The 115,343-nt window shown below is 54.7% G+C and carries 107 protein-coding genes, 1 tRNA gene and 1 riboswitch (1 of these 109 running past the window's edge); of the genes, 39 read left to right on the plus strand and 69 right to left on the minus strand.

Annotation, left to right across the window (positions count from 1 at the left end):
* The 4 genes from tnpA to G491_RS0115545 form a co-directional block, all read right to left on the minus strand.
* On the minus strand, positions 1–236 hold a 236-nt coding region (tnpA, locus tag G491_RS34960), incomplete at its 3' end, for an IS66 family insertion sequence element accessory protein TnpA (RefSeq protein ID WP_428829360.1).
* Between the two features lie 67 nt (positions 237–303).
* The gene (locus G491_RS35520) at positions 304–1,332 is read right to left on the minus strand and encodes a hypothetical protein (protein ID WP_157468334.1); all 1,029 of its coding nucleotides are present in this window, start codon (positions 1,330–1,332) and stop codon (positions 304–306) included.
* 277 nt (positions 1,333–1,609) lie between these two features.
* A complete protein-coding gene (locus tag G491_RS0115540) occupies positions 1,610–2,281 on the minus strand; it encodes an outer membrane beta-barrel protein (protein WP_028315259.1) in 672 nt (223 codons plus the stop codon).
* 126 nt (positions 2,282–2,407) lie between these two features.
* Positions 2,408–2,902 carry a hypothetical protein gene (locus G491_RS0115545; RefSeq protein WP_015947461.1) on the minus strand — a complete coding sequence of 165 codons (495 nt, stop codon included), beginning with the start codon at positions 2,900–2,902 and terminating at the stop codon, positions 2,408–2,410.
* A 365-nt stretch (positions 2,903–3,267) separates the two neighbouring features.
* Between G491_RS0115545 and G491_RS34020 the strand changes: the two genes are divergently transcribed.
* The 3 genes from G491_RS34020 to G491_RS34025 are packed head-to-tail and all read left to right on the plus strand — an operon-like array spanning position 3,268 to position 9,477.
* A complete protein-coding gene (locus tag G491_RS34020) occupies positions 3,268–5,241 on the plus strand; it encodes a serine/threonine-protein kinase (protein ID WP_051327291.1) in 1,974 nt (657 codons plus the stop codon).
* Between the two features lie 36 nt (positions 5,242–5,277).
* A complete protein-coding gene (locus G491_RS0115555) occupies positions 5,278–6,921 on the plus strand; it encodes a zinc ribbon domain-containing protein (protein WP_028315261.1) in 1,644 nt (547 codons plus the stop codon).
* Positions 6,922–6,930: 9 nt separating this feature from the next.
* Entirely contained in the window at positions 6,931–9,477 is a 2,547-nt protein-coding gene (locus tag G491_RS34025; RefSeq protein ID WP_051327292.1) for a protein kinase domain-containing protein, read from the plus strand.
* A gap of 191 nt (positions 9,478–9,668) precedes the next feature.
* Here G491_RS34025 and G491_RS0115565 read toward each other — a convergent pair whose 3' ends face one another.
* The 8 genes from G491_RS0115565 to G491_RS0115605 form a co-directional block, all read right to left on the minus strand.
* Positions 9,669–10,589: a DMT family transporter gene (locus tag G491_RS0115565; protein ID WP_051327293.1), complete on the minus strand. Its 921-nt coding sequence runs from the start codon at positions 10,587–10,589 to the stop codon at positions 9,669–9,671.
* 27 nt (positions 10,590–10,616) lie between these two features.
* Positions 10,617–11,360, minus strand: a complete 744-nt coding sequence (locus G491_RS0115570; protein ID WP_248635411.1) for a DUF3047 domain-containing protein — start codon at positions 11,358–11,360, stop codon at positions 10,617–10,619.
* 30 nt (positions 11,361–11,390) lie between these two features.
* Entirely contained in the window at positions 11,391–12,104 is a 714-nt protein-coding gene (locus G491_RS0115575) for a Crp/Fnr family transcriptional regulator (RefSeq protein ID WP_028315264.1), read from the minus strand.
* Complete coding sequence (locus G491_RS0115580) at positions 12,079–12,540, minus strand: YqaA family protein (protein ID WP_028315265.1); 462 nt, start codon at positions 12,538–12,540, stop codon at positions 12,079–12,081. The genes G491_RS0115575 and G491_RS0115580 overlap by 26 nt, the downstream gene beginning before the upstream one ends.
* A 357-nt stretch (positions 12,541–12,897) precedes the next feature.
* Positions 12,898–13,593 carry an alpha/beta hydrolase family protein gene (locus tag G491_RS31030; RefSeq protein ID WP_051327294.1) on the minus strand — a complete coding sequence of 232 codons (696 nt, stop codon included), beginning with the start codon at positions 13,591–13,593 and terminating at the stop codon, positions 12,898–12,900.
* Positions 13,594–13,609: 16 nt separating this feature from the next.
* Positions 13,610–14,431: a hypothetical protein gene (locus G491_RS0115595; RefSeq protein ID WP_028315266.1), complete on the minus strand. Its 822-nt coding sequence runs from the start codon at positions 14,429–14,431 to the stop codon at positions 13,610–13,612.
* A 205-nt stretch (positions 14,432–14,636) separates the two neighbouring features.
* The gene (locus G491_RS0115600; RefSeq protein WP_028315267.1) at positions 14,637–15,860 is read right to left on the minus strand and encodes an ROK family protein; all 1,224 of its coding nucleotides are present in this window, start codon (positions 15,858–15,860) and stop codon (positions 14,637–14,639) included.
* Between the two features lie 37 nt (positions 15,861–15,897).
* Complete coding sequence (locus G491_RS0115605) at positions 15,898–17,049, minus strand: MBL fold metallo-hydrolase (protein WP_248635413.1); 1,152 nt, start codon at positions 17,047–17,049, stop codon at positions 15,898–15,900.
* A 121-nt stretch (positions 17,050–17,170) separates the two neighbouring features.
* Here G491_RS0115605 and G491_RS0115610 point away from each other — a divergent pair, with 121 nt between their 5' ends.
* On the plus strand, positions 17,171–17,770 hold the full coding sequence (locus tag G491_RS0115610) for a TetR/AcrR family transcriptional regulator (protein WP_028315269.1): 600 nt from the start codon (positions 17,171–17,173) through the stop codon (positions 17,768–17,770).
* A gap of 84 nt (positions 17,771–17,854) precedes the next feature.
* On the opposite strand, the gene G491_RS0115615 is transcribed toward G491_RS0115610, so the two are convergent.
* From G491_RS0115615 to G491_RS0115630, 4 genes are read right to left on the minus strand one after another with little or no spacing between them, the layout of a single operon-like run.
* A complete protein-coding gene (locus tag G491_RS0115615) occupies positions 17,855–18,409 on the minus strand; it encodes a 2-oxoacid:acceptor oxidoreductase family protein (protein ID WP_015947473.1) in 555 nt (184 codons plus the stop codon).
* 1 nt (position 18,410) lies between these two features.
* Positions 18,411–19,214, minus strand: coding sequence for a 2-oxoacid:ferredoxin oxidoreductase subunit beta (locus G491_RS0115620; protein WP_015947474.1), 804 nt, complete (start codon positions 19,212–19,214; stop codon positions 18,411–18,413).
* A 3-nt stretch (positions 19,215–19,217) separates the two neighbouring features.
* Positions 19,218–20,366: a 2-oxoacid:acceptor oxidoreductase subunit alpha gene (locus G491_RS0115625; protein ID WP_015947475.1), complete on the minus strand. Its 1,149-nt coding sequence runs from the start codon at positions 20,364–20,366 to the stop codon at positions 19,218–19,220.
* Positions 20,363–20,578, minus strand: coding sequence for a 4Fe-4S dicluster domain-containing protein (locus tag G491_RS0115630; RefSeq protein ID WP_015947476.1), 216 nt, complete (start codon positions 20,576–20,578; stop codon positions 20,363–20,365). Before G491_RS0115630 ends, G491_RS0115625 begins: the two co-directional genes overlap by 4 nt.
* Before the next feature lie 330 nt (positions 20,579–20,908).
* On the opposite strand from G491_RS0115630, the gene G491_RS0115640 reads away from it, so the two are divergent.
* Complete coding sequence (locus G491_RS0115640; RefSeq protein WP_028315270.1) at positions 20,909–21,427, plus strand: universal stress protein; 519 nt, start codon at positions 20,909–20,911, stop codon at positions 21,425–21,427.
* Positions 21,428–21,453: 26 nt separating this feature from the next.
* Entirely contained in the window at positions 21,454–21,936 is a 483-nt protein-coding gene (locus tag G491_RS0115645) for an ACT domain-containing protein (RefSeq protein WP_015947478.1), read from the plus strand.
* Between the two features lie 164 nt (positions 21,937–22,100).
* On the opposite strand, the gene G491_RS0115650 is transcribed toward G491_RS0115645, so the two are convergent.
* Positions 22,101–22,373: a hypothetical protein gene (locus G491_RS0115650; RefSeq protein WP_015947479.1), complete on the minus strand. Its 273-nt coding sequence runs from the start codon at positions 22,371–22,373 to the stop codon at positions 22,101–22,103.
* Between the two features lie 195 nt (positions 22,374–22,568).
* On the opposite strand from G491_RS0115650, the gene G491_RS0115660 reads away from it, so the two are divergent.
* Both G491_RS0115660 and G491_RS0115665 read left to right on the plus strand, forming a co-directional pair.
* Entirely contained in the window at positions 22,569–22,895 is a 327-nt protein-coding gene (locus G491_RS0115660; RefSeq protein WP_028315272.1) for a hypothetical protein, read from the plus strand.
* A gap of 487 nt (positions 22,896–23,382) precedes the next feature.
* Positions 23,383–23,592: a cold shock domain-containing protein gene (locus tag G491_RS0115665; RefSeq protein ID WP_015947482.1), complete on the plus strand. Its 210-nt coding sequence runs from the start codon at positions 23,383–23,385 to the stop codon at positions 23,590–23,592.
* A gap of 485 nt (positions 23,593–24,077) precedes the next feature.
* Here G491_RS0115665 and G491_RS0115670 read toward each other — a convergent pair whose 3' ends face one another.
* Entirely contained in the window at positions 24,078–25,073 is a 996-nt protein-coding gene (locus G491_RS0115670) for a beta-ketoacyl-ACP synthase III (protein ID WP_028315273.1), read from the minus strand.
* A 312-nt stretch (positions 25,074–25,385) separates the two neighbouring features.
* A riboswitch (cyclic di-GMP riboswitch) is annotated at positions 25,386–25,463 on the plus strand.
* A 27-nt stretch (positions 25,464–25,490) separates the two neighbouring features.
* Here G491_RS0115670 and G491_RS0115680 point away from each other — a divergent pair.
* The 6 genes from G491_RS0115680 (at position 25,491) to G491_RS34045 (ending at position 30,886) form a co-directional block, all read left to right on the plus strand.
* Positions 25,491–25,847 (plus strand): hypothetical protein, encoded by a 357-nt coding sequence (locus G491_RS0115680; RefSeq protein ID WP_081435950.1) that lies wholly within the window; start codon positions 25,491–25,493, stop codon positions 25,845–25,847.
* Between the two features lie 321 nt (positions 25,848–26,168).
* Complete coding sequence (locus tag G491_RS34030; RefSeq protein ID WP_051327295.1) at positions 26,169–27,056, plus strand: response regulator; 888 nt, start codon at positions 26,169–26,171, stop codon at positions 27,054–27,056.
* A 113-nt stretch (positions 27,057–27,169) separates the two neighbouring features.
* Positions 27,170–27,886 (plus strand): FadR/GntR family transcriptional regulator, encoded by a 717-nt coding sequence (locus G491_RS34035; protein WP_015947486.1) that lies wholly within the window; start codon positions 27,170–27,172, stop codon positions 27,884–27,886.
* A 31-nt stretch (positions 27,887–27,917) separates the two neighbouring features.
* Entirely contained in the window at positions 27,918–28,751 is an 834-nt protein-coding gene (locus G491_RS34040) for an SDR family NAD(P)-dependent oxidoreductase (protein WP_169829445.1), read from the plus strand.
* 40 nt (positions 28,752–28,791) lie between these two features.
* Complete coding sequence (locus G491_RS0115700; protein WP_028315276.1) at positions 28,792–29,295, plus strand: hypothetical protein; 504 nt, start codon at positions 28,792–28,794, stop codon at positions 29,293–29,295.
* Between the two features lie 595 nt (positions 29,296–29,890).
* Complete coding sequence (locus tag G491_RS34045; RefSeq protein ID WP_051327297.1) at positions 29,891–30,886, plus strand: pentapeptide repeat-containing protein; 996 nt, start codon at positions 29,891–29,893, stop codon at positions 30,884–30,886.
* Positions 30,887–31,237: 351 nt separating this feature from the next.
* Here the strand turns inward: G491_RS34045 and G491_RS0115720 are convergent, their stop codons facing one another.
* Together G491_RS0115720 and G491_RS31050 are read right to left on the minus strand one after the other, a co-directional pair.
* A complete protein-coding gene (locus G491_RS0115720; RefSeq protein ID WP_028315279.1) occupies positions 31,238–31,789 on the minus strand; it encodes a zf-TFIIB domain-containing protein in 552 nt (183 codons plus the stop codon).
* Between the two features lie 363 nt (positions 31,790–32,152).
* Positions 32,153–32,800 (minus strand): TetR/AcrR family transcriptional regulator, encoded by a 648-nt coding sequence (locus G491_RS31050; protein WP_169829446.1) that lies wholly within the window; start codon positions 32,798–32,800, stop codon positions 32,153–32,155.
* Positions 32,801–33,313: 513 nt separating this feature from the next.
* Here G491_RS31050 and G491_RS0115730 point away from each other — a divergent pair.
* Positions 33,314–34,771: a 4-hydroxyphenylacetate 3-hydroxylase family protein gene (locus tag G491_RS0115730; RefSeq protein ID WP_028315280.1), complete on the plus strand. Its 1,458-nt coding sequence runs from the start codon at positions 33,314–33,316 to the stop codon at positions 34,769–34,771.
* Between the two features lie 41 nt (positions 34,772–34,812).
* On the opposite strand, the gene G491_RS0115735 is transcribed toward G491_RS0115730, so the two are convergent.
* The 17 genes from G491_RS0115735 to G491_RS0115815 form a co-directional block, all read right to left on the minus strand.
* A complete protein-coding gene (locus tag G491_RS0115735; RefSeq protein WP_028315281.1) occupies positions 34,813–35,382 on the minus strand; it encodes a metal-dependent transcriptional regulator in 570 nt (189 codons plus the stop codon).
* 187 nt (positions 35,383–35,569) lie between these two features.
* Positions 35,570–36,544, minus strand: a complete 975-nt coding sequence (locus G491_RS0115740; protein WP_028315282.1) for a nickel/cobalt transporter — start codon at positions 36,542–36,544, stop codon at positions 35,570–35,572.
* Positions 36,541–37,158 (minus strand): DUF1007 family protein, encoded by a 618-nt coding sequence (locus G491_RS0115745; RefSeq protein WP_028315283.1) that lies wholly within the window; start codon positions 37,156–37,158, stop codon positions 36,541–36,543. The genes G491_RS0115740 and G491_RS0115745 overlap by 4 nt, the downstream gene beginning before the upstream one ends.
* A gap of 102 nt (positions 37,159–37,260) precedes the next feature.
* Positions 37,261–37,458, minus strand: coding sequence for a FeoB-associated Cys-rich membrane protein (locus G491_RS31055; protein WP_035219090.1), 198 nt, complete (start codon positions 37,456–37,458; stop codon positions 37,261–37,263).
* 143 nt (positions 37,459–37,601) lie between these two features.
* Entirely contained in the window at positions 37,602–38,402 is an 801-nt protein-coding gene (locus tag G491_RS0115755) for a DUF4198 domain-containing protein (protein WP_028315284.1), read from the minus strand.
* Positions 38,403–38,446: 44 nt separating this feature from the next.
* Complete coding sequence (locus G491_RS0115760) at positions 38,447–38,770, minus strand: hypothetical protein (protein WP_028315285.1); 324 nt, start codon at positions 38,768–38,770, stop codon at positions 38,447–38,449.
* An 18-nt stretch (positions 38,771–38,788) separates the two neighbouring features.
* Positions 38,789–41,266: a ferrous iron transport protein B gene (gene feoB / locus G491_RS0115765; RefSeq protein ID WP_028315286.1), complete on the minus strand. Its 2,478-nt coding sequence runs from the start codon at positions 41,264–41,266 to the stop codon at positions 38,789–38,791.
* Positions 41,263–41,487 (minus strand): FeoA family protein, encoded by a 225-nt coding sequence (locus tag G491_RS0115770; protein WP_028315287.1) that lies wholly within the window; start codon positions 41,485–41,487, stop codon positions 41,263–41,265. Before G491_RS0115770 ends, feoB begins: the two co-directional genes overlap by 4 nt.
* A 227-nt stretch (positions 41,488–41,714) precedes the next feature.
* The gene (locus G491_RS31060; RefSeq protein ID WP_051327299.1) at positions 41,715–42,854 is read right to left on the minus strand and encodes a sensor domain-containing diguanylate cyclase; all 1,140 of its coding nucleotides are present in this window, start codon (positions 42,852–42,854) and stop codon (positions 41,715–41,717) included.
* The gene (locus tag G491_RS0115780; protein ID WP_028315288.1) at positions 42,851–43,246 is read right to left on the minus strand and encodes a DUF1987 domain-containing protein; all 396 of its coding nucleotides are present in this window, start codon (positions 43,244–43,246) and stop codon (positions 42,851–42,853) included. The genes G491_RS31060 and G491_RS0115780 overlap by 4 nt, the downstream gene beginning before the upstream one ends.
* A gap of 7 nt (positions 43,247–43,253) precedes the next feature.
* Positions 43,254–43,802: a SiaB family protein kinase gene (locus tag G491_RS0115785; RefSeq protein ID WP_028315289.1), complete on the minus strand. Its 549-nt coding sequence runs from the start codon at positions 43,800–43,802 to the stop codon at positions 43,254–43,256.
* Complete coding sequence (locus tag G491_RS0115790) at positions 43,796–45,037, minus strand: SpoIIE family protein phosphatase (protein ID WP_028315290.1); 1,242 nt, start codon at positions 45,035–45,037, stop codon at positions 43,796–43,798. The genes G491_RS0115785 and G491_RS0115790 overlap by 7 nt, the downstream gene beginning before the upstream one ends.
* A 49-nt stretch (positions 45,038–45,086) precedes the next feature.
* Positions 45,087–45,818 carry an HD-GYP domain-containing protein gene (locus G491_RS31065; protein WP_211239150.1) on the minus strand — a complete coding sequence of 244 codons (732 nt, stop codon included), beginning with the start codon at positions 45,816–45,818 and terminating at the stop codon, positions 45,087–45,089.
* 711 nt (positions 45,819–46,529) lie between these two features.
* Positions 46,530–48,137: a ribonuclease III gene (rnc, locus tag G491_RS36325; protein WP_028315291.1), complete on the minus strand. Its 1,608-nt coding sequence runs from the start codon at positions 48,135–48,137 to the stop codon at positions 46,530–46,532.
* The gene (dksA, locus tag G491_RS0115805) at positions 48,127–48,489 is read right to left on the minus strand and encodes an RNA polymerase-binding protein DksA (protein ID WP_015947505.1); all 363 of its coding nucleotides are present in this window, start codon (positions 48,487–48,489) and stop codon (positions 48,127–48,129) included. Before dksA ends, rnc begins: the two co-directional genes overlap by 11 nt.
* A gap of 348 nt (positions 48,490–48,837) precedes the next feature.
* A complete protein-coding gene (locus G491_RS0115810) occupies positions 48,838–49,041 on the minus strand; it encodes a DUF6485 family protein (protein ID WP_015947506.1) in 204 nt (67 codons plus the stop codon).
* 41 nt (positions 49,042–49,082) lie between these two features.
* Positions 49,083–49,301 carry a hypothetical protein gene (locus G491_RS0115815; protein ID WP_015947507.1) on the minus strand — a complete coding sequence of 73 codons (219 nt, stop codon included), beginning with the start codon at positions 49,299–49,301 and terminating at the stop codon, positions 49,083–49,085.
* Positions 49,302–49,399: 98 nt separating this feature from the next.
* Here G491_RS0115815 and G491_RS0115820 point away from each other — a divergent pair, with 98 nt between their 5' ends.
* Both G491_RS0115820 and polA read left to right on the plus strand, forming a co-directional pair.
* Positions 49,400–49,981: an HDIG domain-containing metalloprotein gene (locus G491_RS0115820; RefSeq protein WP_211239151.1), complete on the plus strand. Its 582-nt coding sequence runs from the start codon at positions 49,400–49,402 to the stop codon at positions 49,979–49,981.
* A 23-nt stretch (positions 49,982–50,004) separates the two neighbouring features.
* Positions 50,005–52,674: a DNA polymerase I gene (gene polA / locus G491_RS0115825; protein ID WP_028315293.1), complete on the plus strand. Its 2,670-nt coding sequence runs from the start codon at positions 50,005–50,007 to the stop codon at positions 52,672–52,674.
* 127 nt (positions 52,675–52,801) lie between these two features.
* Here polA and G491_RS0115830 read toward each other — a convergent pair whose 3' ends face one another.
* A complete protein-coding gene (locus G491_RS0115830; RefSeq protein WP_028315294.1) occupies positions 52,802–53,098 on the minus strand; it encodes a hypothetical protein in 297 nt (98 codons plus the stop codon).
* Between the two features lie 255 nt (positions 53,099–53,353).
* Positions 53,354–54,124 carry a tetratricopeptide repeat protein gene (locus G491_RS0115835; RefSeq protein WP_028315295.1) on the minus strand — a complete coding sequence of 257 codons (771 nt, stop codon included), beginning with the start codon at positions 54,122–54,124 and terminating at the stop codon, positions 53,354–53,356.
* Between the two features lie 332 nt (positions 54,125–54,456).
* Between G491_RS0115835 and tkt the strand changes: the two genes are divergently transcribed.
* From tkt to icmF, 3 genes are all read left to right on the plus strand, one after another.
* Positions 54,457–56,457, plus strand: a complete 2,001-nt coding sequence (tkt, locus tag G491_RS0115840) for a transketolase (protein ID WP_028315296.1) — start codon at positions 54,457–54,459, stop codon at positions 56,455–56,457.
* A 438-nt stretch (positions 56,458–56,895) separates the two neighbouring features.
* Entirely contained in the window at positions 56,896–57,573 is a 678-nt protein-coding gene (locus G491_RS31070) for a TetR/AcrR family transcriptional regulator (protein WP_015947515.1), read from the plus strand.
* Complete coding sequence (gene icmF / locus G491_RS0115850; protein ID WP_035219094.1) at positions 57,560–60,811, plus strand: fused isobutyryl-CoA mutase/GTPase IcmF; 3,252 nt, start codon at positions 57,560–57,562, stop codon at positions 60,809–60,811. Before G491_RS31070 ends, icmF begins: the two co-directional genes overlap by 14 nt.
* A 376-nt stretch (positions 60,812–61,187) precedes the next feature.
* Here icmF and moaA read toward each other — a convergent pair whose 3' ends face one another.
* From moaA to G491_RS0115875, 5 genes are all read right to left on the minus strand, one after another.
* A complete protein-coding gene (gene moaA, locus G491_RS0115855; RefSeq protein WP_211239154.1) occupies positions 61,188–62,204 on the minus strand; it encodes a GTP 3',8-cyclase MoaA in 1,017 nt (338 codons plus the stop codon).
* Positions 62,205–62,300: 96 nt separating this feature from the next.
* Positions 62,301–64,094: an aspartate--tRNA ligase gene (gene aspS, locus G491_RS0115860; protein ID WP_028315299.1), complete on the minus strand. Its 1,794-nt coding sequence runs from the start codon at positions 64,092–64,094 to the stop codon at positions 62,301–62,303.
* A 62-nt stretch (positions 64,095–64,156) separates the two neighbouring features.
* A complete protein-coding gene (hisS, locus tag G491_RS0115865; RefSeq protein ID WP_028315300.1) occupies positions 64,157–65,416 on the minus strand; it encodes a histidine--tRNA ligase in 1,260 nt (419 codons plus the stop codon).
* A gap of 1,087 nt (positions 65,417–66,503) precedes the next feature.
* The gene (locus G491_RS0115870; RefSeq protein WP_084511539.1) at positions 66,504–66,935 is read right to left on the minus strand and encodes a pyridoxamine 5'-phosphate oxidase family protein; all 432 of its coding nucleotides are present in this window, start codon (positions 66,933–66,935) and stop codon (positions 66,504–66,506) included.
* A gap of 29 nt (positions 66,936–66,964) precedes the next feature.
* Complete coding sequence (locus G491_RS0115875) at positions 66,965–67,378, minus strand: helix-turn-helix domain-containing protein (RefSeq protein ID WP_028315302.1); 414 nt, start codon at positions 67,376–67,378, stop codon at positions 66,965–66,967.
* Positions 67,379–67,542: 164 nt separating this feature from the next.
* Between G491_RS0115875 and eno the strand changes: the two genes are divergently transcribed.
* Together eno and G491_RS0115885 are read left to right on the plus strand one after the other, a co-directional pair.
* On the plus strand, positions 67,543–68,829 hold the full coding sequence (gene eno / locus G491_RS0115880) for a phosphopyruvate hydratase (protein ID WP_028315303.1): 1,287 nt from the start codon (positions 67,543–67,545) through the stop codon (positions 68,827–68,829).
* Positions 68,830–68,901: 72 nt separating this feature from the next.
* Positions 68,902–69,891 (plus strand): hypothetical protein, encoded by a 990-nt coding sequence (locus G491_RS0115885; RefSeq protein ID WP_028315304.1) that lies wholly within the window; start codon positions 68,902–68,904, stop codon positions 69,889–69,891.
* A 6-nt stretch (positions 69,892–69,897) separates the two neighbouring features.
* Here the strand turns inward: G491_RS0115885 and G491_RS0115890 are convergent, their stop codons facing one another.
* A complete protein-coding gene (locus tag G491_RS0115890; protein ID WP_028315305.1) occupies positions 69,898–71,340 on the minus strand; it encodes an amidase in 1,443 nt (480 codons plus the stop codon).
* 259 nt (positions 71,341–71,599) lie between these two features.
* On the opposite strand from G491_RS0115890, the gene G491_RS35525 reads away from it, so the two are divergent.
* Positions 71,600–71,833: a 4Fe-4S binding protein gene (locus G491_RS35525; protein ID WP_028315306.1), complete on the plus strand. Its 234-nt coding sequence runs from the start codon at positions 71,600–71,602 to the stop codon at positions 71,831–71,833.
* A gap of 14 nt (positions 71,834–71,847) precedes the next feature.
* The gene (locus tag G491_RS0115905; protein WP_028315307.1) at positions 71,848–73,665 is read left to right on the plus strand and encodes an aldehyde ferredoxin oxidoreductase N-terminal domain-containing protein; all 1,818 of its coding nucleotides are present in this window, start codon (positions 71,848–71,850) and stop codon (positions 73,663–73,665) included.
* On the opposite strand, the gene G491_RS0115910 is transcribed toward G491_RS0115905, so the two are convergent.
* Together G491_RS0115910 and G491_RS0115915 are read right to left on the minus strand one after the other, a co-directional pair.
* The gene (locus G491_RS0115910) at positions 73,662–74,048 is read right to left on the minus strand and encodes a type II TA system antitoxin MqsA family protein (RefSeq protein WP_015947531.1); all 387 of its coding nucleotides are present in this window, start codon (positions 74,046–74,048) and stop codon (positions 73,662–73,664) included. The genes G491_RS0115905 and G491_RS0115910 overlap by 4 nt on opposite strands.
* On the minus strand, positions 74,045–74,407 hold the full coding sequence (locus G491_RS0115915) for a hypothetical protein (protein ID WP_028315308.1): 363 nt from the start codon (positions 74,405–74,407) through the stop codon (positions 74,045–74,047). Before G491_RS0115915 ends, G491_RS0115910 begins: the two co-directional genes overlap by 4 nt.
* A 135-nt stretch (positions 74,408–74,542) precedes the next feature.
* Here G491_RS0115915 and G491_RS34055 point away from each other — a divergent pair, with 135 nt between their 5' ends.
* From G491_RS34055 to G491_RS0115930, 3 genes are read left to right on the plus strand one after another with little or no spacing between them, the layout of a single operon-like run.
* Entirely contained in the window at positions 74,543–75,910 is a 1,368-nt protein-coding gene (locus tag G491_RS34055) for a PP2C family protein-serine/threonine phosphatase (RefSeq protein ID WP_051327300.1), read from the plus strand.
* 10 nt (positions 75,911–75,920) lie between these two features.
* On the plus strand, positions 75,921–77,066 hold the full coding sequence (locus tag G491_RS0115925) for a 2-hydroxyacyl-CoA dehydratase subunit D (protein WP_028315309.1): 1,146 nt from the start codon (positions 75,921–75,923) through the stop codon (positions 77,064–77,066).
* Complete coding sequence (locus tag G491_RS0115930; protein ID WP_169829448.1) at positions 77,053–78,312, plus strand: 2-hydroxyacyl-CoA dehydratase subunit D; 1,260 nt, start codon at positions 77,053–77,055, stop codon at positions 78,310–78,312. The genes G491_RS0115925 and G491_RS0115930 overlap by 14 nt, the downstream gene beginning before the upstream one ends.
* On the opposite strand, the gene G491_RS0115935 is transcribed toward G491_RS0115930, so the two are convergent.
* The 7 genes from G491_RS0115935 to G491_RS0115970 all read right to left on the minus strand — a co-directional run bounded on the left by G491_RS0115935 (position 78,313) and on the right by G491_RS0115970 (position 85,339).
* Positions 78,313–78,957, minus strand: coding sequence for a lactate utilization protein (locus G491_RS0115935; RefSeq protein ID WP_051327301.1), 645 nt, complete (start codon positions 78,955–78,957; stop codon positions 78,313–78,315). It lies immediately after the preceding gene.
* A gap of 33 nt (positions 78,958–78,990) precedes the next feature.
* Positions 78,991–79,173, minus strand: a complete 183-nt coding sequence (locus G491_RS0115940) for a hypothetical protein (RefSeq protein WP_028315312.1) — start codon at positions 79,171–79,173, stop codon at positions 78,991–78,993.
* Positions 79,174–79,362: 189 nt separating this feature from the next.
* Entirely contained in the window at positions 79,363–80,682 is a 1,320-nt protein-coding gene (locus tag G491_RS34965; protein ID WP_015947538.1) for a (Fe-S)-binding protein, read from the minus strand.
* 71 nt (positions 80,683–80,753) lie between these two features.
* Positions 80,754–82,352, minus strand: a complete 1,599-nt coding sequence (locus G491_RS0115955; protein WP_015947539.1) for a hydrogenase iron-sulfur subunit — start codon at positions 82,350–82,352, stop codon at positions 80,754–80,756.
* Positions 82,349–83,566, minus strand: a complete 1,218-nt coding sequence (locus G491_RS0115960; RefSeq protein WP_015947540.1) for an FAD-dependent oxidoreductase — start codon at positions 83,564–83,566, stop codon at positions 82,349–82,351. The genes G491_RS0115955 and G491_RS0115960 overlap by 4 nt, the downstream gene beginning before the upstream one ends.
* 87 nt (positions 83,567–83,653) lie before the next feature.
* A complete protein-coding gene (locus G491_RS0115965; RefSeq protein WP_028315315.1) occupies positions 83,654–84,586 on the minus strand; it encodes a methylenetetrahydrofolate reductase in 933 nt (310 codons plus the stop codon).
* Between the two features lie 69 nt (positions 84,587–84,655).
* The gene (locus G491_RS0115970) at positions 84,656–85,339 is read right to left on the minus strand and encodes a methylenetetrahydrofolate reductase C-terminal domain-containing protein (RefSeq protein WP_015947542.1); all 684 of its coding nucleotides are present in this window, start codon (positions 85,337–85,339) and stop codon (positions 84,656–84,658) included.
* Between the two features lie 333 nt (positions 85,340–85,672).
* Between G491_RS0115970 and murA the strand changes: the two genes are divergently transcribed.
* From murA to G491_RS0115985, 3 genes are all read left to right on the plus strand, one after another.
* Complete coding sequence (gene murA, locus G491_RS0115975) at positions 85,673–86,923, plus strand: UDP-N-acetylglucosamine 1-carboxyvinyltransferase (protein WP_028315316.1); 1,251 nt, start codon at positions 85,673–85,675, stop codon at positions 86,921–86,923.
* A gap of 85 nt (positions 86,924–87,008) precedes the next feature.
* A complete protein-coding gene (locus tag G491_RS0115980) occupies positions 87,009–89,423 on the plus strand; it encodes a DNA internalization-related competence protein ComEC/Rec2 (protein WP_169829449.1) in 2,415 nt (804 codons plus the stop codon).
* 138 nt (positions 89,424–89,561) lie between these two features.
* Entirely contained in the window at positions 89,562–90,794 is a 1,233-nt protein-coding gene (locus G491_RS0115985; protein ID WP_015947545.1) for an MFS transporter, read from the plus strand.
* A gap of 29 nt (positions 90,795–90,823) precedes the next feature.
* Here G491_RS0115985 and G491_RS31080 read toward each other — a convergent pair whose 3' ends face one another.
* Genes G491_RS31080 through G491_RS0116015 form a run of 6 tightly spaced genes read right to left on the minus strand, consistent with a single transcriptional unit; the run spans position 90,824 to position 96,609 of the window.
* Positions 90,824–91,345 carry a PaaI family thioesterase gene (locus G491_RS31080; RefSeq protein ID WP_051327302.1) on the minus strand — a complete coding sequence of 174 codons (522 nt, stop codon included), beginning with the start codon at positions 91,343–91,345 and terminating at the stop codon, positions 90,824–90,826.
* Between the two features lie 9 nt (positions 91,346–91,354).
* A complete protein-coding gene (locus G491_RS0115995; protein WP_169829450.1) occupies positions 91,355–91,993 on the minus strand; it encodes an ABC-type transport auxiliary lipoprotein family protein in 639 nt (212 codons plus the stop codon).
* A 31-nt stretch (positions 91,994–92,024) separates the two neighbouring features.
* Positions 92,025–93,041 (minus strand): MlaD family protein, encoded by a 1,017-nt coding sequence (locus G491_RS0116000; RefSeq protein ID WP_028315319.1) that lies wholly within the window; start codon positions 93,039–93,041, stop codon positions 92,025–92,027.
* 35 nt (positions 93,042–93,076) lie between these two features.
* The gene (locus G491_RS0116005; protein ID WP_028315320.1) at positions 93,077–93,841 is read right to left on the minus strand and encodes an ABC transporter ATP-binding protein; all 765 of its coding nucleotides are present in this window, start codon (positions 93,839–93,841) and stop codon (positions 93,077–93,079) included.
* Positions 93,842–93,844: 3 nt separating this feature from the next.
* Positions 93,845–94,978, minus strand: coding sequence for an MlaE family lipid ABC transporter permease subunit (locus G491_RS0116010; RefSeq protein WP_015947550.1), 1,134 nt, complete (start codon positions 94,976–94,978; stop codon positions 93,845–93,847).
* Positions 94,979–94,992: 14 nt separating this feature from the next.
* Complete coding sequence (locus G491_RS0116015; protein ID WP_028315321.1) at positions 94,993–96,609, minus strand: MBL fold metallo-hydrolase RNA specificity domain-containing protein; 1,617 nt, start codon at positions 96,607–96,609, stop codon at positions 94,993–94,995.
* 192 nt (positions 96,610–96,801) lie between these two features.
* On the opposite strand from G491_RS0116015, the gene G491_RS35530 reads away from it, so the two are divergent.
* Positions 96,802–97,593: a DnaJ domain-containing protein gene (locus G491_RS35530; protein WP_015947552.1), complete on the plus strand. Its 792-nt coding sequence runs from the start codon at positions 96,802–96,804 to the stop codon at positions 97,591–97,593.
* A 463-nt stretch (positions 97,594–98,056) separates the two neighbouring features.
* A complete protein-coding gene (locus tag G491_RS0116025) occupies positions 98,057–98,578 on the plus strand; it encodes an REP-associated tyrosine transposase (RefSeq protein WP_028315322.1) in 522 nt (173 codons plus the stop codon).
* A 144-nt stretch (positions 98,579–98,722) separates the two neighbouring features.
* Here G491_RS0116025 and G491_RS0116030 read toward each other — a convergent pair whose 3' ends face one another.
* The 3 genes from G491_RS0116030 to G491_RS0116045 all read right to left on the minus strand — a co-directional run bounded on the left by G491_RS0116030 (position 98,723) and on the right by G491_RS0116045 (position 101,340).
* Entirely contained in the window at positions 98,723–99,622 is a 900-nt protein-coding gene (locus G491_RS0116030; protein WP_028315323.1) for a TonB-dependent receptor, read from the minus strand.
* 216 nt (positions 99,623–99,838) lie between these two features.
* A tRNA-Val gene (locus G491_RS0116040) sits at positions 99,839–99,913 on the minus strand.
* A 146-nt stretch (positions 99,914–100,059) separates the two neighbouring features.
* Positions 100,060–101,340 (minus strand): hypothetical protein, encoded by a 1,281-nt coding sequence (locus G491_RS0116045; protein WP_157468338.1) that lies wholly within the window; start codon positions 101,338–101,340, stop codon positions 100,060–100,062.
* Positions 101,341–101,498: 158 nt separating this feature from the next.
* On the opposite strand from G491_RS0116045, the gene G491_RS0116050 reads away from it, so the two are divergent.
* Genes G491_RS0116050 through G491_RS31085 form a run of 5 tightly spaced genes read left to right on the plus strand, consistent with a single transcriptional unit; the run spans position 101,499 to position 104,943 of the window.
* Positions 101,499–102,359, plus strand: coding sequence for a glycosyltransferase family 2 protein (locus tag G491_RS0116050; RefSeq protein ID WP_028315325.1), 861 nt, complete (start codon positions 101,499–101,501; stop codon positions 102,357–102,359).
* Entirely contained in the window at positions 102,356–102,889 is a 534-nt protein-coding gene (locus G491_RS0116055; protein ID WP_028315326.1) for an isochorismatase family protein, read from the plus strand. The genes G491_RS0116050 and G491_RS0116055 overlap by 4 nt, the downstream gene beginning before the upstream one ends.
* 21 nt (positions 102,890–102,910) lie before the next feature.
* Complete coding sequence (sixA, locus tag G491_RS0116060) at positions 102,911–103,372, plus strand: phosphohistidine phosphatase SixA (RefSeq protein WP_028315327.1); 462 nt, start codon at positions 102,911–102,913, stop codon at positions 103,370–103,372.
* Positions 103,373–103,376: 4 nt separating this feature from the next.
* The gene (locus tag G491_RS0116065; RefSeq protein ID WP_028315328.1) at positions 103,377–104,099 is read left to right on the plus strand and encodes a DUF72 domain-containing protein; all 723 of its coding nucleotides are present in this window, start codon (positions 103,377–103,379) and stop codon (positions 104,097–104,099) included.
* 13 nt (positions 104,100–104,112) lie between these two features.
* Complete coding sequence (locus G491_RS31085; protein WP_035219102.1) at positions 104,113–104,943, plus strand: SDR family oxidoreductase; 831 nt, start codon at positions 104,113–104,115, stop codon at positions 104,941–104,943.
* A 44-nt stretch (positions 104,944–104,987) separates the two neighbouring features.
* Here the strand turns inward: G491_RS31085 and G491_RS0116075 are convergent, their stop codons facing one another.
* The 6 genes from G491_RS0116075 to G491_RS0116100 form a co-directional block, all read right to left on the minus strand.
* The gene (locus G491_RS0116075) at positions 104,988–105,473 is read right to left on the minus strand and encodes a cytochrome c3 family protein (RefSeq protein ID WP_028315329.1); all 486 of its coding nucleotides are present in this window, start codon (positions 105,471–105,473) and stop codon (positions 104,988–104,990) included.
* 133 nt (positions 105,474–105,606) lie between these two features.
* Positions 105,607–106,533 (minus strand): alpha/beta fold hydrolase, encoded by a 927-nt coding sequence (locus tag G491_RS0116080; protein WP_028315330.1) that lies wholly within the window; start codon positions 106,531–106,533, stop codon positions 105,607–105,609.
* Positions 106,534–106,616: 83 nt separating this feature from the next.
* Positions 106,617–107,330, minus strand: coding sequence for a hypothetical protein (locus G491_RS0116085; protein ID WP_028315331.1), 714 nt, complete (start codon positions 107,328–107,330; stop codon positions 106,617–106,619).
* 64 nt (positions 107,331–107,394) lie between these two features.
* Positions 107,395–107,982, minus strand: coding sequence for a hypothetical protein (locus G491_RS0116090; RefSeq protein ID WP_015947581.1), 588 nt, complete (start codon positions 107,980–107,982; stop codon positions 107,395–107,397).
* 25 nt (positions 107,983–108,007) lie between these two features.
* On the minus strand, positions 108,008–110,572 hold the full coding sequence (locus tag G491_RS0116095; protein WP_028315332.1) for a C39 family peptidase: 2,565 nt from the start codon (positions 110,570–110,572) through the stop codon (positions 108,008–108,010).
* A gap of 16 nt (positions 110,573–110,588) precedes the next feature.
* Positions 110,589–113,297, minus strand: coding sequence for a tetratricopeptide repeat protein (locus G491_RS0116100; protein WP_157468340.1), 2,709 nt, complete (start codon positions 113,295–113,297; stop codon positions 110,589–110,591).
* A gap of 286 nt (positions 113,298–113,583) precedes the next feature.
* On the opposite strand from G491_RS0116100, the gene G491_RS0116105 reads away from it, so the two are divergent.
* Positions 113,584–114,510: a radical SAM protein gene (locus G491_RS0116105; RefSeq protein ID WP_028315334.1), complete on the plus strand. Its 927-nt coding sequence runs from the start codon at positions 113,584–113,586 to the stop codon at positions 114,508–114,510.
* 47 nt (positions 114,511–114,557) lie between these two features.
* Positions 114,558–115,343 carry the 5' portion of a D-glycero-beta-D-manno-heptose-7-phosphate kinase gene (gene rfaE1, locus G491_RS0116110; RefSeq protein WP_028315335.1) on the plus strand. Its footprint extends 684 nt past the window's final position, so only the first 786 of its 1,470 coding nucleotides appear in the window; the start codon lies at positions 114,558–114,560; its stop codon lies off the right edge, out of view.

The raw sequence follows: 115,343 nt of genomic DNA on the forward strand, positions 1-115,343 counted from the left end.
GGCAAAAACGAGACTTTGCCATGATCCTGCATCAGCCGCTTCTTCCAGTAATAAAACTGATGGAGCTTGAGACCGTGTTTTTGGCAATAGGCTTTTTGCGTAAGGCCGCTCTGGCGGCATCGGGCGAGGTGATGCTCCCAGAACCGACGTTTGGCTTTGGGATCGGACAGGTCTTGGCTTGGTGCGAAAAAACGATCTTCTCGGCTCTTCGTCGGATAAATTGCTTCTTGTGACATGGAATCTCCTTTCAAAAGATGGAAATTCTTATGCCACATCCCAACCACCCCGTGAAGATGCGGTTGTTTAGACGGTTACTTTTATATTGTCTATTTCAGAAAACTGTATGGAAGTGAGACCTGCCACATTCTTTAGTCTTTCATTCACCATAAATTCATCATGAATAGTTTTGCTCATGAAAATATCTTCTGAAAGGCTAAAAATAATAAAATTAATTGCTGAAAGCTTATCTGCATGGCATAGGGAATTAAATTGTTTATAAAATTGTCTTAATCTTTTATTGTCCTTTTTTATAAACAACATAATGATACTCTGGGATTCCATGGGGAAAATTGAAATGTGAAGTGTTTGTAACTTGTATTTTTTTGATTTGTTGTAGACGTCATTAATGGTGTTTCCCTGAAAATCAAAATTCAGACAAACTTCTCCCTGGAAGGCAATGGGAACGGTATAGTCTATTTTCTCGTAGTAAAATAAATAGTGTTCATTTGCCCACCCTTTCTCTATAATTTTCTTACAATTCTTAAAATCTTTAATATATTCAAGTAAATCCAGATTAGCCACCCTTAGCATATCGTCAAGGAAAGCATCTACGTGATGATTTCTACCGCGCTTTTTGGCAACTTCTTCTTTCATGTTTTTATAAAGTGCTATTTCAAATCGTCTTTTACCAATAAACCTCATATGGTTTTTTAAGGCAATTTGAGCAATCATTCTATCAGTAGGGCGTTCATTATAATTTAAGTAGTTTTCATAGTCCGAAAATATGACACTATCGCATTTTCGGCAAATTAACTGAAATGTTCCTGAATTGTTTACGCCCCTTTCTGTGTCAAATATAGGTAAATCGATTATTCTATTTGTCGTATATACTTTTCCATCTACTGCAATATTCCTGAGGAACGAAGCTGGTATGGAGTGAGAATTACAGAATCTATTGTGTTGCTGTTTACAATATAGGCAATGCGAAGGTTTTGAGTCTTTACGTGACTTGCCAGATAGCCGACTATGCAACCTTTTGAAATCAATAATGTTTTTCTCCATTGATTTTCGTTCAGCTGTATCAATATTGTTAAAATTAAAAAGTTCGGCCATATATTAACTTTCAATGAAAATAGTTTAGGCTTAATGTTTTAGATACGTGTTTTTTGGGGACATCCGTCATACGTATTTGGGGGCATCCTATAATAACGCACTAACTATGGACAACCATAAAAATTATATGGCTTCATATCTCCCAAGCCCGCCCGCGCAACGAAATCCAAAAACAAAAAAACCACGGAAAGCGCGGATGTCACGGAAATTATTGTTTCCGTGCTTTTCCGTGTTTTCCGTGGTTAAAATCGTTATTTTATAAGCTCCGAAAGCGACCTTACAGCGGGAAGCTGAGGCCGATGCTGATGTTTCCGTACCGGACCATGTCAACGTCTCCGAATCCCCAAAAATAGCAGGACTCCATTTGTACGGAAAACTGGTTGCCGGGAAACAGGATAACCCCCAGGCCGGCCTGGGCCGCGCCCCCGGAATTGCTGGACGTAAACCAGTCCCCTTCCTGCTCTTTGCTCGTGTTTTGCGCGACTTGCGACGCAAACAGGTTATGGTTGCCGTAAGCCCATCCGCCGCCGGCGATGAAATAGGGCTTCCAGACCTCGCTGTCCAGACCGGGGGAGAGTTTGGCCACGAGCATGTACATATTTACGGAGCTTTCCAGCTCCAGGTATTGGGAGGTTTTCCAGGAAGGCGTGTCTCCGGCGACCTTAAAGTCCGGCAGCCAATGGAAGTTGAACTCCGCGGCCAGGTATTTATTGTATCTGTACCCGGCCTGAAGATAGGCGCCAAAGGTGTTGTCCGTGTTGTAATCCAGGTCGTAGGGGTCGTCGATGTTGAAATTGTCAAAGGCGTATTGACCCCCAAGCCCCAGATAATAAAAGTCGCCCGTCCTTATTTCATCAGGCCATTCTTCGTCGCGCAGATCGCCGGCCCACGCCCCGGCGGGCGCCAACAGGCCCAAGGCCAGGACAAAAAGCAAAATCCATTTTTTCATGATTCCCCCTCGTTGACAGCCCCTCCAGGCAAGGTCTGATTAAGCGGTTCAAGTTTGGTAGCGTGTAGCATATAACAACATAATTTTCAACGGCATTCGGACGCAAGGCGGGTTGGGCGTGCGCTTTTAGGACGCGTCGTCTGTGGAAAAAATCTCCGGGGCGATTCCCCTGGCTTGCTGCTCCAGGATTTTCAAGGCCATTGCTATCAGTTCTTCGTTGGAATTCAGCCCGTAAATGGACTGCAATTTGGGCAGCAATTCCAGGGTGTCTTTTTCAAAGCCCAGGGTCAGGAACCGGCCTCCGGATTCCTCCAGTTGCTTATTGCTTTGCTCTTCCAGGAAAACCCGGGCCTGTTCTTTGATAAGGTTGATGTTTGTATGCAGCGGCTGCAAAGGCGGCAATGGCTTTTTGTCCGGCGGCAGGTACTTGACAAAAGCCCGGACTATCTGGGGCGGCGGCGGCTCCCCGAATTCCTCCATGAATGCGTTTTCCAGCTTGGACAAGGACGGGTCCGGACCGGTGATGACGGTTTTGGCCAAATCGATCTTCATCCCGCCATATGGATCGGATTTCAAGCTGTTACGGAGCTTGCGCTCCCTTGAAGTGACTTTCTTTCCCAAACCCTAACTCCCGCAGCCGGACCAGTGGCCGTCCAAAGCCCCTGCGTCCATGTTTTTCAAAAAAGGCCGCCGGAGGCGCGCCTCATAGGGGCAGCCGTATGAAAAACATCATGATATTGACATCTTAAATAGGACGTCAACCCGATAAAAAGAACAGTCTCCCCTGCCCGCCTCTTTGGGCGGTCTCTCAGGGGAGTTTAGACCACCATCTGATGTTCCCAAATCAATTTTGGGCAGGATACCACAGTGCATGTACAATTGGCAAGGCCGTCTGCGGCGGCTATCTCCCCGAAAAATCTTTTGTTCTTGATCCCGCAAGGCATTTTTACTAAACTGGCCTTTCATTTTTCTGCAGGAGAGATCTTATGTGCGCCCAGGACAAATTGGATGATCAATTGACCATGGTGGACGGCATGCAGCAGGGCCAGACCGGTCAGCAGGAGCACACCGGCGCCCTGGACGACGCCCCGACCATGGTTGTGGAACCTTCCCCGGACACAATGGCCGGCCAGTCTCCCAGTGAACGCTTTGAAATTCTGGACGAGCTGGGCCGGGGCGGTATGGGAGTGGTCTACAAGGCCAGGGACAAGAAGCTGGGCAGAATCATCGCTTTGAAATCCTTGAAGCCGGAAAGCACGGCCTCCAGCAAGGCCGTGGAGCGCTTTTGGCGTGAGGCCAAAGCCATTGCCGCTTTGAGCCATTTCAACATCGTGGGGATCTACGACGTTTTGGAGCAGGGGCAGGCCTTGTGGATCGCCATGGAGTTTTTGCCTAACGGCAGCCTGAAAGACAAGGTTAAGAATCAAGGCCCCTTGCCGCCCAAAGAGATTGCAAAGATCGGCCGCCAACTGGCCGACGCGGTGGACCACGCCCACTCACGAGGCATTTTTCACCGGGACATAAAACCCGGCAATGTTTTGCTTTCCGAACGGGACACGCCCAAGCTGGGCGATTTCGGCCTTGCTCAGGAAATGAGCACCGCCGGAGATATGACCGTGGCCGGCGCCATGATGGGCACCATGTATTACGCCGCGCCCGAACAAATGGCCAACGGGAGCAACGTGGACGCCCGCAGCGATATTTACAGCCTGGGCGCCACCCTTTATATGATCGCCACGGGCGAAGCGCCCCGGACCATCAGGCCGAGCCGGATTCCCGAAGAAGTGCGCGGCATTATCTGCAAGTGCCTGGAAGAGCATCCGGACAAACGCTTTCAAAACGCCGCGGAACTGGCCAAAGCCTTTTCCACCGGAGAATTCGCCGAGGCCCCCAAAAAAATCGGGCAGGCCTGCCCTGCCTGCGGCCACTTCAATCCCGAAACCCTGCGTTTTTGCCAAAAATGCGGCGGCGGGCTGGCCTCCTTATTCCGCAAGTGCCCCAAATGCCGGGCCGAAAACCATGTTAACGTGGAATATTGCGGAAAATGCGGCGAAAACATCCCCATGGCCTTCCTGGCCCTCAAGGCTCGCAAAGCCTCGGCCGACGGCCAGCCCCAGGCGGCCGCCAAAGCCTGGAAAGCCATCCTCGCCAAAGACCCGAAGCATCAGGAAGCCCGGGCCAACCTTATCCGGATTGTGGAAAACAATCGTAAGATCAAGGAAATGGCGAACTTCGCCAAAGAGGCTTATAAACGGGGAGACAAGGAAAGCGCTTACAAGTGCTTCTGCCAGATTATAGAAATCGACCCCACCCTGGAAGAAGCCAAGAAAAAATGCGAAAGCATGAAACCGGGCCTTGTCCAGCAACGCCTGGCCCGGGGCAGAACTTTTTTCTCCGCCAAAAAATACGAGCAGGCATACAACCAGTTGCAGGGCGTTCTTGACCTGGATGAATTCAACCGGGAAGCCCTGGACCTGATGACTCAAGTCACGAGGTTTTACAAACCCGCGGCGCCCAAGGTTCCCAAATCAGCCGTCCATGTTTCCATGGGATTGACCGGCTCCCGCAAGGTCAACAAAAAGGTGATGTCGTTCATAGCAATCTGCGTAGTGAGCCTGTTTCTGACGATCATCATCACCCTTTCCGGCAACGAGGACGGCAACTCCATGTTTGACGCCCAGGCGAAAAACACGGCAGTCGAGGTGGACAAGGCCTTGAAGGCCGTTGTCGACACCCTGCCGAATCAGCCTGTCACCCTGGAATCCATTCTATCCACCGGGGTGCAATGGCCCCCGGCCGTCAGCGTGTCCGTCGACGACCCCGACCCGGAACATCCAAAAATTATAGTGGTTCATGCTGCGGGTAAAAAAATGTTCATTGTGAACGGCACAGGCGAAATGAAGGAAGAGCCTTTTGAAATAACACCCATCCAAACGCCGCGTCCGGCTGTGGATGAATAAGGCTTGTGATGTAAAATCGGGAATCAGGAGTTTAATATGCATTATAATCCGGGAGCTTGGCGCTTGGATGACGCCACCGTGGCCAGCTTGCTGAGCCGCGAGGATTTGGCGAGCCATTGGATTTTCGGACGGCAAATGACCGTTCACCCGGGTGAAGCCGCCCTTTGGATGAAGGACGGCAAAGTTGTGAAGGTCGTCGCCGAAGGGGAAAAAATGGTCTCCGGCGTGCTGGACCGGCTGAAAAGCCTGTTCTTTGCAGGAGGCCAGTTGACGGTCATCATGATGGACGTCACGGATGTCACCCTGGATTTTCGGATCGGCGTGGACAAGGAAATCGTTTTCGCCAACGATCCGGAGTTCTACGGCAAATTGCTGGACGCCTACGGGCGGGGCAATGAAAAGGAAGAAGACGTCACCACCCTGGTGGACCGCTACTCCAAGGATTTGGACTCGGAGCTGCAGAAGCGCCAGGCCATCCTGACCCGGGACCGGGAAAGCGTGGCCTTTGACGTGCGTCTGACCTTTGCTCTTTTGCCGGAAAAAGGCAGGGATCTGTTCCCCCTGTTCGGCGCGAAAAACGCCCTGCAGCGCTATTATATCGAAAACCTGGCGAGGCAGCAGCTGGAAGCCAAGCTCTTCGTCCCCACCCTGGCCCTTTATACAGGCGCCGAGCTGCGTCAAAACCTGGATATTTTGGCGGGAATCAATAAAAAGGCCCGCAAAAACCTGGAAGCATGGTTTTTGGAAAGAGGCATAAGCCTCAAACGCCTGGCAATCAACCCGGCCCTGACCGGCGAAGAACGCAAGGCCATTATCGCCAAGGAAAAAAAGGCTTTGGAGTCCGCAGCGGCGGACCGGCATGAGCACGACCTGGAGGAACTGAACAGGGAGTTCGACCGGCTTGTTTTGCGCGAAAAGCTGGCCGCCCAGGCCGTACAGGTCAAAGGCGAGACGGACAAGGAAAAGCAAAAAATCCTCCAGGCCACCTTTTTGGCCGACCAGGAGAAAAAGCTCTCCGCCGCACAAATGGCCGATCGGATCGAACGCATCCGCCTGGCCACCAAGCTGGAAGCCCAAAAAAAGCTAAAGGAATTGGCGGCTTTCGGCGTTAAGAAAAAATGGGAAATCGAAAAAGAGCGGATGGCCGCCGAGGCTGAGCTTGAAATGGACAAAATGCGGGTTCTGGCCGAGGAATACCGCAAAAATAAGGAATTGAAGGCGGAGCACAAGCGCAAGGAACTGGAAATGCGCCAGGACGAAGCCAAAAAAGAGCGGGAGCACGTGGAGCGGCTGTTGGAAATGGGCGCCCAGCAAGGCGTGCTGACCGACGGCGCCATCCAGGAGGCCCTGCGCCAACAAAGCATCCGCAAAGCCCTGGATCAGGGCGAATCCGTTGGCCGGGCCTTTGGCGAAGCACAAAACAGAAGGCTTCCCGACCAGGAGATTAAATCCCTGCCGGGCCAGCCATCCATTTCCATTACAGGCCAGGGCCCCATGCTGGTGAATACCGGCGGCCAAAACGACGACTCAAAAGGCCAACGTGCGTTGCCGGACCCGGGCGATTCCCGGTCCGCCGCGCCGGAGGCTTCTTACGTGGTGACCGTATGCCCGAAATGCGGAGAGGCCGTCCCGGACGGCTCGGCGTTCTGCGGCGTTTGCGGATATAAGTTGGACGAATAGGAGAACTGTATGGCCGCTTTTTCCCCGGTTAGGTTCGGGAAATATCTCTTGCTGGACCCCATTGCCGTCGGCGGCATGGCGGAGCTCTTTCGCGCCAAAATGCTCGGGGACGCGGGTTTTGAAAAACTCATCGTGGTCAAAAAAATCCTGCCTCACCTGGTGCAGGAAAAGGAACTCGTGGAATCCTTTATTTACGAGGCCCGCCTGGCCGCGCACCTGCAGCACGAAAATATCATTCGGACATACGATTTCGGCAGGATGCAGGACGATTACTTCATATCCATGGAGTTTTTGTTCGGCAAAAATCTCCGCTTCGTCCTGGAGCAGGCCAAGGCCAAACGCATCTCTCTGGGCATGGGCAACATTCTCCACGTCATGGCCCTGGTTTGTTCAGGCCTGGATTACGCGCACAGCTTGAAGGATTTTGCGGGCAATGACCTTTCCATCGTGCATCGGGACATCAGCCCTCCCAATATCTTCATCACCTACGACGGCCACGTAAAGGTGGTGGATTTCGGCGTGGCCAAAGCCGCCAGCAAAAACTCCACCACCCAGCACGGGGTGATCAAAGGCAAGGTGGCATACATGTCGCCCGAGCAGGCCCTGGGCCAGGAGATCGACCACCGGTCCGACATTTTCGCCGTGGGCAGCATCCTGTATGAAATGGTCACCGGTAAAATGATGTACGAGGGCGAAACCATGCAGGTTTTGGCGAAAGCCCAAAAAGCCGAGTTCGAGCCTGCGGAAAACCTGGCAAACATCCCCAAAGGCCTGGCCATTGTGCTTAAGCGGGCTTTGGCCAAGGATCGGGAGGAGCGCTACCAGACCTGCGGCGCCATGCAGGCCGGCCTGGAGGACGTCATGGTGGAGTTGTCCGTCCGGCCGTCCCAACGCGTCCTGGCCAGTTACATCACCGCCTTGTTTGACGAGGAACTGCCCAAGGAACAAGCCCTTTTGCGTGAGGTGGCCGCGGTCCAGGCCCAGGACGATCAACTGGTTCCCGTGGAAGAGGCTCCGCCGCCCAAAATAAAGGAAGAACCTTCCGAAAAAGTCCTGACGCTTAAAAAAGTCAGAAAGCCCGCTCCCACAGCGCCCTGTCCTTCCTGCGGAAAGCCCGCAGACCCGGACCTGGACTACTGCCCGTGGTGCGACGCGCCCATCAAGGGCGCGGCGCCTATCGCCCCGGCCCAGGCGACCATGGTTTCCTGCTCCTCCTGCGGAAAGCCGGTCAAGGCCCACTACAAGGTCTGCAATTACTGCGGCGCCAATATGCAGGCGGGAGTCCCGGACAGGCCGGGACAAAACTACCCGGCTGCGGGCGCCTCACCCGGGCAATCAACCGGCAGTCTTCCGGTGGTTATCTATTTTAATGCAGGCAAAAAGATCGCGGAAAGAACCATGGATTTTCTGGAAATGGCCGTGGCCAACACCGGACCGGCGCCTGTTGAGGGGTTGAAGGTCGCCGTCCGGGGAACCCTCATCGCCCGCGTTCTGGAGGAAAAGCTGCCCTTCCCCCTGGAGCCGGGACGGCCTTACGCCCTGAACGTGCCCGGATTCCTGCCCCGTTGCGCGGGAAACGATTCCCTGCATCTTTCCGTGGAAGGACGCGGCAAGGACGGAGAGCCTTTCTTTTTACTGGGGACCATTCCCGTGGAAGTCTCGGCTAAAGACGAAGCCGCGCCCAACGTCAACGTAAACATCTCCGCCAAGGGCCCGCTGATTGTGGACCTGGAGGACGCCATCCCCGGCCTCACAGGCAAAAAGTCCAAGGAGGAGGATCCCTCCGCGCCCCAATGGATTCCCATAGAGCTTCATCCTGACCTGGAAAAGCAGGAAAGCGCCGGCCGGAAATTTCCCCCGGCCTGCGTTTCCTCCCAGGCATGCACTTTGGATGAGGCCGTGGCTTCCGCCATTCATGCGGTCAGCCCGGACGCCGCGCCCATGGCCGAATTCAAATGCCCGGACGGCACGGTATACACCATCGTGCCCGGCGCCTCCCTTTTACTGGGCCGCAAGCGGGACATCAATCACGTTCCGGCCTTTTTATTCCCCGAAGAAGCCCACGAGGGGGAAAACGTCAAGGTCAGCCGAAACCATTGCCGGATTTTCGTCCGAAAAAATCGGGTTTTCATCCGGGACACAAGCTCCAACGGAACCTTTCTGGACAAGGAGCGCCTGCCGTCCAAGGAAGACGTGATGCTTTCCACCGGAGAACTGGTGGTGGTGGGCGGAGTCCTGGAACTGCGGGCTGACATTTTCACTAACGGCAAGGACGTCATCGCCGTCAGGCTCAAACGCCAGAACAACAAAACCAACGAACGCTACATCCTGGCTCACGGGCCGGTCCCCCTGGGGCCGGGGAGCGCCAACCCCATCCAGGTGGCGGGCGCCCCCAACTTTTTAGGCGCCATTTATTACAATCCCCTGGTGGACAAATGGCTGTTTAGGCCTTTGGAGGGCTTTGCATCCAACGGCAAGGACATGATCCTGCCGCCAAAAAAGGATCTCTCCTTCGGCAAAGCAAAATGCCGGTTTGAAATCCTTCAGCCTGATTAAAAAGATGCTTTTAAAGCATCGGCTTTAGCCGCCAAAAGGGTTTGGAAGCCCCTCCGCATCCTTTTAACCGGGATAAAAGCGTCCTTTCAATTTTCATTCTCCGAAAAAAATCGTCATCCCGGCAGGGCGATCCGATTTTTAGGATCGCACGCAAGCCGGAACATAGCGTCATTATGGATTTGCCTTAATCTCTATTCCTTTACTTTTGCCGGTTTCCTTCCAACCGAGCCAATATATATGGCGGCCAGGGCCAGGACGGCGCCCGCAATACGCGCGGGTCCGGCCGGAAGGTCGAAGAACAAAATATCCCAGATAAAGGCCAGGGTGGGTTGAATCAGGATGACCAGGCCGGCCGTGGAGGCCGGGATTCCCGGCAGGCCGGTTGATATCAAAAGCCAGCCGATGGCCTGGGGGCCGATGCCGTAAAGCACCAAAATCCAAAATCCGGTTGTCCCGCCTGTGGAAAATTCCGATCCCCTAAGCAAAGAAGTCGCCCCCACGACAAGCGCCGTGGATAAAGAAAGCCAGGCCATGTTTGTGATCGCCGGGAGCTTGCCGGTCCGTCCCTGGCTGTTTCGCACCGCCAAAAGATACATGGAATACCAAAAGGCCGCGCCCAGGCCCCAGGCCACGCCGATAATCGTGCTTTGGGGCAAGGCCGAAACGTCCACCCCCACCAAAAGCCACAAGCCCATAAACGCCATGACAATGGAAGCCGCCAGGATGGGCGTGGCCTTTTCCTTGAAAAAAAGCACGCCTAAAACGGCCAGGATCACAGCCTGAAAATTGGTGATGATGGTAGCCAGGCCCGGCCCCACATAGTTAATGCTGACGTGCCAGAATTCCAGGTCCAGGGTGAACAGAATTCCGCACATGGCCATGATGGGAAGGAATCCCTTGGTCTTTAGGGCCTTGAAGGGAGACTCCTTCCTGAAAATCGCCCAGACCAGAAGGAACATTCCGCCGAAAAAGGTCCGGCCGAAAGATCCGGCGGAGGGGGACGCTCCCGACAGCTTAAACAGCACAGGCGAAAAGCTGATCATAACGCCGCCTGCAAAGACCTTTGCCATGGCGGCCAGTTCCGGGGATTTTTTTGGGGCGCCGCTGTTCACGAAGGCCTCCTGCACTTTGCCGATGGATTATTCCGATTTCAAAACAATGTCGCCGTAATACGAAACGGTTTGATCGCCCGTGTTGTCCGAATCGGTCATGATGGCGATTCCGGCGATCATGGGCGGCTCCTCGCCGAAGGCGTTCCGGTAGTCTTCCAGGATATTCCGCCGCTCCAAAACCCATTGGCCCAGGTTTTCCTTCCCGCTTTCCACAGCGATCATCTTCACCCTGTCGGAGAACGGATTGGGCGCGACCGTTCCCTTGGGCGCGTTGCTGGCCCAAATGTAATTGATGGCCCCGTGGGGCGGATATTCTCCGTATAGCACCTTGGCGGTTTTGTACTTGGCGCGCTCCCAGAATCCCACTTTGGAGGGGTCGTATTTAAAGCTCACGTACATCCGGGCCGGATAGTCGTCCCCGCTTTTTTGGGTGACGTCCCCTTTTTCATAAACGCTCGTGACCTTCCACCGCCACTCCATAATCGGATACTGGGCCGGATCGACTTCCTTTTTGCAAATCATGCCTGACGAAGATCCTTTGCTTTCCGCCTGAACCACCACTGCGCCTTCGTCCTCCACCAGAGTGTATTGGGTATGCGCCTCAATTTTGGGAAAGAGCAAGGGCTCCCAACCCTGGGGAAAATCCCCGCCGGCCGAGGCCCTGGAAAAAAGGCCCAACTCCAGGGCCGGCAGGCTTGCCGCCAGCGCCGCGGCCAGTCCGGCGATAAAAAGGCCGGCAACCAAACTCATCCGAACAATATTTTTTTTCATCAACATGGCTTCGCCTTCCCGGCTAAAATATCAATCGTCCATATCTCCATTGCCGCCAGTGGAGCAATCCTCCAGCCCCTGGCGATCAATGATTTGAATCTCCCGCTTATCCACCTGGATCAGGCCCCGATCCTTGAGCCTGCCCAAAGACCGGGACAGGGTTTCAGGGATGGTCCCCAACAGGCTCGCCAAATGCGCCTTGGAAATGTGCAGCACAACCAGGTCCGGGCTATTCTGCTCGGTCGCCATATGCAGGATGTATCCGGCCACCCTGCCGTCCACTTCCTTTAAGGACAAGTTCTCCACCTGGACTGTAAACTCCCGGAGCCTCCGGGCCAACACCGCCAGCATATTCATGGCGATGGCCGGGCTTTGGTTGATCAATTCCACAATGCCCTTGCGGGAAAAATACAGGCACCTGGTCTTGATCAAAGCCTGGGCGTTGGCCGGATAGGAGTCGCCGGAAAAAACCGGAACCTCGCCGAAGGGTTCGCCCGGGCCGAATACGTGGAAAATCTGCTCCTTGCCTTCGGGCGAAATCTTGTAAATCTTCACCTGGCCGTCCAGGGCCGCATAAAAGCCTTCGGCCTGATCACCGTCGTAAAAGATGAACTGTCCTTTTTTAAAGGAGACCTCCGCAGCCATATTGCGGACGAGCTTAAGCTGATCCTCGTCCAGCCCGGCGAAGAACGGAATATGGGAAATGATTTCAAACACCTTATCCAGCGATTTGTCCAAGCCCAAAATTCACTCCCGCTAAAATGAGAAAGTATCGGGCGCCTTTTCCCAGCACCACCCAGAACGTAAAGGCCAAAATATTCACGCGCAGTATTCCTGCTACCACGGTAAGGGGGTCGCCCACAATAGGCGCCCATGCAAAAAATAAGGCCGGAGCTCCCCAACGGGCAAAGGCTTTCTCCGCACGCTCCAGGGGTTGGGACTCGTTGTCGGCATATTTTTTCAGGATAAAATTCCGGCCCCACCTGCCTGCATAATAGTTGACCAGGGCGCCCAGGGAATTGCCCGTGGTCGCGATGATAAACACCATGGCGGGGTCGAAGCCCGAGGCGGCCATGGCGACAACGGCGGCTTCGGAACCCAAAGGGACCAAGGTGGCGGCCAAAAAGCTGACGACAAAAAGGCCTGCGTACCCGAATTGGATGAGTTGTAATTCGTTCATGGCCGCAAGCCTGTGTGTGCTGATAAATTAACAATTCAACTTTCGAGATTGGAAGTAATTGTTTGAAAGCAAGTAATTACGTCTGCTCCTAAAAACTCTATATATACCAGAGCCCGAGAATCATGGTCCCTTCCCCCCTGGCGGGGGAAGGACAGGATGGGGGGGACGCTCTGGGATGCCAAGTAATGTCACCCCCACCCCAGCCCTCCCCCGTCAAGGGGGAGGGAGCTTTTTGGGAGTCGCTTTTGGCGTCCAATTTCTGCATGCCTGTCACAATCTCCTATATATTTAGAACCTCATTACTGAAAATTGATTAAAAAGCTATGAGAAGGCATACCTTCCCGATCGGGGGAGAAATCAGCCTATGGGGCGATCCAGCCAGGCGATGGTCTTTTCCAATAATTCATCCTGGACGGATTGTCTGTCCCGGTCCGCGTTTTTAGGCAGTTTAAAAGAGTGGTCCCCGCCTTCCACGATTTCCAGGGCCGGTTCCAAAGGGAGTTGGACGAGATTTTTCTGCAGCGCGTCCAGGTCGCATAGGGAGTCCCGGGTTCCGGCGAAAAACAGGGTCGGAACGTTGATGTCCTTAAAATGGGAGCTGCGGGGCTCATCCTTTTTTCCCGGCGCGTGCAAGGGGAAGCCGTAAAATATCATGCGTTTGGGATCTATGGCGCCTGAGGCTTGAAGCTGGGAAGCCACCCGGCCGCCCATGGACTTGCCCGCGGCGATCATGTTTTGAGGCCGGAAGTGGGGATGGTTTTTCAGGTATTTGAAGGCGGCGATCCAGGCTTTTTCCAGGGTTTTCTGGCCGTCCGGGCGCTTTTTGCCTTCCTCGCGGTATGGGAAGTTAAAACGCATGACCAGATGCCCTTGCGCGGCAAGGCCCTCTGCCAGATTGGCCAGCATGGAGTGATTCATGTCGTTCCCGGCGCCGTGAGCAAGCACCATGGCCCATTTTTCGGGCCTGAATCCGGCTTCCGGCGCGTTGATCACAACAGATACGGGTTTGGAGTCCGGGATTTGCATCTTTGCCTGGATTTCAATGACTGACACCGCCTACCTCCTGTCTTTAGAAATAATCCCCCAATTCAACAGCTTGTTGCGACTTTTTCAACGCATTTATAGCCTTTTTCAAAGCCCTATACATGTCTTCATAGTCATCATTGCCGCTCGCTGCCAGTTGAGCGAATTCAATGCTGGCTTTCACCAGGCTGAAAGCGGGGCTGAGTGCGGCAGGCTGTCCCGCAGAACTCCTTAACTTTTTGGCTTTAGCTGCCAGTTCCTCCAACTCGGGCGTCCAATCCTTGACGGGAATGTTTTTTTGCGATTTCCCCTTTTGATCCGCGGGCTCGTCAAAACTCTCAATAATGCAATCGTTTTGCTTCGCCCGCATGTAGATGAACTTTAATTCTTCCTTGATCCCGCCTCCAAAATGCAGGTGGTGGAAGTGCATAAGGCCATCATATACAATTTTACCCTTAAAGGGCAATAAAACCGCTCTTGTATAGAGGGGGATGTCCCATTTTTCGATGAATTCGTCGAAATCCTGGACCAGCCCAAGGACGCCGTAAACAGTCTTGTCCTTAATAAATACAGCGTATTTTTTAAGGAGGCGTTCGATGAAAAAATCGCCCTTAATAAAACCTTTCCAGCCCAATACAATGGCAAGTTCTTCCTGGGTGAAGTCAAAAGGATTCTCCTCGACAAAGGAGTCAATCAAGTCGGCGTTATCCCACAAGGCGTCGCGAACCTGCCCCTTTTGATCCATGGACAATCCATCATACTCTTTTAAGTCGGCTACTTCAAAAATGCCCAGCTTGCTGCAAACATAAAGCTGAAGCGAAAACATCAGTTTATAAAAAACGGCGACGTCATCTTCGGAAAGTTTCAAGAACTTCTCCTCCCACGATGAAATGTTTGTATCCCAAAAGATAAGACGGGCTTGTTAACGCATTTACTGTTTACACTTTTAGCTGATGTTAAACCATGGCAACGGTTTAATTTTCTTCCCATTATCCAGACACATTCAAGGCCTGCTTGTCAATTCCGTAGAGGCTCAATGGCGTGAAAAAATGCAGGAAAGATAAAAATGGGGATTAAAAAGAGGTAGGCGCGTCGCCTTCCATATGCTCGGCCCAGGAGGAGTAAAAAGGCCTGGGCGCAACCAAAGACAAAGCCGCGTATTGGGATATCTTTTTTACTGGGGTCAGCTCCACCTTGAAACCGGGGGGCAGCATCACGCTGTCTTTGGCCAGGGCTTGGACCATTTGGGCGATGTTATCCACATGCCAGGGATTTTTAATGGCTACGCCCTCGCCGATGCCTATGACCTCTAATCCCAACAATTGGGCGGCGCTGACTGCGCAAAGGGCGACGGCATAAGCCGCCAGGTTTGCTACGAATACACACAGGCCGTCCGTCCCGGCTCCGGCCATCTCCATAACAACCTCTGCGCTGACGGCCTTGCCTCTTAGCGGAGAGGATCTTACCAGTTCGGCCAAATTCAGCTTTTCGCCGCCCAGGATTGCAAGGTTGCATTGGTTAAAAAACCGGCTCAGTTCTTCCAACTTGGAGTCGTCTTTGATGGAAAGCAATTTCCGCGCGCAGCTTTGAATCCCCCTGCCTGACGCGAAATTCTCGGCGCAGGCTGTTTTGCGGCCGGCGCTGCATCCGCATTCCCGCCATAGCAGGTCAGGAACAAAGCCCATGGGAACATGGCCGATTTCCAGGGGAGCGGAGGAGCCGGGAACGCCGAATCCGAAACCGGTTCCCAGAATAAAATAGCCCGTCTTTTTTGGTGAAATCTTCCGTTTGGCCTGATACCAAACGCCCTGGGCGGTCGCCGCGGCCGTTCCGTCATTAGCGGCCTCGACTGGATAATGTTCAACAAAGTACGGCGCCGTCTCAGGAGGCGGGGGAGCTTTTTTATCCAACATCAAAACCCCTTTTCCTTCGCCCGATTCCTCGGCGAAGCATAAGGGCGTGTTGCCGCCCATGATAAAAATCTTCCCGTTACGCTCCCACGTCCTGCCGCACAAGCTCACGCCTTTGGCGGCGATCTTTCTCCCGTTCATAACCGATCCGAAATGCTGAAGAAAGGCGGCTTCCTGATGTTCCAAATATAGCCTGACTCTTTGGCTTCGGGGGAAGCCGTTCAAAAAAGCGTCGCAGGCGTACTGGGCAGGGCCGTCTTCCGATTGTTCGGATATGAGGAGAAAAGGACTGTCAAAGCGTTCGTGAGCGACGATTTTTCCGGTTTTGTCGGCCAGGGAAAAATCCAGTTTGGTGCCGCCAACGTCCACGCCTAAATAATAGTCCATATTCCTTCAATTCAATTTACGGGCTATAGGGGAAAAATCATCCGGCGTTGGCTACGATCTGGGCCATGCCGTCGGGAACCTGACGCCACCAGGCGGCCTGGGGAATCGCCTCCGCCGGAGTGAAGCGCTGCCCCATCAAGGGAACCGCAAGGCGCACCCCGCTGGCTTCGGCTGCGGCGGAAACCCGCTCTGCAGGCTCGTCCCAGGAGTGAAGGCTCAGGTTAAACTTGCCCCAATGGATGGGCATGAGGGTTTCGCCCTGCAAGTCCAGATGGGCCTGCACGGTCTGTTCGGGCGCCATGTGTATCAAAGGCCAATACGGGCTGTACGCTCCGCATTCTATCATGGTCAGATCGAATGGTCCGAATTTTTCGCCGATCTCCTTGAATCCGCCGAAATATCCCGAATCCCCGCCGAAAAACACCTTATGCCGCTCGCCCTGGATCACCCAGGAGCACCACAAGGTCCGATACGCGTCCAGTCCGGCCCTGCCGGAAAAATGCCGGGCGGGCATGGCTGTATAGGTCACTGGTCCGAAAGTGAAACCCTGACGCCAGTCCAACTCCACAATGCGTTCCTTGTCAATTCCCCACCGTTCCAGATGAGCGGCCACGCCCAAAGGAACGAAAAACCGGGCGGTCCGGCCTTCCAGAGCCATGACGGACCCGTAATCCAGATGATCGTAATGATCGTGGGAAATCACCACGGCGTCGACGGCGGGCAGGTCCTCTATACTCAAAGGAAGCTCTTCGTTAAACTGCCTGGGGCCGGCGAACGCCACGGGAGACGCCCGCTTGCCAAAAACCGGATCTGTCAGGATCACCTGACCGTCCATCTCTATAATAGCCGTAGAATGCCCCAGCCAGGTGACGCGCAACTCCTCCTGGGCGCCCTGGCCAATGGCCTCTGCATCCACCTTCACAAAGGGCAGAGGATGCTCAGGAACCCGGTTGTTATCCGTAAAGGCGAATTTCCAGAACGAAACCACGGAACCCCAAAAAGATTCCTGGATGGGGGTTTCCATAGGATTGAAAAACTTTCCGTCCTTAAAATGATCCGATTCCCTTGTCATGGCAAGCCCATCCCCGCCGCCCCTGGCCCCCAGTTGGGGCGCGCAGGCGTAAAAAGCCGTCGCCGTTCCCAATAAAACCGTCAAAACAAACAGCGCCCCCATGGTTCTCCTTTTCATGCCCATTCTCCGGGTCTATCCTTTATAGTTGAAAATTTAAACTACTCGGTGTAGTTTCAGGATAATATAACACGGAATTTGAGCAAGTAAACCCCTAAGTTTACTTTTTTGAGAAAATAATATGAAACTGACGGAAAAGAAAAGAGCGGACATCCTGGAGGCGGCGGTGGAGGAGTTTAAGGCCGGGGGCTTTCAGGGAACGAGTATGGACCGCATAGCGTCCACGGCCAAGGTTTCCAAGCGGACGGTGTACAATCATTTCGCCAGCAAAAAGGAGTTGTTCCGGGCCATTTTGGTGGAGCTGGTCAAACGGGGCGCCCAAGCCCCGGACCAGGCTTACGACCCGGAGCGCCCATTGGATGAGCAGCTTTTTGAAATCGCCAATCAGGAGCTGGCCTTGTTTTCCTCCCAGGATTTTCTGGATCTGGCCCGGGTCACCCTGGCGGAATATATTTTAACGCCCGAACTGGCCCGCCGGGCCTTTGACGAAATGAACGACAAGGAATTGGGCGTGCATACCTGGATACGGCAGGCTGCGGAGGATGGGCGTTTGCGTGTGGCGGATCATGAAATGGCGGCCCATCAGTTTTTGGGCTTGATCAAAACGTTTACGGTCTGGCCCCAGCTTGTGGGCGGGCAGCCATTGCTTTCCTCCCAGGAGGCGGAGCAAGTCATTCGTTCGGCTGTGGCCATGTTTTTGGATCATTACGGGGTTGAATAGACCCCTTCTGTTTTCACGCAGAAAACGCCCTTTGGAAATGACTTCCAAAGGGCGTTTTTTCGTAATAAGCGGTCAGGTTCCGGATCAAGCCATGGCGGTTTCAAACGGCTCCGCCATGTTGTACCCGAGATCCAGGGCTTTTTGGTTCATCTCCAAAAAGCCCTTGGGGATGCGGGTTTCCAGCACTTTCATGATGGATTCCGGTTTGACGATCCGGATAATCCGGGCCACGGCGCCCAGCATGCACACGTTGTAGACGATGGGCTTGCCGATTTCGTCCATAACGGCCTCGTACATGGGCAACTGGATGGGAAGGGCGTCCACCTTTTTTTCCGTGGTCACATATTTGGGATCAGAAACAAGAATCCCCCCCGGCCTCAGAATGGGATAATTGAGGGAGTACGCCTGCTGGGTCAGAGCCACCAGCAGGTTGGGCTGCAGCACATTGGGGAAGAGGATTTCGGTCTTGGAAATAATCACGTCCGCGCGGGTGGATCCGCCCCGGGCCGCGGCTCCGTATTTTTGGGACTGCACCGCAGACATGCCTTCGTAGAGGGCTGCTGCTTCCGCAAGGATCACCGCGGCCGTGATGACGCCTTGTCCTCCTGAACCGGAAAACACAAGATTATGTCGTTGCATGTTATGCCCCTCCCTTTGCCCGTTCAATGATCTTGTCGTATTCGGCGCAATATTCAGGCAGGTTTTTTTCCACAAAAACGCCGCGCTCGATGAGTTCGGGATTTTCCTGCTTGGCCTTGGATCCGATGGGAGTGGTGATGTCCTTGAACCGCTTGATCATTTCCGGCGCTTCGCCCAGCTTGTTCTTTCTGCCGTAATAGGTGGGGCATTGGGTCATGATCTCCACCACGGAAAATCCGTCGTGCAGGATGGCGTCGTGAATCATCTTGGTGCATTCCTGGGCGTGGAAGGCCGTGGACCTGGCCACATAGGTGGCGCCGGCGGCTTTGGCGATCTCCACCACGTCAAAGCTGCGGTCTATGCTGGCGTACGGGGCGGTGGTGGCCATGCCCCCGACTCCGGTGAGGGGCGAAAACTGGCCGCCCGTCATGCCGTAAATTTTATTGTTCATGACGATGGCGGTCATGCCGATGTTCCGGCGGGCGGCGTGGAGAAAATGGTTGCCGCCGATGGCCAGGGCGTCGCCGTCGCCCATGGGCACGATCACGTTCAGCTCGGGTTTGGAGAGCTTGACGCCCGTTGCAAAGGCCAAAGCCCGGCCATGCAGGGTGTGCAGGCTGTGAAAGTCCACATACCCGGAAATCCGGGCCGAACACCCAATGCCCGAAACCATGACGATTTCGTTTTTGGAAAGGCCCAACTGTTCCACGGCCCTAAGCAGGCTGTTCAACACCGTTCCGTGGCCGCAGCCCGCGCACCACATATGAGGGAAAAAACGCTCGCGAATATAATCTTTAAGGGCCATGGCTTATACCCCCTTTCCCTGGATAAGACGGAGTACTTTTAAAATGTCCGGAGGCGTGATGTATTCGCCGTCCACCCGGTTGGCCAGGAACACGTTGTCCGGCCTGTCCACGGCCTTTTTCACTTCATGGACGATCTGGCCGGTGTTCATCTCCACCACGATTACGGATTTCTTCCCGTCGCAGCAATGCTTCACCACGTCCGCCGGGAAGGGCCACAGGGTTTGAAGCTCCAAAAGCCCCAGCCTTTCGCCCCGCAGCCTCCGGTCCTTGACCACGTGGAGGGCGGACCTGGCCGAACAGCCGTAGCTCACCAGGACCCTTTCCGCGTCGTCCAGGTAATACTCCTTGTAGCGGGCCAGAACATTCACCCGGTTTTCTATTTTGTCGATCAAATGCCGGATCAGGTCATGGACCATTTTGGGATCGGCGGTGGGGAATCCCCACATGTCGTGATACAGGCCGGTGACATTGTACCGGTGCACATCACCGAAATCCGACATGGGCAGGCGCCCGTCCTCCCGGGGCAGGTAGGGGTGGTAGTTCACGCCCTCCCTCACGCTGGTCCTGAGCCTTTCCACCAGGGGCAGTTCCCCGGGTTCGGGGATCTCCAGCTTCTCCCGCATATGGCCCACGGTTTCGTCCAGCAGGAGAATCACCGGGGTCCGGTAGGTTTCGGCGATGTTGAAGGCTTCCACCGTCATTTCAAAGACGTCCTGGTGGCTGGATGCGGTCAGGGCCACGATGGAGTGGTCCCCGTGCACGCCCCACCGGGCCTGCATGACGTCTCCCTGGCTGCCGTGGGTGGGCAGGCCCGTGGACGGCCCCCCGCGCATGACATTGACGATCACGCAGGGGATCTCCGCCATGATGGCGTATCCCAGCCCCTCCTGCATGAGGGAGAAGCCCGGCCCGCTGGTGGCGGTCATGACCTTGTGGCCCGTGAGGGAGGCGCCCACTATGGCGCAAATGGAGGAGATTTCGTCCTCCATCTGAATGAACTTGCCCCCGGTCGCGGGCAGGCGCATGGCCATGCCTTCCGTAATTTCACTGGACGGCGTGATGGGATACCCTGCGTAAAACTGCACTCCGGCGTATAGGGCGCCTTCCATGCACGCTTCATTTCCTTGTACGAATTTTACCTGTCTGCTCATTTTTCATCCTGCTCCGTGATGATTTCAATGGCAAGATCCGGGCAGCGCATCTCGCACAGTTTACAGGCGATGCAGTCCTCCGGCCTGACGGCCACGGACTTTTCCTCTGCATCCATTTCCAGGACCTTTTTGGGGCAAAGCTCTACGCAGATGCCGCAGCCTTTGCACCAGTCTCTATTGATCCTGTGTTCCTTGAGTTTGGCTTTAGCCATTTGCCGCTCCCATGAATGGTGGTTGGTAAATCTTAATAATTATCTCTTTCAGGTAAATCCATATCATGCCCCGCCTTGTCCTGGCAAATTTGATAGTGTGCATTTTTTGTTCCTTTTTGGGGGACCGCGGCCCGGGAATCCTGTTTTCGTCCGACCGTTTCAGCGCGTCATAAAAAGACCCCGCCTTTGTGCTTTTAATCAAAAAGGTTGCAATGGAGCCTGCCGCCCTGTATATTTTTTTCTCCAGATATAGTCAGGTAAGAGGGGTGTACAAACATTCATTAGAGTATTCGCCCAACCTTGGGGGCGAATAGGGGGAGCTGACTAACAATGCACGATATCAAGAAAATACTATTTGTAACCGACCTTACGTCCAATGCCGCCCATGCGTACCAATACGCCTTGACCATGGCGGAGCGCTTCGGCGCCGCCATCGTGGTGATGCATGTGATGGAAGGCACGGCGTCCCTGAACGAAGAGGCCCTGGGCAAGTGGATAGGCAAGCGCCGCCTGGAAGCGATGAAGGACAAGGCCAAGGAAGAGGCCAGGGACGCTTTGATCGGCAAAAAGCGTGAGCATAAAATCATGCAGGAGGCCCTGGAAAAATTCTGTACGGAAGTGGGGCAGGTCTGCGCCGATGATTCCAAAGTCACGTCGGACGCTATTGTCATCACGGAAGGCAGAGTGGTGGACGGCATTATCGACACGTGCAAAAAACAAGACTGCGACATGATTGTCATGGCCCATCCGGTCAGGAGAGTCATTGACGAACCTCTGTTCGGGGCCACCACCAGGGGGGTGCTGCGTAAAAGCATCAAACCGGTGCTGCTTGTTCCGCCCGAACAATAAACACGTCATTTTTTTTGGAGGGTTTTATGGTCAGGACTGAAATCAGGCTGTTTTTAACAAACAAGCCCGGAGAGCTGGGGCGTTTATCCAATCTGTTGTCTGACAACGACATCAATGTGGACGCCCTAACCATACAGGACGCCTCGGACTACGTGAAGGAGCTTTTCAAGGCCAGGGGCAAGTCCATCCGCCGCATTGCTTCGGCGTCCAACTACAACTCCATGCAAAAGGATTCGGTGGAGTACGCCCTGATTCGTCTGGTTGTCAGCGATACGGACAAGGCCGTGGATCTGCTTTCCAGGGAGGAGTACCTGTTTGACTTCATTCCGGTCATCGCCCTGGAAATGAAAAACAAGCCCGGAAGCCTGGCCGAGTTCGCCAACACCCTGGGGGAACAGGGGATCAACATCAATTACGTTTACGGATCGGCCGTTCCGGGCACAAGCAACGCCTTATTTGTGTTCAGCCCCGAGGACATTGATCAGGCGATTAAGATCTTCAAGGAATAGCGGCTCACGAGACAAGTCGTTTGCTAACGACCGAAATGACAAAAGGGCGGGGAGGCGATCTCTCCGCCCTTGTTGGTTGTACGGACTGATTGGAGATTCCCGGAAAGCGAACGCATTGGAAGCCGGAAGCCCGCCTGCCAATTAAATGACAACCCGACAGAATCCTAACGCCGCTTGCCGCCCCGGCAGCGCATGGGCACGCTCTTGCCGTCCCGCTCCTCATAGACCTGTATGGCGTGCACCCCGGCGCCCGAGCTGCCCCCCAGAATAAAGGTCACCAAAAACACATGGCCTTCGGCGCAAATGGTTTTCACAAGCCATCCGTTGAGTTCCGAAGGCAGCTTGTCCTCGCTAAGGATTTGAATGTCGTCGGCGAAGGCGCAGCAACTGCCCGCCAAGTATAACAACACGACAAGAAAAACGAGAATTTTCTTCATGAAATCACCCCCACTTGATTAAAATAATACGGGATTCCCCTAAGGCCCAGGATGGTGAGGCCATCTTGCATGAAAAACCCGTTTCTGTCAAGGCGCATGCCCGGCTTTTGCATTTGCCCTTTGTAAATCCGAATATGGCATAAAGCCTGCACTTTTCTTCCCTCACGGGCAAATAGCCGCCAAGGAGATTTTTTGATGACGCCGGGAGACATCCTGAAAAAGTGCCATTCCCTGGCCGTGGCCAAGACGCGGGAAATGGGAGACGACTATGCGGAGTTGGTCTTTTTCCGGAAAGATCTGGATAAATGGAGCCAGGTCCTTTCCGAAAACCTGGGGCCCGCGGAAAAGGACGAAAACTGTACGCCTTCCAAGGAGCAGCAGGGGTTGGCCAAAGCCCTGGGAGGGGTCCGGCACAGCCAGACCCTGTTCGCCCGCAAAGGGGTCAACGGGACCGTGGTGGCCTTATATTGGCCCTGGCGCGATAAGACCCACATCACCTTAAAGCTGGGGCTCATCCCCTGAAAAAGCGCTTTTATGACCCTTAGCCTGTAAAATACTTACCAATAGTCCCGTCTTTCGACTATCTGTTCCACTACCTGTTGTGGTTTCATCGATTGTAATAAAAAAATCTTGAAATAACAAAAACGTAATGATAAGTTACTATCATACTTGTGTATTCTTGGCCCATGAGCCGAGGATCCCCCGGGCCGTGTCCTGTGCATTGCCTCCCTGTTTGACTCAGTATAGCTTCCGGTCTATCAACCGGGCTTTTGGAATATAAAGAACGCTTACCCAATACACCATTCCCTGTGGGAAACAAAATTATGAAATCTATCCGTCAGGCTTGTCCGCGCCTTTGGATCATGCATAGCGCCTGCCTGGCTGATTAAAAATTCCGGCCCTCAAAAAGGCCGGATATTATGGGGATGGGTTACTTCTGCGCGGTGGGATGGATCCCGGGCGCTGATTAGCCCCTGTTGGATGTAACATAGCCAAGAGGAAGTTTATTATGTCTGAGCGTGAAATGGGAACGGTCAAGTGGTTCAATGACAAAAAAGGTTTTGGTTTTATTGAACGTGAAGAAGGCGGGGATGTGTTTGTGCATTACAGCGCCATCGTCGGCAACGGATTCCGCTCCCTGGCCGAAGGCCAGAAGGTGGAGTTCACTGTGGTGCAGGGCGCTAAGGGGCCTGCTGCAGAAGAAGTCTCTTCCGCGTAACGAAAGAAGCTCCTTGCCTTCCGGGGGAGCCGGTTTGGTCGGAAGGCGCGGAGCCCTTCCAACATCACAATCCAGGGCCTGAAAACCCTGTTTAAAAGCCTGTGCATTCCCTTTCGGAGATGCGACTGTTTGGGTGCGTCCTGATTTCAGGGCTCGCAAAGGCCCCGCCGTGATACGCCGAAAATCCCTAAAGGTTAGCATCCGGTCAGCCGATAATAAGAATGGATCGCGGGAATCCTACCCCAACACGGTCCATTCATATTCTTCGGGAAGCCCCTGGATATTTCCCCCCCCTTCCCCCGCACCGGATTCCGGGGGCTTCGTTTTCCACCCACGAACAGGCTCCTGGCCTGTTCTTGGTTTTTGGGCCTGGCCGCAAACAAGTAACTATTCGTTAATACGAGGATTACAGCAAAAATTGACTCCCTATATAAAAAAGGCCGACGCAGCCGCGCCGGCCTTTTGCAATTGCAATAACTAAATGGCTACCATCGCATGAGGTTGGCGCCCCAGGTAAAGCCTGCGCCAAAGCCGAGCATCATAATCAAGTCGCCCCGCTCCAGTTTTCCGGCCCGATAGGTTTCGTCCAAAAGCAGGGGGATGGAAGCCGCCGTGGTGTTGCCGTAATTCTGCATATTGTGGAGGAACTTCTCCTGGTCGATCCCCAGCTTGTCCGCCACGATCTGGTTGATCCGCATGTTGGCCTGATGGGGGATGAAAAACTTGATGTCGTCCGGGTTTACATTCTGGGTTTTAAACGTGTTCTCCACGGTTTCCACCAGTCTTGTCACCGCGTGCTTGAACACGGTCCTGCCGTCCATTTTGGGGAAAATGTCGGTGTTGTCAATGGAATCGTGGGTCATATACGGCTTCCGGGACATGTCCCAGATATCCAGGTACAAGGCCCTGGCGTGCTTGCCGTCCGCATGAAGCTCGGAATACAACAGGCCCCGGTTGGGATCTTCGCAAGGGGAGACCACGGCCGCCCCGGCGCCGTCCCCGAAAAGCACGGTCACATCCCTGCCCCGGGTGGAAAAATCCAATGCGCTGGAGTGGACTTCCGAGCCCACCACCAGTACATTCTTATACTGGCCGGTCCGCACAAAGGCGTCTGCAATGGACAGGGAGTACAAAAAACCCGTGCACTGATTCCTTACATCCAAAACGCCCTGCCCTTCCAAACCCAACTTGGCCTGCAGATAACACCCTGTTCCGGGAAAGTGATAATCCGGCGACAGGGTGGCGAAGATCAAATAATCCACGTCCTGCATCTCAATGCCGGCGTCATCCACCGCTCTCTTGCACGCCTCCACAGCCAGGTCCGAGCAAAACACCCCGTCCTCGGCGTATCTTCTTTCCTTGATCCCGCTTCGCGTCTGGATCCACTCATCGCTGGTGTCCATAAACTGGGCCAGGTCGTCATTGGTGACGACTGTGGGAGGGACATAGCTCCCAATACCGGATATCACACTACGAATCATCAATTATCCTCCGAAAATGAACAGGCGCGTTTACGCGCAGGGCAGGCGTTTGTCAGGCTAATGTTTAAAGAATGACCGAAGGCTTGTCAATGGACTTTGGCCTGAAAATCCCCAATATAAGGAAGCCGGTCGTCCTGATGAACAAGATTTTTCCTGCATGGCAAGACACTTTCGTCTCCTTCCCACCCGAAATTTACCTAAAGTTCTCTGAAAAAAAACCGAAAGAATTCCTAGATCAGCGCAAAACGTTCTTTGACAATAGGAAATCACCACAGGGCGGTTCTTTTTTTGAACAGCGTCGTCATGTTGCTTTTTGTTCTCAGCCAAACCTGTTGCAAAGCGGGGACGGAAAGCCACGGGTCCGCGTCCGCGGACAGCCGGGTTGCCTGCAGGAATTACCTGCTGAAAGGGGACCTCATGAAGAAAAAAGCAATCTTGATCACAATCATTCTCGTAGTATTAGGGTGCGTGCCGGCCATGGCCCAAATGGTGGAACTTGCTGATTCCGATTTGGAATTGATCACCGGTCAGGCTTCGGATATCGGCGTCCCCCAAACCTTTGAAAACGCGGACGCCAGCCAGATACGGTACAATTTCGAATTGGGCGCCCTGGACATGGACTCTGTCATCCAAAACCTACAAGGGACGGAGTTCGAATTGCCCAGGACCACCATTTCCATTGAGTCCATCTCCACCAGCACCCCTTTTGGCGCCATCGACGTCAGAGGGATTAACGTGGACATGGAAGCCGGAACCACAGTTCGTTTTTTTTAACCATACGGAACGGTGCGGCAGCTTGACGGCGCTGTTGAGAAAAAGACCTCCCTACCTGTGTTTTTTCTTATTGCTAACCTGCTAATTATAATAATTAAAGAATAAAAAATACATAAAATCAGTATATTATAAACCAAGGCCTTGGGCATGGGTTTTGCAAATATTGCTATCGTCGAATTTGTCGTCATGTTTGGCGGGGGAACCAAACGCCGGCTATACAGCGGATTGTCGTTAATTGACGAATTATCGTTAATTTTTGATCTTGCTTCCCGGCAGGCCTTCCCCCCACGTTTTCAATTAATAAAACGGAAGGCCAGGCTCATGATTACCATACCAGCGCAAGAAAGCGCCGGTTTTGCACCCTCTTGTGAAAACCGGCGGATCAAAGAAGCGGCCAGACTTGCTGCGTTGCTCAAGGAAGCCTCCCGCACGGGTCACCGGCAAGAGGAAGTCCAGTGCATTCTGGACGTGCAGGAGGGCCTGTGGGAAAGCAGCGTGCCGGAAGAACGGCTCCATAAGGTTTTTTCCCTGGTCTTTCAAGCAGCCGGAGAACATGCACCCATTGGCGGCAGGATTTACGCCAAACTTGGAAATGTCGCCATTTCCAACGCCGAAGCCGAAGCCGTCGGCATACAGCCCGGCGCCTATGTTAAGGTCTCCATCACTAACAGCGGCTTCAATATGGACTGCCCGGAAAGTTTAACCACGGAAACGGACGCCCTTTGCGGCCTGATCCATACCCCCGGCCCTAATGGCGAAGTCGCCTTCTTCCTCCCGGCCGAACACAATGAAAACCCCGCCCCAAAACCCGGAATCGAAGAAAAACAACGCATCCTCATCATGGACGACGACGAAGCCGTCTGCGAAATCGCCACTCAAATGCTTAAATTCCTGGGGTACGAATCCGCCGTGTCCATGAACGGCGACGAAGCCGTGACCATGTATAAACAAGCCCAGGAACAAGGCAGGCCCTTCGCTGCGGTTATCCTGGATCTCACCGTGCCCGACGGCCCCGGCGCCGAAGAAACCATCAAACGCCTGGAAGCCCTGGACCCCAATGTGACGGCCCTCATCTCCTCGGGATATTTCGACGAGCCGGCCGTGGCCCAGTTCCAGGACTACGGATTTTCAGGGGCCATCATCAAGCCGTTTCGTTTAAAAGCCCTGGGGGCTGTTATCAAAGCCGCCCTGACCGGGGAGATCGGTTGAGGGAAGATTTTTCTCTACGCATGGAAAAAATCGGTTGACAAAATTTTTTAACTGGACTACTGGTCGGACCATCAGATCAGATGATGAGGCTACCGCCAAATGCGAGGATCGCCATGCAAATAAAACCCGTGGAAAAACAAAGCCTGTCCAACCAGGTTTTCAACCAGATCAGAGACTTTATCCTGAACGAACAATATCGCCCCGGAGACAAACTCCCCTCGGAGCGTGAATTGTGCGATCTCATGCAGATCAACCGAAGCTCCGTGCGGGAAGCCCTCAAACGCCTGGAGCAGGCCAGGCTCATTGAGATCCGCCACGGCGAGGGATCCGTGGTCCTGGACTTTAAGTATCACGGCGGATTCGACCTTATCCGGCACATGGTGGAGCCTGGCAAGCCTCTGAATTACCTGGCCATACGCAGTTTGTGCGAGGTTCGTTCCCTGGTATGCACGGAAATCGCACGGCTGGCGGCCTTGCGGATCAAGGAGCCGGAGTTAGAGGAATTGGCTGGGATCGTGGGGCAAATGAAAATCTGCGTCCAGGACGGGGAAGGGGATTTTCAAAGCCTGGATTTTGAGTTCCATTACACCCTGGCCAAGGCCAGCGAAAACGTGGCTTTTTTGTTGATGCTCAACTCCATCCGGGAGGTTTACCTGCCCATGGCCCAGGCCTTTTCCGCCATGTTTACGCATGTTGCAGGCGATCCCGGAGTATACGAAGACATATATCAGGCCGTAAAGGGGGGGGATTCCCAAGAGGCCGGAAACTTAACCCACCAATTGATAGAAGAAGGCAACCGGATTTTCATGGAGTTACATGAGAAGGCCTGAAGCGCCGGGCCTGACTGGGAAAGGACGCAACATGGCAAGTTTGCAAGGAAAAAGGGTTTTGATCACAGGCGCGGCCAACGGCATCGGCCGCTCCATGGCGGGATTCTTCGCCAAGGCGGGGAGCACGCTCATCCTGACGGATATGGACGAACAGGCCCTGGAGGAAACCGCGGACAAGCTGCGCCAGGGCGGAACGCGCATCTACACCTATGTGGTGGACGTATCCAAATCCGAAGAAGTGAATAAAATGGCCGAACAGGTCATCGCCAATCCGGGCATCGACATCCTTGTCAATAACGCCGGCATTGGCCATAACGGGGAAATCATTGAAACGCCCCTGGCCAAGTGGAAAGCCCTCATGGACGTGAATTTCTACGGCCCTCTTTACCATGTCTATGCGTTCATGCCTCAAATGATCAAGCAGGGCAGCGGCCACATCGTCAACGTGTCCTCGGGCCAGGCATTTTTCCGCCTGCCCACCTGGGGGCCCTACGCAACCATCAAACTGGCCCTGGGCGGGTTTTCCGAACTCCTGCGGGTCGAGGCCAAAAAATTCGGCATCAAGGTCACCACGGTCTACCCATTTATGGTGAATACCGGATTTTATAAGGAAATCGAGGGCGACACCTTGGGAACCAAGCTGTCCATGAAGCTCCTGCCTTTTTATTCCATGAAGCCCGAAAAGGTGGCTAAAATCATCTTTAAGGCCGTGAAAAAGGAGAAGCCCGTGGAGATGGTCAGCATGCTCAATGACCTGGGATATATCACCCGACTTCTGCCGCCTGTTTCCAATATGGTGAGCGCAGCCTCCCTTCTCTTCCTGGGCAAGGACGCCGATATCCTACGCCGGGAGCAAGGGATCTAAAACGCATTATTTCTGAACTTTAGGTATATGGAGACGATATATGGGACGCATTAAAGATTTGTACACAATGGTCAAGGAACGCCGCCTGGGATTCGTCATGGACGAAGTCATGAGCGGAGACCACGAATTCATGCCCGGCATGGGGCCCGAAGGCAGGCTCCCCTTTGAATTCCGGGTGACCTGGGGCCCCAGGCATTTGATCAAATGGATCAATCCCCTGGGCGGGGCGTTCATGACTCAACCTTTGGAAGGGACGGTGACCGTGGGGGGGATGTGCACAAGGGTTCCCTGCTCCGGAACCCTGGAACTGGCCTATTTTACGGAGGCCAAAATTCGGTACACCTTTGAATTCGTTTTCGGCGGAAAAACCTACCATTTTGTGGGTGAAAAAATCCACATCAGGCCTTGGAACCTCCATGTAAGCCACACAACGTGTTACGGGACCCTCAAGGAAAAGGACACAGGCAAGCCGGTATCCAAGTCTGTGACCCACTTCAGGTTCCGGACCACGCCCGCCTTTCTTGCCAGCCTCCGATTCGCCTGAGGCCCCGCCATTAGTTGATAAAGGCTCATCATAATACCTCCGTCAAAAACGAATCGCCCAAACCGGCCCGGTTGAAAACCCTCTTCAACCGGGCTTTTTTTCGTCAAAGGCAAAGAACACTAAAACGAAAAGCAAAAAGAGAATTTACGCCTCCGGCGGCAAACTTTTGAAAAAGTTTGATCAAAACTTTAAAATGGCGCTTCGCGCAGGGAAATATGAAAAAAATTTCGGCTCCCCCTTTGGATGGTTTACTTAAAAATTGCCGTTCCAAGCCTGTCAATGCATCCATAAAATGTATTTGCCGAAAAAATCCAAGGCTCTTGTTTTGGGCGCCCCAGACAGCGCAGTTTGCCGCCGAGTTGCGAAGCGAGAATAGATTCGCCCCCAAGGTCTGCTCCAAAATCAGGGATTTACAATACTCCCGGATATTTCTATTTGCTCATGCTTCTTCCCCCGTTGTTAAGCCTACTAAACTCTCCCCTGAAGGCTTCACAGTTTCGATCAATTCACAAACCTTGAGCGGAAACTCTTGATTTCTCCCGCAAGATCCGTGGTATATTCCTCACTACACATAATACAAATTGGGGTGAAAGCCATGACCGATGAAAGCTCAAGGAAGAGCGCCGTAAAGAAAACCGGCGTCATCTGGTACGAAGACGGTACGAAGGAGACCTTTGAACTCCGCCAAATCTCCGATGAAGAATTGCAGCACGTCCTATCGGAACACAAAAAATGGGTTGATTCTTTCCGAAAAGAGGGAAAACAAGCCGACTTAAGAAAAACAGACTTAAGCTACCGCGATCTGTCAAATTTTAATCTATTTGAAGCAAAATTTGGAAAAGCGAGCCTCGTGGGAGCCAAAATGGAAAACGCTTATTTAATGGGAGCTAACCTTCAAAAGGCTGATCTAAGAAGTGCCAGTTTAAAAAAGGCTGTTTTATATGGGGCCGACCTCCGGAAGGCTGTTTTACATAGCGCCGATCTCCAAAGGGGGGTGCTACTGGAAGCCAACCTGCAAAAGGCTGATTTACGGAGGGTCAATTGTGAGGAAGCAGATGTTTTTGGGGTCAAATATAACAGAAACACTCTTTGCCAAGGCATTCGGATTTCCTCTTGTCACGGCAGCGCCATGTTCAAGGCCTTCGCCCAGCACCAGGATTTTTTGGAAGAATTGCAGACAAGAAAGTGGAATAATAAAGAGTTGAAGTTCAAACTCGGCAAAAAGGAGTTTGATCTAAACAATTGGGGCAAAGTCTTGTACCATATTTGGAACATCTTCGCTGATTGCGGACGCACTCCATGGCGGTGGATGGGGTGGTCGGCTGGTTTTATGGGCATTTTTGCCATTATTTTTCTTTTATTGGGAAAGAACGCCTTTGTCATTAGCAACCTGTCTCATGAGGGAATAGTGGAGCGCTTTGGATGCCTGCTCTATTACAGCATCGTCACCTTCACCACCTTGGGCTTCGGGGACGTAACGCCGGCCAACGGTTGGGCCGCCTTCTTTGTAGGCATTGAGGTCATGATTGGATATGTGATGCTTGGCGGCCTGATTTCCATTTTTGCCACCCTGATCACCCGCCGAAGTTAAAATGAAAGGGCCTTTAAAAAGGCTTCAAACCATCTTGAAAGGCCCTGAAAAAATTTTTAAATGTGTTCAACTCCACCGGCGTACAATTTCATCCCAAATGTCGCGTTATTCCCGCAAGACGCTGGATTCCCGATAAAGACGCTCGAGAATGACGAATAACGGCTATGACAGGCGCGGGGGCCTGTCGCTGCATTTCCTTCCAAGAGATATACTTTTTACCCCTCTCAGCTCTTGCGCGCAGCGCCATTTTAAAGTTTTGATCAAACTTTTTCAAAAGTTTGCCGCCGGAGGCATGAAGTTTTCCTTGCCGCCGGAGGCAGGCTTATCCTGCTCTTTTTCTCTGTTCGTTTATCAGGCTTTGTAGGGGCTGTCGTCGCTTAGGAAATGGAGGATGGCCTGGCGTTTGGGGTGGGCGTCCAGCCAGGATCTGATTTCCTTGATTTTTGAATAATCGGGATCGCCGAATTTTTTGGCGTACAGGGCGTCCAGTGTTTGGGAATTTTGCTCCTGGCGCACTCCCGCCTGCCAGGGGGCGGTGAAGACCGAGTTGATTTCGTCGTGGAGGTTGCGGTCTTTCATGGCTTCCCATTCATTGGCGTCCAACCACACGCCTCCGCAGCCGCCGCAACGGTCTATTTTAAAATCCAGACCGTGGCCCACCTTGTATTTAACCATGAGGCGCGAGCATTCCGGGCAGAATTTGGCCTTTTCCACGTCGTGGATTTCCAGGGAAATATCTGAAAACGGCTTCTCCGGGAGCGTTCCTTGTTGTTTTTCCAGCCAATGGGAATAGTCGTTTGCCACGATCATGCGGCCTCCGCATTGGGCGCACGCGTAGGCGATGAGATCTTGTTCCAATTTTTCCCGCGTTAAACCGGCATTTTTACAAACAGGACAATCCATGAAATCCTCCACAACAGTTTTCTGGGACGATTGAAATAATCAGCTAAGTTTGATCGTGGGCATAATAGCACCATAATGGCAGTTTTTCAATTGGCTGGAAGAATGGATTGGATGAGAGAGGCAATAGGTGTAGCAGCGCAATGTTGGGTGAACCCGCGCGTCATTTGAATTGCCGAATTAATTCAAAAATCCCTTTATTATATTAAATTTCTATCACTTTTCTCTTGCGCAGAACCACCCAACCTACAATTCGATGGGTAGAATATTGCAGGCTGAATAAGCATCCGCGCGAAGCGCTATTTAAAGTTTTTTGCGGAGCTTTTTTTCAAAAAAGCGACTCGCCGAAGGCAGTTTTTAAATGTTTCACATGTTGGCGGCGACGGGGCCGAAAACGGTGCGGATGATGTTGTCCGTGAATGCTTCCGGGTCGATGCTTCTGTCGAAGAGCAGGCTTGGCAGGACTACGTGCTCCACGGTTCCCAGGATGGCCTGCATAAGAAACCAGGGTGAAACATCGTTCAATATCTCCCCGTTTTTAATGCCTTCTTGCACAATGGAAAGGATCAGGCCGCAGTATTCTTTGACGATCAGATAGGTTTCGCTGTCGTAGTATCCGGGGAAGTTGCGCACTTCAATAAGCAGAATTTTGGCGTGAATCCGATCTTTATTCCAATTATCCAGGGTGCGCCATATGAGCTTGCGCAGCTTTTGCAGGGCGCCGGACACGGCGACCAGGTCGGTGTAGAACTGCTGCAGGGATTTTTTTTGATGCTCGGCGAGGACGTAGTGGAGCAGCCCCCGCTTATCGCTGAAATACCGATAGATGAGAGATTCATTCACGCCGGACACGCGGGAGATTTCAGCGGTGGTGATGGAATTGAAATCCTTCTCCGCCAGCAGTTCCTCCAAAGCCATGGCCAGTTTGATTTTCCCTTTTGGGGTGGATTGCGTCCTTTGATAAGGCGTAGGGGCCTTTTGCCCGGCGGTCGAAGCGGCTTTGCGATTTCCCATATACGTGTATGCCTTTGCTGTTTGCCTGGTTTTGCGTCCTGATGAAATTATTTTCCCCGCCTTCGCCAAACGCAATCCTTTCATATTTCCGGCATTGCAAGCAGCCCTCATGATGCAAATCGGGCTTTTAAGAGGCTGGCCGGAACATCTTACTGGCCTGGGGTCAGGTCGCCTAACATAGCGTTATTTTTTTCATCCTGTCAAACGGAGTTGTTTGAAGCCATAGGCTTTGCGGCAGGCTTCAAAAACTGGAAACACGGCGTCGATTGCACTGGCCGTCTATGCGACGAGCCGGCTGATGTTGGGCCGATTCGGTTTGCTGTTTGTCCGCCCATCGAGCGGGAAGGCTAAAAGGATTTGACATGCTCCACTTTGATTGTATAGTATTACTTACCTTTAAGCAAGTATTAGATGCTTGCATTTCTGCAAATATTCCAAATGCACCCGCGCCGGAAAAAAATCGGCATGGGCAAAACGCAAAAACAACCGCTGACCCCAAAGCGAGGAAAAGCCATGAAGATCAAATCCGCCTCCGATTATATGGAAAGCCTGAAAAAACTGTCCCCCGTGATTTATTACAAAGGGGAAAGGATCGAGGACGTGACCGCCAGCCCGGCGACCGCGCCCCATGTACGGGCTGCGGCCATGACCTACGCACTAGCCAACACGGAGGAATACGGACATTTGGCTTCGGCGACGTCCCACTTAACGGGCCGGACCATCAACCGGTTCACCCATGTGCATCAGAACGTGGAGGACCTGATCAAAAAGGTCAAGCTGCTCAGGGTTTTGGGCCAAAAGACGGGGACATGCTTTCAGCGCTGCGTGGGATTTGACGGCATCAACGCCATGTATTCCGTGGCTTATGAAATCGATCAAAAATACGACATGGGGTATTTCGAGCGTTTTAAAAAATGGCTGATTCATATTCAGGACGAAAACCTGATGGTGGTCGGCGCCATGACAGATCCGAAGGGGGATCGGTCCAAAGGCCCGGCCGAGCAGCCGGACCCGGATCAATACCTCCATGTGGTCAAGCGCACCAACGACGGGATAGTAATTCGGGGGGCCAAGCTGCACATGACCGGCGCGGTCAATTCCCACGAAATTTTGATTATGCCCACGACGGCCATGGATGAGTCTTCCAAGGATTACGCCGTAGCCTGCGCCCTGCCCGTGGACGCCCCGGGGGTGACCATGATTTTCGGCAGGCAAGCCAATGACAGCCGCCGGGATCTGGAGGAAACCATTGACGTGGGCAAGCCTTCTTTCGGCATTGTGGGCGGCGAGGCGGTGATCGTTTTTGACGACGTTTTCGTGCCCTGGGAAAACGTTTTCATGGATGGGCAGACCGAATTCGCAAGCAGCCTGGTGTATCGCTTTGCGGCCCATCACCGGGCGAATTACGGGGCGTGCAAGACCGGGCTCATGGACGTTCTCACCGGCGCCGTGACCTACCTCGCCCAACTCCAGGGCTCCGCCAAGGGCTCGCATGTGCGGGATAAAGTCACGGAGATGATCCATTTAAGCGAAACCCTGTACAGCTCCTCCATCGCCTGCTCCGCAGAAGGAAGCCCCACCCCATCAGGGGCCTTCATGGTGGACACCATGCTGGCCAACGTGTGCAAGCACAACGTCACCCGCTTTCATTTTGAGGTGGCGCGCCTGGCCGTGGATCTTGCCGGCGGATTTATCGCCACCCTGCCCAGCGAGTACGATTTTCGCAACGAGGAAGTGGGGCATTTGATCAAAAAATACTTCTCCTGCGTGGACGGGCTGCCGGTGGAGGATCGAGTGAAGATAGGCCGGTTGATCGAAGCCATGACGGGAGGAACCGCCATGGTGGAGTCCATGCACGGCGCAGGTTCTCCCCAGGCGCAGCGCATCATGATATTCCGGGAAGGCAAATTAAACGAAAAGATCCAGTTCGCCAAGGCGTTGGCGGGAATACCGTCGAGGGCGAACAAATAGAAACAGGATAAAAAAAGGCCCCAAAAAAAGAGCTGTTAAAATCAGGCGTCCGGGACGGGGTTTGAATTCAGTTTGCAGGGAAAGGCGCACATTTTATCCGCCTCCGAGCAAACGTTGGGAGTGTTCCCGCGTTTTCTGAATTCTTCAAAATGGTCCAGCCAGCCTTCACCGGCTCTGGGGCATACATGAATAAACTCCAAAAAATCGGTGAACGATTCCAGGGTTTCCGGGCTTAATCCGTGCTCCATCTTGCAGGCTTCGTCGTCCGCCACGGTTTGGTCTATACGCAGAATATCCGTGAGGAACTGGTACAGAATTTCGTGCCTGCGGCGCATTTCCTTGCCCACTTTCACGCCGTCCGAGGTCAGACGCACATACTCGTATTTTTCGTAATGCACGTAACCCTTTTTACCCAGGGTTTTCAGCATGCTTGTCACGGTGGGCATTTTCACCCCCACAGCCTTGGCAATATCCCGAACGCGCACCACTTCCTTTTCCTGGTTCAGTTGGTAAATAGTCTCCAGGTAATCCTCCATCACGGAGGTCAGGGGTCTTTCGACCTTGGCGGGGGCCTTTTGGGCTTCATTCTTGGACTTTTTTTCCGTTGCCATGAGCGCCTCATATATGAGTTTGTTCTAACAGCATTTCTATATTCTATCGTATAGGGATCACGGAGCGGTGTCAAGGTCGGCAAAACAGGTCGGCGAAACGCCAAGGCCGCATCATCCCATGAATCAATAAGATTGGCTATTAGTATTATTTACTTTTTTAATAGGGTTAAAAAACAGGCCGGCTGCTTCAGGAATGCAGAGCCGCCAGGAACAGCAGCGTTCCCAGCGAGGTCAGCATAAAGGCCCCGAGCAGTTCCACAAAAACAAATATTCTATCCGCTGAGGCGAAGCGCCCTGCGGTCGCGGCCAGGCTTTTTTTCCCGAAGTGCCCAATTAGCACCACGCAAGCAATGGTAATGGCCATGCCCAGAATCTGGGTGAATGATAGGATGACGCCCAGCCACAGCATGCCCATGGACAAACAAAACAGCATGACGAAAACCACGCCCGGGCACGGGACCATTCCCATGAAAAAAGCAACGGAAAATATCCTTTTCCAGGAAAGGGATGCGTTGGAATAAGCACCCTGCTCCGTCTGCACGGAGTCTTCCTCCCCGGCGTCCCGTCCTTTCCTGATCTTAAGCAACCCGCTTACAAAAAGGACGGCGCCCAGGACGACCAGGGCGCCATAGCTGACCAACTGAACCACATGGCTGGTTTGATCCATGGATTGGGAGACGCCGGTTTCCAGGATAAATCGTGCGGCAAACACGATCAGGATGCCCGACATCCCGTGAAAAAAAGCTATCAGGGCGCCCAGGGCGATCACCCTTCCCACGCCTTGCCTTTGGGTGAGAATGTAGGAGCCTGCCACGGCTTTTCCGTGACCTGGCCCGGCGGCGTGCAGAATCCCGTACAAAAAGGTTATAGCCAACAAAGGAAGCAAGGGCGCGGCGGACCTTTGGTCCCTGGCCTCCCTGACCAGGCCGGAAATTTTTTGGTTTAAACCAGCCTGGATGACTATAATTTTATCTAAAAAGGGGTAGCTTAGCCGCGACTTCGATTGCTTTGATGTTGTTTCAGGCGTCTGCTTTTCCTGGGGAGCCTGATCTGAGTGGGGTTTAAAAAACGGGTTTTCGGCCTGAACCGCCGTTTGCCCCGCAAACTGCAATCCAATAATAACTAATAATATTAAAAAGATATTATATTTTTTAAAATTCATTCTTTCAACTTGAAACGGATTTCCGTTTCCCAGGGGTGAAGCATGCCGAAGTAATAGGATTTGTCCTGATTGACTTCTGTTTTGTGCTCAACCTGGAATTGCTCCTTTTTAGTCAACGAAATGGGATCTTCCGCAAAGGTGAGGGCGGAGTAAAAGGTGGGGTCGTATTGGGCGATGGTGACTGTCTTCCAACCCGCAATGGCCTTAACATGACAGGGTATGAAAAACTCGTAAACCAGTTTTTCGCCGTCCAGGCTGGCGTTGAAATCCTTGACGAACTGCACCTTAAAAGGCTTCCTGTTGATGGTGATTTCGGTAAAATACCCGTGCTCCTTGAGATGGTCGAAAGCCTGTTCCTTGATCATAGGAACGTGTTCGGGCATCATGGCGTAATCCGAAATTTCCAGCATATCTTCCAGGATGACGATGGTGAACATCTCGTCAAACACCCAGGTAGACTGAAAACCGGCCAATCCTGCCTCATCAAAGACAATCTCTATCTTGTTTTCCACAAACACATGGGGATGGGCGCGGACCTGGGGCGGAAGCAAAAACAGGCATGCAATGACTAATCCTGCGGCTGCTTTGTTATACAGCTTGAAAAAACGTGGCATATGGTTTTCCGCAAACCTCCCTGTCGGGAATCATATAGGTTTGCCGGAAATTGCCACGCCTCTATGGTTATGTCAAGGCTATAGTCTGTTCGGGCTTTTGGATCATTCGCCCTTTTCAGAATCGTCTTCCAAACATAGAGCGTCGCATTTTTCGTGCTCGCCGCGGCCGGGCAGGTTTGCCGGACACGAATCGCAGCCGCAGCAGCAGCCCGGCTCTTTGTTCTTAAAGGCGGCGCTGAATCGTCTGTAAAGATACCAGACCGAGACCAGCACTAAGATTCCTACTATAATTGCGTCCATTCTATTGTCTCCCTGCCGCTTAAAAAGAGTTTCCAGGGGCGACCCGGCAAAAGGCCGCCCCTTTTTAGAGCTTTTTAGAATGTGATGGCTGTTTCTGTTTTTCGGCGGCCCCCCGGTTAGTCGAGTTCCCGGGGGGGAAGGCCCTATTTCATATCCCTAACCTGCACCCAGATGACGGCGTCCTGGGAGAGTTCCTTGCCTTCGTGCTTATCCTGGGCGCCCGCGCCCAGAGCGCAGAATCCCCACCAACCGGACTTGGGCAGGCCAAAGGAAAACTCGCCGTTGGCATTGGCTTTAATGCCCATGGTCACAAAGGAGTCCTGGGGGGCTTCCGCGGCCGCAGCGGCGTCAAAGGCGTTCTTAACCATGTTGGGATTATGGTTAAGGTATTCCACTTCGATTTCCGCGTACGGAACGGGCTTTCCGCCGCCCATGACCACGCCGCGGAACACGTTGCCGGTCCACAGGGCGTAGGGTTTGTCCAGGGCAACGATTTCAGCGGGCAGGCCCAGTTCGGCGTCCCAATCCGTGGGGAAGCCGCCGGTGTTCACGACCATCTTGGTAATCTGCTGGATGTAAATGTCCTCTTCGGCTTCGTAATAAGGAGCGGGAACCAGCACGAACACGTTATCGCCCATGCCCCGCAGCTTGTATGAGGACTCAAAGGCCTTACCGCTGTTGGTCAGGCTTTTCCAGGTGATGGGCTTGAGCGTATCCTTAAGGTCCTTTTTCTTTTCCTTGCGGACCACGTAAAACTCCTCCGGAATTCCCATGTCCATGGTGTGTCCCGCTTCAAAGGGATGGGTGAAGACCATTTTCAAGGGAATTTCCTTGCCTTTGTCCAGAGCGGATTCCGGGGTGTAGATCATTTGAAAATGCGCAAGCGCGGGGGCGGCTATTGTGATGCAAAAAAAGGTCGCCAACAGGGCCAAGGATTTCTTCATTGTTTTCACTCCTCCATGGTTTGTTTTAGTCTGGTTGGGTGTTGTTATTCCGTGATTTCAGATCCGTCCACTTCCACAAGGTGGCCCGGGCCGGCGTCGAATTCGACTTTGTAATCCGAGTCCGGCTTGTCAAAGGTGTATTCGCTGTCTTCGTCCATTTTGCCCTGGTTCAGGACTTTGCCGTCCTTGTCCACAATGCGGATTTCCACGCCTGATGCGGAGGATCCGTCGGAAAAGCCGCCTTCGCACGTGATGGTTCCGTCTCCGTTATCGTAGCAGGAGCACAGGGGGGTGTGCGCCATAGCGGCTCCGGCCATTAGCAGGCTCGCGCCGGCAATGGTTAGCATGATGGTTTTGAACGTCTTCATAGTTTCTTTCTCCTTTTCTCAAACATATTGCGTTTTATTTTTGACAAAGCCCATGGCGATGGTGATCGCCAGGGCCAGTCCGTAAAAAGCCCACATAGCCTGCAGCCCTGTAAGCCCAAGGGCCGTTCCGCCTGAAAAAACAAGAACCGCCACGGACAATCCCAGAAACATGGGGTAGACCATGGAAAACAACATCCACTTGACCGAGCCGGTTTGGACCTTGACCGCGATGGTTGTAGCCAGGCAGGGGGGATACAGGACCATGAACAGCATAAGCGCCAGGGCGTGAAGCGGGGTGAAGCCCTCGGAGTCCCCTTCCATGCGCTGCTCCAGGGTCTGATTTTCCTGGCCGGATTCATCAGGCTGATACAAGGCCCCCAGGGTGGCGACGCTGCTTTCCTTGGCGGCCAGGGCGCTTAAGAGGGCCACGTTGACTTTCCAGTCAAACCCGGCGTACCGGGTTACCGGAGTGAGGGATTTGCCCAACTTGCCCAGGAAGCTGTTGTCGATGCGTTCCTTTTTCATTTCGCGCAGCAGCTTGTTTCTGGCTTTCACCAATTTTTTGAACTCCCGGTTTACTTTTTTGTCGTCTTTGCTCTGGGGCTGGGCGATCCGGAAGAAATCTTCATTCCGGCTCTTGAATTTCCCTTGCAGGGCTGCCATGGCTTCTTCGCCCTGCGTCATCATTTTGGCTGATTTGTATTCTTCCCAATAATTGACCATTTCCATCAGGGAGCCGCCCTGCAAAACCGTGTGATGTTCCGGGAACTTCACGATTTTTTTGTAGAACTTGGCTATGGCCTTGTCCTTGCCGTCTTCGTAATAGGCCATGCGTTCCGCACTGAGGCCCGGAAACTGAAGCAGGACGAAAATCACCACGGCCACGGCGGCCACAATAGTTGTGATTTTCCGGATGAACAGCCAGACCCGCTCGATGGCCCGCCCTAAAACCCCGCGCACGGAAGGTAGGTGGTAGGGAGGCATTTCCATGACAAAGGGGGCGGTTTCTTTATCCTTAAGCACCGTCAGGGTCAGCAATTTGGATACGGGCAGGACCATCAAAAGACTGATGGTTGAAATGAAAAACATGGCCCAGGCCTTGTGGGCCGCAAAGTAGATGTTGATCAAAAGCACGTACAAAGGAACCTTGGCCAGGCAGTTCAGCAAGGGGATGATCAGGATGGTGGCCAGCCGGGAGCGTTCGTCGGGAATGCCTTTGCAGGACATGACCCCCGGCACGGCGCAGCCGCCTACATAGATGCCGCCCAAAACCATGGGCAAGGTGGACTGGCCGTGAAGGCCGAATCGTCCGAACAGGCGATCCATGATAAAGGCCATGCGCGGCATGTATCCCGAGTCCTCCAAAATGGAGATAAGCGCGAACAGGATGAAAAATATGGGAACATAGTTCAGCAAGGCGTTGATGCTGTCTATGAACCATAGGGAAAAAGCCCTTAGTAGGGGGATTTCGATAAATCCGGGTGCGGGGGTAAGGGATTCCGCCAGACTGCGCAACTTTGCCAGCAAGGGCCAGGTGTAGTTGGTGAGGTTGTAGCCCTGGACGATGGCAAGGTAGTATAAAAGCCAAATAACCCCCACCAGAATCACCGGGCCTGCAAAACGGTGGCAAACAACGCCGTCCACCTTGTCCGTTAAGGTGCGTTTGTCAGGATCCAGGTTTATGATGCTGGTTCTGGCGATGTCCTCCGCAGCTTGATACCGCCGTTGGGCGATATGGACTTCGGGAGCGGCGGCGTGCCTCTCCTCGAATTTGCTTCTCAGGGTTTCGACGTAAGATAGAAACTCTTCGGCCCTGGAGTGCCGCTCCTGAACAAGCCCGGAAACCGCCTCATCCCCTTCCAGCAACTTCAGGGCGAACCAGCGGAGCGGGTATTGCGTGCCGATGGTGGTGTCCTGAAAAAGCTGATCCTCAACATCCTTGATATAGGGCTCAAGCGCGCCGTAGTCTATACGCACGGACTGGCGCTTGTCATTTTGGAATGCAACGCCCTCTATGGCCAAAAGCAGCTCGGCCTTGCCCTTGCCGTTTTTCATGGATGTGGGAACGGCTTTGACGCCAAGGCGCTGTTCCAGATTCTTAACGTCGATTTCCACGCCGCGCTTTTCAGCCACGTCCATCATGTTCAGTTCCAGGATCAGAGGTATTTCCATCTCCATCAACTGAAAGGACAAATACAGGCTGCGCTTGAGATTGGAAGCGTCCGTCACATTGACCACCACGGCAGGCTTTTCGTGAAGGATGAAATCCCTGGCCACGCGTTCTTCCGGAGAATAGGAGGTGAGGCTGTATGTTCCGGGGAGGTCCACCACCTCGAAACGCGAGCCGTTGTACCTTAACCAGCCGGTCTTTTTGTCGACGGTTACGCCAGGATAGTTGGCCACATGCTGGCTGGCGCCGGTGACTGCATTAAAAACCGTGGATTTGCCGCAATTGGGTTGGCCGGCAAGCGCCACAAGGATATTGCCAGACTTCATAAAACCTCCACTTCCACAAATCGCGCTTCGTCGTGGCGGAGGCTCATGCAGTATCCGTCCAATTCCAGTTCCATGGGATCTTTCAGGGGCGCATTGCGCAGCACCTTGACTTTAATACCCGAATACACGCCCATGTCCATGAGGCGTTGTCCGAGCTTATTCCCAATGGACAGTTTTTTAATTCTGCAATGGCTGCCTGGCTTTATTTGATCTAGAGTCATGGTGATTCCCCTAAGAAGGTTTGAAGGTTTCGCCCTCGGCCGGGCGCAACAATTAATTAGCTGGAAGTTTATGAGCAAACACTCATCAAGTTAGTACTATCTAATTTGACAAGATCAAGCTATCTTTCATTTATAGTGCTTTTTGTCAAGACTTTTTCCCCGCCCCCCCCCCGCCGCAGGTTCGCAATCCCCCGAAAATGCAGCTATAATTTTTTATATCCTGGCGTCTACAAACCGGTTGTAAGTCCGGAAAATGAAAACTCGTGAAAAACCTGGCGGCCGTTGCACGAAACCCGGTTGCGCCCGCGGTTTTTGGATTGATACAAGGCTATGTCCGCCTGTTTGATCAGCGTGGACAGGCAGGGCGCTTTGTCTCCCAATTGAGCCACACCGAAGCTGGCGGAGAAGGAGGCCTTGACGCCGTTGAGGTCGTGGGGCTCCCTTACCAGGGCCATGCGCAGCCTTTCCGCCACGCGGCGGGCGCCTTCTTCGTTGGTGTCGGGCAAAAGGATGGCGAACTCATCTCCTCCCATGCGCCCGAATACGTCTTCCTCGCGCAGGAGTTTTTTGATGACGGCGGACATGGTTTTAAGCGCCTGGTCACCGCACTGATGGCCATGGGAGTCATTGACCCGCTTGAAGTGGTCCATGTCGAAGTAGACCAGGGAGAGGGGCGAAGAGATTCTTTTCGATTGGGAGACCAGTCCGGCGCCCAGTTCCAAAAAATAAGCCCTGTTCCATAAGCCGGTCAGGCCGTCCATGCGGGCCAGGGTTTTGAGGCTTTCCAATCTGCGCCTTTTTTCCGTAACGTCGGCGATGAGCCCCTGGATTTCCGTCAACTTTCCCTGGTCGTCGAACAGGCCTTTGGCGCTGACCTCCACCCAGATGGTTTCGCCGTCCTTTCGCCGCAGGCGCAGGCTGTGAGCGGAAACGCTTTCCTCCTTGCCTAATTTTGCCATGAACTTCTTGCGCTGATCAGGGACGAAAAAAAGGTCTCGCCCTATGTCCTGTATGCCGGCCGTCATTTCTTCGGGCTTGGAGAAACCGAAAATCCTGGCCATGGAGGGATTGACGTCAATAAACCTTCCGTCCGGCGAGGATCGATAAATCCCCTGAAGGCTTCGCTCAAAGATGTTCCGGTATTTTTCTTCGCTTTGGGTCAGCTTGTCGTATAAGCGGTTCAACTGGCCCTGTATCCGGTCGCCCATTTTCACCAGGCGAAGGCTTTGGCGGTAGAGCTTTTTGTACTGGCCCAAAAGGATTTCGTAATCTTCCACGTCCACGGAGCCCTTGGATCTTTGAACCAATTTGGAGGCGCAGGAGATGGTGCGTTCCTCTTCTTCGAATATGGATTCCCACTTTTTCACGGACGGTCCTCATATGCCTGAATTTTAAAATTGGCGTATTGCAGTTCCTCGGCGAACTCCTCTCCGCATTCTTGGGAAATTTCGTTTTCCGCATGGTGCTTCCAGGCGATGTTCACCAAAATCCGTTTTTTGGCGGCCTCCTCCAGCATGTCAAAGATGTTCATAAGCACTTTGGAGGTGGATGAGTTGAAATATATGATGTCCAGGTCCACCTGGATTTTGTCTCCGGGAGTGCGGGAACTGAGAAACTCCTCCAGCCAGGCAGCCACCGGGGTGAAGAACTTCAGGGCGTTTTCCGGGTAGGATTCGCCGGACATGGCCAGCGTGGAGGTTTGGGGATCGAAATCCACCCCCAGGGTGGAAGCGGTTTGTTCAATTAATAGTTGCTGCATATTACAATCACCCTATAGCTTTGATGCAAAAGAAAACGGACTCATTGTCGATGGGCGCCAAGCGGCAGACCGGCGGTTCGCTGGCCCTGCGAAACATTTCTATGATGCCCAATCCGGCGCCTTTGCTGTCCTCCGCCGGCTCGGTCCGGCGCATTTTTTTATACAGGGCTTTGAGTTCGTTCTTGTCCATTTTCTGGAGATCCTTGATGCGCTTGAACATTTTCCGGCCTTGTTCCCGGGTGGTTTTGTTGCCGCATACAATGTAAAATTTGTCTTCCAGACGGCCCACAATGACCACGCCGTGCTTCAATCCTTCCCTTTGTCCGTCCTGGGGTTGCTTGTGCTCCGTGGAATAGTTGACGATGTTTTGCACCTGCTCCACAAAGATGGAAAAAACCTTCTGGATGGTGGTCATCCCGATTTGCTCCAACTCCATTTCCTTGCGCAGGGCCTGGCCGATGCTTTCCACTATGTTCTGGGATGCAGGTCCGCTAAAGCAGAACATCACCCCGTCGCTTTTCATTTCTTCATATAATTCCGGCAATGCATTCAACATGATCTTCCCCTTGTCGAAAAACCCAATACGGTCACGTCGTCCCTTTGATCCATGCGTCCCTGGTATTCCCTAAAAGCCTGTTCCAGGCTGGCTTTTTGGCCGTCCATGGAAAGGGTTTGATTTTCCTTCATCAATTGGCGCAGGCGCGTGCGCCCAAAAGGCAGGCCCTTGGCGCCTCCGGCCTGGTCGGTGATTCCGTCGGTGTACAAGTAAACCGCGTCCGCCTCATCCAAGGGCGCGGCGTGGTTGATAAAGGCCCGCCCGGTTTTTTCGTTGGCGAACCCGACCCCGCGTTTTACCCCGACGATTTCATGCAATCCGTTCGGGCCGGAGAGCAGCAAGCGCCCCCTGGCGCCCGAGTAATGCAGCAAGCGATTGTTCCAATCGATGCAGCACACGCCGCCTTCCATGCCGTCGTTGGAAAGGCTTTCCGGCTTGTGCTGGGCCAGGGATTGGCGAATGGAGCGGTCCATGCGGGTCAGGAGCCTGGCCGGGTCCGTATTGCAGGATTCGTCGTAATTCTGTTCAAACAGGGAGTTGGCGATGAGCGTTAAAAAGGCGCCGGGCACGCCGTGGCCCGTACAATCGATGACGGCCAGGATGCTGAAGCCGCCTGCGCTCCTGACCCAGTAAGCATCTCCGCCCACGCCGTCCCGGGGCGCCCAGAGCAAAAAATAGTCCCCCAGGGCCTTTTCCAGCTTGCGGGCGGAAGGCAGGAAAGATTGCTGGATCAGGCTGGCGTATTCGATGGACTCCAGGATTTGCCGCCGGGTGCGGTCCAGGTTCTGGAGGACCTTCTCCAACTTGGCCTCTCTGGTCACCAGGCCTTGCACCATCCAATAGATGTTCCTTTGCAGACGGATGAAATCGTGCTCGTCCCCTTCCTCGTCAGGCAGGTTGGGGGGAGCGGCGGGCCGGCCGGCCTTGACCTCATCCACGTAATTATTGATGCGCCGGGTCTGGCGCAGCACCAACAACTCCTCCACGGCCTTGGAAAAAGGGTAAATAAAAATGACGAACCCGGTGATATATAAAGCCAGTGCACTGTGGAACTGCTCCGGCCGGCCTTGGTGAAGAAAAAGCAGGCCCGCCAGCGCCGGGGCCAGGCCCACGGCCAATAGAATCAGGTTCAGCTTCACGCCCAGGCTGACCTCGGAAAGCCGGTCCGCAAACCTGTTGAAGGTATTTTTTCGGCGGGGAGCGCCCGCATTTTTCACACTGTTTTCCGCTAACATTCCAATAACTCCTGTTTCAAAAAAAACTCCTGCAGCCTTCGGCGCCTGCTCAGCACTCGCCCATCCCGGCCCTTTTAATCAGGCTGATTTTGTTGTGATGGACCGCATTCTCCTCTTCCGCCAGGCGCTGGAAAATCTCCTTGATCTGGGAGGAATGCCGCAACGCCGCAGCCGTCACCCGGGGATCGAACTGGGAGCCGGAGAATTTCTCCAATTCCTCCAGGACCTCGTCAAAGGTTTTGGCCGGCCGATACGAGCGGCGCCCGAGCATGGCGGACATGCTGTCCGCCACGGCAATGATTCTGGCGCCCATGGGGATGGAATACCCCGACAGCCCAAGGGGATATCCCTTTCCATTAAAGGCCTCGTGATGGTGCAGGACCATTTTGGGAAGCCCGGTCTTAACGATTTCGTGGATGGGCATTAATATGGCTTCGCCGATCTGGGGATGCCGGCGCATGACCTCCCACTCGCCCGGGGTCAAATGGCCTTGCTTGTTCAAGACGCAGGCGGGCACGCCGATTTTTCCTATGTCATGCAAATGGCCGCCTATGTGGACTAAAATCGCCTCACGGGCGCCCAGGCCCAGCCAGACAGCCAATGCGTAGGAGACCTCGGCCACCTCCACGGAATGGCTGCGGGTGTAGGCGTCCTTGGCGTCAATGGCCACCCCAAGGGATTCGGAAAACTGGTGAATGGTGGAAATCAACTTGCCGCAGCCGTTGATCCGCGGCCGGGGATAGGGGCGCCCCGTTTCAAACAACTCAAGATGCTTCTTCATGCAAATCATGTCTTTCAACGATACTTCCGGGCGCAGTTTTTTACCGGCCTCTTGGGAGGCATAGCCGGAGGAAAAGGCTGCGAGTTATTTATTAAAAAGGACCATCCATTTTTTTACATAATATAATAAAGATAGATATTTCTAATTTTAAGGCTGAAAAACGCACCGGTATCTTTTGGGAATCGCTCCCGGATCCGGCGCTTGCATGCTTCCTGCCGTTTTGCTGGCCCTTTGCTTAAAGGGCGTGCAGTTTGGAGTTTCGATTTATCCGGTCATGGGTTTCGCGCCCTTGAGTTAGATAAATCTAATAAGTTTTGTTATATCTATAATGACGCGCTGTCAAGCGGTTTTTTAAAACAGAAAACGTTCGAGTAATTTGCGCATCCACCTTCCAGGCTTTTAATTTATGTCCAGCCTCCATTCCACAAAGACACTGGGTCCCCGTTTCCGGGAATGCGGCAGGATGATTGCATAAAACAGCAATTATCCGACCGGCTCCCTCCAGGGGAGGACGAAGAACTGAGGCTTTGGCAGCCAAAGGGTCGTCATCCCGGCAAGGGCGATCCGCTTTTCAGGATCGTCCGTAAGCCTGGACCCAGCGTTATTCTCAGACTTGCCCTGAAAAATGATTACTTGTTTGAAGACAAACTTGGTATTAGATCTGCAGTCCCATTAGAAATGACGCCACGAAATATTTTTGGGATAAACGGTTTATGAAGGGTCTTCCTGCCCAAGCAGGATCAGGACTTCGCGGGCGGCGTCCTGTTCGGCGGCTTTTTTGCTGCGGCCTTTGCCCTGGGAGGTGAATTCCTTGTTGACGGTGGCCTGGGCCACAAAGGTTTTTTCGTGGTCCGGGCCGAACTCGCGAATCAGCTCGTAGCTGGGGGTAATCCGCAGTTTGGACTGGGCGTATTCCTGCAGCCGGGTTTTGTAGTCCTGGGCCGCGGCCACGGCGACCTCTTCCGGGATTAAGGGGGCAATGAGGTTTTTAATGACCTTGAAGGCGTCGGCGTACCCGGAGTCCGAATAAATGCCGCCGAACACGGCTTCCAGGCTGTCCGCCAGGATGGAATTTTTGTCCCACCCCCGGCCCCGGGCCTCGCCCTTGCCCAAAAGAAGATGCTGGCCTATTCCCAGGCTTCTGGCGATTTCCGCCAACTGCCCTTCGTTGACCAGGCTGGCCCTTAAACGGGAAAGGTCGCCTTCCCTGTTCTCGGAATATTTGGACATGAGCATGTCGCTGACGGCCAGGTTCAGGACGGCGTCTCCCAGAAACTCAAGGCGCTCGTTATGGGTCCAGGTGCAATCCGGGTGTTCGTTGACGTAGGAGCTGTGGCACATGGCCTCCAGGAGCAGTTCAGGGGTTTTGAAATTATACCCCAGCGCTTCTTCCAGCAAGCCCAGGTCTTTTCCCGGCGGAATCTCAAAGCATCCGGCCTGCGCCTCTGTTTCCTTGTGATAGGCCAACAGGCGGTCATAGAGTTCCAGAGGCACGAACAGGTCGCCCTTGCCGGTTCCCATTTGGATATCCGGCTTGCTGGCGCCGTGGTAGTCCGAACCGCCGGTGATCAGCAGGTCCAGCTTTTGGGCCATTGCAAAATAACGGGCCACCATGTCCGGGTTATGCTGGGGATAATACACCTCCAGCCCGGCCAGGCCCCAATCCTTTAGCTGGCTCAAGAAGTCAAACAAGACGTCCGGGGAAAACTCCAGGGAAAACGGATGCGCGCAGACAGGCAAGCCGCCGGATTTGAGAATAAGCTCCACGGCCCTTTGGGCGGACAAGCGGTATTTCCCTACATAAGCGGCCTGATCCTTGGCCAGGTAGTAGTCAAAGGCTTCGCGGGTGGTGTTGACGAATCCCTTTTTGACCAGGGCCTGGGCGATGTGCGGCCGTCCCACCTGGCCGCCGCCGGAAATTTCCTCGGCCTCGGCCAGGGTGACGTCCATGCCCAGGGATTGCAGTTTTCTGATGATCTTTGGATTTCTGTCCGCCCTGGCGTCCTGGAGCACCTTTAAGGCTCTCTCCAGCTCGGGCTCTTGGGGGTCGATAAAATACCCCAGGATATGAAGGCTTCCCCCGGAAGGAAAAGGGGAAGGGATGTCCGCGGAAATCTCCACGCCCGGGACGAACTCCAGGCCCTCCGGAATGCCGGACTCCAGGGCGTTTAGGGTTCCATCTACCGTATCATGGTCTGTAATGGCGATGGCGCGCAGTTCCAGGTCTTTGGCCGCCGCCAAAATCTCCTGGGGGGTGAGCGTGCCGTCAGAGGCGGTGGAATGAATATGCAGGTCTATCCGGCCATCCTTAGATGCCAAGGGCTCTCTCCCTGGCTTCAGCCTTGGTCTTGCAGTCAATGCATTGGGTGGTGACAGGTCTGGCCTTGAGGCGCTCTATGGAAATGTCCTCTCCGCATTCTTCGCAAATCCCGAACTCTCCGTTATCGATCCTGTCCAGGGTCTTACGAATTTTTTTGATGAGTTTGCTTTCTCTATCTCGAATTCTGAGCATAAAGTTGCGATCGGTTTCCACGGAAGCGCGGTCGGTGGGGTCGGGAAAGTTTTCCTTGCGCTCGGACATGTCGTTCACCGTGTCGCCTGCATAATGCAGCAACTCATTCAACTGATCTTCGAGCATCTTTCTAAACATTTCCAGGTCTTTTTTCTTCATCGCGACACCTCGAAATCTTGAACTGTAAAACTCGAACTTAACAAGCAGCCTCAACCGAAAAGAGAGTTTACCTATCATAGCCGATTTTGCTTGTAAAGCACTATCTCCGTTTTACCGAACTTTTCCCGGCCGGCTTTTTTTCGGTCCGGGCATGACAGGGTTATCGGTATAGTTGACGGATTCCTTTAATGTCAACTATTTAGGGCCATTACTTAAAATTTTTCAAGCCCTTCTTTTCCGTTTTGCAACCCCTTCCAGCGCCTGGATGATGGGTGGAGCCAACAGCCTGCTTTGCAATCCCGAACGTCCTCCCCTCCCTGGATTCCGTGCGGGATTCACTATATTTTATCAAACTTTCCCGCTGGTTACAAGCCTTGCAAAATGCTCGAAGGAGCGGTCGTAGGTCGCCTCGGCGTCCGCGGGAAAGACGCAGCCGGGAAGTTGCCTGCTTTTAAGATGGTAGGCAATGCACTCGCAGCAGATTCCCTGCTTGGCGCAGGACGAATAAGTGCAGGTGCACCTTTCCAGGTTTTTTTCCTTTTTACACTCCATGCATTCTCCTTTGCTTTCTTACGCCTGTTCCACGAAAGGCCTCACTGGTTTCCAAAGCCGTTTTGTCCGCCGCAATCCGGGCATTGCCACGTGATTCCATTGCAGGACATGCCCCAAAAATTTTCTTCCATGCAATCCTGGCAAATCTGAAACCCGCACCGGCAGGTCCAGTTGAATTCCGTTTTTCTTCCGCAGCAGGAGCAGGTGTGGCCCCGCAGGGCTTTTTTTTGCCGGTAGCTGCTTTTCTTCTTTTCGCTCATGGTTCCATATCTCCGATCATGGAACTCTTCATAACACGGTTCTTGTGCTTTTGGTTAACTGATGATAGCCTTCAGTAAAAAGTTAAATAAGGAGGCGTATGATGTCAAGCGGCAACAATATCGGAATCACCCGGGACGAGGCGTTATCCCTGTTAAAAGAGCACATTAAGAACGAAAGAACAATTAGCCACTGCCTGGCGTCCGAGGCCATTATGCGCGCCTTGGCCAGGCGATTTTCCCAAGATGAGGAATTGTGGGGAATTGCGGGCCTGCTCCATGACCTGGATTATGAAATCGTCAATGAGGATGAATACACTCACGGAAAGGTTGCGGCGGAAATGCTTGGAGAAAAAGGCTGCTGCGAGGCCTTGAGCGACGTCATTGCCAAGCACAACGCCGAAGGCCTGGGCCTGGAGCGAACCACCCAGTTTGAGCACGCCCTCACCTGCGCCGAAAGCATTACAGGCCTTATTACGGCCACCGCCCTGGTGCAGCCGGACAAAAAGCTGTCCAGCGTCAAGCCGAAAAGCGTGAAAAAACGCATGAAGCAGACCGCTTTCGCCCGGGCCGTAAGCCGCGAAAGGGTTTTGGAGTGTGAAGACATCGGCGTGCCCATCGCCGAATTCTGCGCCCTGGGCGTGGAAGCCATGCAGGAAATCGCCGACGACCTGGGCCTGTAACCCCATCCCGCCATGGAGACCTCATGAAAACCATCTATCTTGTCGACGGAAGCGCGTATATTCATCGGGCTTTTCACGCGGTAAGGAACCTTTCCAATTCCAAGGGCCTGCCTACCAACGCGATTTTCGGCTTTACCAACATGATGCTCAAGCTCATCAACGACAAAAAGCCCGAATACGCCGCCATGGTCTTTGACGCAAAGGGCCCGACTTTCCGCCACGAGATGTACAAGGACTACAAGGCCAACCGGCCTCCCATGGACGAAGCCCTGGCCGTTCAAATTCCTTATATCAAAAACGTCACCGAGGCCTTTAACATGCCTATGCTGGAAATGCAGGGCTACGAGGCTGACGACCTCATCGGCACGCTTGCCAAAAAGGCCGAAAAACAGGGTTTTATGGTGGTCATGGTCACCGGGGACAAGGATTTCAACCAGTTAGTCACCAACAAATCCGTGGTGTGGGACCCCATGAAGGACGAAACCCGCACCGTGGAAAGCATTACGGAAAAACAGGGCCTGCCTCCGGACAAGGTTATCGAAATTATGGCTCTCTCCGGCGACTCGTCGGACAACATCCCCGGCGTTCCCGGCATCGGCCCCAAGACGGCCATCGCCTTGATCCAGGAATTCGGCAGCCTGGAAGGCGTGTACGAAGGCGTTGAAACCATCACCAAGAAAAAGCAGAAGGAAAATCTTCAAACTTATAAGGACGACGCCTTTTTAAGCCACAAGCTGGTGACCATAGAAACCGACGCTCCCGTGGAATTCGACCCGGAAAAGCTGCGCATTCAAGAGCCGGACTCCCAAAAACTGGCCAAGATTTTCTCCGAGCTGGAATTCAGGGATTTGAGCAAAGCCTATCCGGTAAAGACCGACCTGAGCAAAAAGGAATACACAGCCTTAACCACCGAGGAAGACCTGAAGGCTCTGGCCGAAAACCTGGAAAAGGCCGGCGTCTTCGCTCTGGACACGGAAACCACAGGCATAGATCCCATGCAGGCCTCTTTGGTGGGCATGTCCTTTTCCTATGAGGCGGACAAGGCCTTTTACGCGCCCCTCACCCATGATTACCTGGGAGCGCCGGATCAGGTCGGGGTGGAAAAAGCCCTGGAAATTTTGGGTCCGATCCTGTCCAACCCGGAAATCAAGAAAATCGGCCAGAACATCAAATACGACTGGATCGTGCTGGCGCGCCACGGCGCGGATCTACAGGGAGTCGCTTTTGACACCATGGTGGCGTCTTATCTGCTCAATCCCTCCCATAGAAGCCACGGGCTGGATCAGATCGCCATGGAATTGCTGGAGCACCGTATGATCTCCTACGAGGAGGTGTGCGGCAAGGGCGCCAAGGCCATTACTTTCAATCAGGTTCCTTTGGAAAAAGCCGTGCCTTACGCCTGCGAGGACGCGGACGTTACGTTCCAGATATACGGGCTGCTTCAGCCCAAGCTGGAGAAAAACCAACTCCTGGAGCTTTTCGAAACCGTGGAAATGCCCCTGGTCAGAGTGCTGGTCAAGATGGAGATGGAAGGCATCACCGTGGATTCGGACCAGCTTCAAGCCCTGTCCAAGGAATTCCAGGGGGGGATGGAGTCTGCGGAAAAGGAAATCTACCAGCTGGCCGGGGAGGAGTTCAACATCGCCTCGCCCCAGCAATTGGGCCATATTTTATTTGAAAAGCTGGGCCTGCCGGTCCAGAAAAAAACCAAGAAGAAAACCGGCTATTCCACGGACGTGAAGGTCCTGACCACCCTGGCCTCCCAGCACGAATTGCCGGCCCTGATTTTGCGTTACCGGTCCGTGGCCAAGCTGAAAAGCACCTATGTGGACGCCCTGCAATCCCTGATTCACCCCCAAACCGGGCGGGTGCACACCTCGTTCAACCAGAACGTGACCGCCACGGGCAGGCTGAGCTCCAGCAATCCCAACTTGCAGAACATCCCGATCAGAACCCCCGAGGGCAAACGCATCCGGGAGGCTTTTATCCCGCGCAAGGGCTGGGAAATGTTCTGCGCGGATTATTCCCAGATCGAACTGCGCATTCTCGCCCACTTGTCCCAGGACGAGTTCTTGATCGAGCTGTTTAAAAACGGCGAGGACATCCACAAAAGGACGGCGTCGGAGGTCTTCGAGCTGTTCCCGGAATTCGTCACGGACGAAATGCGCCGCCAGGCCAAGGCCATAAACTTCGGCATCATCTACGGCATGGGCGCCTTCCGGCTGTCCAACGAAATCGGCGTCAGCAGAAAAACCGCGCAACGCTACATAGACAATTACTTCGTCACTTACAAAGGCGTTAAGGAATTCATCGAAAACACCATCGCCCAGGCCCACGAAACCGGCATGACCAAAACCCTTCTGGGCCGCACCCGTCCCCTGCCTGACATCAACGCCAAAAACCGGGTGCTCATGGAAGCGGCGGAGCGCATAGCAACCAACACGCCCATCCAGGGAACCGCCGCCGATCTCATCAAGGTCGCCATGATCAAGGTGCAAAACGCCGTGGAAGAACAAAACATGCAGACAAAAATGCTGCTCACCGTGCACGACGAACTGGTCTTTGAATCCCCTCCGGAGGAAATCTTCCAGGCCCAAGTCATGGCCGAACAAATGATGGAAAACGTCTGGGATCTGGACGTGCCCCTGAAAGTGAACATCGAGTCCGGCAAAAACTGGGCGGAAGCCCATTAAGGGCCGAAGAAAAAAAGGAGAAAAGCGCCTCCGACGGCAAACTTTTAAAAAAGTTTGATCAAAACTTTAAATGGCGCTTCGCGCACGAGCGAATGGGAGCAAAGGATCGACCGACTTATACCAGCATTTATGAAACATAAAGCAATTCAAGTATCGCTTTCAATTGAACAAGCAAGGCTGCGGCAAAAAACAAGCAAGATAAAAAAACAAGTTTGTTCTTGGTTTTAAAAAAGCAGATGAGAACTACGCAAGAAACGGCTCCCGCAAACGACACAACTGCCAGGATGACGGGCAGATAGAGAGGGGTCGGGCCAAAATGACTCTTCTCGAAAAAATAGATGAGGGCAATGCTGACTAATGCCCAAAATGCAGCGGAGATGGCAATTACACGCTCAAAATTTTTTTTCCGAATTTCATTGCCCATCAAACATTTCCTGATAAAAATTTATTCTGCTGAATAACAATTCGTTATGCGATAGAGGCCGCTACAGTGCGCTATCACCACCGTACTCACAAAGCCATTGAAGCTGGATATCGTAGGTTGCGGTTGAGCTTGCGAAACCCAATAAATCGCCGCCGCGAAGCGGCATCCTCTTCAAAATATTTTTATGAAGATTTAAGAAGATAGAAGAAGAACTAAAGGCGGAGGCCGGGATGGGCCTCCGCCGGTTGGGATGCTTTATTTGTCTTTGATTTCTTCCAGCAGTTGTTTTGCTTTGGGCCAATTTTTCAATGTGGAGTCCCAAATGTAGGTGGGATCCTTGACTTCCAGGCACCGGTTCAACTCGGCCCGGGCTTTCTCGTATTCCTTATCCTTCATATAAACCATGGCCAATTCCACGCTTGCAAAGCTCAGCTTGGGATCGCGTTTGACCGCGGTCTGGCCGTATTCCAAGGCCTTGTCCATGTCTTTCATGGGCCAAGGGGTGGAGGAGTAAATGGCGCCCAGGATGGCGTAAGAGATGGTCGCGTAGCGATGGTCGGGATATTTTTCCACCAGCGTATGCAGATCTTTTTTGGCTGCCTTGACCTTGCCGAGCGCCTTTAAAACGCCCACCCGCCGGGCCATCTGACCGTTAATGCATCCGCTCCAGAACAAGCCGCCTGCGTTGTCGGGCTCCAATTCCAGGGATTTTCCCGCGTAGTCGAGGCCCTTCACAAAGGTGGCCGTGGTCTCATCTTCCGACATGGGTTTGTTGTCGGCGATCTTAAACAGGACTTCCGCCATGCGCCAGTTGGCTTCGACGCTGTCGGGCTTGATCTCCAGGGCTTTGGCGTAAAGCGCTTCCGCTTTGTCCAGGTTGCCCAGGTCAATATGCATTAATTTGACGTGCTCCCACCCTTGGTCCAAAAGCGCCCGGACTTCGGGATTGGTTTCCTCCGCCATAACCGTAGTGCAGGAAACCGCCAATACCAATACTGTAAAAACCACCGTGATTAACCTGAACATGCTACCCTCCCTGAAAAAATGTTTCTTGATCAGCGTTAAACATCGGCCTCAAGGCCAATTTCTTCTAGCGGTAAGTGATACCTTATCCTACAAATTTTTTCAAACAGGATTATGCATATTTTTCACTTTGCCGACCGCTGGTCAGTAAGAAGGCGACGAAAACCGCCCGGACGCCCCCAAAAATTATCTTTAATTTCAGTTAATTATAGAGTCTCCGTCAAACTTGGGCTTAGCTCTTGCAAGCCCCCCCGGCTTATGGTAGAGGTTCCGCACCATTCTAGGCCCTTGGCTAAACTTTGGTATACCTAAAAAAAAGTCTCAGGAGGCTATACATGACCCAGGCAACCACAGACGCGCTGTGCGTCAACACCATCCGCACCCTTTCCATGGACGCGATTCAAAAGGCTAACTCCGGGCATCCCGGCGCCCCCATGGGAATGGCGCCCGCAGCCTATGTACTTTTCACCCGGTATCTCAAACACAACCCAAGCAACCCGGAATGGCATGACAGGGACCGCTTCGTGCTTTCCGCCGGGCATGCTTCCATGCTGATATACAGCCTGCTGCACCTCACCGGCTACGACCTCTCCCTGGACGACATCAAGAATTTCAGGCAATGGGGAAGCAGAACCCCGGGCCATCCTGAATACGGCCACACGCCCGGCGTGGAGACCACCACCGGCCCCCTGGGTCAGGGCCTTGCCAACGCCGTGGGCATGGCCATGGCCGAACGCTTTTTGGCCAGCTACTTCAACCGCCCGGGCCATCCCGTGGTTTCGCACCACACCTATTGCTACTGCGGCGACGGCTGCATGATGGAAGGCATCACCCACGAAGCCGCCTCTCTGGCCGGCCACCTGGGCCTTTCCAAGCTCATCTGCCTATACGACGACAACAAAATTTCCATTGAAGGCTCCACGGACATTGCTTTTACCGAAGACGTAAAAGCCCGGTTCGCCGCTTACAAGTGGCAGGTGATCACGGTGGAGGACGGCAACGACCTGGACGCCATCGCCAAGGCCATTGAAGAGGCTCAGGAAGACAAGGATCGCCCCAGCCTCATCGCCATTCGCAGCCATATCGCCTTTGGATCTCCCCATAAGCAGGATTCCTCCGACGCCCACGGCGCACCTTTGGGGGAAGAGGAAATACTCCTTACTAAAAAGAACCTGGGCTGGCCCGAAACCGAGCCTTTTTTCGTCCCCCAGGAAGCCCTGGACGTTTTCAGGCAATGCGTGGACAAGGGCGCCAAGGCCGAAGCCGAATGGAACGACGCCATGGCCGCTTTCTCCAAGGCGCATCCTGAGATCGCCGAGGAGTTCGCCCCCATCATGAACGGCGATTTGCCCGACGGATGGGATGCGGACATTCCGGCATTTACTCCTGAAGACAACGTCATCGCCACCCGGGCCGCCTCCGGCACGGTGCTGAACGCCATCGCGCCCAAGCTGCCCACCCTGATAGGCGGCTCCGCCGACCTGGCGCCGTCCAATAAGACTTTCATCAACGGGTCCGGCGAGTTCCAAGTCATGAACTACCAGAACCGCAACATCCGGTTCGGCGTACGCGAACACGCCATGGGCGCCATCATGTCGGGCATGGCTTTGCATAAGGGGATTCGCCCCTACGGCGGCACCTTTTTGGTCTTCGCCGATTACGTGCGGCCGGCCATCCGCGTGGCGGCCCTCATGGGCGCGCCGACCATTTATGTATTCACCCACGACAGCGTGGCCGTGGGCGAAGACGGCCCCACGCATCAGCCGGTGGAGCACCTGCTTTCCCTGCGGGCCATCCCCAACCTGACCGTGATCCGGCCTTCCGACGCCACGGAAACCGCCGAAGCCTGGAAGCAGGCTATCACCAACAATTCCGGCCCCACGGCTCTCATCCTTTCTCGCCAGAAACTGCCCGTCATCGATCGCAACCGTTATTCCGGCGCCCAGGGCCTGGCCTACGGCGCTTACGTAGTGGCCGACGCCAAGGGCAAAGATCCCGACTGCATCCTCATCGCCAGCGGCTCCGAGGTTAACCTGGCTCTCCAGGCCAGGGAGCAGTTGGCCGAAAAAGGCGTGGAAGCCCGCGTGGTATCCATGCCCAGTTGGGAGCTTTTCGAGAAAACCACCGAGGAATACCGCAACCGGGTTCTGCCGCCCAACGTCACCAAGCGCCTGGCTATTGAGGCTGGAACCACCCTGGGCTGGGAGCGCTACGTGGGAACCGATGGAAAAATCATCGGCATTGACCGGTTTGGCGCCTCCGCCCCCGGCGGCGAGGTTCTGAACAAACTGGGCATGAACGTGGATAACGTGGTGAAAAACGCCCTGGAACTGTAATTCCCATTTTCAAAGAAATTCTAACGGCCGGTCCTGCGTCAAACGGGGCCGGCCGTTTTTGTTTTTATCTTTTGTAGCGCTGCGGCTTGCTTGTCCGCGCAGGTGTAGAGGCGGCGCTTGCTGGGCCCGCGAAGCGCCAGGCGTGCAAAGAACGCCTGAAAGGGAACAGCAGGGGGGCGCCTCTGCCATTTACATGGATTACCTCTGCAATAAAAAAACTGCCATAGTCCACAAAATCTGATCTATCCTATGGGGTTGCTCTGTATTTAATAAAAATTATCATTAATCTTAGATAACTCAGTGGCTTTCTCCATACTGCTTTCGCTTGGAATTTCCTTGACATTAACCGGCCTGACTTGGTAAAGGAAAATTATTTGACTGAGCGCTCGTTCAGTCGGTGGGCAGTAACCAATCACTGAATGAACAACCAAGGAAAAGATGCTGGATAAAACCAACAACAATTCCCTCATTCCCACCCAGGTCAAGGACCAGGACCTGGTGGCCAAACGCCGGCGGCAGATTGTGGACGCCGCCGTAACCTTGTTCATGGAAAAGGGCTTTCACAAGACCACCACCCGGGAGATCGCCCGGGCTGTGGGCTTTTCCATCGGATCTTTGTACGAGTACGTCAAATCCAAGGAGGACATCCTTTTTCTGGTATGCGACGCCATTCACGCGGACATGGAGGAAGGCGTGACTCACGCCCTGGAAAAGGCCACGGGCGCCAAGGACGTGCTGCCCGCCATGATCCGGGGTTATTTTTTAGTGTGCAACCACCTTGACCGGCACATTTTATTGATATACCAGGAAGCCAAATCCCTGCCCAAGCATTGGCGTAAAAAGGTTTTGGAAAACGAAGTGCGCATAACCAGCCTGTTTGTACTGGCGCTCCGGCAATTGATGAAAGAAGGGGTTTTGCCTCCCATGGATCAGCCGGCGCTGGATATCATGGCGCATAACATAACGGTGTGGGGCCACATGTGGGCGTACCGAGGGTGGTATTTGTCCCGGCAATACACCATTGAAGAATATATAGAACAGCAGACCGCTTTTATCCTGGACAGTTGCGCGTCCAACGGCGGCCGCGCACAAGGAGAAGATCATGAAGCAAGATAAAGTGTATGAGCCCACCCAACCGATTCGTGTGGTCACTGCAACTTCCCTTTTTGACGGACATGACGCATCCATTAACATAATCCGCCGCATGCTCCAGGCCACGGGCGTGGAAGTCATCCACTTGGGTCACGACCGGTCCGTGGATCAGATCGTAAGCGCGGCCATCGAGGAAGACGCCCAGGGCATCGCCATTTCCAGCTATCAGGGCGGCCACATGGAGTTTTTCAAGTATCTTGTGGACCTTTTGAAAGAGCGGAATTCGTCCGGCATCAAGGTTTTCGGCGGCGGCGGCGGGGTTATCGTGCCCGAGGAAATCAAGGAGCTGGAAGCCTACGGCGTGGCCAAGATCTATTCTCCCGAGGACGGCGCAAAGATGGGCCTACAGGGCATGATCAACCACATGGTGGAGTCCCTGGATTTTGCCACGGTCACCGATCCCAAGCTGGATTTCAAAAAGATTTCCCCTGCGAATAAGGCGGTTGTCGCCAAATGCATCACCATGGTGGAGCAGAAGAAAAAGTGGGACGAAAAGGACCTCAAACCCCTGTGGAACGCGGTCAAAAAGGAATCCAAGGCCGTGGCCGTCGGCCTCACCGGCACGGGCGGCGCGGGCAAGTCCTCCCTGACCGACGAGCTCATCCTGCGCCTGCTAAGGGATTTTCCGGATCTTAACATCGCCGTGGTCAGCACCGATCCCTCCCGCCGCAAGACCGGCGGCGCGCTTTTGGGCGACCGCATTCGCATGAACGCCATTGACAATCCCAGGGTGTACATGCGCTCTTTGGCCACCCGCGAATCACACACCGAGCTTTCCGATGCGGTGGAGGATATCATCCGCTTTCTCAAAGGTGCGGGATACGACCTGGTCATCGCGGAGACAGCAGGCATCGGCCAGGGCGACACCGCCATTGTGGATCTGGTGGACGTGGCCATTTTCGCCATGACCGGCGAGTTCGGCGCCGCCTCCCAGCTGGAAAAAATCGACATGCTGGATTTCGCCGATCTGGTGGTGGTCAATAAATACGAAAAACGCGGCGGCGAGGACGCGGTCAAGCTGGTGAGCAAGCAGGTCCAGAGAAACCGCAACGCCTGGGACGTGCCCGCCGAAAAAATGCCGGTGTTCGGAACCTCGGCCTCCAAGTTCAACGACGACGGCGTGACAGCCCTGTATCTGGCGCTTTTGGATCGCGTTAACGATAAAGCCGGGCTGGATCTCCAATCCTCCCTGCCCAGGCCCGAAGGCCACGTGTCCACGTCCAAGACGGTCATCATTCCGCCGGAACGGGACCGCTACCTCACGGAAATCGCCGACTCCATCCGCGATTACCACGCCCGGACCGAAGTCCAGGCAAGGGCTTTGCGCGAGGCCTGGCAGTTGGAAAAGGCCGCCGAGGTCATGAAGAAGAAAGACGCCAATGTGGCCCAAAAGCTGGCTGAAGAAGCCGAGCAAGCCTATGAAGCCCTGGACGAGGAAACCCTGGCCCTCATCAAAGAGTGGCCCGCCATCAAGGAAAAATACTCGGGCGATGAGTTCGTCTACGAAGTGCGCAACAAGGAATACCGCGTGCCTTTGAAGACCGAATCCCTTTGCCGCAGCATGATTCCCAAGGTGGCCCTGCCCAAGTACGAGGACCCCGGCGAAACCTACCGCTGGCTCCGCAGGGAAAACCTGGCGGGTTTCTTTCCGTTCACCGCGGGCGTGTTCCCCTTCAAACGGGCCGACGAAGATCCCACCCGCATGTTCGCGGGCGAGGGGGACCCTTTCCGCACGAACCGCCGTTTCCGTCTGCTTTCCGGAAGCTATCCGGCCAAGCGCTTGTCCACGGCTTTTGACTCGGTGACGCTTTATGGCAAGGACCCGGACCGCAGGCCCGATATTTATGGAAAAATCGGCAACTCGGGCGTGAGCGTATGCACCATCGAGGACGTCAAGGTGCTGTACGGCGGATTCGACTTGTGCGCGCCCAACACGTCGGTTTCCATGACCATCAACGGCCCGGCGCCCATCATGCTGGCCATGTTCCTGAACACGGCCATCCAACAGCAGGTGGAAAAGTTCGAAAAGCAGAACGTGCGCAAGCCCTCCAAGGAAGAATTCGAAAAAATCAGGGCCACGGCGCTCTCCACGGTGCGCGGCACGGTGCAGGCCGACATCCTCAAGGAGGATCAGGGCCAGAACACCTGCATCTTCTCCACGGAGTTCGCCCTCAAAATCATGGGCGACATCCAGCAGTATTTCATCGACAACAACGTGCGGAATTTCTACTCCGTGTCCATTTCCGGCTACCACATCGCCGAAGCAGGGGCTAACCCCATCACCCAGTTGGCCCTGACCCTGGCCAACGGCTTCACCTATGTGGAATACTACCTGTCCAGGGGCATGGATATCGACGCCTTCGCCCCCAACTTTTCGTTCTTTTTCTCCAACGGCATGGACCCGGAATTCACGGTCATCGGCCGGGTGGCCCGCAGAATCTGGTCCGTGGCCATGCGGGAGAAATACGGAGCCTCCAAACGTTCCCAGATGCTCAAATACCACGTGCAGACCTCGGGCCGGTCGCTCCACAGCCAGGACATCCAGTTCAACGACATCCGCACCACGCTCCAGGCCTTGTGCGCGGTTTACGACAACTGCAACAGCCTCCACACCAACGCCTATGACGAGGCCATCACCACGCCCACCGAGGAATCCGTGCGGCGCGCCCTGGCCATCCAGTTGATCATCAACCGGGAGTGGGGCCTTGCCAAGAACGAAAACGTGAACCAGGGCAGCTTTATCGTGGACGAATTGACCGACTTGGTGGAGGAAGCCGTGCTGGCGGAATTCGATCGCATCACCCGCCGGGGCGGGGTGCTCGGCGCCATGGAAATGGGCTACCAAAGGTCTAAAATCCAGGACGAATCCGTGTACTACGAAACCCTCAAGCACTCCGGCGAACTGCCCCTGGTTGGCGTGAATATGTTCATCGATCCCAACGCGGGCAAGGACGGCGAATTCCAGGAACTGGAGCTGGCCCGGTCCACGGAAGAGGAAAAGGAATCCCAGTTAAAACGTTTGGCTGACTTCCATTCCGAGCATAAAAAGGAATGCGAGCCCGCACTTAAAAAGCTCCAGGAAACAGTCTTGAAGGGCGAAAACATCTTCGCCCAAATGATGGAAACGGTTCAGCATTGCAGCCTGGGCCAGATTTCCCAGGCCCTGTACGACGTAGGCGGCAAATACCGCAGGAACATGTAGTCTCCATTGAAGGTCGTAATCGGGTTTTCCACCCCGTCATAAAAAATCCCTCCCTAACTGCCGGGGAGGGATTTTTTTCTGGGATTACACTGCTCGGATTGCCGGGCGCGTAGCACACGTAGTAGAACCTTATCGCCAATGAAATCCGCACACTGTGAATACACGGAAGCCCTGCCAAAACCAACTAAACAGAAAAATTCAAGCAGCTCCATCCGCCCGCCGACCATTCCCGAATCCTGCAATCTTTCCCGGCCGCGCCTTCTGTTGCTTTGCCTGGACCACCCTCGACTCGCTGTGCGCATCAAAGGCAGGCACGGGGCCTGCCGCTACACATCAAATACAATGGGAGCGAAATCCCGGTTTTGGGAATAAGAAGCTACCCTCCGATGGAGGACATGCTGCGGTCACAGCCGGGCTTTTCGCTTTTGGCGGAATCCAGGCCGCGGGGCTTTTGGGCTATGGCCTGGGCGAATACGGCGTCCAGATCGGATGGGCCGCCGCCGTTTCTCAGGACCGAGCGGACGTCGATTTCCTTGTCGGAAAACAGGCAGGGCCGCACCTTGCCGTCGGCCGTCAAGCGCAAGCGGTTGCATGTGGAGCAAAAATGCCCGGAAATGGCGTTGATGAACCCGATCTCCCCTTGCGCTCCGGGCAGAGAAAACCTTCTCGCCGGGCCGTCCAGGGGGCCGTGCTCGGTGACGGGAGTCATGGGGCCGAGCTGTTTTTCGATTATTTCGCGGATTTCCCGGGATGATATGGACCGATCCTCGGCCCAGTGCATGTTCTTGCCGATGGGCATGTATTCGATAAACCGGACGGACACGGGCTTGTCCATGGTCAGCTTGGCAAAATCGGCAAACTCGCAATCGTTGACTCCGGCCACGGCAACCACGTTGATCTTCACGGGAGTCAATCCGGCGTCCAGGGCGGCTTCAATCCCATCCTTGACATCCTGGCAATGATTCCGCCCGGTGATTTTTTCAAACACCTCGGGCTTCATGCTGTCCAGGCTGACGTTCACCCGGTGCAGGCCCGCCTTTTTCAAGCTGTGAGCCATGGAGGCCAGGCGCACGCCGTTGGTGGTCATGGCCAGGTCCTTGATTTCCGGCAAAGCGGAAATGGACGCAACCAATTCTTCGATGCCCTTGCGCACCAGGGGCTCGCCGCCAGTAATGCGCACTTTTTGTATGCCCAGGCGCACTCCGGCCTGGACGATGGCGGTGATTTCTTCGTAGGACAGGACGTCTTTATGCCCGAGAAAGGGCAGGCCTTCCTCGGGCACGCAGTAAAAGCAACGCAGATTGCAGCGGTCGGTTACGGACACCCGCAGATAGCTGATGTTGCGGGAAAATCTGTCCGTGTTTAGCTGTGTAATGGGCTTATCCTTCGTAATGACAACCTCGTTCCCCGCCTTTTATTCTATAGCGGGCGAATTCCAGGCGGCTTGTTCTTTTTTGCAAGAGACGCCTCGCCGCCGGTTGCGGACGCGTCAGCTTGCAGGATCCTTTTTGATTCTGAGCGCCAGTTCGGCCAACTGCTCGAAAGCCACCTCGGAAGGGGCGTCCGTAAGCAGGCATGCGGCCTTTTGGGTCTTGGGAAAGGGAATAATGTCCCTGATGGAATTCTCGCCGCTCAGGAGCATGATCAAGCGGTCAAACCCAAAGGCCAGTCCCCCGTGGGGAGGCGCGCCGAATGCCAGGGCTTTCAGCAGGAATCCGAATTTCTCCTCGGCTTCCTCTTGCCCCAGGCCCAACATGTTAAACACCTTTTCCTGCATTTCCGGCTGATGGATACGAATGCTGCCGCCGCCAAGCTCGGTTCCGTTCAGGACCATATCGTAAGCCCGGGAGCGAACCGCGCCGGGATCGGTCTCCAACAGGTCCAGGTCTTCTTCCATGGGCGCGGTGAAAGGATGGTGCAGGGCCACATACCTTTTTTCCGTCTCGTCGTATTCCACCAGGGGGAACTCGGTCACCCACACAAAGCGGAATTCGTTTTCGTCGATCAGGCCAAGCTCCTTGGCCACCCGGTTTCTCAGGTGTCCCAAGGCGTCGTTGGTGACCTTGACGTTATCCGCCACAAAGAAGATAAGGTCGCCGGGCGCCATGTCCAGGGTCTGGGCCATGGCGGCTTTCTCGTCGTCCGTGAAGAACTTGGCGATGGGCGACTGCCACGAGCCGTCCTCCTTCACCTTGATCCAGGCCAGGCCCTTGGCGCCGTACACGGCCACAAAGGCGGTCAGATCATCTATCACCTTTCGGGAAAAGTGGGCGCATCCTTTAGCATTCATGGCCTTGACCATGCCGCCTTTTTTCACCACCGAGGCGAAAACCTTGAAGTCCGAACCTTCCACGATGGAGGAGACCTCTTTCAACTCCAGGTCGAAGCGCAGGTCCGGCTTGTCCAGGCCGTAGCGATCCATGGCGTCCTTGTATGTCAGGCGGTCGAAAGGCGTTTTGACGTCCTTGCCCATGACGTCCTTGAACACCCTGGCGATCATCTGCTCGGCGATTCCCATGACGTCTTCCTCGCCCACAAAGGACATCTCGAGGTCGATCTGGGTGAATTCGGGCTGGCGGTCGGCGCGCAGGTCCTCGTCGCGGAAGCAGCGGACGATCTGGTAATACCGGTCGTAGCCCGCCACCATCAAAAGCTGCTTGAAAAGCTGAGGGCTTTGGGGCAGCGCGTAAAACAAGCCGGTGTTCACGCGGCTGGGCACCAGATAATCGCGGGCGCCTTCGGGCGTGCTTTTGGTCAGGACCGGGGTTTCGATGTCCAGGAACTCGTTTTCGTTCAGAAAAGCGCGGACGCACGCCCCCACGTGATGGCGGAGCATGATGTTCTTGGCGATGCGGGGCCTGCGAAGATCCAGGTACCGGTATTCCAGGCGCAGGTTTTCCGAGACCTCCACGTTGTCCTCGACCATGAACGGAGGGGTCTTGGACTTGTTGAGGATCTTCAACTCGGAAACCATGATCTCGATCTCGCCGGTTTCCATCTTGGGATTGACCATGCCGTCCGGGCGCTCCAGAACTTCGCCCTGCACGGCGATGACCCATTCGCTGCGGATTGTATCGGCCAGCTTGTGCACGTCCGCGTTATGTTCCGGGTTAAACACCACCTGGGTGACCCCGTACCGGTCGCGCAGGTCGATAAAAATAACGCCGCCGTGATCGCGCCAACGCTGGGCCCAGCCCATAAGCGTTACGGTCTTGCCTGTATCCTCTTTGCGAAGGACTCCGCAGTTGTGAGTCCGTCTCATGCTTCCCAGTAAGTCTGCCATAGTTTGCCCTTTTTTATAAACTATTTAAAATGAACAGGTTTTTAGTTGCTTTCCAATGCCCCCTATCCCTGATTTATCAGGGCGGCGACCCGATCCGTCAAGCCGTCCAAAGCAACCTCCTCCTGCTCTTTGGTATCCATGTTCCGCAATACGGCCATGCCGTTTTGCAGTTCGTTTTCGCCCAATATCAAAACGCGCCCCGCGTTAAAACGGTTGGCCTGCTTCATCTGGCTTTTCAGGCTTTTGCCTTCGTAGTCCATTTCCGCACGCACGCCCCGGGCGTTGAAGTCGCACAGCCATCCAAAGGCGATCTTGCGGGCTTCGTCTCCCAAAGCGGCGATGAACAAGGCGGGCGGAACGGTGAAGTCCTTTTCCTCCGCGCCCAGTAAGGCGGCCAGACGGTCGAATCCCACGGCGAATCCTATGGCCGGGGTTTCCTTGCCGCCCAGGATTTTCACCAGGCCGTCGTAACGGCCTCCGCCTGCCACGGCGTTTTGCGCGCCCAGCAAAGTGGTCTGAACCTCAAAGGTGGTGCGGGTGTAGTAGTCCAGCCCGCGCACAAGGCGGGGGTCGATTTCGTAAGGCACGTTCAAATCGTCCAGGCCTTTGATGACCGCCTCGAAATGCTCCTTGCAGTCCGGACACAGATGATCCTGGATGGACGGAGCGCCCTGCACCGCTTCCTTGCAGCCCGGGACCTTGCAGTCAATGACCCTAAGCGGATTCGCATCCGCCCGGCGCTGGCAATCGGAACACAGGCGGTCCATTTTGTCGGACACAAAGGAAATCAGGGCCTCGCGGAACTTGGGCCGGCATTCCGGGCATCCCAGGGAATTCACATGGGTGACCACGTCGGGAACGTCCAGGCCCGTAAAGAACAGGTGCAGCATGTACATGATCTGGACGTCCGCCAAAGGCGACGCCACGCCGAACATTTCCGCGTTGATCTGGTAAAACTGCCTGTACCTGCCTTTTTGGGGGCGTTCGTGGCGGAACATGGGGCCGATGGTGTAAAACTTTTGCACCGGGTCGGACCCGGCGTAGCCGTGCTCGATGTACGAACGCACCACCGAGGCCGTGGCCTCGGGCCGCAAGGTCTGGCCCCGGCCCTTGGAGTCGGGAAAGGTGTACATTTCCTTTTCCACGATATCCGTGTCCGCGCCGATGCCTCGGGAGAACAGCTCCGTGTTTTCCATAATGGGCAAGCGGATTTCCCTGAACCCGAAATTTTCCAAAAGGACGCGGGCCTTGGATTCAATATCCTGCCACAACTCCACCTGGCCGGGGAGTATGTCCCTGAATCCGCGAATTAATTTGATCATTTTTAGCTCCGATAAAACGATTTCCGGGCAAAACCCGGTAAACGATCATAATTGGCAAAACATGGGAATTAAATCAAGGAAATATTTAGGGTGTAGGGCGGATTAGCCATTTTAGCACACCAAATTTCATGTGGAAAAAAGCGGAGGGAGTATAGTCAGTTGATGGATGGTTTGTTATGACATTAAAATACAGCGAAGGTGTTACTAAATTGAACTTAAGCCACTTTGTTTGTATAAATAGCCTTAATAACTTCTGAATAATTGCTTGATCAAGTTTATATATGATGTTATTATATAAATATGTCCATAAAGGCTTGCTCCAATAAGTGAATCTACTTGGTTATTTTTTACAATAGATAATTTATCTCTACTGAAAAAGGAGTAGCATGATGAGCAATGATTGCAAAGGAAACTGCAGTTCACGTGGTAAAACCATAAAGGGGTATTGTGGAACATGCGGAAAAGAGACAACTTGGGTCTACTGCCCGGAAACTTCTAGAAATTATGCAGGCTGGCGATGTCTTGGTTGTGGCACTTTTAGGCGTGGATAAGAACGTGGGGAGATCCTAAGCGGTTAGCCCTGGCAGAGCAGTATCCTGCCAGGGTGCGTGAGCACATGGTGTAGAACCGTGGAGGTAATGGAATTTGGAAACGTTGTAAGACCGGAAGTCTGGCCCAATGCCAACAAGAGCAGGAATTCAACCGGGGCTTTCCGCCCGCCGAACATTCTCAACCCCGAAAATCTCCCCGGCCGCACCTTTTGTTGCTAAAGCAACCCAGGCAACATACTGCCGTTGCCTGGACCACCCTAAACAGGGGCAGGGCAAGCCCTGCACCCTACATAGCCCATGAAACCATTGCGGCTGAATTTGGCGTGTAGGCGCAGGCCCCCCTGCCTGCTTAGGGCGTGCTTCGCACGACCAATAGGCGCCCACAGGGGGGCGCAACTACAATGTAACAAAAACCGGAAAGGATGAATTCGATGTTAGCGGCAGGCCCCCGCCGCATGAGAAGAACAACGCCGCCCCAAACACTGGCGGGGCAAGCCCTGCCTTGGGGCGCTGACGCCATTTCCGTTAACTGTCTGTTAATCCAACTCAATAAAGGTGGATTCCACCGGGCCGTCAAGAAGCAGGATGGAATTGATGTGCACCCGGAAGAATTCCGTATCCTCCTGATCCAGCAGGGGCTTAAGGCGAGGATGGAGAATTAGAAAGGCCCGCGTCAATTCCATGAGATCCCTGGGATCCTGGGGGCCGTAGGTTCCTGTGACGGTCAGGGCCTGGATGTTTTCGTCCCGGCCTTTGTCAAAACTGGCCCGGGAGTCCACCATCACGCAAACATTGGGGTTGGCCTGCATGTTTTTATGCTTGGCGGAATTCTTGCCCGTGACCATAATCAGGGCGTTTCCCTGGCGATCCAGCATATAGGCCATGAGGGAGCAATGGGGCTTGCCGCCGGCGTCGGTGGCCAGGACGCACATATTCTCCCTGGCGAGTAGATCGAATATTTTTTCCATGATGGGCGATTAACTCTTATTTTGTTTGCTCAAGACCCGGACTCCCCGACTTTGCCTTTGAGCTCTTTTTCCAATGCTGCGAAAAGATCCTTTTTTCGCTGCTTCTCGTCTTTGGCCTGAACTGTGATATTAGCCATGCGCTCGGCCTGCTTTTTGGCGAACTTTTCCACTTCGGCTTCCATGTTATTGCCCTGAGCCGCCTTGGGCAAATCCTCCAGCGGGGCGGGGTCCTTAATGTAAATCCGCTCGACCTCGCCCGCCAGGACGTTTTTCAATACTCCCATATCTCCAAGTTTATTACAAATATTTTGAACTTCCTCGGCTGAGTACCCTGTGACCTCGCTGATCTGGGAAACCGTGGGAGGGACCCCGAACTTATGGTCGGCGATGCGAGCTGCGGCCACTACCAGATGCGCTTTATAATAGGGCGAGTTGCGGTCCATGATTTTTTCCTCTATCCGGTCAGGCGATTCTTGACATCTTATCCAATGATTAGGTAGCATCCAATCAAAATTTTTGTCAATAATTGACCGTTTAACAGCCAAAGAAGATTTAACCGAGGCGCTGACTTAACGCGCCCTAAAAAACCTCATGATCGGAGGAAGTCATGACTCAAATACTGGAAGTAACAGCCAGGGAGATATTGGACTCCAGGGGAAACCCCACCGTGGAAGTGGATGTGTACACGGAAAGCGGCGCCATCGGAAGGGCGGCCGTGCCCTCCGGCGCGTCCACGGGCACGCGGGAGGCCCTGGAGCTTAGGGACAAAAAATCCAAGAGATACGGCGGCAAGGGCGTTGCCCAGGCCGTGAAGAACGTGAATGAGATCATCGCTCCTCTGATCATCGGCATGGACGCGGCGGACCAAGCGGCCGTGGACCTGGCCATGCTGGACGAAGACGGCACGGAAAATAAATCCAAGCTGGGCGCCAATGCCATATTAGGCGTGTCCCTGGCCACGGCCCGTGCGGCGGCGGACGCCTTTGGCTTTCCTCTGTACCGCTACCTTGGCGGCGTAGCCGGCCAGACCCTGCCCCTGCCCATGATGAACATCATCAACGGCGGCGAGCACGCAGCCAACAACCTGGACATCCAGGAATTCATGATCATCCCCAAGGGCGCCAAGACGGCGGCCGAGGCGGTTCGCATGGGCGCCGAGGTTTTCGCCAACCTGAAAGCCATCCTGAAAAAAGGCGGGCACGCCACGGCCGTAGGCGACGAAGGCGGCTTCGCCCCGGACCTGGACACCAACGAAGAAGCCTTCAAATGCATCATGGACGCTATCAAGGCGGCCGGATACAAGCCGGGCAAGGACATTGTCCTGGCCATTGACGCGGCCGCCAGCGAATTCTGCGTCAAGGGAAAATACGAACTCAAGGGCGAAGGCAAAAGCCTGACCACCACCCAGATGATCGACTACTATGAGGAAATGATCTCCAAGTACCCCATCGTTTCCATCGAAGACGGCCTGGCCGAAGGAGACTGGGACGGCTGGGAGGAAATGACCAAGCGCCTGGGTTCCATCCAGCTTGTGGGGGACGACATTTTTGTGACCAATCCCGCCATTTTCAGGAAGGGCATTGAAAAGGGCGTGGGCAACTCCATTTTGGTCAAGCTGAATCAGATCGGGTCCCTGACCGAAACCCTGCAGACCATCGACCTGGCCAAACGCTACGGATACACCACGGTGATTTCCCATCGCTCCGGCGAGACCGAAGACACCTTTATCTCCGACCTGGCCGTGGCCGTGAACGCCGGCCAGATCAAGACCGGCTCCCTGTCCAGAACGGACCGGGTGGCCAAATACAATCAGTTAATCCGCATTGAAGAGGACCTGGGAAGAGCCGCGAGCTTCGGGACTCCTTTTGACAAGATCACGGATTCCAAAAAATAATCGTTACCTGCGGGGGAGGCGGACTGCCTCCCCCGTTGTTTTCTCGCAAGAAGCCGTATTATTGAGGACTGCATGAAAATTTTTTCCGGACGCACATTGATTTGCACCCTGGCCTTTTTCTCCCTGACCGCCTTCTCCGCCCAGGCTTACGTCCTGCCCGCCGAACAGGTTTTGGAACTCATGGTCAAAGCCCAGGGGCCGGCCAAAGGGCTTTCCGTAGCCGAACAGGTCGTCGTGTATCCGCCGCCGGAAATTCAACCGGAGCAGGCTGCGCAACCTGAAACCGATGCGGCTGCGTCAGGCATTGAGGGCCGGGAAGGCGGAGCTGTTGGGGAAAAATCGGCAGAAACGCCTCCTCCGGCCCCGTTGACTTTGGAAGGTTCTGTTTCGTATCAGTTTCCGGACAAATTCCGGGAGGAAATCAAGTATCCTCAAGGCCTGGGAATTTTAGCGGTGTCTCCGGCCGGAGCGGCCAAGGTGGAAAACAATTATCTGATCTCCGAGTTTGAGGATCAGTACGACCTGTTCAAGGAGCCTTTGTTATACCGGAACGCCCTGCTGCTTATGGAAAGGCTGAGCCTGGCCGGGGTGAGAACGGACGTGTGCTCTTTGGGATACTGGCAGGGCAAGGCGGCCTATGTGATCGGCGCCCAATTCCCGGACGAGACCGTCCCGCAGCTTTGGGTGGAAAAAAACACCTTTTTGCCCATCCGGTTTATCGTCACCCGCACCGTGCCCGGCAGGAGTCAGGACAGCCTGGAAGTGCAATACAGCGACTGGCAGGGCCTGCTGGTGCAGGACGGCAAAAAAATCCTCCACAGGTATCCCGGACGCATCACCTTTGTGTCCAACGGGCAAATGATCAGCCAACGAACCATGGTGAATTACGCCATGAACCCGTCCTTCCCGCCCGAGTCCTTTGATGTTTCCCGCATGAGGCGGGCTTACGAGCCGGCGCCTCATCTTATGCCGAAGGACCCCGTCTCCGAGGAGATGCAGGGCGTTCACAACGCCTTTGAAGAATTCAAAAAGACCATCGGACAGGACGGCAAAAATCAGTAGCCCGGCTTAGGGATTCACTTTTTCCGCCAGCTTGGGAACGACCCATCCGCCCAGGCTTTTTTCCAGTTCCATGGCGACCGCAATGGTTTTGTGGTCGTTTCCCGGCGTCCCCACCACCTGCACTCCCACGGGCAGGCCTTTTTTGCTCAACCCCAAAGGAACCTGCGTGGACGGAAATCCCATGACGTTGATGATGGCCGTGTACACGAAGTTATCCAGCAGCATGAGCGGCTCCAGGTGGCGCGGAGCGGGTTTGCTGTAAGAGGGATAGAGCATGACGCCGTCCGGGCCGATTAATTCGATCAATTCCCGCCGCAACTCCCGCCCCATCTTGATAAATTTTTCCGTAGGCATGGGAATGCGCTCTCCCAAAGCCAGAGCCAGGGCGGGCAAGGTGTGGTCCGACGCCCTCAAGGCCCATTTGAACAATTCCCAAAACACGGGAATGCGCTTGCCCTGCCCCAGCTGTACGCCAAACTCTTCCGTCTGATGATGATTCAACATACTGGACCAGATGGCGAAGGACCATTTGAGCTTGTTCACCGTGCGATGCTTGACCGAAGCGCCCAATTTTTCCAGGGCGTCCGCAGCTTTCTTTTGGGCGATCACCAACTCGTGATGCACCCTTACAGCGCCGTTTTCCGGCACGCTCAGGACGTTGAGCCGGGAAAAATCCACGGAGGCGGGGTCGCCAAAATCCATGGCCGTGCATTCGGGGTCCTTGCCGTCCGGTCCGGCCATGATCTTCAGCAGAGGCATTAGATCTTCGGCCTTGCGGCAAAGGGGGCCGGTGGTGCAGTAAAAAGCCACCCTGCCATGGGCCAGGGGAATCTGGCCTGTATTGGGAACCGCGCCGCCCGTGGGCTTGTGACCGAAAACCCCGTTGAAAAACGCGGGCATGCGGATGGATCCGCCCACGTCCGACCCCAGGCCGAAAGGCGAAGCGCCCGAGGACACAATGCAGCCTTCCCCGCCCGAACTTCCGCCCACAATACGGCCCAGGTCGTAGCAATTGTTGGTGGTTCCGTAGACCTTGTTGTGGGACTCCATCCACATGCACAATTCCGAAATATTGGTAACGCCGATGGGGATGAGCCCGGCCCGGCGCATCCTGGCCGCGGCCGTGGCGTCCTTCTTCTCGATGATGCCTTTTCGGGCCACAAGCCCGGAGGTATGGGGCATGCCTGTGAGGGAAAAGCATTCCTTAATGGAGCAGGGAACGCCATGAAAAGACGGGCAGTTTTCCGGCCCGTTTTCCTTTAAAAATGCGTCGGCTGCGTCCGCCTCGTCCAGAGCCTGGTCGTAGCGGTCCGCCACAATGGCGTTGATCCATGGATTGATTTTCTTGGCGTGTTCAATATGCGTTTCCACGGCTTTACGGGACGTTATTTTTCCTTCGCGAATCATGGCCGCAATTTTTGTCCCGGATAAAGTAAGCAGTTTGTCCATGCAGATTCCCCCCGAAAAAATAGAGCTGACAAATATAAATTTTGCGGATTTTGCTTTTCCACCCGAAGAAAAAACAGGATAGTAATATTGAAGGGAGATTTCAACATTTTTATGGATGCCGTCTCTCTTTATTTATCATCGTTAAGGCCAAGGGAGTGATTTTGCGGTTTCTTGACGGCGCTCTTACCCGGGTGATATCCTAAACCATATCCAACCGGAAGATTCATCCATCCTACCTATCCATCCACAGGGGGGCTTTATGGGCAAATTTCTCATTTCCATTGATGCTGCTTCTTGCACCGGATGCATGAAATGCGGCCTGGCCTGCTCCGAATTATACCACCGGGCTTTCAATCCGTTGCTGGCGAGAATCCAGGTGATTGTCAAAGGCGAAGAGGCCGAAATCTCCTTTACGCAGGAATGCACGGAATGCGGCGTGTGCGTGGACCAGTGCTTTTATGGGGCGTTGTCCAAGACGCCCAGGGAGTCTTGATCAGGAGGGGCGTCATGGATTGGAACGGTTTTGCAGGCAACGTGCTTTATGTGGATTTAAGCGCCGGCGAACTGGAATCCCGGCCTTTGTCCCGGGACTTATGCGAAAAGTATATCGGAGGGCTGGGCGGCTGCATTAGGCTGGCTTATGAAAATGTCATTCCAGGAACCGAGCCTCTTGCGCCGGAAAACCCCATCATCATTGGCGCCGGGCCCCTGGTGGGAACCAGCGTTCCCGCCTCTTCCCGGGTGTACGGCATGACCAGGCTGCCCCAAAGCCGCTCCGTCGGCTGGTGCGGGGCCGGGGGCGTTAACTTCGGCGCGTTCATGAAATACGCAGGCTTTGACTTTCTGGTGATAACCGGCAAGGCGGACCGGCCCGTGTATCTGGACATCACGGGGGACGCTCCGGTCATTCGCGCCGCAGGGTCTTTATGGGGAATGGGAGTGGAAGACGCCTGCCACGCCCTGTGGGAGAAGCACGGCCGGCCCGCCGGAGTGCTTGGAATCGGACAGGCCGGGGAGAATCAGGCGGCCTATGCCATGGCTTTTGTGGATCGCCTGTCCACCATGGGACGGGGCGGTTTCGGCGCCGTCATGGGCTCCAAGAACCTGAAGGCAGTGGTCGCCAGAGGGATGAACGGCATTACCGTAGCGGACAGAAAGGCATATAAAAAACTCACCAAAGACCTTTTTGAAAATATACGAAACTATCCCTATCTCAAGGAATGGCAGGATTTAGGGCTCATGAAATCCCTGCCTATCATTTCCAGGGAGGAATATTCCGAGGCGAAAGTCCGGCGTATGGCGTGCGTATCCTGCCCCATCGGCGATAAAGACATTATCCGCGTTTCCGACCTGACGGCAACCAGCAGTTCGGCCATGAACCTATACGTCCCCACCATTTTCGGCATGAAGGATCACACAGAAGCCGTCACCCTCATGACCATGCTGGACGGCTATGGCATGGACATGTTCGAGTTTTTCGCCGCCGTCGGCTACGCCGGAGATTTGGCCGCCGCGGGAATCATATCCTCGGATGAGGCGACCCCGCCCATTGACCTGACCAAATTTGAATCCATGAAGATCTGGGCGGAAAAAACGGCTTTTCGGCAGGGATTGGGAGATTTGATCGCCCAGGGCCTGGACGCAATCCTGGAGCGCTACGGACCGGAGGCGGCCCCTTATTTGCCGTACAAGGTCAAAGGCATGATGCCCTACGCCGGGCCCAAGGCGCCCCTGCCCTGGAACCTTTTCGGCACCATGGAGTTGGGGCAAATCCTGGACCCGCGCGGGCCTCATGTGGGGTCGGGAGGATCGCCCACCTATTTCGCCCAACGCCCCTTGGAGGTTTTTCCCAAGCACCTCAAACGCATGGGCGTGCCGGACGACGCCCTGGACCGTATTTTGCCCGGATGGCGAGACGGCGCGCCTACAGACCTGAACATAGGCCGGTTGCTCAAATATTCGCACCGGTGGTTTACCATCCTGGGCTCGCTGGGCGTATGCGCCAGGGCGCAGATCAACCGCTTTTACAACTATGATTTGTGTTCGGACTTGTACCAGGCGGTCACAGGCATTCCCACCCAGGGAAGCGACCTTGGCGACAGGGCCAACGCCGCCTGGGCCTTGTTGAAAACCATCAACATGCGGGAAGGCTTTGGGAGGAAGGATGAAGAGCCGCCGGCCAAATGGTTTGAAGAGCCGCCTTTTTGCAACTACCTGACCGGAAAGCCTATTACGCCTCAGGAAGTGGGTGTGATGATCGGGGAGTATTACGACGAGCAGGGTTGGGACTCTGAAACCGGAGCGCCGCCCATGCCTGCAGATTAGATTGAAGATTCATCCGTTAAAATTTGACGCAGGAGATCGTCCTGCTCCCTGGACTGGATGGCGCCCGCCTCCCAGCATTGGATCTCGCGCAGGGGGAATCCGGTTTTTTCCGCCAGTTCCTCCTGGCTCAGGCCTTTGGACCAGCGGGTTTCCGTTATTTCCCGGCCTGTCATCATGCCTTCCTGAAACCGGTAGGCTTCGGCTATGGCCGCCTGGATGGTGCAGGCCTGCTCGGGGGTTCCGGCTTCCAGCCCGCAATCCGGGCACACATGGCAGGCGACTTCCACCGTGATTTCCCTGCCCCGAAACTGGATGGTCGCCTCTTTGGTGCACAAGGGCATGGAAGCGCCGCAGCCGGGGCATATGGGGTCGGTTTTTTTCAAAAGGGCGCCTTTCTGTTGGGATGAAAGGAAATCAGCCACAGGGTCTGGCTGAATATGGCGAATTTCAGATAGGCCAGGCACTTGACGATCGTGGATTTCCAGCGAAACGGAAACAGGTCGGCCCCGTTGATTTCCTGTTCATAGGATTTTTGGGGGGGCGACATGCCCACATAGTTTTCCGGCTGAATTTCGTCCAGAACATTATGAAGCACCTGGGACAACTCGTCCATCATGTATCCCATGTTTAACGCATCAGCAGCCAGGCTGGTCGGGTTCATGAGCATGATGCGGTCTTCTTCAGCGCAGGACTGGGCTTCACGAAGTTTTTTGGACAGCTCTTTGTGCGTCGGCCTTTTCATGCCCTGCAATATAACGCAAAAAGCCTCAATTGGCAAAATGCAATAGCCGGACGAGGCCCTTAAAAGTTGTTCTTATAGCTTTTTTAAGATAGTCTGTCCGGCAACGGATCGAACCATAAACAGACAGAGGTTAGCGTGGGATTTAAGGTTCCCGACAATGTGCTGCCAGAAAACGCCAAGTTTTTCGTAATCATGCAATTCGCCTATGTGTTCGGGGGGATCAGCCACATAGCATTAGGAATTGCGTTTTGGCTTTTCTGCATCAAGGAAATGGCCTGGTTCAACTTCGCCTACAGCGCACCCGTCTTTACCACGGCGTTTATCCTCAACCGGAGGGGGCTGCACGAAGCCGCGTTTTTTCTGGCCTTCAGCGAACTGCTGATGCATCAGGTCGCCGGGGTGTACGTGCTTGGTTGGGGCGTGGGCTTTCAATATTTTTTGATTTACCTGGCCGGACTGACCTTTTTTAACGCCCGATGGCATGGAAAAATCCGGACGTGCGTCATTGTGCTTTTATGCGCCGTGTTCACGGCTCTCTATTTATACTGCCAGGAGCCCGCCTGCGATTACGTTCTTTCCAAAACCGTATACCAGGCCTTTTTTCTGTCTTCCAGCCTGACCACGCTTGTGGCCCTGGCTATGCTCATTCATTATTACGTTCAGGCCGCCACCCGGGCGGAGCAAGGATTGACCGAGGCCAACAACCAGCTTTCGAAAAAAAACCTCGAGATAGAAAAGACTCTGGCCGAACGCAACCAGGCCTTTTCCCACCTGAACGCCGAACTCCAGGAGGCGGCCCGGTACGTGCGGGAAATCCTGCCGGAGCCCATTGAGGACGGCCCCATCCGGACGGACTGGAGATTCATTCCGTCCACGGCTTTGGGGGGAGACGCCTTCGGCCACCATTGGCTGGACGAGGACCGTTTTGTGTTGTATCTCATCGACGTCAGCGGGCACGGGGTGGGGGCGGCGCTGCTTTCCGTGTCCATCATGAACGCCTTGCGCGCCCAGTCATTGCCGCGGACGGATTTCTCCGACCCGGCCAGTGTGCTGGAATCCTTGAATCAGGCCTTTTCGGGCGAGGATCACGGCCGCATGTTTTTCACCATATGGTACGGGGTGTATTCCAGAAGCACGCGCCAAATGATCTATGCCAGCGGCGGGCATCCGCCGGCCCTGCTGTTCGGAAAAAACGGAAACGAACCGCACGTCTCCCAACTCCGCACGCCCAACTTCGTGATTGGGGGGATGCGGGATGTGGAATACAAGAAAGCCGCATGCACCATTCCCGAGGGCGGGATTTTGTACATTTTTTCCGACGGCGTGTATGAGGTTCGCAAAATGGACGGAAGCGTATGGCGATACAAGGAATTCGCCGACTACATGACAAAAGCCAAACCGTCCGAAAAGTCCCGCCTGGATCTGCTGCACAGCCACGCCCGGAACCTGGCCAATTCAGAGCATCTGGACGACGACTTTACTATTCTTGAGGTCATGTTCTAAGGGGGGAATCATGAGCCAGCCGGATTATTTGCAGCCCTTCGCCGATTGCTTAACCCAAAGCTCTCAATGGCTGTCCGCCCAAGCGGAGGCCGGGGAAAAGCATATCGGCTATTTTTGTACATATACTCCCGTGGAGCTGATCCATGCCTGCGGGTTCGTTCCGATCCGTGTCATGGGGGAGCCTGGCGTTGTGGAACAGGCCTATTCCCTGGTCCCGGATTTTATTTGCCCTTTTATGAAATGCGCCCTGGAAAAAGCCTTGAACGGAGGATTCAAATATCTGAAGGGAGTGGTCCAGGGGTATACCTGCGACGTATCTTGCGGCATGGCCAATATCTGGAAGGAGAACATTCCGGGAGAGCTTTACCACACCTTCCCCCTGCCTTATACGGACGCCCCTGCAACGAGAGACTATCTCCATAAGGAATTCCAGGCGTTCATTCATAAAGCGGAACAGGCCGGTGGCGAGTTCCGCCTGGAAAGGCTGCAATCTTCCCTGGATATGTACGCGGCGATCCGCCGCAGCCTGCTCAGCCTGTACCAATTCGGAGAAGACGGAGCGCCCGCCCTTAACGCCCGGGAGCGCCACATAGTCGTCCAGGCTGGTTACGTCGCGCCTCCCGACCTTTTTCTCGGCATGTTGGAAGCCCTGGCCAGCCAAAAGCCCTTTAATTCCCGGGAAAGCCAGGCAGGAATCCCCGTTTTGATTTCCGGCAGCCTGGTGGAGTCCGTGGGCGTTTTTGACGCCATGGAGAAGGCCGGCGCCCGAATCGTTGCAGACGACCTGTGCTCGGGATACCGGAACCTGTTGCCGGTGGACGGAAGCGGCTCCGGCCCCATGGAAAGGCTGATCGACCGGTATGTGAACCGATTTCCCTGCCCTTCCCGTTGCAGAGCCGAAAACCGTTTTCCCTTGCTGATGGACAGGATAGAGCAAACAGGCGCCCGGGGGGTGATTTTTCTCATACAAAAATTTTGCACGCCTCATCTGGCGGACATTCCCGAGCTTACCCGCCTTTTGAAGGCAGCCGGAATTCCGGTTTTGGTTGTAGAGATGGATGAAAGCTGGCGGATGGGAGGCCAATTGCAGACAAGGCTGGAGGGCTTTGTCGAAATGATCGATGGGATGTATGGAACGAATCATGGAAAAATCTAAAAAATCGACCAAAAGGCTGGCGGCGGCAAAAGAACTGAACAAGGTGGTGGGCGAATATTATCTGGAGTGCGCAGCCGCCAAAGAGCAGGGCAAACCCGTCGGGTGGATGCCGCCCATGAACGGCGCCATAGAACTGTTTTACGCCATGGACCTGCAGCCGGTCTTTCCCGAAAACTGGTCACCGGTATGCGCCGCCTTTGGCCTGACTCCAAAAAACTTCGAAGTCAGCGAAGGCATGGGCTACTCCAGGGATCTTTGCGGCTACCTGAGGAATATTGTCGGGTACGTGAACGGCCCCATGACCGACCCGGCAATCCCGCTTGGAGGGCTGCCCGCCCCGGACCTGCTCATTTCCCCGGGCGGGGGGTGCGTGCCTGTCATGAAAATCTTTCACGCCCTGGAGCGGCGGTTTCCCGAGGCCAAGGTGTTTAAGGCGGATCTGCCTCAGGTTGCTCTGGAGGAAATCGCTCCTCACCACATTGACTACGCAATTCAGGAAATGCAGCGGCTCATTACTTTTCTGGAGGAAGCCACGGGTCGGAAGCTGGACCAGGACCGCTTGCAGGAAGTGGCGGCCCTGTCCGACCAGGCATGCGCTTTGTGGGACGAAATCATGAGCTATCGGCGATCCATCCCCGCGCCTTTTTCCGCTGCAGAAATCGGCATTATGTTTGTAATGGTCACCCGCCAGGGAACCCGGCAGGCCATTGATTTTCTGATCAAAGCCAGAGACGAAATCAAAGAGCGCGCCGAGTCGGGAACAGGCGTTATTGAAAACGAGAAACTGCGCCTTTTTTGGGACAACATCCCGCTTTGGTACAACATGGGCCTGTTCAACTATTTTGAAAAGGCCAACGCCGTGGTGGTGGCGGAAACCTACTCTGCCGCATGGTCCATCCGGCTTGATCCGGCGGACCCGCTCAAGGCGCTGGCCCTGAAAAGCCTGATGTCCTACCCCCTGGTTTCCTGCGTTTCCATTGAAAAGCGGAAAGAGATGGTTCTAAAGGCCTGCCGGGATTACGCCATTGACGGCGTGGTTTTTCACCGGAACAAATCCTGCGTGCCCATCAGTTTGGGGCAAATGGATATCCGCAAGGCCTTGGAGGATGAGTTGGGCATCCCCTCCGTAATCTTCGACGCCGACCACATGGACGCCCGCAATTTCTCCACCGCTCAGTTTCAAGTCCGCATAGACGCCTTTTTGGAAATGCTGGCTGAAAGAAAAGGACAGACCTTTAAAACCTGATTAATACCCCAGTTCCTCGGCCACGATAACCACGCTGATATCCGTGAGCATGGGTTTGCGGTGCAGGATGGTGGTTATCCGGCAGACGCGGGACGGAGAGTTGCAGTCCACGCAAATTCCGGTTTCTGCGCAGGGCGTTTCCATATTCAGGCTTTTGGCGCGCATGGGCGCGGCCACGGTGTGCACTCTGTCTATGGCTGCATGGAGGTCCTTGCAGATTTTATTGGCGCCGGCCACAATCACGACCTTTTTGGGACCGAAGGACATGGCGTTGGTCCGGTTGCCGCAGCCGTCCACATTGACTATTTCGCCGGTCACGGAAATTCCGTTGGCCGAGCATAAAAAGCAGTCGGTCAGGCTTTGCTGGCGGCGGAATTCCAGGCTTTTCTCAAAGGGAAGCGAAGGATCGTTATGATCCAGGATGGTTTTCCCCTGCTCTTTCAGGGCTTCAATCAGGCCCATATCCCGGGTGGTCGAGGAGCCGCCGAAGCCGAAAGTTTCGTATTGGGAAATCATTTTAAGGATTAATTCTTTGGCTTCCTGGGACGTCTTGCAAAGGTGGGCGTCAAAAGCGTGCTTTTTAAGATTGTTGACGCATTTTTCCCCGGTTTTTTCCCACAGCCATTTCCGATAATCTTCAGCCATCGTCCTGCCTCCCTGGTCTTGCAGATAATAAAGTTATTCCGGAGGGACCTCGTCGCCGGGAGTCTCTCCAATATCTTCCATAATTTGTAATATGCGTTTGTAGGATTGATCCAGAACAATATCGGGCGAAGATTTTTCACTGCCGCCCCTGGCGTAATCCCTTGCAATTTGAATGGCTTGTTTCAGCGCCATTTGTTTCATTTTCCGAGTCGCCATAGAGCATCCCCTCCAGGTTGTATACGGCTGCGTAAGTTAACTTCAGAAAACAAACACGAATGCCATTGGATATCACCGCCTTGCTGGGGCAGTCAATCCCGGTCTTATTTTAAAATGGAGCAAAAACAAAAAACAGCAGGCGTAGAAGGAAAAAGGGAGCCCCAATGGGCGGGGCTCCCTTGGATCTATCTAGTACATGGGCGTGAAATCAGCCACATTTACTTCTTTCAGATCGTCTCCCAGGTATTCCCGTTCCTGGGGACCGAGAACTCCGAGGGAAAGACAAATCAGGGTCCACAGGTGAACCGTGTGGTACGGAGCATCGTAATGCTCTTGCAGGTCATGGACCTGGGCGTGGCAGTTATGGCAAGGCGTGATGGCGTAATTTGCGCCGGTGGCCAGGATCTGGTTCAGCTTAAGCCGGCCGTATTCCCGGCGTTCATCGGCGTATCCGCTTTGCAGAAAGCCGCCGCCGCCGCCGCAGCAGAAGTTATTGGAGCGGTTGGGGGTCATGTCCACGAAGTTTTCTTCGCCGACAACAGACTTGACCACAAAACGCAGGTCTTCCGCCACGGGATCGCCAAAGGACTTCCTCACGAGCTGGCAGGGATCCTGAACCGTAAACTTGATTTTCAGGTCCTTGTTCCAGTCGGAGTTTACCTTAAGTTTGCCTTCGCGAATCCACTGTGCGTAGTATTGGATGATGCTCTTTACTTCAAACTTGTGCTCGACACCGTATTTTTTCAGTCCGGCCCGGACTGCGAATAGTTCGTGGCCTCATTCGGTGTTGAGCCAGACCTTGCACCCAAGGTCGTCAACGGCTTTGGCCTTGACCTCCGTAATGTGCTTCCAGGCGTCGTCGTCCGCCAGAAACATGCAGTAGTTCTCGGCAGCCCAGCCCTTGGTTCCGTAAGTCCAATCAGCGCCGACCAGGTGCAGGATCTTCCACAGGGGCACCATTTCATCAGGCTCGGTCACAGGTTCGCGGGAGTTCTGGTTCAGGAAAAAGTAAGCGCCTTCCTTGTTGATGGGCGCCTGCATATCCTTGAATTCCGGTTGGGCTTCCCGGTATTCTTCCAGGACGTCTTCCACCACAAACTGGAAGTCTTCTTCGTTGGTTCCCATGGCGCTGCATGTATCGCTGCGCAGAGCCATGTCGCAGGAGGCCAGGATGCCCTTGGGGCGGTCTTCCCTGGGCACCTGTTGCCGTGCGTTGAAAACCAACTGGGGAATGTCGATTTTCATGGGGCATACGTAGATGCAGCGCTGGCACATGGAGCAGCACCAGATCCAAGGAGAATTGATGATTTCCTCGTCCATGCCGAGGGCTGCCATGCGCAGGAGCTTTCTGGGATCCATGTCATGAAGCCCGGTGGCCGGACAACCCGAGGAGCAGGCGCCGCAGGTCAGGCAGAGATTCAGGTTTCCGCCTTCAGGCAGAATCTCCATGACCTTGTCTTTAAGGGTGCTCCCCTTTTTTTTGGTTAATTTGATTACTTCTTCTGCCATACGATTTTCCTCCCGTTCATTTGGGCGCGGGGCGCGCCCATGCGCGCCCCGCGTTTGGCAAGCCCTCAGCTTCAGGAACCGGCCTTTTTAATGGATCTTTCCAATTCCACAGAAATTTCCGAGAACGTTCTACCCATATTGTTGGCAAGAGATGCGCACACCAGGCGGTCTTCCGGCATGCCTACGGCGGCCAGCATCTTCTTGAGTTCTTCAGCTCTCCAGGAAGCGTACAGAGCGCCCTTGTCGGACTTGCAGTTGCCGTTGTGGCAGGTGAGCAGCATGACGCCCTCAGCACCTTGCACAAAAGCGTCCATCACATAGTCCATGTCGATCTTGCCGGCGCAAGGCACTTCAATGGCCTGGAGTCCGGCGGGAACCCTGTAGCCGAAAGTCTTGGCCATTTTCATGGCTTCCAATCCGCTGTTCTTGCAGCAGAAGGCCACGATCCAGGGGCTCTTGCCCGCGGAACCCTGGCCGTCTTTAATAGCTTGAGCCATGGCGTCGTCGGCGTAGTCGCCCAGTTGGATGGCGTCGTTGGGGCATTCGCTGGCGCAGATGCCGCAGCCCTGACAGGCGGATTCGGCGATGATGGCCCGGGAATCCCAGTAGATGGCGCCATGGGGGCAGCAACGGTAGCAGGTAAGGCACACGGTGCACTTGTCCACGTCCACGAAGGCGGTGTTGGAAGGAACTTCCAAATTGCCGTCGCCCAGGAACTTTTTCACTTCCAGAGCCACATTGCCTGCGTCTTCAAGACCCTGCTCAAAAGAAAGAAGGTCGCGGGATGCGCCGGCCAGGTAGATGCCCAAACGGGTGGACTTGACCGGGAAGTAATGGACGTTGTCAGGTTGCAGGAAGCCGTTTTTGTCAGCTTCGATTTCCAGGGGAACGGCCAGGGCGGCGTTGTCTTCATCAGCCAGGATGGCTTCTTCGACAACCACCAGGTCAGGCTGCACTTCCACCTGCTGCCTGAGGACCGGATCCAGAATGGAAATGGTCATGGCGTCGCCAGTCGTCACCTGAGGGGTTTCCTTGGTTTTGAAATAGATGACGCCTTCCTGGCGGGCCTGTGCATACAGGGCGTCCAGGCCGTCGGCGGCCAGCTTGATGTCGCCCACGAATACATAAGCGTCGGTGTCAGCGACCTTGGTCAGGGCGGTGAGGCTGTCCAGGACCCTCTGCATGACCAGGGGGTTGCCTTCCTGGCCGAATCCGACCAAAAAGGCCACAGTCTTGCCGGCTTCCAGCTTGCCTTCGGCCAGCATGGCTTCCAGTTCGGACTGGGACACGACCTTGGGGCCCAGTTCCAGGCCGTAAGCGTCGTTCAGCACTGTCGTGGTGAGGCCGGTGGCCACCACGATGGCGCCGAAGGTTTTTTCCACTGCGGCGTCGCCGGTCTTGAGGGTGACCTCAAAGTTTCCGGGAACCCCCTTCACATCGGCGGCCACGGTGTTCGTCATGATTTCGATATTGGCGTTGGCTTCGGCTTTTGCCGTCAGATCGGCGACTGCGCCGTCTTTGGCTTCTTGGGCGACCTTGTCTTCCTTGCTCGTCAGAACAACTTTGTAGCCTTGTCCGGCAACTTCCAGCGCCGCGGCTACGCCAGCCGTCCCGCCGCCGATGACCAACACGTCGGTAGCGATCTGGATGATTTTCTTGTCTGCATTCATTTGGTCACCCCTATGTATTTAAGCGCTTCGGAGGCCGCAAATCCCGCCTGGGCCATGGAAGCTGGAATGTTTTTAGGTCCTGCGGCCGTTCCCGCCAGGAATACGCCTTCGCCCTTTTCAACCAGGAAGCCGTCCTGATCCTGGTCCAGGGAGAACAGTTCCGCGACCTGAGCGTTGTCTTCCCCGGGGGTGATGCCGATGGAGAGAACCAGCAGGTCAAAGATTTCGTCCTTGCGTTCGCCGGTGTCTTCATCGGCGTAGGAAAGGCGCATGCGGCCTTCTTCCTCCGGGTACACGTCCACGGGGATGTTCCGCACAAAGCCGAGTTCTTCCTTGCACTGGGTGTAGAAAGCGGGGAAGTTCTTTCCGATGCTCTGGATGTCCATGTAAAAGACTTTCACTTCCGCTTCGGGATTGGCGTACTTGATCTTACGGGCCATGCGCAGGCCGTAAGCGCAGCACACCTGGCTGCACCACAGGTTGCCAAGGCGGGCGTCCCGGCTGCCGACGCACTGGATGAACGCGGTCTTGGCAGGGGGATTGAGGTCCGAGGGACGAACCACCTGGCCTTTTTGACGAATCAGGGCTTCCAGTTCCATGCCCGTGATCACGTTATCGCGCACGCCGTAGCCGTAGGTGGGCTTTTTGGTCGCGTCAAAGGGGGTGAACCCGGTGGCTACGACCACGGTGTCGGCGTTGATTTTCTTTTTGGTCGCCTTGGCGTCCAGGTTGATGGCGCCTTTGGGGCAAACGCCCGCCAGTTTGGCGGCGTCCACGTCCTTGGCGGCATCGGCGCAAATGGCGTACAGCGGGGTATTGTTCTTGGAGTATCCGCGAACCACCGCGCCGGTATTGCGGAATTCCTGAAAGCATTCTCCGCAGTTATCGCATTTTTCCGCATCAATGTAAGCAGGGGCCACGTCCAGGGAAGCGGTGAATTTTCCGCCTTTATCCACTTTGGCCACGGCGGCGCCCAGGGTCACATTAATCCGGGGTTCACTAACCACCTGAGCCAGCATTTTGTCCACAGAGCAAGCGCCGCACTTTACGCATTCATCGGTCGCCTTGCAGCAGTAGCTGATGCTGTGCCCGCCCAAGAAGGGACTTTTTTCCACAAGCTCCACGTCAACCTGGCTCTGGGCGAGTTCCCAGGCCGCTGTCAGACCTGCTATGCCGCCGCCAATGACAAGAGCTTTTTTCGGTTTGTCAGTCAATTGCTTTCTCCTTCGATACTCCCTGCCCGAGTTGGGCTTTTCGCCCGGGGCAGGTCTTGCGCGTCATGAAACCAGCACACTTGCCATTTATACCACAGGCCGCGGCAACACTTTGGCCCGTTCGGCGATTTCAGGAACCTTGTGCTCCCACTCGATAGCCATGAGATGGACGCCGGCGATGCCCTTCATTTCCTTGAACTCTTCAATCTGCTCGCAGGCGATCTTGATGCCCTCGTCGGCCACCTTGCCTTTTTCCGCGCCCTGGAGCCTTTTAATGATCTCGTCGGGCACGTCCATGCCGGGCACACGGTTTTTCATGTATTTCGCCATACCCACGCTCTTCATGGGGGTGACGCCGGCCAGGATGTAGACCTTTTCGGTCAGACCCATATCATTGGCCTGGGCGACCCACGTACGGAATTTTTCCATGTTGAAGATGCACTGGGTCTGGATGAAGTCCACGCCTGCGGCTATTTTTTTCGCCAGCCTGTGGACGCGCCATTCAAAAGGTTCTGCAAAGGGGTTGGCGGCGCCGCCGATGAACATTTTGGGGGGTTCTTCGATTTCCGCTCCGCCCTGGAAGACGCCCTCATCGCGCATTTTTTTAATCATGTTGATGAGCTGGGTGGAGTCAACGTCGAACACGCCCTTGGCGCCGGGATGGTCGCCGAACTGCATGTGGTCGCCGGAAAGGCAAAGAATGTTATTGATGCCCATGGCGTAAGCGCCCAGGATGTCGCCCTGCATGGCGAGACGGTTCCTGTCGCGGCACACCATCTGATAATTGGGCTCCAGGCCTTCTTCCTTGGCGATGATGGAGGCGGCCCAGCTGGACATACGCACCATAGCGGTTTGGTTGTCAGTGATATTTACTAGGTCCACGTTGCCCTTGAGGGGTTTGGCCTTTTCCCGCACATGCTCAACGCTGGAACCACGCGGGGGCCCAAGTTCTCCTGTGAAGGCGAAGTGTCCCGCTCTTAAAATTCTTTCCAGTTTGCTGTTTGACTTGAATTCAGCCATATCCTTTTCCTTCTCGCTTTCTTGCCGCAAAGCAAATGAAAGCCCCGGCCTGTAAAGGCCAAGGGCGGGCTATTTGTCGCTGAAAGCGGCTTTGCGTTGTTCGTAACCGGGCTGGACAATGGTGCGCGGCACGTTATTGCGCCAATCCATTATCTCCGTCATTTTCAGGATGTTGTCCAGCCGACCCTGGCCGGCCAGCCTCTGATAAATGGCGTACCATGCGCAGGGTTGATCCTTGTTGATCTCGCAGCTGGTCTGGTTGGTGCCGCCGCAGGGACCGTTCATAAGGGATTTTGCGCACATGGTGATGGGACAGATGCCCCCGGTGATGCCCAGCAGACAGTTACCGCAGGAACGGCATTTTTCTTCGTACCATCCCACATCTCTGTTGACCCCGATAAAGGTGGTGTTCACCCCGGGGAGGACAGGTTTTGTCGGGTAGCGTTCCGCCATGAACTGCACCCCGGCTCCACAAGCCATAGATACAATAGCGTCGTACTGATCGACGATGTCGTCCAGTTCGGCCAAAAATTCCATGTCGCACTGTCTTTCGACCAGCGCGGCGCATGTTTCTACGGGCTTGCCAGCAACCTTGCGAGCCAGCATCAGTTCCTTGTTCAGGAGAGCGGCTTCTTTCTCGCCTCCTGCAAGGCACACGGCGACGCAAGTCTTACAACCAACGGTAAGAATCTTATCGTAACCGGCCAGCAGATCGCTGATTTCATCAAATGGTTTTCTTTCCGCAACTATCATGATTCCTCCTGATCCGAATACACGCTGACCCGCTTGAGGCGGTCCTCAGAACGGGGCAAAAAAATTTCCCCCTCGCTTCAGCAGGCGCACGAATAGCCCGCGGCAGGAGGAAACGAATTTTCTCATTATGGGCGTATACCGGGCAAATGCTTGATTGTCAACCGTTTCATTTGACAATTACCCCCGCCAGTCTTATGGTAATCCCCGTTTGCAAACTTTTCGCCCCGCCGCCGAGCCTTATTCCTCTTTGATCCGGGCGGAGGGCCGTAGCAACTCCCCTTTATATCGGGATTTTGTCTAAAAAATTTTAGCTTGAAAGCATTTTTATAAATTATGGATAAAATAATCGTGGAAGGCGGAAGAACCCTGTCCGGCGAGGTTCAGGTTTCCGGCGCGAAAAACGCAGCTTTGCCCATCCTGGCGGCCTCGCTTTTGGTGGACGGCTGGAATACCTTTTATAATGTGCCTGAACTCCAGGACATCAACACCATAGGCCTCTTGCTGGAGCATTTGGGCGCCAAGGTGGAAAAAGACGGCCATACCATTAAAATCGACGCATCCGGCCTGTGCGAGACCGAAGCGCCTTACGACCTGGTGCGCAGAATGCGCGCCTCGGTGCTGGTTTTGGGCCCCTTGACCGCCAGGCTGAAAAAAGCCCGGGTCAGCCTGCCCGGAGGCTGCGCCATTGGCGCCAGGCCCATCGACCAGCATTTGCGCGGCCTGGAAATGCTGGGCGCCACGGTGGAGCTTTCCCACGGATACGTGGAGGTGCAGGCCGAAAAATTGCGCGGCGCCGACATTTATCTGGACACCCCCACGGTCACAGGCACGGAAAACCTCATGATGGCCGCCTGCCTGGCCGAAGGCGTGACCATCCTGAGAAACGTGGCCAGGGAGCCTGAAATCGTGGCCCTGGCCGATCTCTTAAACCGCATGGGCGGCAAGGTGGAAGGCGCGGGATCGCCGGTCCTCACCATTACGGGCGTAGAAGCCTTGAATCCCGTGGAATTCACCATCATCCCGGACAGAATCGAAGCGGGCACCTTCATGGTCGCCGCGGCCCTCACCGAAGGGGACGTCCTGGTTAAGGACGCCGTGCCCGCCCACTTGCAGGCCTTGATCAGTAAACTCAGGCTGGCAGGCGCTACGGTGACTGAGGAGGGCAACGGAATCCGGGTTCAGGGAAAACGCCCCATTTGCAGCGTAGACGTAAAAACCCTGCCCCATCCCGGCTTTCCCACGGATATGCAGGCCCAGTTCATGGTTCTCATGACCACGGCCAAGGGCCTTTCGGTTATTGCGGAAACCATTTTTGAAAACAGATTCATCCATGTGAGCGAACTTGTGCGAATGGGGGCCAACATCTCCATTTCGCAGAACAGTGCAGTGATCCGGGGAGTGAAACATCTGTCCGCAGCGCCGGTGATGGCCACCGACCTGCGGGCCAGTGCGTCCCTGATACTTGCTGGTTTGATCGCCCAGGGAAGCACGGAAATCCACCGGGTCTACCACATAGACCGGGGATATGAATCCATCGAGCAGAAGTTCTCCCAATTGGGAGCCGCCGTCCGACGGGTCAAATAGCCTCCTTTTCCGCATTTGGGGAGGGCTTTCCAAAACCCGAAGTGCGGCGCGCCAAAATTTTTGCGCAATAAAACCCGGCCTGGCCTTGTCCAGGCCCATGGCCGGGCTGGCCCTGGCTCAGGGGTTGGGCGTCGCCGGCGGCTTCTTCCTCCCTGCCTGGGGCATAGCCCCCGCAATCTTCCTATCCATCCTTGCATTAGCCCTGCTGATAAAAGCCAAAGCGACTCCCGCCGCGGCCTGCCTTCCTATTATTTTTTGCGTAGGCTGGATTTCCCTCTTGCCCTGGACAGGCGCCCCAAACCCGGACGGGCATATAAGTTCATATGTAGACGCTGGACCCGCGACGATTACCGGAACCCTTGTTGAGCGGCCCGACCAGTTTAGCGACAGAACCCGGTTCGTGCTGCGAGTGGAAGACCTCAACTCCAGCGGCCCTCTAAAAGGCAGAATCAGGACGACGGTGCGGCCTCCGGCCCCGGAACTGGTCGAAGGCGCCAGGGTGCGGTTTAAATCGGACATCCGGTCTTTCAGGAATTTCAGCAACCCCGGCGGGTTCGATTACGTCCGTTACATGCGATTAAAAAATATCTTTGGATCAGCCTACGTGCGAGGCAAAGACAAGCTGGAAATCCTGGAGGCGCCGGACGGTTTTTTCACCCGAACCGAAAAAAGCCTGGGGAGGCTGATAGAGGAGTCCGCGCCCGAGTCCGGCCGCCCCTTGCTCCGGGCTTTGCTGTTGGGCGATAAAAAAGCCGTGGACCAGGACACGCGGGACCTTTTCGCCGATGCGGGCATCGCCCATTTGCTGGCCATATCCGGCCTGCACATCGGCATGGTGGCGGTGTTTGCGCTTTTTCTTTTCAAGTGGGTTTTGTCGCGTTCTGAAAGGCTGCTGCTTTCGGGCCGGTTGTTTCAAGTCAGCGCAGTTCTGACCATGGCGCCCGTGCTGTTCTACGGAATACTCACGGGCATGGCGCCCTCCACCCAGCGGGCGGTCATAATGGTGGGCGTTTTTCTGATGGCCTATGTATTCAACCGGGATTACGACTCGCTGAACACCCTGGGCGCGGCGGCCGTCGTCATATTGCTTTGGAACCCGCCGGCCTTGTTCGACGTGGGCTTTCAACTGTCTTTCACGGCGGTGTTCTGCATTTTATACGGCCTGAAAAAGATTCCGTTCAAGACCATCCCCATCACCTGGGGCGAAAAAGCGCGCCGCCGGATTTTGATCTATTTTTTGATCCCCGTCATCGCCCTGTTAGGCACGGCTCCTATTGTGCTTCATTATTTCGACCGGATTTCCCTAATTGGGCCGCTGGCCAATCTGATTGTTGTTCCTTTGATCGGGTTCGCCGTATTGCCTTTGGCCCTGATGGCCGGGTTGATCCATCCGATCCTGCCCTGGATGTCGGGAATTATGACCGCTGCGGCGGGTCATCTGCTTCAGTTTGTATTATTGTTATCCAAATGGCTGGCCGCCGTCCCCTTTGCTTCGGCCATGCCCGTCAAGCCCAACGCCCTGGAAATGGGATTGTATTACGCGGCCTTGTTCGCCCTGATAAACGTGAAGAAGAAGTGGGGGGCGGCTTTGCTTGCGATGTGTCTGGTAGGGGGGCTGGCGGATGCAGGATATTGGGCGCATCAGCGATTCGGGAGGGAGGATTTGCAGGTCACTTTTCTGGACGTGGGCCAGGGAAGCGCGATCTTGATGGAATTTCCCGGCGGGACTTGCATGCTGGTGGATGGAGGCGGGCTTTCGGCGTCCTCTTCTTTTGACACGGGCAGGATGATCGTGGCCCCTTTTCTATGGCAAAGGAAGATCCACGCCATAGAATACCTGGTCCTGACCCATCCCCAGCATGACCACGCCGGAGGACTGGGATACATAGCCGAGCGATTCCGCATTAAAGAGTTCTGGTCCAACGGCCAACCCGCGCCTATCCACGCATACGAGCATCTTACGGCGGCATGCGAACGAAAAGGCGTTTTAAGGCCGTCTTTGGGGGAACTGCACCGGCCCAAGTCCATCCAGGGCGTAACCGCCCGGGTTTTGCATCCGGCGCCGGGATTTGAGGCTGGATTGGGCGACGACGTGCAATTGAACGAGAATTCTCTTGTCTTAAAACTGTCCTGGGACGATCAATCCATCCTGTTCACCGGGGATATTGAAGAGCAAGGAGAAGCCTCGCTGTTGAAACGCTGCCCCCCGGAAATCCTGCACTCCACCCTGCTGGCCGCGCCCCACCACGGCAGCAGAACGTCCTCCACCCAGGCGTTTGTTGAGGCGGTCCGGCCTGAGCATGTGGTGTTCACTACGGGTTATAAAAACTGGTACGGCTTCCCCCATGAAGAAGTGGTGCATAGGTATGAAGAAATCGGAGCGAGGATGTACAATACGGGAACCCAAGGCGCCTGCACCTTTACCGCAGCAAAGGATCATTGGTCCGGCAAAGCGTTTATTGACTTGTCTCGTAAAGGAAAAAAGGCCGGCAAACCCTGACGCTACAGGGCGCAGGGATATCACGACTACATAAAATGTGATTTCAAGAAGGGCCGGCGGCTGGCCTGCTTTTTGTGTCAGCGCCCTTCCTGATATGGTAGTATGGGGTTGATTTATTTTTCAGGAAAGGAACCCTGCTTGAAGCCTCAAAACCCCGCAAGCCCGCCATCGCAAAAAGGCCCACGGCTGATTTTCGCCATGTGCAGCGCCCAGGTGTGCTCCATGCTGGGGGTTTTCGCCTTTCCCGCCTTGCTGCCTCATTTTCTCAAGCTATGGGGCCTGTCCAACAGCCAGGCCGGCTGGATCAACGGCGTCTATTTTATGGGCTACACCCTGGGCGTGCCCTTTTTAACCAGCCTGACCGATCGCATGGACGGCCGGAAGATCTACCTGACCTGCTGCCTGTTGGGATTTGCGGCCAATCTGGGCTTCGCCCTGGCGGTCAATGGATTCTGGTTGGCGCTTTTATTTCGTGCGCTTGCAGGCCTTGGTCTTGCCGGGACCTTCGTCCCCGGCCTGAAAGCTCTGATTGACCGGGTTCCCGAGCAGTCCCAGTCGCGGGCCGTGTCCTTTTATACGGCCAGCTTCGGCCTGGGCATGAGCATGTCCTTTTACGTCACGGGAAAAATTTTTTCCGTTCTTGGATGGAAAATGGCCTTTGCCGGAGCCGCTTTTGGGTCTTTGGCGGCTTTAATCATATCGTTTTTCATGCTGGCCCCCAGGCCGGCGCCGCGAATTGGCGACGGCGCCTCCTTTTGGGAAACATTCGACTTCCGGCCGGCCTGGAAAAACCGCCCTGCCCGCTCCTACATCCTGGCTTATATGTGCCATATGTGGGAGATGTTCGCGGCCCGGTCCTGGATGGTCGCGTTTTTAACCTTTTCCCTGACCTTGCAAAAGGGGCTGGAAAGTTACCCCGCGCCTACGACGGTTATGGCCGTAGCCGGAATCTTCGGCATGATAGCCAGCATCACCGGCGGAGAATTGGCGGACCGGTTCGGCAGGCGAAGGGTGGTCCGGGGGATCATGGCGATTTCGTGCATTACGGCTTTGACCATGGGGTTCGCCGTGCATCTGCCCTACCTTGCCGTTGCCGGGCTGTGCCTGTTTTACACCGTGTTTTTCCAGGGGGATTCGGCGGCCATACACTCCGGAGTGATCACCGCGGCCCAGCCGGAACGCCGAGGATCGACCATGGCGCTGCAATCCCTGGGAGGATTCGCCGCGGCGTCTTTAGGAACCGTGGCTTCGGGCTTCGCCCTGGATCTGACCGGCGGAGGGAATACGGCCTTTTCGTGGGGGATCGCCTTTGGAGTCATGGGGGCGACGGCGTTGTTGGGGAGTTTGTTGTTGAAAAAAGAAGATGCTTGAAAGATTGTCCGGACGCAGCCCTATTTATGTCACTCCGCCAGGGCGCTTTTGTTAAATGCGGCTTCCAGTTGCTCGAAAAGCCAGTTCATGTCCTTTTGGTGGCTTTCGGGAATTTCCTTGATGCGCTTTTCGGACAAGAAGGCCACCTCGGCCTTGCCCGTGGCGGACTTGCGGCCGTCAGGCCCCAGCAGCAGGGCGTCTATGGTCGCCCGTCCGTTTTCCGACTCGGACCGGAATTTGCCTTGCACGCGCACCTTGGAGCCCACGGGTATGGGGCGCAAATAACGGATGTTCAGACTGCGGGTGACGAAAAATTTTCTTTTCAGGGTGATGACGGTCCAGCCCACGATTTCGTCCATGAGCGTGGAAATGATGCCGCCGTGGACCAGATTTTCCCAGCCGGCCAGATTTTGGCCCAGAACCAGGTCCGAGACCACCTTATCCCCTTCCAGAAAAAAATGCATGTGCAGGCCGATGGGGTTGGCCGACCCGCAGGCGAAGCAATTGTAGCCCTCCAGGTTGGGCAAAGGGATGCGTTGGGTTTCTTCCATCTTGGCCGCCTATTTCCGGTCTGCAGCCTCCAGGGCCGCGTAAACGTCCTCCATAACCATGAGAGACGCTTTTTCCATGGCCTGGCTCATGGCCTTGGCAATGGACTCCGGATTCTTTTCATCCGCCTTTTGGGTCAGGCGGTATTGTTTTTGAAAAACTATCTGACGGGTCACGTCAGGCTCGTGCATTTTGACCAGGGTTACGCTGAAGCCCAAAACAGCCTCCCAGCTATCTTCGCCGTCCCGTTCGTAAAATTCCTCCACCACGCCTTCCAGGGTATGGGTCATCCTGAGGTTGGAGTCATAGGAAAGAACGGCTGTAAAGGCGCTCTGGGCTTTAAAATCCCTGGCCAGATAATAAGTCACCAGGTCCCCGGGGTTGGCCCTCCACCTGTGATAAGAGTAGGTGTTTCGCACAAAGGCTTTGTCCCGGTATATGATGGGCAGCATGTTGTAATCCGGAGAAACGGAAAAGCGTTTGATCATGATCACGTAAGGCAGGACTTCGGCCTTTTCCATTTTTGGGGATTCATATTCCAGAGTGTAGTGCGTGATGGGGGTTGCGGCGGTGCGCGAGATATTGCACGCCGGCAGCGCCCCTAACATCAACGCTGTACATATGATTGGAATTATTCTTCCGGGTTTCACGCGGATTCTCCTTGTTGGTTGACAAGACATTCTATCGTACGGAGCCCCCGCCATTTCCAACGCTTCGCGGCGAAGGCGGCTGGCCCAGCAAAATTTGCGCGGGATCCTGAGCCAGGCTGTCCAGGAGTCTGTTCAGGTTTTCCGTGGCTTTTTCCAGATTTTGCACCGAAACCAGCAAGTGCTGTTGCAGATGACTGAACTTGTCGTCCGTTCCGGCCACCAGATTTTCGCCTTCTTTAACCATGCTGGCTGCGGCCTCCATGGTCTCGCGCAAGGCGTCCATGGCAAGGGTCAGGTTTTCCTGGTTCTGAAGCAAAAGGCCGTCCAGCCTGCCCAGGGCGGATTCAGCCCGATTGAACATGGCGCGGGCGTCTCCCACGGTATCCTCCACTTCCGGCCCCACCTGCTGCACGGAAGCGAGAATGGCGTCCCAGCGCTCCGGGTCCAGGATGTTGTTCAATCGGTCCAGGGATTCCACAATGGACGAGGAAATGGCTTCCGTGTCCGTATTTTTAATCACCTTGTCCAGGGAGTCCAGATCCCGCTGCAGCCGGACGATAACGCCTTCCACGTCCATTTGCTCAAAACGGCTGAACATGGTCTCCACATTGCGGAACATCTGGTTGATTCCGGACAGCCGGGTTGGGATGACCGGGTAAGGCGGTTCAAAGGAAAACTCCTGTTTTATACTGGACGGGACCGGCTCCAGATCCAGTTCAATGAACATGATGCCGGTGATGCCCACGGACTTCAATTGCGCGAAAACGGGCTCTTCGGGGATGTCGCCTTTACGGATTTTAACCACCACCTCCACCAGTTTGCCGTCTGCGGCCACTTCGATGGACTGCACCGAGCCGATGGGCACGCCGCGATATTTTACCGTGGAATCCTGATCCAGGCCTTGGACGGATTCATCAAAGTACATGACATAATTTACGCCTTTTTCCAAATACCCGGACATGCCGACCCATATGACCACCACCACTGTTAAGGCGACGCCCGCAATGAGAAATAGCCCGACCATAAACTTGGTTTGTACGGAAGCCATGCTTGGTTGTCTCCATGCCCACAATGCAATGGATGTCAGTCGCAGACATCCTGCCCCGGCGGGTTGAAAAAATCCCTGACCAGGGGATGGGCGTTATTATTTTTAAGGTCCATAGGAGTTCCCTGGGCGATGATTCCCCGGGTTTCCTTGTCCAGAACGATCACCCTTTGGGCGACTGAAAAAATACTCCGCAACTCATGCGTAACCACCACCATGGTGGTTTTGAATATCTTGTTAAGCTGCAATATCAAACGGTCCAGTTCGGACGAGGTAATGGGGTCCAGACCGGCCGAAGGTTCGTCAAAAAAAAGAATTTTGGGGTTCAAGGCCATGGCCCTGGCCAGGCCGGCCCTTTTTTTCATGCCGCCCGAAAGCTCGGAAGGCAGCAGGTTTTCCGATCCGTCCAAATACACCATGGACAGCTTAATCCTAACCAGGCTGTCCACCGCGTCCTTGGGCAGATCCGTATGCTCCAGGATGGGCAGGGCGACGTTCTGCCCCACCGTGAGCGAGCTTAAAAGCGCGCTTCCCTGATACAGCACTCCGATGCGTTTGAGCAAGTCATGGTACTCGCTTGTGCTGCAGGTGTTAAGGCAGCAGCCGTCCACTAAGATTTCGCCGCTGATGGGAGGCAGCTGCCCGATCATGTGCTTGAGCAGGGTGCTTTTTCCGCAGCCGCTGCCGCCCACGATCATCAGGATTTCCCCCGGACTTACGTCAAAGGAAACGTCTTCCAGGATGCGGACGTCCCCGTACCCTGCAGTGAGGCTCCTAACGCTTATGATGGGCTCCTGAACCATGAATCAGCTCCAGTACAACTGGATGAATGCAAAAATGCAATCCCACAGAATAATGAGAAATATGCCCGAAACCACGGACGACGTGGTGGCCTCGCCCACGGCCGAGGAGCCGCCCTTGACCTGAAAACCGCGGAGGCAGCCGATCCAGGTGATTAAAAATGCAAACACAACGGCCTTGAAAAAGCACCAGTTGACCGCGTACATGCTCAGGCTGTCGATGGTTTCACTCAGATAATTCGAAAGGGTCAGGTCCAGGAAAACCACTCCGACAAGCAGCCCGCCCAGGATGCCGAACAGACAAGCGAAGACGGTCAGAATAGGCATGACGATCATGGCTGCAGTCATTTTGGGCATGACCAAAAAAACCACGGGGTTGAAGCCCATGGTGGACAACGCATCCACCTCTTCGGAAATCTTCATGGCGCCGATTTCCGAGGCAAAGGCCGAGCCGGAGCGGCCCGTGACTACAATGGCCGTCATGATGGGCCCCAACTCCCGGACCATGGCGATGGCCACCAGGGGCGCCACGTAAATATTGGCCCCGAACTGCTTGAGCTGCACCGAGGTCATGAACGCCATGATGAAACCCAGCAAAAAATTGATGAGCCCCACAATGGGCACCGCGTCCACGCCCACCTTGCGCATGGCCGTCAACATGTCGTCCCAGCGCATGGAAAAGGGATGGCGAACCACAATGGCGGCGCAAAGCAAAACGTCGCCGGTGAAGTCAATCAACTCCTTGGCGCCAAGCACTTTATCAATGATTGCTCCGCCCAGGGCGACAAAGGGATTTTCGTGTTTGGGCTTTTCCAGAGCAGGAGCGTTAATCAACCTTTGAAAATGAAGCAGGTCCAGCACTTCCCGCACACTGGGCCTGGCCGCCTCAATGGAGCAGGGGGAATTCACGGCGTGGGCGGCTTTATGCACGTGCGCCAGCAGCAGCGCCCCAAAGTCGTCCAGCCGGGTCACGTCCTTAAGGTCAATCACCAACTCGCCGGCGCAGCCTTTTTTTATGGCTTGGCGTAAAGGGCCGGCCAGTGCAAAATAGGCGTCCTGGTCCAAGGGCCCGTGCAGTCGCAGGATAGAGCCTTTGCCGTCGTTGTCTTCGATGGTGAACGTGGCTGCCAGAGTATTCATCCTTAGAATGGCTTTTATCCGCTTTTCAGAATACTTTCCAGTTCCTCTTGAATAAACTGGAGACGCTCCAATCCGTGGTCTCCGTCCTTTTCCTTAGCCAATCGCTCGTTCAGCGTTCTGCGCAACTCCCGGATATTTTTTTCCATGCTCACGATGACGTTGTTCATCTCCGCATAGTAGTCCGGCTCCATATCCTCTTCTTGTTCCGGAAGCTCATAATCCACGGCTTTGGGAGTGAGGAGGATGGATTCCCGCCATCTGGGCACATGGGTTTCCAGGCCGTATTTCTCCTGGATTTTTTCCGCCAACACCTTGCAGGCCTCGGGTTCGCCATGGATGGGAAAAACCTTGGGCTTGGATTCCGCAAAGTGGCCCACCCACCGCAACAGGTCTTCCTGGTCCGCATGGGCGGAAAAACCGCCGATGGTGTGGACCTTGGCCTTTACGGCCACGGTTTCCCGGAAAATCTTGACCTCAGAGGCGCCTTCCACAATCCGGCGGCCCGTGGTCCCCTGAGCCTGGAATCCCACGATGACCAGGCTGGAGCCCGGCCTCCACAAGTTGTGCTTAAGATGATGCTTGATCCTGCCGGCCGTGCACATGCCGTTTCCGGCCATGACAATGGCGGGGCCGGGCCTCTCGTTGATGGCGATGGATTCCGCCGTACTGGGCGTAAACTTGAGGTTGGGCAAGTCCAGGGGGTCGAAGCCCTTTTGCACAATGGCCATGGCTTCTTCGTCATAATGCTTTTTGTGCTTGCGGAAAATCTCCGTGGCCTTGATGGCCAAAGGGCTGTCCAGATAGATAGGCATGTCAGGCAGTACGCCGGCGCGGTGGAATTCGCCCAGAATGTATAGGATTTCCTGGGTGCGCTCCACGGCGAAAGCCGGAATGACAACCTTTTCGCCGTTTTCGTAACTGTATTTGATAGCCTCCAGAAGCTCCTGGCGGCTTTCCTCGTGGGATTTATGCAGCCGGTTGCCGTAAGTGGATTCCATGAACAGGAAGTCCGCGGCGAAAACCTCGTAAGGGTCTTTGATGATAAGCTGCTCGGGCTGGCCGATATCCCCGGAAAATACGATTTTCATTTCCTGGCCGTCGTCCTCGATCCACATCTCCAGGATGGCCGAGCCCAGAATGTGGCCGGCGTTCCGCAAACGGATCTTGACGCCCATATTCAGTTCCAGCATTTCGTCCCGATTCTGGGGCTGGAAATGGGAAAGGCTTCTTTCGGCGTCCGGGGTGGTATACAGGGGTTGGATGTCTTTGCTGCCCCTGCGCTTATTTTTCCGGGTTTGCCATTCGGCGTTCATCTCCTGGATGTGCGCCGAATCCAGCAGCAGGATTTCCGCCAGATCAATGGTGGGAGGGGATGCAATGATCTTTCCTTTGTATCCGTCCTTGATCAGTTTGGGAATGCGGCCGATGTGGTCAATGTGCGCATGCGTGACAATCACCAGGTCGATGTCCGCGGGGTTGAATCCCCAGCTTTCCCAGTTGCGGGCTTCCATTTGTTTGCCGCCCTGAAACAGGCCGCAATCCACCAAGATTTTTCTGCCGTCCGAGGTCTCCACCAAATGGTTGGAGCCAGTAACTCCGCCAGCGGCGCCCAAGCATGTAACTCGTACCATTGTTTGCTGCCTTTCCTTTACAATATATGCCATAAGTGCACGAAACCATACCGCGTAACCCGCTCTTTTGCAATGGCAATGTGCGTATTCCGGGGCGCCTCCTTATTATGGCTTTGACAGTTTGACGCCCTTCCGATAAATAGTATCCAGCCGCAGGACTTGGTCGGACTTGAAACTGGAGCGGACTGACCCATGACCTATTATGAAATCCTGGGCGTTGAAAAAAGCGCCACGGAGCAGGAAATAAAATCAGCCTACAGGAAAAAGGCCTTTGAATGCCATCCGGACCGGAATCCTGACGACCCCCAGGCTGAAGAAAAATTCAAAAAGGTTTCAGAAGCTTATGCAGTTCTCATGGACGAGGACAAGCGCAGGCAGTATGACGCCGCACAGGCCTTTGGAGGATCCGGCGGAGGATTTTCCTACTCCCAGGAGGAAATCTTCCGGGACATGTTTAACAATCCCCAGGCCAGCCAAATTTTTCGGGATCTGTTCAGGGAATTCGAAAACGCAGGGCTGCGAACGGACCCCCAGTTTTATCAGCAGGTGTTTTTCCGCGGCGGCCCTTTGATCATAGGCGGCGCGATTTTGTTGGGAGCCATGAGCGGCGTGTGGAGGGAGCTTTTCGCCGCCGCATCCGGGGGAACCGGGGCCGCGGCCAGGACGGCCGTGAAAACCAAGCCGGGAATCTTGTCCAAAATAGGCCAGAAGGCCGGAAGATATCTGTTAAAAAAGGCCATCCAATCCAGCCAGAAGACCATGCTGGATTCCAGCGACATCACCTACAACCTCACCGTCAGCCGGGAGGAAGCCCGCGCAGGCAAGCAGGTGGAGCTGGCTTTGCATCACACCAGCGCCCGGGAAATCCTCAAGGTGTCCATTCCCGCCGGAGTCAGGGACAACACCCGCCTCCGCCTCAAGGGCAAAGGCCGCGTATCCCCCGTCGGCCGGGGCGACATGTACGTCCTGGTTAGAGTGGCGTAGGCAATTATCCATTCAGCATTTCAGAATAAAATACGCTCGCGCCATAAAAAGTATATGCTTTCAATTAGTTATATCCAATACACCTTTGGACTGAAAACTCTATATATCGCAATAACGGCTTAGACGCATCATCCGTTATCTGCTATAATTACCCAAATTTTTAGATAAAAACAGTCTATGCCATGTAGGTTGGATGGTTCTGCGCCGTAAATTTTTATACCGACGCCAAGGTGGAGTTCCAGGTGGATGAGGCTTTTTCACCAGGACGGCAAGCGCGCAGGTTCATCCAACTGTTCGCACGTTGGGTGAACCTGCGTTCGGCTGCATTATTCAATGGCGCTCCTGACGGATTTCTTAACACAACAGGACCTGCTCGAAATTTATGGACGCAGAACCACCCAACCTACAAAAAAGCAACAATTTAAGATAGTTATAATCACAGACAAAATTAGGCGGACTCAAAATGAAATATCGGCGGGTGAAAATAAAGGGCGGAGCTTATTTTTTTACTGTCGTCACTCACCAAAGATCCCCCATTTTTTCCTCCGAGCAAAATATTAAAATCCTTAAAGAATCCTTTAAATGCGTAATGGTCGACCGCCCTTTTGTGATTGATGCCTATGTGATCCTGCCAGACCATATGCATTGCATTTGGACCTTACCCAAAGGAGATTCCGACTATTCCACCAGATGGCGGATTATTAAGGGATTTTTTACACACGAGTTTTTTAACGGATCAAGCGTAAAAGGGGAAAAGCAAACGATTTGGCAAAAGAGATTCTGGGAACATGCAATCAGGAATGAGGAAGATTTCATTAAGCATGCTGACTACATTCACTACAATCCTGTAAAACACGGCTATGCGGAAAAAGCCCTATACTGGCGGCATTCAAGCCTTGCAAAGTTCCTCCAAAACAAATCCTACCAAAGTGATTGGGATGAAGGTAGACTGCGCAGCCTTGACAATCTAAATATTTCAGATTGAACCAAGTAATAACACCTCGTATTTCCAGACGTATCTGCTCGGATGCGGCGGAATGATTACCGTAGATGGCAACCGTGATGACGCACTCCCGGAAACAAGGACCCGCGCCATGCAGAGGTCATGACATTGAATCAACGCCGTTTTTTAAAACCGGTATTGAAACTGAAGGGAGCCGCCTAAAGAATCTTCGATGTCGTAGATGAACTGCTTGTCCCCGTCATCATTGTAAAGGTCCATCTCGCTGTTCAACCACCAGGACAGACCAAGGGCGACATTTATGCTCGGGGTCGGAGTGTATTCCAGGGAAAGGCCGGGCGAATATCCGCTCAATCCCACGTAGCCTTCCGGGTAAACCGGGCTGTCGTCCCTCAGCTTATAGATTCCCCCGGTGGCCAACTGATAGGTTCGGCTGTCCAGGGCCAGGCTTACTTTTGCAGCCCATTCCGGAGAGAACCTGTACCCGGCGCTCAAACGGGGCCAGCCTATGGATGCAAACACCCCGTTATTCCTGCTGTTTCCGTAATCGTAACCAAAACTGATGAATGGCATCACCGTGGTTTCAATATCATTATGGCCCAAGCTTAGGCCGGCCCCTACTCGGAGCTTGGAGCTAAAGCTGTAGCTTAGCCCGCCGCTGAGGCTATAGGATGGCAGGCCCATTTCCTCCTCAAAGGTCGACGTGATTCCGGCGCCCAGCAGATATCCCCATTTGTCGCTCATTTTTCCGCGATACCTGGCCGACAGCCCGATCTTGTTAAGCTGGGACCAGGGATCGTTCACGCCGTCGCCGAAAGGCAACAGATCCACCCTGCTCCAGTTAAACCGGCCTTGGGCCGCATGGACGGTGAAGTACTTGTACGAGGCTTCCACACCCGCCATGGCCACGGAATAGGAGCCCTGGCTCGACTCAACCGAGGACTCGGAAAGATAGGCTGCATCCAGTTTAAGGGTCGGCCCGGTGGGCGGGCCCTGGGCGAATAATGCGCATGTGGGAGATAGAATCAGGATCACGGCCAGGGAGGTCAATTTCAGAATTTTAATCATATTCCGCCTGTGTTTATGCAATCAATTTAGGAGTAGATAGGATCTGAAACACTGTCTTACATCGTAAACGCTAATTCTAACCATTATTAGTCTATCATGCGCTTTTCGTCCATGTATTTTGGGATAAGGGTAAAAAATCCATGCCCTTGCCCATGATATTATCATGAGCAACGAAAAAAAGGGCCTGATTCTTGCGAATCAGGCCCTTGTATTTTCTGGTAGGCACGATTGGATTTGAACCAACGACTTCTACCGTGTCAGGGTAGCGCTCTCCCCCTGAGCTACGTGCCTTTATATGGACAGCTTCTTACACGCGCCCGGAGCTCATGTCAAGCTAAATGGCGCAAAAATCCCAATTTTTCCCTAACAAAAGATCTCCTGGCGCCCCGGCCTTGCCGCACGGCTGGCAACCTGGCCCGGCGGCCTGGTTTCGCGCCTTAGTTACCGGGCAACTCCTCCAGAATTCCGGGCGTTGGGGCCGGTTCGGGATCTTTGGGAATGAGCTGCAGGTCCATCTGGCTTTCGCCGATGTAGCTCACATGCACGCTAAAGCGGTCAAAGGCCTTCAGGGTCAGGTCCCTTGCCAGCTTCTGGGGCATGCCTTTGTATTCCACCATAAGCAGGGCTTCCCGGTCGGTCATGCCTTTGGGCAGGACGCGGGTTACGCCTTCGGTGTCGCTTTTCAGAGCATTTCTGAAAGCCACGAAATTAGCCAGCGGAGAAATGCCCGAGACTTTCATCTCCAGAGTGACCGGCCCCTGGGGCTGGGTCTGGTAAGCCGCCGCAAGGCCTATGGCCAATTCCTGAGCCGCCTGGGTTGAAGCCTTGGCGATGGCGTCCCTGCTGCCGGTCTGATCATTGTCCGAAACCACGGAGGCCACCTGGGAAGAGGCTGCAATGCGCTCCCCCGTGTCTGCGTTTACGGCCTGGATTGTCACCGAAGCCTCGTAGGAAGCCATGTCGGTTCCGGGAATGGCCGTGGCGTTTTCCGCGGAAACCTCTCCGAATATGACCACCTGGGCCTGGGCGTTTTTCGCCAGCCTCATGGCCGAGGTCAGGTCAAAGCGTTCGGGATCGAATTGAGGCTCGGACACCATGGCGCGGATGGAGTCCCGCCCGTCCACGGAGGGGAAGCCTTTTTCAGCCAGGCCCCGGGCCATGACCGTTTCAGAGTACGGCGTCAGGTTTTGAGAAACCGCCTTGCCCCACCAGTGCCTGGGCGTCTGCTGTCCGAACTCTTTCTCGTTGACCAAAAAGAGCAGCACGGGCAGATCCGCCTGGGCCGCCAGGGCGCCGCCGGCCCTGAGCGCGTCCTGAATGGCGTTGTGATCCACGCGCACCCTGGTCATGATGCGCAAATGGGTGGAATCCTGCGCTTCCGCCAGCACCTGGAATCCCTGCACAAAACTTTCCGTTTTGGCCAGGACCAGTCGGTTCACCGCGTCAAAATTGGAAGCCAGCACGTCCGGGGGAACGATTTCCGAGACCACTTTGGTCACGGCCATTTCAAAGGAGTCTTCCGTGGCCGCTTCCCGCGCGTTGCTGACTTTTCCCTGATAAATCCTGGAAACGCCGATGGCTTCCACCGCTTCCATGGAGTCCATGGGCTCCTGCGCCTGAGCCATGCAAGGCGTTGCGGCAGGTATCGCGCCCAGGGCCGCTATGAGCAGGAACAGCGTTGCAAACCGTCCGAAAAAAGTAATTGTTCGTGATTTCAAAATATTCCCTCACTTGTAAATGCGTTGCTCATCCCTAAACCTCTATGATAGCGTATCAAACGTCAAAGGAAAAGAATCTTTTTCGTCTCCCCTTGCCAAGCGCCCTGGCATCACGTACAAATGGCCTAATTATGAATTGACTGGAACCAGGATTGCTTATGGCCGGAATCAGCGTTATCATCCCAACATTCAATCGGGCGGGACGAATAGAAAAGGCTGTGGAGTCCGTCCTGGCGCAGGATTTCAGGGATTTTGAGTTGATTGTGGTGGATGACGGGTCCGAGGATGACACCCTGGAAATCCTGAAAAGCTATCCCCAAGTGCACGTGCTGCCTCAAAAACGGCAGGGCGTGAGCGCGGCCCGCAACCATGGGGCGGCCGCCGGCTCAGGGAAGTTGATCGCCTTTCTGGACTCGGACGACCTTTGGCTGCCGTCCAAGCTGACCGTCCAGGCGGATTTTTTTGCAAACAATCCCGAAGCGCTCATCTGCCAGACAGGCGAAACCTGGATCCGCAGAGGCAAACGGGTGAATCCCCGAAACCGGCATGAAAAGCCTTCGGGCCAGGTGTTTGAACGCTCCTTGGAGCTTTGCCTGGTCAGCCCGTCGGCGGTCATGATGCGCCGCAGCCTGTTTGACGCCATGGGCGGATTCGACGAAAGCCTTCCGGCATGCGAGGACTACGACCTCTGGCTTAGGATCGGATGCCGCCATCCCGTGCATCTGATCGACGAGCCTCTGGTCATCAAGCACGGAGGCCATGAAGACCAGCTTTCCGCCATGCCCGGGCTGGACCGGTACCGCATCGCCTCTTTGGTCAAACTGCTGGAAAACCAGCCTTTGACGGCGTGCCAACGCGCAGCCGCCGCAGCCGTTTTGCAAAAGAAATGCCGCATATACGCCAATGGATGCGCCAAACGCAGCCGCATGGAGGAGGCGGAATTTTATCGAGCCGTGGCCCGGCATTACGAAAACGAACCGCCCCAAAGCCAAGCCAAAAAGGAGAACACCCCGCCATGATAAAAGAATCCAGCAAATGCGCTCTGGTGATCATCGATGCTCAGGAACGCCTTATGCCCGTCATCGCCAATAACGAAGCAATCGCCAAAACCATGCAGGATCTTGTGCGGTTCGCCAATATCATGGAGATTCCCGTCCTTGTCACCGAGCAGCAGAAGCTGGGGCCGACCCTGGAGGAAATCAGCGGGCTCATCAAGGATTTTCAGCCCATATCCAAGATTTCGTTTTCTTGCTTTGACTGTGAGGAATTCTCCGCAGCCCTGGATAAAACAGGCGCCGACACGCTCCTGATCGCCGGCGTGGAAGCCCACATCTGCGTATGCCAGACCGCCCTGGACGCCTTGGGGCGTTATGACGTGCACGTGATTGCGGACGCGGTTTCCTCCCGCACGGATTTCAATCTGCAGGCGGCCCTTGCCCGCCTTCGCCAGGAAGGGGCGACCGTCACCACCAAAGAAATGCTGTTTTACGAAATCCTGAAAAAAGCCGGAACGCCCCAGTTTAAGGAAACCCTCAAGCTGGTGAAATAATTTAATAGAATGGAGTCCAACATGGCCGTATATCTTGTTCAGCACGGAAAAAGCCTGCCCAAGGACCAGGACCCGGATCAAGGCCTGGCGCCCCTGGGCATAGAAGAGTCGGAGCGCATTGCGGGCGTGGCCGCCGGGTATGGGGTCAAGGTTTTGCAAATCCGGCACAGCGGCAAAACCCGGGCCTTGCAGACCGCCGAGATCTTCGCCAAGGCCCTTAATCCGCCCGACGGCGTGGAGGAAACCACGGGATTGAAGCCCATGGACGACGTAGCGGCCTTTGCGCCTATGTTGGAGGACAATCCGGGCTTGATGATCGTGGGCCACCTGCCTTTCATGGAGCGCATGGCTTCCTATTTAATCACCGGGAACCCGGACAGGCCCGTGTTCCGCTTCCAAAACGCCGGCATCGTTTGCCTGGGCAAGCATCCTGACACAGGAACCTGGGTGGTCAAATGGGCGCTCATGCCCAACGTGGGTTAGCTTGATGACGCTATTGATAGGAACGTCGGGCTGGACCTACGATTGCTGGAAAGGGGCTTTTTACCCGGAAAAACTGGCCAAGACCAAGTGGCTGCCCCATTACTGCACCTTGTTCAACACGGTGGAGGTCAACGCGACCTTTTATCGCACCATCAAGGATTCCACTTACGAAAAATGGCGAGAGACCACGCCCGAGGGCTTCACATGGGCCGTCAAAGCCAGCCGATACATCACCCATGTAAAAAGACTGAAAACGCCCGAGGAGACGGTCCCGCGCTTTTTGGAGTCAGCGAGCATCCTCAACGAGAAACTGGGGCCGATCCTGTTGCAGCTTCCGCCCACCCTGGCCTATGAAAAGGAAGTCGCCCGGGACTTTTTCCAGTTTCTGCCAGAGGGGTTCCGCTTTACCCTGGAAACCCGTCACGACTCCTGGCTGGATGACGGGCTTTTCGCCCTTTTGGAGGAGCACAACATCGCGTGGTGCGTTTCGGACACCGCCGGCAAGCACGCCTGCGTGGAGGCGGCCACGGCGGATTTTGTGTATCTCAGGCTGCACGGTTCCCAAGAGATTTACATGTCCTCGTACACGGATGAGGAACTGGAGCATTGGGCGGAGCTGGTTGCGGGCTGGAATCGGGACGCCTACATATACTTTGACAACACCATGACGGACGCCGCCGCCAGGAACGCCTTGCGGCTGAAAGAGTTGATGGGGGTTGACGATTAACAGGAGGGGGAGCATGGACATAAAAAACAAGAAGGCAATGGTGACGGGGGCGGCCAGCGGAATTGGCCGGGCGACTGCCATGGCTTTGGCCGCCAAAGGGGCCGTTGTTTTTATCACGGACATCAATGAGGCAGGCTTAAAGCAAACCGCAAAGGAAATTGAAAGCCGGGGCGGAAGCGTGGGCCTTGCCAAAGCCCTGGATATTTCCGATTACGAGGCGGTCAGCGAATTCGCTCAAGAGATTCATCAGGAATACGAGGTGATGGACATTCTGGTGAACAATGCGGGCGTGGCCCTGTTCGCTCAGCCCCAGGATTACACCATGGAGGACTGGCGCAGGATCATCGACGTCAACCTTTGGGGGGTGATTAACGGCATCCAATGTTTCATGCCGGAGATGGTCAAAAAAGGCCGGGGCGGGCACATTGTAAACGTGTCATCCACCGCCGGTTTGTTCGGCCTGCCCTGGCACTTGGCCTATTGCGCCTCCAAACACGGAGTCGTGGGGATCAGCGAAGTTTTAAAATACGATCTGCACAAGCACGGCATCAAGGTGACGGTGGTTTGTCCGGGGGCGGTGAACACGGGCATTCTCGAAAGCGTTCAAATTAAAGCGCCGGTTTCGGGAATAGATAAATTAAAGGATAAGTTCCGCAAGATAGCGTTAACGCCTGAGAAGGTAGGCGGCCAGATAGTCCGGGCGATAGAGAAAAATCAATACATGCTTATTACGTCCGGGGACATAAAAGCCTTATACTTTTTCAAGACCAAATGTTTCCTGGTCTACCATGGGATCATGCGTCTGATGACCCGTATAATGGATAAAGGCCTGGGGATCGGTTGAGTCCCCAGGCCAGCCGGTTTATTCGGTGAAAAAATCAGTTTTGCTTATTCAGCTTTTACGCTGTGGCAGCCATTGCAGCTTTTGGGGCCGTTGGGAAGCAGGGCGACCTTGTCCTTATCGGATTTGCCCTTGTTTTCCTTTTTGATGTCTGTATTTTTACGGCCGATTTCAGCGTGGCAGTCGCGGCAAAGTGCATGATACGCGGACTGATAGTACATGATGTAATCTTCTTTGGCCTCTTTCCTGCTGATGTATTCCGTCGCGTCATGGCAATCCATGCAGGCGTTGATGTCGCTGTATCCGTCCCACATATGATGGCATTCCATGCAGGAATAGCTGAAATGGTCGGCGTGAGGAAAACGAACATCAGCAAATTTGGCTTCCACGTCTTCGGGCGGCGTCAAAATCATGGTCTGAACGGGCGCGCAAATTTCCCCCTCATCCGATTCCACGCGATACTCCGCATGAACCGCCAAACCGGAAACCAGCAGAAGAACAACTGTAATCATTAGCAAACGGCTTTTTTTCATCCCTAATCACTCCCCTGACTTCAGGCGACCCATTCGCGGGCCGGTTATTTTGTATTACACACCGTTTAAACCTTTTTTATCCACGGCACCAGATTTACTCAATCGGGCACGATACACTAAAGAAAGGCCGCGGTCAAACGTCCGGTTCAATTATATGGCTATCCAGGAAACGAAGTATGCGATTAGGCGCCCTTTTGGGGTATTCCAAATGCACAAAATGGGTTCCGAGCCAGAATCTCAAGGTATATGCATTGACCAGCCTGCGCCGAATCCGGCGGGAGAGATACGCTGGAATCAGCGGGTCCAGGTCCCCCCAAACCACCAGGGCCGGATGCACGATCTCGGGCAGATTGTGGTAAGTTGAGTGCGCGTCCAACTCCTGGAACAGCCTGAGATAATTATTAAAGCTATCCCCCAGCACATCATCGGCGTACTGCTGGAGCACCTCCGTAAAATAGGGGCTTCCCCGCAAGGTGGAATATAAGGAGCCCACGGCGCCCGTAATTTTTTTGTTGGTCGCCACCTTGCGGATCAGTGAGGCCGACTCTTTTCTGCTTTTCAGGGTCTCTATGATAATATGAAGGAAGTCCGCCATGTACGGTATGCGAAAAAGAGGCTGAAGGCCGGTGGACAGGGTGTGGCCGTACGTTCCGTTGATGAGAACCAGCTTTTCCAGCCGGTCGGGGAATAAATGGGCGAATTCCAGGGCCACCTGGACCCCCATGGACCATCCGATAATGTGGACCTTGTCCACCTTTTCCTTATCCAGGATGGATTTCAGGTCTTCCGCGTGGTCCAGGATGGAAAAGCGGCGGATGCTCTCCTGGGTCTCCGACTGATACAGGCCCCGGTAATGCCATGTTATGACCCGGTACCTGGGCAGGATGACGTTCAATATAGGCGCCCAGGCGTACAACCTGGCGCCCAGGCCGTGGGCGATGCACACCACGGGTTTTTTCTTGTCGGTTCCCAGGGTCTGGTAGCAGATGCTCACCCCATCCCTGGTCTTCAACGATTTATTGACAACCTGCCCCTGCCAAGGATACTTCTCCTCCTTCATGGATCCCCCCCCAAATGGTTTGTTTTTCAAGGCGTTATATTGAACTGATCCAATATGTTTTAACAAAAACGCTCGCGGGCCCCTCATTTCCCGGCGGTCGCCTCCATGACATCCCTCAAACTACGTTTTTCTTTATATATCAAGCTGTAAATAATGGTCAGCAAGAATAAAAGCGCCACGGATACGCTGAACATTTCGCAAAACGCGCCGGGCTGAAAAAAGGCGATCACCCCCAATACCGGGCAAAAAGCGCAGATCACGCCAATGGTTACGGCGAACTTGCCGCCCTTTAAAAAATACGGCGCCAAAAACAAAAAAGCCATGGACAGAGAGCCCCACTTGATCCAGGTCAGCACGTGCAAGGCCGCCAGGTCCGCCTCGATTTCCATGGTTTCCAGCCCTCCTGCTATAGCGAAAAGCCGCAGGTTTTCCAATGCGTCGCCCATCAGGGCCAGGGCAGCCAAGCCGGCGGGGACGTAATAAATCTTTTGACCCGTGCGTTTGGCGATTTTCATGCTGAAAAGCGCAATAAAGGCCGAGTACAGGACCATATAGACGTAATCCAGCAAATTGCCCAGGTCCATGGACCGGACCATGGCCTCTCTTTCGGGAGAGCCGGCCGGACCGAACAGGGTTTGGACGTCCCTGGCGCACTGCGCAAATTCAAAGGCGATGATTGGGGTGGCGAAGCCGTCCGGCATGCCCGGCGCCTTGGCTGGAAACACAAAAAGCAGGGCCGTGCTCATGACCGCCACCAGCACCCCCACAACCCCGATCCTTGCAAATGGTCTGGTCATAGTTTTTTCTCCAAATGAATCAGCATAACATCAAGGCCGGAAGGATTCTTGCGGACTTCCAACCTCACCGGTTTGAATCCCAAGGAGGGCCATTGGGGATTTTCGGAGGCTTTGCGCGAAACACCCCCTTATTACCCAAGGCGGCGATGACTATCAGCCCGCTTATAGCAACAAAACCAATGCCGCTGCCGCCAACCATGGTCCAGGCAAATAGCGAAGAGGCGAAAAAGGCTGCAATGAGGACGGACAAACTAATAGCCGCCTTGAAGCCCGCCGTCCACAAGAACAGGGGAACCCCGGATTTTTTCATGCGTAATATGTTTATACAGCCAATAATAACGCCTATACTGACGAGGGCTTCCAGGATGTACGCCGCAGTTAAAAAGCTAAGAAACCAGTCCGGAATTTTTCTCATGGACTTAAACATGTTTTCCATCTGCTTCATTTGGCGTTCCGTATACGCCGGCATTCCGCCCTGTTCTTGCATCCGCTCCATTTGCTGGGGAAATTCTTTCTGAAAGTCTTCGGCCATTTTATCCCCCAATTCCTGGAAGAGCGGGATAAACGCCAATTGCACGGTTCCCAATATGCTGAAGATCGCCAAAATAATGCCGACAATGCCCACCGCCGTGGCCCAACCGGGTCTGTCCATATCCCGCCCCCTCTTTAAATGCGCTTTAGTCTTCCGGATATTTAGAATAGGCTGGCAGCGAGTAATTGTTTATCCGCTGTTCCGCCAGCTTGAGCTTTTTTCGCGTCTTGAATATTTTGGAAGCGTCCTTTTTAGGCTTCATGTTCTCCAGATCCTGCCGGTACATCCCGGCCAAGGCGTTTGCCACGGAAGAATCAAAGGGCATAAAATGGTGCCAGCGCTCCCAGACAGTGAGCAGATCCTCCCTGCTTTCCCCCAATTCGTCCATGTCCACAAGCATTTGGTTAGCCAGGGCCAGGGAGGGAAAGCCGTACTCGTCCAAGCCGATCTGGACGTCCAGGCTTGCGTCATACAGGGGCATGTCGTCCCGCCTTCCCCTGGAAGACCTGCGGCCTGCAAAGTCCGCCGTCTGCACCAGCAAACGCACGGCCTCCCGGTCGTTTCCGTCCTTTTTCCTGGCCAGGCCCAGATAAAAAGCCCAATCCATGCCCGAGTATTGGTCAATGGCCCTTTGGATGCGGTCCAGGCCTCGGTCGTAATCGCCCCAGACAAGGTCAATCATGCCGGCGTCGCCCAGGATATTGCTGCTTAAAGGCCCTTCTTCGTCTATGCGCGTGACCAGGTTTTCCACCATGTCAAACCGCTGGATGCCGATCAGGTAGTTGATGCTGTCCCGCAGGGCCGAGTCGTTGTCCACGGAGTGTTCGTCGTGATATTGGCCGTACAGGTGCTCGCCTTCGTCAAAGTCCTCGCCAAAATACCGGCGGATGGACTTGATGACCGTGTCTGCATCGAAGCGCTCGGTCAATTCCTGGCGCAGCCCCGGGAATCCGGAATACATGGCGGTTACGGGAAAGAAAAACTCCCCGTCGTCTCCGGCCGCGGCCATAAGGTGGGATACGGAGACCTCGCTTCCTTTGCTGTCCAGGGCGCAAAGCTGATAGTGCAGATATTTGTCCGAAAACTCATTAAGCCGTTGGGCGATGTTCCAGGGAAGCCGTTTTTCCTCTTCCGGGGGATAGGCCAGAACCACCGTGGTGGCCCGGCGCTTCCAGGCTTTGACGAAATCCTGCTGGATATACTCGGACCACAGGTCCGACGTGGAGGTATCGTAAGTGACAAAGGTTTCCAGGGCCTCGTCATACCCGAAAATCACCAAAACATGGGAGGGCACGTACACCATGACCGGAAAACCCGCGTCAATGCATTGCTTGATGTCGGACAAGTCGGCCATGGGCAGAAAATCGTGGCGAAAGCCCTTTTGCACCGCAAACCAGGCCTGGTTGACGGCGAAGGTCCCGCCCGACAGCCCGGTGATCTCCCGGCCTATCTCCTTGGCGTCCACGTCCGCGCCCCAGTATCGCATGGTCAGGGCCAGGGAGTTGGGCACGCAATAGGCGCTTTTGTATTCGGTTCGGGTTTCCACGCCGGGCAGCACCACTCGGGACGGACCGGTTGAGCGCCTGAGACTGTCCAGGAACCTGGCGGATTTTTCAGCCAGTCTGTCGTTGGCATTGTACTTGGTGATCAGGCGTTCAAAGCCTTTTTCCGCCAGATCCTCTCTGCCCATTTTATGGTAGATCAGGGCCGCGCGGTATTGAAGGAACGACGCAATATGGTCCTGGGGCATTTTTTTCAAGCCGTGCTCGTAGCACCACAAAGCCTTGGAAATTTCCGCCCGGCGCTCCCAATGAAGACCGGCCGCCAAATAGGCTTCGGCCGCGTAGCCGAAGGTGACGGCGATGGTCAGGGCCACGGCGACATTGCATGCGGCCGCGGCCAGGGAACGGCGCAGCTTCGCCCGGCCGTTTTCTCCGTTCGTAATATGAAATGCCCAAAGGCCGGACCACACGACTCCGATGAACAGCCCCCCCAGGATCATGGAACTGAGGATGTCCCTCCAACCGCTTCCGGTCACCGCTCCGGCCTGGAACCCGGGCAGGGCCATGGTCACTTCCGCGGCCAGAACCAGAGTCAGGTACACAAAGATGATGGCAAAGCAGCCCTCCACAAAGGCTTTTGGCCGAATATCGGGGCGCAGCCTGCCTCCCACGGCGCCGGCGAAGGCGCCCGCAGCCGTCAGGCAGAAGCCGGAAAAGGTAAGCCGGGATAAGGCGTAGTCGTCCGCAAAAGTCACGGGAAACCAGGTGGAAAACAGGGCGTCCGTAATCAGCAGGTAAAAGATGGAGCAAACCGTTCCCAGAATGCCCGTAACCATGGCGCCGGCGAAAAAGCCCACAGCCACCTGGCGCAGCCCGCCGCTTTCCTTTTGCGTCCCTTCGGACTCAGGCGCGGCTTCCCGCGCTGCGGGCGCGAAATAGGCGGCCAATCGCCAAAGGCCCAGGCCCAGCACAAGGTTGACGCCGGTCAAGGCCAGGGCGATCTTTTCCCATTGGGTGTTCCACGCGACCATGCCTCCCAGGAGGCCCGCCCCGAGAATAACGCCGGCAACTCCCGTGATCCAACCCAATTTCTTCCTGCCGGAAGCAGCGAGCATGGACCCGGCCAAGGGGCCGGCGGCCATTGTTCCGCACAGGACGGTGAGAAGAATCAAAGCGCCGGGGCGCAGGGGCTTGTATGTATTTTCCATATTCCGTGTCATTCGGTCAGTCCATGTTTGCCAGCAATTTCCGGGCTTTTACGGTCACTTCGGTGTCGGGATCAATCCGGCAGGCCCATTCCAGGGCCTTTTTAGCGTCCTCATCTTGTCCTTCGGCCAAAAGCGCACGGCCGTAGTGAAGATGATAAACGGGAATATGCCGCCTCATGTCCACGGCCGCCGCATAATGGGTCAGGGCCTTTTCGGGCTTCTCCTCCCATTCCGCGATGGCGCCCAGCACAAATTGATAATCCGCGTCATTGCGCAGGCCTCCGACCTCCACATGCTCCAGGGTTTCCTTGGCCTTTTCCGGCTGTCCGAGAAGAATATAGCCGTAGGCCGCCTTCAGGCGGCCGGAGTGGGCGGCCGGGCCGGCCTTTATCATCCCTTCCAGAGCAGCGACCATATGGGGAATGTCGTTTGCGAACTCATATAAATCCGCCAATTTTGTCCAGGTTCTGTAACGGGACGGGTCCGTTTGGGTCCATTGTTCGTAAAGATCCGCAATGACCTGGCGCTGCCGGGGATCGCTTTTATGCAAAAAGGGCAAATAGGCCATGCCTACCATCCTGGGCAAACCGGGATCTTTCAGGTCCGCGTCAAATTGTGCGGCGGATTTACCTAAAAATGCTTTGATTTCAGGCTTGTCAAAATAAGCCATATAGGTTTTCAGCTCGTCGAAGCCTTTTTCCAGCATGATCCGGCTTTTGAGATTTTCGCTCCGGTCGGCCCACAACGAGGCGCCCAGGTGAGCCATGTAGAGCGGCATAGGGGAGTCCCATTTCTCCGCGGACGCCATGGCCCATTCAATGGCGTTTACCGGGTCTCCGGCCTTGGTGAACTGGAGGCTTATAAGGGCTGCTATCCGGGCCTTGCTTTGCGCAATCAGCTCCTTCTTGGGCAGGCCTACGGCTTCTGCGGCGATGGACAAGTATTGCTCGGGGATTACCACGGCCATAAACGGGCTGATGATTTGGTTCACCGGCGCCTCCCAAACCTTGGGCGCCATTTCCCAATAGGCCTCGCGGCGGATTCTTTCCCGTCGCATCCTGCTTTTGCCCTGGCCTTCATCCTCCAAACCCAGCACTTCGCCGGCTTCGTCCCGGTTGTTTTTCATCTGCCGGTTGCTGATGGAGGAAAAATTGTAGGTCAAGGCCAGGTTCCGGCCTTTATCAAACCCGTACATGAGGTAAAAAAGCTGGTAGCCCTCCATAAAAACCGGGATGCCCTTGTCCAAAAGCCTTTGGGCGGTTGGCAGATCCGAGGGCAAAACCAGGGTTTTGTACCCCAGGTTGGAGGCTGCGTCGTCCAGATGCGCAAAAGACAGCAAGGGCCGGAGGTTGATCAGGTCTTCGGTCTCTGACATGGCCCTCAAGCGGGTTTTTATCTGGGATTCGGGAACGTCCTCACCTTCCCAATACCGAATTGCCGCAAGCAGGCTCATCCAGTTGGCGGTCAGATAATTGGCGTCGTCCACAACAGGTATGTCCAGCCATTCGCCGGGATTGCGTTTGGACGGGTCATAGTTTTCCTGGACGGATTTCGCCTGGGATACGATCCAGTACCAGCGGTTCTGGCCTTCAAAATTCTCTGCAATGCGGCGGTTGTATTCTTCGGCCTCTTCAAACTCGCCCTGGTGGTACAAATAGGCGACGTATTTTTCGGCCAGATACGGCCAGCGCGCATGATCGGGATATCGCGCAAGAAGCACTTTCAGTTTATCAAAGGCGTAATCCCGCTCAGCCTGGTCCGGCGAAGCCGCCAGGTACATTATTCTCCCCTGATAGTCCATCCATTGGGAGTTAGAAGTCATCCAATAAGGGAAGGAGCAAATAAAAACCAGAGGAATGACCAAAGCTCTGAGGCCGAAATCGCGGATTCTGCCGGGCGCGCCGAACAGCAAGGGCATCAGGATAAACCCCATGAACTCGAAATAGCTTCCCATGGTCAGGACGAATTGCTTGTCCTTGCCGCCCCAGGGCGGAATCACGGAGTTGTATACGGAGTCCAAGTCCAGGGCTTCGCCGCCGCCGGTCAAATAATAGCCCTGAAGTTTGAACAACAGCAGCAGCCCGATCCAGGCGATCACGGTTCCGCCCAGATAGCAGACAATATCCCGGACCTTGAATCCTTTGGGGTTTCCCGCCCACCATGCTCCGACAAAAGCTCCGGCGGCAATGCCCGAAAAAGCGCCCTTGAAAAAATCCCACAACACGATTTCGCGGTTCAGGGAATCCCAAAGGGAAAGCATGGCGATACGGTTTTCTATGGCCTGGGGAATGCTGATAAGAGCCGCAATGCAAAAGCCCAACAAGCCCCCGATCAGCACGGGCGCAATCCATTTTTCCGGCGGCAGGTTTTTGTAACGCGGCGGCGCAGGGCCGATAAAAACGTATTGATAGCGCCAGGCGGCTACCGTCCACGCCAGGTCCAGGAAGACGGCGCCCAGGGATATTACCCACCAGGGGCACAGAAGGTTGAGGCTGGCGTATCGGACGCCTGCAAAAACCAGCAGGTTGGCGGCCAGGGCGATCAGGCTCAGCTTTTTTTCGTTCCTGGCCCACAAGGCCCAGCAAACCATAAGCCAGACAAAAAAGCCGCCCAGCCCAAAGCCCAAAAGCAAAATAACGTACCAAGGCCAAGGCCCCGGCAAAGTCCGTTCTGCTTCCTGCGGCAGGGGGGCGGCTGCATCATTGATTTCGTTATTGACCATCATGTTTGCAACAATACAATATATATACTAAAAAGTCAGGCAAAAAACCGGGATTGGAGCTTAAACTTCCCGGCCAGGGGCGCATATTAACCGCATTGGGCGCCCTGCGGCATCATTTTTTGGAAAACCGTCCGGGCGCCGACCCATGGCATTATCGCTCAGGCGCTGCTATGGCTTGCAATTTTTCGTCTGATTTCATAATACCCGGATGTAAATAAGGAGGGGCTCTTTTTCGGTCAGACCACAGGCTGCGTTTGCAATATCAACTTTCAGGGCTAAAAGCAAACCCATGAATATAAACAATGCGTTAAATCCTTGCCGGGTGTGCCCCCGGAACTGCGGCGTGGACCGCACCGGCGGCGAAAACGGCTTTTGCGGCCTGGACCATCAACTGCACATCAGTTGGGCGGGCCTGCATCAGGGCGAGGAGCCCATGTTCGCCGGCCCGGGCGGGACGGCCAACTTCTTTTTTACCTCCTGCAACCTGGCCTGCGTATATTGCCAGAACTACCAGATCAGCCAGCAAGGGCTTGCGGATTCGGTTTGCACGCCGGAGGATTTCGCCCAAAAGGCCTTGGAACTGGAAGCCGCGGGCGCGGGCTTTTTGGGGCTGGTCAGTCCGTCCCATCAGGTTCCCCAGGTGCGGGAGGCTCTTATTTTCGCCAAAAAGGCGGGCGTGGGCCTGCCGGTTCTGTACAATAGCTCCGCCTACGACAGCGTGGAAATGCTCAAGTCCCTGGACGGCCTTGTGGACGTGTATCTGCCGGACCTGAAATATTCCTCCAACGCCATAGCCGAGAAATATTCCCAGGCGCCGGGCTATGTGGAAGCCGCCCGGGAGGCCGTCCTGGAAATGCATCGCCAGACCGGCGATATGGACATCGACCCGGACTCTGGGCTGGCCAACAAGGGCGTGTGGGTGCGGCTGCTGGTTCTGCCCGGCGGCGTTTCCGGCTTGTGGGAGTCCTTGTGCTTTTTGGCCTTGGAGGTTTCCACGGGGATCGGGCTGTCCATCATGTCCCAATATTCGCCCCTGCACCGTGCCGGGGAGTTTCCTGAAATCAACCGGACCATTACGCAAGAGGAATACGATCAAGCCGTGGGCATGGCCGAGGAATTGGGATTTGAGCTGATTCTCACCCAGGACCCGGAGGAGTCCCCGGAAAACGCCGTGCCCGACTTTACCGACGAAAAAAAGCCCTTTGCATCCTTTTAACGCCAAAGGCTTTGCCTACTGCCGCGCCTTCATGCTAAGGAAAATCCATGGAAACCGAAAATATTCATAGCTTTGACGTGTCCCTGTTCTCGTCCTGCCGGGTGCTTGTGGTGGGCGACATGATGATCGACGAATATTTGTGGGGCGAGGTCAGCCGCATTTCCCCGGAAGCCCCGGTGCAGGTCGTGGAGGTCAAGAAAACCACTTCCACTCTGGGCGGCGCCGGCAACGTGGTGAACAACCTAACCGCTTTGGGCGCCAAGGTGTCCGTGGCAGGGGTCATGGGCGGCGGCAAGGCCGGGGATTTGCTGAACGGCAAACTGACCGCCCTGGGCGTCAATACGGAAGGCCTGCTGGTGGATCAGAGCCGTGCAACCACGCGCAAAACCCGGGTGATCGGCGCCAATCAGCAAATGCTGCGCATCGACAGGGAGTCCAAGCAGGAAATCTCGGAAGAACAGGTGCAGGCCATAGTCCGTTTCGCCCAAAACCAAATCCCCCAATGCGATCTGGTGATCGCCTCGGATTACGGCAAGGGAGTGCTTACTCGCAGCCTCATGGAGGAATTGGCGAAAATCTGCAAAACCGCCGGAAAAGCCATGATCGTCGACCCCAAGGGCATGGATTATTCCAAATACAAAGGCGCCACCTGCATTACGCCTAATAAGAAGGAAGCCTCCCAGGCTTCGGGCGTGGAAATCAAGGACCAGGCCAGCCTGGAACGGGCGGCGGCCAAACTCCTGGAAATTGCCGGGGCCGAGAAAATCCTCATCACCCTGGGCAAGGACGGCATGGCCCTGTTCTCTCCGGGCGAGGAGCCTTTCCGGGTGCAC

It is taken from the genome of Desulfatibacillum aliphaticivorans DSM 15576 (assembly GCF_000429905.1).
Classification (GTDB): domain Bacteria; phylum Desulfobacterota; class Desulfobacteria; order Desulfobacterales; family Desulfatibacillaceae; genus Desulfatibacillum; species Desulfatibacillum aliphaticivorans.

Bases quoted from the DNA above. Each gene is read 5' to 3' on its own strand.
- polA (WP_028315293.1), top strand. From the start codon at position 50,005: ATGAAAACCATCTATCTTGTCGACGGAAGCGCGTATATTCATCGGGCT.
- G491_RS34045 (WP_051327297.1), top strand. From the start codon at position 29,891: ATGACCGATGAAAGCTCAAGGAAGAGCGCCGTAAAGAAAACCGGCGTC.
- G491_RS0115670 (WP_028315273.1), bottom strand. From the start codon at position 25,073: ATGATTCGTAGTGTGATATCCGGTATTGGGAGCTATGTCCCTCCCACA.
- G491_RS0115885 (WP_028315304.1), top strand. From the start codon at position 68,902: ATGAAAATTTTTTCCGGACGCACATTGATTTGCACCCTGGCCTTTTTC.
- G491_RS0115600 (WP_028315267.1), bottom strand. From the start codon at position 15,860: ATGGACTATTATTTAGGCGTGGACGTTGGCGGCACCAAACTGGATTTT.
- murA (WP_028315316.1), top strand. From the start codon at position 85,673: ATGGATAAAATAATCGTGGAAGGCGGAAGAACCCTGTCCGGCGAGGTT.
- G491_RS0115735 (WP_028315281.1), bottom strand. From the start codon at position 35,382: ATGGCAACGGAAAAAAAGTCCAAGAATGAAGCCCAAAAGGCCCCCGCC.
- G491_RS0116100 (WP_157468340.1), bottom strand. From the start codon at position 113,297: ATGATGGTCAATAACGAAATCAATGATGCAGCCGCCCCCCTGCCGCAG.
- G491_RS0116025 (WP_028315322.1), top strand. From the start codon at position 98,057: ATGAAATATCGGCGGGTGAAAATAAAGGGCGGAGCTTATTTTTTTACT.
- G491_RS0115745 (WP_028315283.1), bottom strand. From the start codon at position 37,158: ATGCCACGTTTTTTCAAGCTGTATAACAAAGCAGCCGCAGGATTAGTC.
- G491_RS31070 (WP_015947515.1), top strand. From the start codon at position 56,896: ATGCTGGATAAAACCAACAACAATTCCCTCATTCCCACCCAGGTCAAG.
- G491_RS0115650 (WP_015947479.1), bottom strand. From the start codon at position 22,373: ATGAAGAAAATTCTCGTTTTTCTTGTCGTGTTGTTATACTTGGCGGGC.
- G491_RS0115970 (WP_015947542.1), bottom strand. From the start codon at position 85,339: ATGATAGTTGCGGAAAGAAAACCATTTGATGAAATCAGCGATCTGCTG.
- G491_RS31080 (WP_051327302.1), bottom strand. From the start codon at position 91,345: ATGGAAGAAACCCAACGCATCCCTTTGCCCAACCTGGAGGGCTACAAT.
- G491_RS0115905 (WP_028315307.1), top strand. From the start codon at position 71,848: ATGGATTGGAACGGTTTTGCAGGCAACGTGCTTTATGTGGATTTAAGC.
- G491_RS0115785 (WP_028315289.1), bottom strand. From the start codon at position 43,802: ATGTTGAATGCATTGCCGGAATTATATGAAGAAATGAAAAGCGACGGG.
- G491_RS0115930 (WP_169829448.1), top strand. From the start codon at position 77,053: ATGGAAAAATCTAAAAAATCGACCAAAAGGCTGGCGGCGGCAAAAGAA.
- G491_RS34040 (WP_169829445.1), top strand. From the start codon at position 27,918: ATGGCAAGTTTGCAAGGAAAAAGGGTTTTGATCACAGGCGCGGCCAAC.
- G491_RS35530 (WP_015947552.1), top strand. From the start codon at position 96,802: ATGACCTATTATGAAATCCTGGGCGTTGAAAAAAGCGCCACGGAGCAG.
- dksA (WP_015947505.1), bottom strand. From the start codon at position 48,489: ATGAAGAAAAAAGACCTGGAAATGTTTAGAAAGATGCTCGAAGATCAG.
- G491_RS31050 (WP_169829446.1), bottom strand. From the start codon at position 32,800: ATGGGAAATCGCAAAGCCGCTTCGACCGCCGGGCAAAAGGCCCCTACG.
- G491_RS0116050 (WP_028315325.1), top strand. From the start codon at position 101,499: ATGGCCGGAATCAGCGTTATCATCCCAACATTCAATCGGGCGGGACGA.
- G491_RS0116080 (WP_028315330.1), bottom strand. From the start codon at position 106,533: ATGAAGGAGGAGAAGTATCCTTGGCAGGGGCAGGTTGTCAATAAATCG.
- G491_RS31065 (WP_211239150.1), bottom strand. From the start codon at position 45,818: ATGAAGAAGCATCTTGAGTTGTTTGAAACGGGGCGCCCCTATCCCCGG.
- G491_RS0115630 (WP_015947476.1), bottom strand. From the start codon at position 20,578: ATGGCTAAAGCCAAACTCAAGGAACACAGGATCAATAGAGACTGGTGC.
- sixA (WP_028315327.1), top strand. From the start codon at position 102,911: ATGGCCGTATATCTTGTTCAGCACGGAAAAAGCCTGCCCAAGGACCAG.
- G491_RS0116075 (WP_028315329.1), bottom strand. From the start codon at position 105,473: ATGAAAAAAAGCCGTTTGCTAATGATTACAGTTGTTCTTCTGCTGGTT.
- G491_RS0115940 (WP_028315312.1), bottom strand. From the start codon at position 79,173: ATGGCGACTCGGAAAATGAAACAAATGGCGCTGAAACAAGCCATTCAA.
- G491_RS0115810 (WP_015947506.1), bottom strand. From the start codon at position 49,041: ATGGAGTGTAAAAAGGAAAAAAACCTGGAAAGGTGCACCTGCACTTAT.
- G491_RS0115955 (WP_015947539.1), bottom strand. From the start codon at position 82,352: ATGAATGCAGACAAGAAAATCATCCAGATCGCTACCGACGTGTTGGTC.
- G491_RS0115760 (WP_028315285.1), bottom strand. From the start codon at position 38,770: ATGAAGACGTTCAAAACCATCATGCTAACCATTGCCGGCGCGAGCCTG.
- G491_RS0116105 (WP_028315334.1), top strand. From the start codon at position 113,584: ATGAATATAAACAATGCGTTAAATCCTTGCCGGGTGTGCCCCCGGAAC.
- G491_RS0115540 (WP_028315259.1), bottom strand. From the start codon at position 2,281: ATGAAAAAATGGATTTTGCTTTTTGTCCTGGCCTTGGGCCTGTTGGCG.
- G491_RS31085 (WP_035219102.1), top strand. From the start codon at position 104,113: ATGGACATAAAAAACAAGAAGGCAATGGTGACGGGGGCGGCCAGCGGA.
- G491_RS0115570 (WP_248635411.1), bottom strand. From the start codon at position 11,360: ATGAAAAAAAATATTGTTCGGATGAGTTTGGTTGCCGGCCTTTTTATC.
- G491_RS0116065 (WP_028315328.1), top strand. From the start codon at position 103,377: ATGACGCTATTGATAGGAACGTCGGGCTGGACCTACGATTGCTGGAAA.
- G491_RS0115790 (WP_028315290.1), bottom strand. From the start codon at position 45,037: ATGTTAGCGGAAAACAGTGTGAAAAATGCGGGCGCTCCCCGCCGAAAA.
- G491_RS0116030 (WP_028315323.1), bottom strand. From the start codon at position 99,622: ATGATTAAAATTCTGAAATTGACCTCCCTGGCCGTGATCCTGATTCTA.
- G491_RS0115665 (WP_015947482.1), top strand. From the start codon at position 23,383: ATGTCTGAGCGTGAAATGGGAACGGTCAAGTGGTTCAATGACAAAAAA.
- G491_RS0115835 (WP_028315295.1), bottom strand. From the start codon at position 54,124: ATGTTCAGGTTAATCACGGTGGTTTTTACAGTATTGGTATTGGCGGTT.
- G491_RS0116010 (WP_015947550.1), bottom strand. From the start codon at position 94,978: ATGAATACTCTGGCAGCCACGTTCACCATCGAAGACAACGACGGCAAA.
- G491_RS0116090 (WP_015947581.1), bottom strand. From the start codon at position 107,982: ATGGACAGACCCGGTTGGGCCACGGCGGTGGGCATTGTCGGCATTATT.
- G491_RS0115620 (WP_015947474.1), bottom strand. From the start codon at position 19,214: ATGGCCCTTAAAGATTATATTCGCGAGCGTTTTTTCCCTCATATGTGG.
- G491_RS0115625 (WP_015947475.1), bottom strand. From the start codon at position 20,366: ATGAGCAGACAGGTAAAATTCGTACAAGGAAATGAAGCGTGCATGGAA.
- G491_RS0116015 (WP_028315321.1), bottom strand. From the start codon at position 96,609: ATGGTACGAGTTACATGCTTGGGCGCCGCTGGCGGAGTTACTGGCTCC.
- icmF (WP_035219094.1), top strand. From the start codon at position 57,560: ATGAAGCAAGATAAAGTGTATGAGCCCACCCAACCGATTCGTGTGGTC.
- G491_RS0115770 (WP_028315287.1), bottom strand. From the start codon at position 41,487: ATGACTCTAGATCAAATAAAGCCAGGCAGCCATTGCAGAATTAAAAAA.
- G491_RS0115965 (WP_028315315.1), bottom strand. From the start codon at position 84,586: ATGGCTGAATTCAAGTCAAACAGCAAACTGGAAAGAATTTTAAGAGCG.
- feoB (WP_028315286.1), bottom strand. From the start codon at position 41,266: ATGAAGTCTGGCAATATCCTTGTGGCGCTTGCCGGCCAACCCAATTGC.
- G491_RS0116005 (WP_028315320.1), bottom strand. From the start codon at position 93,841: ATGGTTCAGGAGCCCATCATAAGCGTTAGGAGCCTCACTGCAGGGTAC.
- G491_RS0115870 (WP_084511539.1), bottom strand. From the start codon at position 66,935: ATGGAAAAAATATTCGATCTACTCGCCAGGGAGAATATGTGCGTCCTG.
- G491_RS0115755 (WP_028315284.1), bottom strand. From the start codon at position 38,402: ATGAAGAAATCCTTGGCCCTGTTGGCGACCTTTTTTTGCATCACAATA.
- G491_RS0115645 (WP_015947478.1), top strand. From the start codon at position 21,454: ATGGTCAGGACTGAAATCAGGCTGTTTTTAACAAACAAGCCCGGAGAG.
- G491_RS34030 (WP_051327295.1), top strand. From the start codon at position 26,169: ATGATTACCATACCAGCGCAAGAAAGCGCCGGTTTTGCACCCTCTTGT.
- G491_RS0115780 (WP_028315288.1), bottom strand. From the start codon at position 43,246: ATGCAGCAACTATTAATTGAACAAACCGCTTCCACCCTGGGGGTGGAT.
- G491_RS34020 (WP_051327291.1), top strand. From the start codon at position 3,268: ATGTGCGCCCAGGACAAATTGGATGATCAATTGACCATGGTGGACGGC.
- G491_RS0115580 (WP_028315265.1), bottom strand. From the start codon at position 12,540: ATGAACGAATTACAACTCATCCAATTCGGGTACGCAGGCCTTTTTGTC.
- hisS (WP_028315300.1), bottom strand. From the start codon at position 65,416: ATGATCAAATTAATTCGCGGATTCAGGGACATACTCCCCGGCCAGGTG.
- aspS (WP_028315299.1), bottom strand. From the start codon at position 64,094: ATGGCAGACTTACTGGGAAGCATGAGACGGACTCACAACTGCGGAGTC.
- G491_RS0116055 (WP_028315326.1), top strand. From the start codon at position 102,356: ATGATAAAAGAATCCAGCAAATGCGCTCTGGTGATCATCGATGCTCAG.
- eno (WP_028315303.1), top strand. From the start codon at position 67,543: ATGACTCAAATACTGGAAGTAACAGCCAGGGAGATATTGGACTCCAGG.
- G491_RS0115740 (WP_028315282.1), bottom strand. From the start codon at position 36,544: ATGAATTTTAAAAAATATAATATCTTTTTAATATTATTAGTTATTATT.
- G491_RS0115605 (WP_248635413.1), bottom strand. From the start codon at position 17,049: ATGAAAAGGAGAACCATGGGGGCGCTGTTTGTTTTGACGGTTTTATTG.
- G491_RS0115820 (WP_211239151.1), top strand. From the start codon at position 49,400: ATGATGTCAAGCGGCAACAATATCGGAATCACCCGGGACGAGGCGTTA.
- G491_RS0115875 (WP_028315302.1), bottom strand. From the start codon at position 67,378: ATGGACCGCAACTCGCCCTATTATAAAGCGCATCTGGTAGTGGCCGCA.
- G491_RS0115680 (WP_081435950.1), top strand. From the start codon at position 25,491: ATGAAGAAAAAAGCAATCTTGATCACAATCATTCTCGTAGTATTAGGG.
- G491_RS0115925 (WP_028315309.1), top strand. From the start codon at position 75,921: ATGAGCCAGCCGGATTATTTGCAGCCCTTCGCCGATTGCTTAACCCAA.
- G491_RS0115890 (WP_028315305.1), bottom strand. From the start codon at position 71,340: ATGGACAAACTGCTTACTTTATCCGGGACAAAAATTGCGGCCATGATT.
- G491_RS0115720 (WP_028315279.1), bottom strand. From the start codon at position 31,789: ATGGATTGTCCTGTTTGTAAAAATGCCGGTTTAACGCGGGAAAAATTG.
- G491_RS34025 (WP_051327292.1), top strand. From the start codon at position 6,931: ATGGCCGCTTTTTCCCCGGTTAGGTTCGGGAAATATCTCTTGCTGGAC.
- G491_RS0115615 (WP_015947473.1), bottom strand. From the start codon at position 18,409: ATGCAACGACATAATCTTGTGTTTTCCGGTTCAGGAGGACAAGGCGTC.
- G491_RS35520 (WP_157468334.1), bottom strand. From the start codon at position 1,332: ATGGCCGAACTTTTTAATTTTAACAATATTGATACAGCTGAACGAAAA.
- G491_RS0115610 (WP_028315269.1), top strand. From the start codon at position 17,171: ATGAAACTGACGGAAAAGAAAAGAGCGGACATCCTGGAGGCGGCGGTG.
- G491_RS0115830 (WP_028315294.1), bottom strand. From the start codon at position 53,098: ATGGGCAATGAAATTCGGAAAAAAAATTTTGAGCGTGTAATTGCCATC.
- G491_RS31055 (WP_035219090.1), bottom strand. From the start codon at position 37,458: ATGGACGCAATTATAGTAGGAATCTTAGTGCTGGTCTCGGTCTGGTAT.
- tkt (WP_028315296.1), top strand. From the start codon at position 54,457: ATGACCCAGGCAACCACAGACGCGCTGTGCGTCAACACCATCCGCACC.
- G491_RS0115660 (WP_028315272.1), top strand. From the start codon at position 22,569: ATGACGCCGGGAGACATCCTGAAAAAGTGCCATTCCCTGGCCGTGGCC.
- G491_RS0115640 (WP_028315270.1), top strand. From the start codon at position 20,909: ATGCACGATATCAAGAAAATACTATTTGTAACCGACCTTACGTCCAAT.
- G491_RS0116000 (WP_028315319.1), bottom strand. From the start codon at position 93,041: ATGGCTTCCGTACAAACCAAGTTTATGGTCGGGCTATTTCTCATTGCG.
- G491_RS0115815 (WP_015947507.1), bottom strand. From the start codon at position 49,301: ATGAGCGAAAAGAAGAAAAGCAGCTACCGGCAAAAAAAAGCCCTGCGG.
- G491_RS0115555 (WP_028315261.1), top strand. From the start codon at position 5,278: ATGCATTATAATCCGGGAGCTTGGCGCTTGGATGACGCCACCGTGGCC.
- G491_RS0115915 (WP_028315308.1), bottom strand. From the start codon at position 74,407: ATGAAAAGGCCGACGCACAAAGAGCTGTCCAAAAAACTTCGTGAAGCC.
- G491_RS0115935 (WP_051327301.1), bottom strand. From the start codon at position 78,957: ATGGCTGAAGATTATCGGAAATGGCTGTGGGAAAAAACCGGGGAAAAA.
- G491_RS0116085 (WP_028315331.1), bottom strand. From the start codon at position 107,330: ATGACCAGACCATTTGCAAGGATCGGGGTTGTGGGGGTGCTGGTGGCG.
- G491_RS0115700 (WP_028315276.1), top strand. From the start codon at position 28,792: ATGGGACGCATTAAAGATTTGTACACAATGGTCAAGGAACGCCGCCTG.
- G491_RS0116095 (WP_028315332.1), bottom strand. From the start codon at position 110,572: ATGGAAAATACATACAAGCCCCTGCGCCCCGGCGCTTTGATTCTTCTC.
- G491_RS0115730 (WP_028315280.1), top strand. From the start codon at position 33,314: ATGAAGATCAAATCCGCCTCCGATTATATGGAAAGCCTGAAAAAACTG.
- G491_RS34035 (WP_015947486.1), top strand. From the start codon at position 27,170: ATGCAAATAAAACCCGTGGAAAAACAAAGCCTGTCCAACCAGGTTTTC.
- G491_RS35525 (WP_028315306.1), top strand. From the start codon at position 71,600: ATGGGCAAATTTCTCATTTCCATTGATGCTGCTTCTTGCACCGGATGC.